The sequence below is a fragment of the Rhodococcus sp. IEGM 1409 genome, assembly GCF_030056735.1.
Lineage (GTDB): Bacteria > Actinomycetota > Actinomycetes > Mycobacteriales > Mycobacteriaceae > Rhodococcus_F.
This window is the reverse complement of record NZ_JASHKN010000001.1, coordinates 804,148-916,917: the sequence shown is the minus strand read 5'-3', so window position 1 is coordinate 916,917 and position 112,770 is coordinate 804,148. Positions and strand designations below refer to the sequence as shown.

118 protein-coding genes, 4 tRNA genes and 1 riboswitch (2 of these 123 cut by a window edge) are annotated in these 112,770 nt (G+C 62.6%); of the genes, 69 read left to right on the top strand and 53 right to left on the bottom strand.

The annotated features are described in order from the left end of the window. Positions 1-33 carry the 3' end of a GtrA family protein gene (locus QM716_RS04545; RefSeq protein WP_020908979.1) on the top strand. It extends 405 nt beyond the left edge of the window, so only the last 33 of its 438 coding nucleotides appear in the window; its start codon lies off the left edge, out of view; its stop codon occupies positions 31-33. Positions 34-82: 49 nt separating this feature from the next. Next, entirely contained in the window at positions 83-883 is an 801-nt protein-coding gene (locus QM716_RS04540) for an ABC transporter permease (RefSeq protein ID WP_283302632.1), read from the top strand. Between the two features lie 50 nt (positions 884-933). Here QM716_RS04540 and QM716_RS04535 read toward each other — a convergent pair whose 3' ends face one another. From QM716_RS04535 to QM716_RS04525, 3 genes are all read right to left on the bottom strand, one after another. Then, positions 934-1,212 carry a hypothetical protein gene (locus QM716_RS04535; RefSeq protein ID WP_283302631.1) on the bottom strand — a complete coding sequence of 93 codons (279 nt, stop codon included), beginning with the start codon at positions 1,210-1,212 and terminating at the stop codon, positions 934-936. A gap of 319 nt (positions 1,213-1,531) precedes the next feature. Then, the gene (locus QM716_RS04530) at positions 1,532-3,013 is read right to left on the bottom strand and encodes a flavin-containing monooxygenase (RefSeq protein WP_283302630.1); all 1,482 of its coding nucleotides are present in this window, start codon (positions 3,011-3,013) and stop codon (positions 1,532-1,534) included. Between the two features lie 73 nt (positions 3,014-3,086). Next, entirely contained in the window at positions 3,087-3,545 is a 459-nt protein-coding gene (locus tag QM716_RS04525; RefSeq protein WP_283302629.1) for a DUF5990 family protein, read from the bottom strand. Positions 3,546-3,583: 38 nt separating this feature from the next. Here QM716_RS04525 and QM716_RS04520 point away from each other — a divergent pair, with 38 nt between their 5' ends. Next, the gene (locus tag QM716_RS04520; protein WP_283302628.1) at positions 3,584-4,738 is read left to right on the top strand and encodes an alpha/beta hydrolase; all 1,155 of its coding nucleotides are present in this window, start codon (positions 3,584-3,586) and stop codon (positions 4,736-4,738) included. Between the two features lie 33 nt (positions 4,739-4,771). Here the strand turns inward: QM716_RS04520 and QM716_RS04515 are convergent, their stop codons facing one another. The 4 genes from QM716_RS04515 to QM716_RS04500 are packed head-to-tail and all read right to left on the bottom strand — an operon-like array spanning position 4,772 to position 7,383. Further along, positions 4,772-5,104 (bottom strand): CD225/dispanin family protein, encoded by a 333-nt coding sequence (locus QM716_RS04515; protein ID WP_007731480.1) that lies wholly within the window; start codon positions 5,102-5,104, stop codon positions 4,772-4,774. A 55-nt stretch (positions 5,105-5,159) separates the two neighbouring features. Then, entirely contained in the window at positions 5,160-5,801 is a 642-nt protein-coding gene (locus QM716_RS04510; RefSeq protein ID WP_283302627.1) for an NAD(P)H-dependent oxidoreductase, read from the bottom strand. An 8-nt stretch (positions 5,802-5,809) separates the two neighbouring features. Beyond that, on the bottom strand, positions 5,810-6,868 hold the full coding sequence (locus tag QM716_RS04505; protein ID WP_166809210.1) for an LLM class flavin-dependent oxidoreductase: 1,059 nt from the start codon (positions 6,866-6,868) through the stop codon (positions 5,810-5,812). An 11-nt stretch (positions 6,869-6,879) separates the two neighbouring features. Beyond that, positions 6,880-7,383 (bottom strand): MarR family winged helix-turn-helix transcriptional regulator, encoded by a 504-nt coding sequence (locus QM716_RS04500; RefSeq protein ID WP_283302625.1) that lies wholly within the window; start codon positions 7,381-7,383, stop codon positions 6,880-6,882. Positions 7,384-7,541: 158 nt separating this feature from the next. Here QM716_RS04500 and QM716_RS04495 point away from each other — a divergent pair, with 158 nt between their 5' ends. Both QM716_RS04495 and QM716_RS04490 read left to right on the top strand, forming a co-directional pair. Continuing rightward, positions 7,542-8,861, top strand: coding sequence for an HNH endonuclease signature motif containing protein (locus QM716_RS04495; protein WP_283302624.1), 1,320 nt, complete (start codon positions 7,542-7,544; stop codon positions 8,859-8,861). A 120-nt stretch (positions 8,862-8,981) separates the two neighbouring features. Then, positions 8,982-10,250, top strand: coding sequence for a vWA domain-containing protein (locus tag QM716_RS04490; protein WP_283302623.1), 1,269 nt, complete (start codon positions 8,982-8,984; stop codon positions 10,248-10,250). Between the two features lies 1 nt (position 10,251). On the opposite strand, the gene QM716_RS04485 is transcribed toward QM716_RS04490, so the two are convergent. The 4 genes from QM716_RS04485 to QM716_RS04470 form a co-directional block, all read right to left on the bottom strand. Continuing rightward, positions 10,252-11,343: an alpha/beta fold hydrolase gene (locus tag QM716_RS04485; RefSeq protein ID WP_283302622.1), complete on the bottom strand. Its 1,092-nt coding sequence runs from the start codon at positions 11,341-11,343 to the stop codon at positions 10,252-10,254. Positions 11,344-11,488: 145 nt separating this feature from the next. Further along, positions 11,489-12,115 carry a superoxide dismutase gene (locus QM716_RS04480; RefSeq protein ID WP_283302621.1) on the bottom strand — a complete coding sequence of 209 codons (627 nt, stop codon included), beginning with the start codon at positions 12,113-12,115 and terminating at the stop codon, positions 11,489-11,491. Next, positions 12,108-12,680: a flavin reductase family protein gene (locus QM716_RS04475; RefSeq protein WP_283302620.1), complete on the bottom strand. Its 573-nt coding sequence runs from the start codon at positions 12,678-12,680 to the stop codon at positions 12,108-12,110. Before QM716_RS04475 ends, QM716_RS04480 begins: the two co-directional genes overlap by 8 nt. Positions 12,681-12,785: 105 nt before the next feature. After that, positions 12,786-13,631, bottom strand: a complete 846-nt coding sequence (locus QM716_RS04470; protein ID WP_283302619.1) for an LLM class F420-dependent oxidoreductase — start codon at positions 13,629-13,631, stop codon at positions 12,786-12,788. A gap of 623 nt (positions 13,632-14,254) precedes the next feature. Here QM716_RS04470 and QM716_RS04465 point away from each other — a divergent pair. From QM716_RS04465 to QM716_RS04450, 4 genes are all read left to right on the top strand, one after another. Continuing rightward, positions 14,255-15,112 carry an ABC transporter permease gene (locus QM716_RS04465; protein WP_283302618.1) on the top strand — a complete coding sequence of 286 codons (858 nt, stop codon included), beginning with the start codon at positions 14,255-14,257 and terminating at the stop codon, positions 15,110-15,112. Then, entirely contained in the window at positions 15,109-16,209 is a 1,101-nt protein-coding gene (locus QM716_RS04460) for a taurine ABC transporter substrate-binding protein (protein ID WP_283302617.1), read from the top strand. The genes QM716_RS04465 and QM716_RS04460 overlap by 4 nt, the downstream gene beginning before the upstream one ends. Beyond that, the gene (locus QM716_RS04455) at positions 16,193-17,020 is read left to right on the top strand and encodes an ABC transporter ATP-binding protein (RefSeq protein ID WP_283302616.1); all 828 of its coding nucleotides are present in this window, start codon (positions 16,193-16,195) and stop codon (positions 17,018-17,020) included. The genes QM716_RS04460 and QM716_RS04455 overlap by 17 nt, the downstream gene beginning before the upstream one ends. Before the next feature lie 81 nt (positions 17,021-17,101). Continuing rightward, positions 17,102-17,329 (top strand): hypothetical protein, encoded by a 228-nt coding sequence (locus QM716_RS04450; RefSeq protein ID WP_283302615.1) that lies wholly within the window; start codon positions 17,102-17,104, stop codon positions 17,327-17,329. Between the two features lie 24 nt (positions 17,330-17,353). Here QM716_RS04450 and QM716_RS04445 read toward each other — a convergent pair whose 3' ends face one another. The 6 genes from QM716_RS04445 to QM716_RS04420 all read right to left on the bottom strand — a co-directional run bounded on the left by QM716_RS04445 (position 17,354) and on the right by QM716_RS04420 (position 22,006). Then, the gene (locus QM716_RS04445; protein ID WP_283302614.1) at positions 17,354-17,542 is read right to left on the bottom strand and encodes a helix-turn-helix transcriptional regulator; all 189 of its coding nucleotides are present in this window, start codon (positions 17,540-17,542) and stop codon (positions 17,354-17,356) included. Continuing rightward, entirely contained in the window at positions 17,542-17,952 is a 411-nt protein-coding gene (locus QM716_RS04440) for a hypothetical protein (protein ID WP_283302613.1), read from the bottom strand. The genes QM716_RS04445 and QM716_RS04440 overlap by 1 nt, the downstream gene beginning before the upstream one ends. A 90-nt stretch (positions 17,953-18,042) precedes the next feature. Further along, entirely contained in the window at positions 18,043-18,561 is a 519-nt protein-coding gene (locus tag QM716_RS04435) for a GNAT family N-acetyltransferase (protein ID WP_502941962.1), read from the bottom strand. 19 nt (positions 18,562-18,580) lie between these two features. Next, positions 18,581-19,459, bottom strand: a complete 879-nt coding sequence (locus QM716_RS04430) for an SDR family oxidoreductase (RefSeq protein WP_283302611.1) — start codon at positions 19,457-19,459, stop codon at positions 18,581-18,583. Beyond that, entirely contained in the window at positions 19,456-20,988 is a 1,533-nt protein-coding gene (locus QM716_RS04425) for a flavin-containing monooxygenase (protein ID WP_283302610.1), read from the bottom strand. The genes QM716_RS04430 and QM716_RS04425 overlap by 4 nt, the downstream gene beginning before the upstream one ends. Positions 20,989-21,001: 13 nt before the next feature. Continuing rightward, the gene (locus QM716_RS04420; protein ID WP_283302609.1) at positions 21,002-22,006 is read right to left on the bottom strand and encodes a patatin-like phospholipase family protein; all 1,005 of its coding nucleotides are present in this window, start codon (positions 22,004-22,006) and stop codon (positions 21,002-21,004) included. A gap of 131 nt (positions 22,007-22,137) precedes the next feature. On the opposite strand from QM716_RS04420, the gene QM716_RS04415 reads away from it, so the two are divergent. After that, positions 22,138-22,728, top strand: a complete 591-nt coding sequence (locus tag QM716_RS04415; RefSeq protein WP_283302608.1) for a TetR/AcrR family transcriptional regulator — start codon at positions 22,138-22,140, stop codon at positions 22,726-22,728. Here the strand turns inward: QM716_RS04415 and QM716_RS04410 are convergent. Next, complete coding sequence (locus QM716_RS04410; RefSeq protein WP_283302607.1) at positions 22,714-23,805, bottom strand: alpha/beta hydrolase; 1,092 nt, start codon at positions 23,803-23,805, stop codon at positions 22,714-22,716. The two genes, QM716_RS04415 and QM716_RS04410, sit on opposite strands and share 15 nt — an antisense overlap. A gap of 19 nt (positions 23,806-23,824) precedes the next feature. Here QM716_RS04410 and QM716_RS04405 point away from each other — a divergent pair, with 19 nt between their 5' ends. From QM716_RS04405 to QM716_RS04395, 3 genes are read left to right on the top strand one after another with little or no spacing between them, the layout of a single operon-like run. After that, a complete protein-coding gene (locus QM716_RS04405; protein WP_283302606.1) occupies positions 23,825-24,589 on the top strand; it encodes an MBL fold metallo-hydrolase in 765 nt (254 codons plus the stop codon). Next, on the top strand, positions 24,586-25,239 hold the full coding sequence (locus tag QM716_RS04400) for an alpha/beta hydrolase family protein (protein ID WP_283302605.1): 654 nt from the start codon (positions 24,586-24,588) through the stop codon (positions 25,237-25,239). The genes QM716_RS04405 and QM716_RS04400 overlap by 4 nt, the downstream gene beginning before the upstream one ends. A 43-nt stretch (positions 25,240-25,282) precedes the next feature. Further along, on the top strand, positions 25,283-25,834 hold the full coding sequence (locus QM716_RS04395) for an SRPBCC family protein (RefSeq protein ID WP_283302604.1): 552 nt from the start codon (positions 25,283-25,285) through the stop codon (positions 25,832-25,834). A 4-nt stretch (positions 25,835-25,838) separates the two neighbouring features. Here QM716_RS04395 and QM716_RS04390 read toward each other — a convergent pair whose 3' ends face one another. Then, positions 25,839-26,939, bottom strand: coding sequence for a LacI family DNA-binding transcriptional regulator (locus tag QM716_RS04390; RefSeq protein WP_283302603.1), 1,101 nt, complete (start codon positions 26,937-26,939; stop codon positions 25,839-25,841). Between the two features lie 149 nt (positions 26,940-27,088). Between QM716_RS04390 and QM716_RS04385 the strand changes: the two genes are divergently transcribed. Beyond that, positions 27,089-28,261 carry an acyl-CoA dehydrogenase family protein gene (locus QM716_RS04385; protein ID WP_046380332.1) on the top strand — a complete coding sequence of 391 codons (1,173 nt, stop codon included), beginning with the start codon at positions 27,089-27,091 and terminating at the stop codon, positions 28,259-28,261. Then, positions 28,258-29,406, top strand: a complete 1,149-nt coding sequence (locus QM716_RS04380) for a CaiB/BaiF CoA transferase family protein (protein WP_283302602.1) — start codon at positions 28,258-28,260, stop codon at positions 29,404-29,406. Before QM716_RS04385 ends, QM716_RS04380 begins: the two co-directional genes overlap by 4 nt. Positions 29,407-29,460: 54 nt before the next feature. Here the strand turns inward: QM716_RS04380 and QM716_RS04375 are convergent, their stop codons facing one another. Further along, positions 29,461-30,462, bottom strand: a complete 1,002-nt coding sequence (locus tag QM716_RS04375) for an NADP-dependent oxidoreductase (protein ID WP_283302601.1) — start codon at positions 30,460-30,462, stop codon at positions 29,461-29,463. A gap of 110 nt (positions 30,463-30,572) precedes the next feature. On the opposite strand from QM716_RS04375, the gene QM716_RS04370 reads away from it, so the two are divergent. Both QM716_RS04370 and QM716_RS04365 read left to right on the top strand, forming a co-directional pair. Then, a complete protein-coding gene (locus QM716_RS04370; RefSeq protein ID WP_283302600.1) occupies positions 30,573-31,499 on the top strand; it encodes an alpha/beta fold hydrolase in 927 nt (308 codons plus the stop codon). Then, positions 31,496-31,927 (top strand): nuclear transport factor 2 family protein, encoded by a 432-nt coding sequence (locus QM716_RS04365; protein ID WP_283302599.1) that lies wholly within the window; start codon positions 31,496-31,498, stop codon positions 31,925-31,927. Before QM716_RS04370 ends, QM716_RS04365 begins: the two co-directional genes overlap by 4 nt. 31 nt (positions 31,928-31,958) lie before the next feature. Here QM716_RS04365 and QM716_RS04360 read toward each other — a convergent pair whose 3' ends face one another. Continuing rightward, a complete protein-coding gene (locus QM716_RS04360) occupies positions 31,959-32,732 on the bottom strand; it encodes an SDR family oxidoreductase (RefSeq protein WP_283302598.1) in 774 nt (257 codons plus the stop codon). 235 nt (positions 32,733-32,967) lie between these two features. On the opposite strand from QM716_RS04360, the gene QM716_RS04355 reads away from it, so the two are divergent. Further along, complete coding sequence (locus tag QM716_RS04355) at positions 32,968-33,846, top strand: hypothetical protein (protein ID WP_283302597.1); 879 nt, start codon at positions 32,968-32,970, stop codon at positions 33,844-33,846. Here QM716_RS04355 and QM716_RS04350 read toward each other — a convergent pair. Continuing rightward, complete coding sequence (locus QM716_RS04350) at positions 33,834-34,445, bottom strand: phosphoribosylanthranilate isomerase (protein ID WP_283302596.1); 612 nt, start codon at positions 34,443-34,445, stop codon at positions 33,834-33,836. The two genes, QM716_RS04355 and QM716_RS04350, sit on opposite strands and share 13 nt — an antisense overlap. Before the next feature lie 69 nt (positions 34,446-34,514). On the opposite strand from QM716_RS04350, the gene QM716_RS04345 reads away from it, so the two are divergent. From QM716_RS04345 to QM716_RS04335, 3 genes are all read left to right on the top strand, one after another. After that, positions 34,515-35,816 (top strand): alpha/beta hydrolase, encoded by a 1,302-nt coding sequence (locus tag QM716_RS04345; RefSeq protein WP_283302595.1) that lies wholly within the window; start codon positions 34,515-34,517, stop codon positions 35,814-35,816. 91 nt (positions 35,817-35,907) lie between these two features. Further along, the gene (locus QM716_RS04340) at positions 35,908-37,137 is read left to right on the top strand and encodes an acyl-CoA dehydrogenase family protein (RefSeq protein WP_230814689.1); all 1,230 of its coding nucleotides are present in this window, start codon (positions 35,908-35,910) and stop codon (positions 37,135-37,137) included. 94 nt (positions 37,138-37,231) lie between these two features. After that, on the top strand, positions 37,232-37,906 hold the full coding sequence (locus QM716_RS04335; protein ID WP_502941944.1) for a CatB-related O-acetyltransferase: 675 nt from the start codon (positions 37,232-37,234) through the stop codon (positions 37,904-37,906). Between the two features lie 12 nt (positions 37,907-37,918). On the opposite strand, the gene QM716_RS04330 is transcribed toward QM716_RS04335, so the two are convergent. Further along, complete coding sequence (locus QM716_RS04330; RefSeq protein ID WP_283302594.1) at positions 37,919-38,524, bottom strand: hypothetical protein; 606 nt, start codon at positions 38,522-38,524, stop codon at positions 37,919-37,921. A gap of 67 nt (positions 38,525-38,591) precedes the next feature. Between QM716_RS04330 and QM716_RS04325 the strand changes: the two genes are divergently transcribed. Then, a complete protein-coding gene (locus QM716_RS04325; RefSeq protein ID WP_020970627.1) occupies positions 38,592-38,945 on the top strand; it encodes a VOC family protein in 354 nt (117 codons plus the stop codon). A gap of 88 nt (positions 38,946-39,033) precedes the next feature. Continuing rightward, entirely contained in the window at positions 39,034-40,353 is a 1,320-nt protein-coding gene (locus tag QM716_RS04320; protein ID WP_283302593.1) for a M18 family aminopeptidase, read from the top strand. Between the two features lie 11 nt (positions 40,354-40,364). Here QM716_RS04320 and QM716_RS04315 read toward each other — a convergent pair whose 3' ends face one another. Next, positions 40,365-41,342 carry a Dyp-type peroxidase gene (locus QM716_RS04315; RefSeq protein ID WP_283302592.1) on the bottom strand — a complete coding sequence of 326 codons (978 nt, stop codon included), beginning with the start codon at positions 41,340-41,342 and terminating at the stop codon, positions 40,365-40,367. Between the two features lie 250 nt (positions 41,343-41,592). Between QM716_RS04315 and purL the strand changes: the two genes are divergently transcribed. The 9 genes from purL to purM all read left to right on the top strand — a co-directional run bounded on the left by purL (position 41,593) and on the right by purM (position 51,978). Then, the gene (gene purL, locus QM716_RS04310; protein WP_230814683.1) at positions 41,593-43,881 is read left to right on the top strand and encodes a phosphoribosylformylglycinamidine synthase subunit PurL; all 2,289 of its coding nucleotides are present in this window, start codon (positions 41,593-41,595) and stop codon (positions 43,879-43,881) included. Between the two features lie 3 nt (positions 43,882-43,884). Further along, positions 43,885-45,669: an alpha/beta hydrolase gene (locus QM716_RS04305; protein ID WP_283302591.1), complete on the top strand. Its 1,785-nt coding sequence runs from the start codon at positions 43,885-43,887 to the stop codon at positions 45,667-45,669. Beyond that, positions 45,666-46,322 carry a CPBP family intramembrane glutamic endopeptidase gene (locus tag QM716_RS04300; RefSeq protein ID WP_283302590.1) on the top strand — a complete coding sequence of 219 codons (657 nt, stop codon included), beginning with the start codon at positions 45,666-45,668 and terminating at the stop codon, positions 46,320-46,322. The genes QM716_RS04305 and QM716_RS04300 overlap by 4 nt, the downstream gene beginning before the upstream one ends. Further along, positions 46,322-46,711, top strand: coding sequence for a sterol carrier family protein (locus QM716_RS04295; RefSeq protein ID WP_283302589.1), 390 nt, complete (start codon positions 46,322-46,324; stop codon positions 46,709-46,711). The genes QM716_RS04300 and QM716_RS04295 overlap by 1 nt, the downstream gene beginning before the upstream one ends. A gap of 123 nt (positions 46,712-46,834) precedes the next feature. Next, positions 46,835-48,412 carry an amidophosphoribosyltransferase gene (gene purF / locus QM716_RS04290; protein ID WP_283302588.1) on the top strand — a complete coding sequence of 526 codons (1,578 nt, stop codon included), beginning with the start codon at positions 46,835-46,837 and terminating at the stop codon, positions 48,410-48,412. Between the two features lie 229 nt (positions 48,413-48,641). Next, positions 48,642-49,250: an AIM24 family protein gene (locus QM716_RS04285; RefSeq protein WP_283303063.1), complete on the top strand. Its 609-nt coding sequence runs from the start codon at positions 48,642-48,644 to the stop codon at positions 49,248-49,250. A 3-nt stretch (positions 49,251-49,253) separates the two neighbouring features. Next, complete coding sequence (locus tag QM716_RS04280) at positions 49,254-49,931, top strand: AIM24 family protein (protein WP_283302587.1); 678 nt, start codon at positions 49,254-49,256, stop codon at positions 49,929-49,931. A gap of 13 nt (positions 49,932-49,944) precedes the next feature. Further along, on the top strand, positions 49,945-50,691 hold the full coding sequence (locus tag QM716_RS04275) for an AIM24 family protein (protein WP_019745100.1): 747 nt from the start codon (positions 49,945-49,947) through the stop codon (positions 50,689-50,691). A 207-nt stretch (positions 50,692-50,898) separates the two neighbouring features. Then, on the top strand, positions 50,899-51,978 hold the full coding sequence (purM, locus tag QM716_RS04270) for a phosphoribosylformylglycinamidine cyclo-ligase (protein ID WP_003940225.1): 1,080 nt from the start codon (positions 50,899-50,901) through the stop codon (positions 51,976-51,978). A 171-nt stretch (positions 51,979-52,149) separates the two neighbouring features. Here the strand turns inward: purM and QM716_RS04265 are convergent, their stop codons facing one another. The 4 genes from QM716_RS04265 to ygfZ form a co-directional block, all read right to left on the bottom strand. Then, positions 52,150-52,353, bottom strand: coding sequence for a DUF3073 domain-containing protein (locus tag QM716_RS04265; RefSeq protein WP_003940337.1), 204 nt, complete (start codon positions 52,351-52,353; stop codon positions 52,150-52,152). A gap of 202 nt (positions 52,354-52,555) precedes the next feature. Further along, complete coding sequence (locus tag QM716_RS04260) at positions 52,556-53,509, bottom strand: asparaginase (protein WP_283302586.1); 954 nt, start codon at positions 53,507-53,509, stop codon at positions 52,556-52,558. Continuing rightward, the gene (locus QM716_RS04255; protein ID WP_283302585.1) at positions 53,506-54,174 is read right to left on the bottom strand and encodes an MOSC domain-containing protein; all 669 of its coding nucleotides are present in this window, start codon (positions 54,172-54,174) and stop codon (positions 53,506-53,508) included. Before QM716_RS04255 ends, QM716_RS04260 begins: the two co-directional genes overlap by 4 nt. Next, entirely contained in the window at positions 54,171-55,292 is a 1,122-nt protein-coding gene (gene ygfZ / locus QM716_RS04250) for a CAF17-like 4Fe-4S cluster assembly/insertion protein YgfZ (RefSeq protein ID WP_283302584.1), read from the bottom strand. Before ygfZ ends, QM716_RS04255 begins: the two co-directional genes overlap by 4 nt. Before the next feature lie 79 nt (positions 55,293-55,371). On the opposite strand from ygfZ, the gene QM716_RS04245 reads away from it, so the two are divergent. From QM716_RS04245 to cydC, 5 genes are all read left to right on the top strand, one after another. Further along, positions 55,372-56,235, top strand: a complete 864-nt coding sequence (locus tag QM716_RS04245; protein ID WP_283302583.1) for an aminodeoxychorismate lyase — start codon at positions 55,372-55,374, stop codon at positions 56,233-56,235. Between the two features lie 154 nt (positions 56,236-56,389). After that, positions 56,390-57,889 (top strand): cytochrome ubiquinol oxidase subunit I, encoded by a 1,500-nt coding sequence (locus tag QM716_RS04240; protein ID WP_283302582.1) that lies wholly within the window; start codon positions 56,390-56,392, stop codon positions 57,887-57,889. Positions 57,890-57,898: 9 nt separating this feature from the next. Next, positions 57,899-58,942, top strand: a complete 1,044-nt coding sequence (cydB, locus tag QM716_RS04235) for a cytochrome d ubiquinol oxidase subunit II (RefSeq protein ID WP_283302581.1) — start codon at positions 57,899-57,901, stop codon at positions 58,940-58,942. A gap of 58 nt (positions 58,943-59,000) precedes the next feature. Beyond that, a complete protein-coding gene (gene cydD / locus QM716_RS04230; protein WP_283302580.1) occupies positions 59,001-60,689 on the top strand; it encodes a thiol reductant ABC exporter subunit CydD in 1,689 nt (562 codons plus the stop codon). Beyond that, positions 60,679-62,367 carry a thiol reductant ABC exporter subunit CydC gene (gene cydC, locus QM716_RS04225; protein ID WP_283302579.1) on the top strand — a complete coding sequence of 563 codons (1,689 nt, stop codon included), beginning with the start codon at positions 60,679-60,681 and terminating at the stop codon, positions 62,365-62,367. The genes cydD and cydC overlap by 11 nt, the downstream gene beginning before the upstream one ends. Before the next feature lie 232 nt (positions 62,368-62,599). Here cydC and QM716_RS04220 read toward each other — a convergent pair whose 3' ends face one another. From QM716_RS04220 to QM716_RS04195, 7 genes are all read right to left on the bottom strand, one after another. Beyond that, the gene (locus QM716_RS04220; protein ID WP_283303061.1) at positions 62,600-63,238 is read right to left on the bottom strand and encodes a heme-binding beta-barrel domain-containing protein; all 639 of its coding nucleotides are present in this window, start codon (positions 63,236-63,238) and stop codon (positions 62,600-62,602) included. 258 nt (positions 63,239-63,496) lie between these two features. After that, complete coding sequence (locus QM716_RS04215; protein WP_003939797.1) at positions 63,497-63,802, bottom strand: DUF1416 domain-containing protein; 306 nt, start codon at positions 63,800-63,802, stop codon at positions 63,497-63,499. A 2-nt stretch (positions 63,803-63,804) separates the two neighbouring features. Continuing rightward, the gene (locus QM716_RS04210; protein WP_283302578.1) at positions 63,805-64,638 is read right to left on the bottom strand and encodes a sulfurtransferase; all 834 of its coding nucleotides are present in this window, start codon (positions 64,636-64,638) and stop codon (positions 63,805-63,807) included. Between the two features lie 74 nt (positions 64,639-64,712). After that, entirely contained in the window at positions 64,713-65,183 is a 471-nt protein-coding gene (locus QM716_RS04205) for a DUF4395 domain-containing protein (protein WP_283302577.1), read from the bottom strand. A 131-nt stretch (positions 65,184-65,314) separates the two neighbouring features. Then, the gene (locus tag QM716_RS29315; RefSeq protein WP_350318872.1) at positions 65,315-65,401 is read right to left on the bottom strand and encodes a putative leader peptide; all 87 of its coding nucleotides are present in this window, start codon (positions 65,399-65,401) and stop codon (positions 65,315-65,317) included. A 10-nt stretch (positions 65,402-65,411) separates the two neighbouring features. Then, entirely contained in the window at positions 65,412-65,885 is a 474-nt protein-coding gene (locus tag QM716_RS04200; RefSeq protein ID WP_283302576.1) for a thioredoxin family protein, read from the bottom strand. Next, positions 65,882-66,661 carry an LmeA family phospholipid-binding protein gene (locus QM716_RS04195; RefSeq protein ID WP_283302575.1) on the bottom strand — a complete coding sequence of 260 codons (780 nt, stop codon included), beginning with the start codon at positions 66,659-66,661 and terminating at the stop codon, positions 65,882-65,884. Before QM716_RS04195 ends, QM716_RS04200 begins: the two co-directional genes overlap by 4 nt. Before the next feature lie 141 nt (positions 66,662-66,802). On the opposite strand from QM716_RS04195, the gene QM716_RS04190 reads away from it, so the two are divergent. The 13 genes from QM716_RS04190 (at position 66,803) to QM716_RS04130 (ending at position 78,472) form a co-directional block, all read left to right on the top strand. After that, positions 66,803-67,555: a winged helix-turn-helix transcriptional regulator gene (locus QM716_RS04190; protein ID WP_003939728.1), complete on the top strand. Its 753-nt coding sequence runs from the start codon at positions 66,803-66,805 to the stop codon at positions 67,553-67,555. A 1-nt stretch (position 67,556) separates the two neighbouring features. Beyond that, the gene (gene mshD, locus QM716_RS04185; protein ID WP_283302573.1) at positions 67,557-68,456 is read left to right on the top strand and encodes a mycothiol synthase; all 900 of its coding nucleotides are present in this window, start codon (positions 67,557-67,559) and stop codon (positions 68,454-68,456) included. A gap of 193 nt (positions 68,457-68,649) precedes the next feature. Continuing rightward, on the top strand, positions 68,650-69,768 hold the full coding sequence (pstS, locus tag QM716_RS04180; protein WP_283303059.1) for a phosphate ABC transporter substrate-binding protein PstS: 1,119 nt from the start codon (positions 68,650-68,652) through the stop codon (positions 69,766-69,768). 68 nt (positions 69,769-69,836) lie between these two features. Beyond that, positions 69,837-70,928: a phosphate ABC transporter permease subunit PstC gene (gene pstC / locus QM716_RS04175; protein WP_283302572.1), complete on the top strand. Its 1,092-nt coding sequence runs from the start codon at positions 69,837-69,839 to the stop codon at positions 70,926-70,928. A 3-nt stretch (positions 70,929-70,931) separates the two neighbouring features. After that, on the top strand, positions 70,932-71,840 hold the full coding sequence (gene pstA / locus QM716_RS04170) for a phosphate ABC transporter permease PstA (protein ID WP_003940100.1): 909 nt from the start codon (positions 70,932-70,934) through the stop codon (positions 71,838-71,840). Between the two features lie 58 nt (positions 71,841-71,898). Beyond that, the gene (pstB, locus tag QM716_RS04165; protein ID WP_230814665.1) at positions 71,899-72,675 is read left to right on the top strand and encodes a phosphate ABC transporter ATP-binding protein PstB; all 777 of its coding nucleotides are present in this window, start codon (positions 71,899-71,901) and stop codon (positions 72,673-72,675) included. A 293-nt stretch (positions 72,676-72,968) separates the two neighbouring features. After that, positions 72,969-73,271, top strand: a complete 303-nt coding sequence (gene ureA / locus QM716_RS04160; RefSeq protein WP_003939800.1) for an urease subunit gamma — start codon at positions 72,969-72,971, stop codon at positions 73,269-73,271. Continuing rightward, positions 73,268-73,738, top strand: a complete 471-nt coding sequence (gene ureB, locus QM716_RS29230) for an urease subunit beta (RefSeq protein ID WP_007733849.1) — start codon at positions 73,268-73,270, stop codon at positions 73,736-73,738. Before ureA ends, ureB begins: the two co-directional genes overlap by 4 nt. Next, positions 73,735-75,444 carry an urease subunit alpha gene (locus QM716_RS04150; protein ID WP_283302570.1) on the top strand — a complete coding sequence of 570 codons (1,710 nt, stop codon included), beginning with the start codon at positions 73,735-73,737 and terminating at the stop codon, positions 75,442-75,444. Before ureB ends, QM716_RS04150 begins: the two co-directional genes overlap by 4 nt. A gap of 4 nt (positions 75,445-75,448) precedes the next feature. After that, positions 75,449-76,138, top strand: a complete 690-nt coding sequence (locus QM716_RS04145) for an urease accessory protein UreF (protein WP_283302569.1) — start codon at positions 75,449-75,451, stop codon at positions 76,136-76,138. After that, on the top strand, positions 76,131-76,880 hold the full coding sequence (gene ureG, locus QM716_RS04140; protein WP_283302568.1) for an urease accessory protein UreG: 750 nt from the start codon (positions 76,131-76,133) through the stop codon (positions 76,878-76,880). Before QM716_RS04145 ends, ureG begins: the two co-directional genes overlap by 8 nt. Then, positions 76,880-77,617 carry an urease accessory protein UreD gene (locus QM716_RS04135; protein ID WP_283302567.1) on the top strand — a complete coding sequence of 246 codons (738 nt, stop codon included), beginning with the start codon at positions 76,880-76,882 and terminating at the stop codon, positions 77,615-77,617. Before ureG ends, QM716_RS04135 begins: the two co-directional genes overlap by 1 nt. Positions 77,618-77,707: 90 nt before the next feature. Further along, entirely contained in the window at positions 77,708-78,472 is a 765-nt protein-coding gene (locus QM716_RS04130) for an SDR family oxidoreductase (protein WP_283302566.1), read from the top strand. A gap of 58 nt (positions 78,473-78,530) precedes the next feature. Here the strand turns inward: QM716_RS04130 and phoU are convergent, their stop codons facing one another. From phoU to QM716_RS04105, 5 genes are all read right to left on the bottom strand, one after another. Then, a complete protein-coding gene (gene phoU / locus QM716_RS04125; RefSeq protein ID WP_003940130.1) occupies positions 78,531-79,226 on the bottom strand; it encodes a phosphate signaling complex protein PhoU in 696 nt (231 codons plus the stop codon). Positions 79,227-79,298: 72 nt separating this feature from the next. After that, positions 79,299-80,891 carry an LCP family protein gene (locus QM716_RS04120; RefSeq protein WP_283302565.1) on the bottom strand — a complete coding sequence of 531 codons (1,593 nt, stop codon included), beginning with the start codon at positions 80,889-80,891 and terminating at the stop codon, positions 79,299-79,301. A gap of 632 nt (positions 80,892-81,523) precedes the next feature. Beyond that, positions 81,524-82,666: a tRNA dihydrouridine synthase DusB gene (gene dusB, locus QM716_RS04115; RefSeq protein WP_283302564.1), complete on the bottom strand. Its 1,143-nt coding sequence runs from the start codon at positions 82,664-82,666 to the stop codon at positions 81,524-81,526. Positions 82,667-82,747: 81 nt separating this feature from the next. Continuing rightward, positions 82,748-83,707: an acyl-ACP desaturase gene (locus tag QM716_RS04110; protein WP_283302563.1), complete on the bottom strand. Its 960-nt coding sequence runs from the start codon at positions 83,705-83,707 to the stop codon at positions 82,748-82,750. Positions 83,708-83,838: 131 nt separating this feature from the next. Next, positions 83,839-84,711 (bottom strand): LysR family transcriptional regulator, encoded by an 873-nt coding sequence (locus QM716_RS04105; protein WP_502941960.1) that lies wholly within the window; start codon positions 84,709-84,711, stop codon positions 83,839-83,841. A 117-nt stretch (positions 84,712-84,828) separates the two neighbouring features. Here QM716_RS04105 and QM716_RS04100 point away from each other — a divergent pair, with 117 nt between their 5' ends. Further along, positions 84,829-86,046 carry an MFS transporter gene (locus tag QM716_RS04100; RefSeq protein ID WP_283302561.1) on the top strand — a complete coding sequence of 406 codons (1,218 nt, stop codon included), beginning with the start codon at positions 84,829-84,831 and terminating at the stop codon, positions 86,044-86,046. 58 nt (positions 86,047-86,104) lie between these two features. Here the strand turns inward: QM716_RS04100 and QM716_RS04095 are convergent, their stop codons facing one another. Continuing rightward, positions 86,105-86,689, bottom strand: coding sequence for a DUF937 domain-containing protein (locus QM716_RS04095; protein ID WP_283302560.1), 585 nt, complete (start codon positions 86,687-86,689; stop codon positions 86,105-86,107). A 99-nt stretch (positions 86,690-86,788) separates the two neighbouring features. Then, on the bottom strand, positions 86,789-87,235 hold the full coding sequence (locus QM716_RS04090; RefSeq protein ID WP_283302559.1) for a hypothetical protein: 447 nt from the start codon (positions 87,233-87,235) through the stop codon (positions 86,789-86,791). A gap of 99 nt (positions 87,236-87,334) precedes the next feature. Here QM716_RS04090 and QM716_RS04085 point away from each other — a divergent pair, with 99 nt between their 5' ends. Both QM716_RS04085 and QM716_RS04080 read left to right on the top strand, forming a co-directional pair. After that, positions 87,335-87,712, top strand: a complete 378-nt coding sequence (locus QM716_RS04085) for an MmcQ/YjbR family DNA-binding protein (protein ID WP_124567675.1) — start codon at positions 87,335-87,337, stop codon at positions 87,710-87,712. Positions 87,713-87,757: 45 nt separating this feature from the next. Further along, positions 87,758-88,342: a hypothetical protein gene (locus tag QM716_RS04080; RefSeq protein ID WP_283302558.1), complete on the top strand. Its 585-nt coding sequence runs from the start codon at positions 87,758-87,760 to the stop codon at positions 88,340-88,342. 10 nt (positions 88,343-88,352) lie between these two features. On the opposite strand, the gene QM716_RS04075 is transcribed toward QM716_RS04080, so the two are convergent. Both QM716_RS04075 and QM716_RS04070 read right to left on the bottom strand, forming a co-directional pair. Next, positions 88,353-89,441 carry an NAD(P)-dependent alcohol dehydrogenase gene (locus QM716_RS04075; protein ID WP_283303057.1) on the bottom strand — a complete coding sequence of 363 codons (1,089 nt, stop codon included), beginning with the start codon at positions 89,439-89,441 and terminating at the stop codon, positions 88,353-88,355. A 29-nt stretch (positions 89,442-89,470) separates the two neighbouring features. Then, the gene (locus tag QM716_RS04070; RefSeq protein WP_283302557.1) at positions 89,471-89,944 is read right to left on the bottom strand and encodes a DUF4334 domain-containing protein; all 474 of its coding nucleotides are present in this window, start codon (positions 89,942-89,944) and stop codon (positions 89,471-89,473) included. A gap of 121 nt (positions 89,945-90,065) precedes the next feature. Between QM716_RS04070 and QM716_RS04065 the strand changes: the two genes are divergently transcribed. Then, a complete protein-coding gene (locus tag QM716_RS04065) occupies positions 90,066-90,608 on the top strand; it encodes a TetR/AcrR family transcriptional regulator (RefSeq protein ID WP_283302556.1) in 543 nt (180 codons plus the stop codon). 93 nt (positions 90,609-90,701) lie between these two features. Here QM716_RS04065 and QM716_RS04060 read toward each other — a convergent pair whose 3' ends face one another. Both QM716_RS04060 and QM716_RS04055 read right to left on the bottom strand, forming a co-directional pair. After that, positions 90,702-91,025 (bottom strand): hypothetical protein, encoded by a 324-nt coding sequence (locus tag QM716_RS04060; RefSeq protein WP_283302555.1) that lies wholly within the window; start codon positions 91,023-91,025, stop codon positions 90,702-90,704. A 44-nt stretch (positions 91,026-91,069) separates the two neighbouring features. Beyond that, on the bottom strand, positions 91,070-91,267 hold the full coding sequence (locus QM716_RS04055; protein ID WP_283302554.1) for a hypothetical protein: 198 nt from the start codon (positions 91,265-91,267) through the stop codon (positions 91,070-91,072). A gap of 391 nt (positions 91,268-91,658) precedes the next feature. On the opposite strand from QM716_RS04055, the gene QM716_RS04050 reads away from it, so the two are divergent. Together QM716_RS04050 and QM716_RS04045 are read left to right on the top strand one after the other, a co-directional pair. Then, complete coding sequence (locus QM716_RS04050; protein WP_283302553.1) at positions 91,659-91,967, top strand: hypothetical protein; 309 nt, start codon at positions 91,659-91,661, stop codon at positions 91,965-91,967. A 62-nt stretch (positions 91,968-92,029) separates the two neighbouring features. Beyond that, a complete protein-coding gene (locus QM716_RS04045; protein ID WP_283302552.1) occupies positions 92,030-92,881 on the top strand; it encodes an alpha/beta fold hydrolase in 852 nt (283 codons plus the stop codon). 73 nt (positions 92,882-92,954) lie between these two features. Here QM716_RS04045 and QM716_RS04040 read toward each other — a convergent pair. The 3 genes from QM716_RS04040 to QM716_RS04030 form a co-directional block, all read right to left on the bottom strand. Next, positions 92,955-93,027 (bottom strand) — tRNA-Lys (locus QM716_RS04040). Positions 93,028-93,039: 12 nt separating this feature from the next. Beyond that, the gene (locus QM716_RS04035; RefSeq protein WP_283302551.1) at positions 93,040-94,431 is read right to left on the bottom strand and encodes an MFS transporter; all 1,392 of its coding nucleotides are present in this window, start codon (positions 94,429-94,431) and stop codon (positions 93,040-93,042) included. Continuing rightward, positions 94,428-94,931 (bottom strand): MarR family winged helix-turn-helix transcriptional regulator, encoded by a 504-nt coding sequence (locus QM716_RS04030; protein ID WP_283302550.1) that lies wholly within the window; start codon positions 94,929-94,931, stop codon positions 94,428-94,430. Before QM716_RS04030 ends, QM716_RS04035 begins: the two co-directional genes overlap by 4 nt. Positions 94,932-95,335: 404 nt before the next feature. Between QM716_RS04030 and QM716_RS04025 the strand changes: the two genes are divergently transcribed. The 10 genes from QM716_RS04025 to QM716_RS03980 all read left to right on the top strand — a co-directional run bounded on the left by QM716_RS04025 (position 95,336) and on the right by QM716_RS03980 (position 105,000). Then, positions 95,336-95,989, top strand: a complete 654-nt coding sequence (locus QM716_RS04025; RefSeq protein WP_283302549.1) for a TetR family transcriptional regulator — start codon at positions 95,336-95,338, stop codon at positions 95,987-95,989. A 112-nt stretch (positions 95,990-96,101) separates the two neighbouring features. Continuing rightward, a tRNA-Glu gene (locus QM716_RS04020) sits at positions 96,102-96,174 on the top strand. A gap of 135 nt (positions 96,175-96,309) precedes the next feature. Then, a tRNA-Asp gene (locus QM716_RS04015) sits at positions 96,310-96,383 on the top strand. Between the two features lie 70 nt (positions 96,384-96,453). Beyond that, a tRNA-Phe gene (locus QM716_RS04010) sits at positions 96,454-96,530 on the top strand. A 241-nt stretch (positions 96,531-96,771) separates the two neighbouring features. Further along, on the top strand, positions 96,772-98,400 hold the full coding sequence (locus tag QM716_RS04005; protein WP_283302548.1) for an ABC transporter substrate-binding protein: 1,629 nt from the start codon (positions 96,772-96,774) through the stop codon (positions 98,398-98,400). Positions 98,401-98,583: 183 nt separating this feature from the next. Further along, a riboswitch (SAM riboswitch) is annotated at positions 98,584-98,679 on the top strand. A gap of 4 nt (positions 98,680-98,683) precedes the next feature. After that, entirely contained in the window at positions 98,684-99,763 is a 1,080-nt protein-coding gene (locus QM716_RS04000) for an LLM class flavin-dependent oxidoreductase (protein ID WP_283302546.1), read from the top strand. Positions 99,764-99,793: 30 nt separating this feature from the next. Continuing rightward, positions 99,794-101,188, top strand: coding sequence for an NtaA/DmoA family FMN-dependent monooxygenase (locus QM716_RS03995; RefSeq protein WP_283302544.1), 1,395 nt, complete (start codon positions 99,794-99,796; stop codon positions 101,186-101,188). 69 nt (positions 101,189-101,257) lie between these two features. Next, entirely contained in the window at positions 101,258-102,619 is a 1,362-nt protein-coding gene (locus QM716_RS03990; protein WP_283303055.1) for an MFS transporter, read from the top strand. Positions 102,620-102,843: 224 nt separating this feature from the next. Beyond that, positions 102,844-104,220, top strand: coding sequence for a putative lipid II flippase FtsW (ftsW, locus tag QM716_RS03985; protein ID WP_283303053.1), 1,377 nt, complete (start codon positions 102,844-102,846; stop codon positions 104,218-104,220). Positions 104,221-104,367: 147 nt separating this feature from the next. Then, complete coding sequence (locus QM716_RS03980) at positions 104,368-105,000, top strand: TetR family transcriptional regulator (protein ID WP_283302542.1); 633 nt, start codon at positions 104,368-104,370, stop codon at positions 104,998-105,000. A gap of 3 nt (positions 105,001-105,003) precedes the next feature. Here the strand turns inward: QM716_RS03980 and QM716_RS03975 are convergent, their stop codons facing one another. Continuing rightward, the gene (locus tag QM716_RS03975; protein ID WP_283302540.1) at positions 105,004-105,762 is read right to left on the bottom strand and encodes an SDR family NAD(P)-dependent oxidoreductase; all 759 of its coding nucleotides are present in this window, start codon (positions 105,760-105,762) and stop codon (positions 105,004-105,006) included. Positions 105,763-105,893: 131 nt separating this feature from the next. Here QM716_RS03975 and QM716_RS03970 point away from each other — a divergent pair, with 131 nt between their 5' ends. Continuing rightward, positions 105,894-106,649: a VIT1/CCC1 transporter family protein gene (locus tag QM716_RS03970; protein WP_283302538.1), complete on the top strand. Its 756-nt coding sequence runs from the start codon at positions 105,894-105,896 to the stop codon at positions 106,647-106,649. Between the two features lie 52 nt (positions 106,650-106,701). Here the strand turns inward: QM716_RS03970 and QM716_RS03965 are convergent, their stop codons facing one another. The 3 genes from QM716_RS03965 to QM716_RS03955 form a co-directional block, all read right to left on the bottom strand. After that, on the bottom strand, positions 106,702-107,592 hold the full coding sequence (locus QM716_RS03965) for a universal stress protein (RefSeq protein ID WP_283302536.1): 891 nt from the start codon (positions 107,590-107,592) through the stop codon (positions 106,702-106,704). A gap of 49 nt (positions 107,593-107,641) precedes the next feature. Then, positions 107,642-109,177: a CYTH and CHAD domain-containing protein gene (locus tag QM716_RS03960; RefSeq protein ID WP_283302534.1), complete on the bottom strand. Its 1,536-nt coding sequence runs from the start codon at positions 109,175-109,177 to the stop codon at positions 107,642-107,644. A gap of 75 nt (positions 109,178-109,252) precedes the next feature. Next, positions 109,253-110,176: a pseudouridine synthase gene (locus tag QM716_RS03955; RefSeq protein ID WP_283302532.1), complete on the bottom strand. Its 924-nt coding sequence runs from the start codon at positions 110,174-110,176 to the stop codon at positions 109,253-109,255. 182 nt (positions 110,177-110,358) lie between these two features. On the opposite strand from QM716_RS03955, the gene QM716_RS03950 reads away from it, so the two are divergent. After that, positions 110,359-112,344: a CocE/NonD family hydrolase gene (locus QM716_RS03950; RefSeq protein ID WP_502941959.1), complete on the top strand. Its 1,986-nt coding sequence runs from the start codon at positions 110,359-110,361 to the stop codon at positions 112,342-112,344. A 62-nt stretch (positions 112,345-112,406) separates the two neighbouring features. Beyond that, on the top strand, positions 112,407-112,770 hold the 5' portion of the coding sequence (locus QM716_RS03945) for a DUF6986 family protein (RefSeq protein WP_283302529.1). The gene runs 881 nt beyond the window's last position; 364 of the gene's 1,245 nt are visible here — the first part of the coding sequence; its start codon is at positions 112,407-112,409; its stop codon lies off the right edge, out of view.

Sequence of the window (112,770 nt, the reverse complement as noted above, 5' to 3'; positions counted from 1 at the left end):
CGGTTTGTCGCACTTCGCGGTTGGGTTTTCTGAGCGGTTCTCGAGTTCGGATCGAATTGGTTCGTAGGGAACACTGTGACCCATGAGCCTTTCGATAGCCGACTCCGGCGTCCGTCTGGCTGTGCTCTGTATTGTCATGGCGCTCGTGGCCACACTCGTCTACCGATTCGCTCACCTCGGCAGCATTCGGGTAGTTCCCGGCGCGCTCGCACGCGGCGCCCTTCAATTGGCTGCTATTTCGTTGATCCTTGCCGCGGCATTGGCTCACATCTGGTCAGCCCTCCTCGTGCTCGTCGGCATGTTCGCTGCGGCGTCCTTCACCGCTGCACGACGCTCCGACGCAGGAACTTCCGGAGTGTGGCTGACCGTCGCGTTGGCATCGGGAATCGGTGTGGTGGTGCCGTTGATGCTGCTGTCCGGAGTGGTTCCGGTCGAGGGCGTCGCTCTGGTACCGATCGGCGGAATTGTCTTGGGCGGCGCTATGACAGCGACGTCGATGGCAGCCAAACGCGGACTCGACGCCGTCGACGATCGTTTCGGCGAAGTGGAAGCCGCACTGAGCCTGGGTTTCTCGCAACGCGATGCACGGTGGGAAGTCGCCCGTATCGCCGCGTCCGACGCCCTGTTGCCCGGAGTCGACCAGACCCGCACCGTCGGCCTCGTGACTTTGCCCGGCGCTTTTGTCGGGGTTCTGCTTGCGACGGGATCAGCCGTTCAAGCCGGTGCGGTGCAGGTTCTTGTCCTGGCAGGGCTGTTGTTGGCGCAAACCTGCGCTGTAGCTGTGGCTTTGGAACTCGTTGCCCGCGGTTTCGTATTTCGGGGAAGGGCTGTCAGGCCTGCGCGAGTTCGTCGATCTTGTCGCTGCGCAGGACACGGCCGATAGCAGAGCTCGTGCCACACATGGTCTTACTGGTTTCGGTGGAGTCGGCGCTTTCACCGGACACGAAGACGAACATCATCTGCGGGTTCAAGCGCGACAGCGTTGTGGCGGCGGCAAGTGTGACGCGGGTGTAGTCGGTAGTCGAGCAGGTCGCGGTGAACGATGTGGACGATCTTCGGGGTAGTTGCACCGGACGAATTGCGGCCGACGGTTACGACGGTGTCGATTCGTGGATCGTCCAGGCATTCGCGCAAGACGCTGTTGCCGACCATCCCTGTTGCCTCACCTTCATTGTGTCCCCCGGTATTGGTTCCACTTTCTGTGATGCGCACACCAGGGAACAGTCTGAGAATCGCCCGACAGGGATCGCCAACTGAACGCTTGACCTGCAATTATGAGTCTATTTTGACCCGACTCGTGACTAAAGTCCCTACAAACCGGCTGGACGGTTGGTTGAAAATAGCTTTATGGACGAAGGAGTTGATGAAATACACGTTCTCGGATCGGAGTCCGCCGGTCGGATGATCGAGGCGTCGACGATCATCGTCCTGGGTGCGCTCTGTGCCGTCGTCGCGGGTTCGGGCGTGTTTTTTGTTCTCGGATCGATTGGTGGATTTGCCCGACTGCTTTACCTGGTCGTGCGGGCGCCGATCAACTTTTGCTCGGTACCAGGTTCGAATTTCGAGCTGGTGCCTTCGAGAACGTCATGTGGTCGTTGATGCTTCCGAACGTCGAGTGAAGACGATCGAGGATGTAGTTCTGACGCATGTTCCACGGTGACTTCGATCCCTGCTTCGGGAACTGTTCAACCGCGCGCATGACGTACCCCGACGCCAGATCCAGGATCGGCCGCTGGTCCATGTCTTCGGTCGCGTGCGGCACGCACTTCGAGTAGCCGCGCTTGTCCATCTCGGTCACTAGTCGGCACACGTACATAGACGTGAGATCGGCTCGCAGAGTCCACGAGGCATTGGTGTATCCGACGCACATCGCGAAGTTCGGTACGTCGCTGATCATCGTGCCCTTGTAGACGTAACGATCACCGAGGGCGACGGGTTCGCCATCCACCTCGATCGACATTCCGCCGCACGCTTCCATCTTCAATCCTGTTGCAGTGACGATGATGTCAGCTTCGAGTTCGCGTCCTGACACGAGCCGAATCCCGGCCTCCGTGAAGGTGTCGATGTGATCGGTCTCGATCGAAGCCTTGCCGGATCGGAGGGCTTTGAACAAATCGCCGTCCGGTACGACGCACAAGCGCTGGTCCCAGGGATCGTAGGTGGGTGTGAAGTGAGGTTCGAGTGGGATCCCTTCCGGGAGTTGGCGACTGATCGCGAGGTTCAGCAGCCTCTTTGCTCGCGCCGGACTGCGTCGGCACAGCTGGTAGAAGCTCAGGTTCACTACGACGCTCTTCCATCGAGCGATGCTGTGCGCGAGTTGATTCGGCAGCACCGCGCGGATGGTATCCGATACCTTGTCGCTGGACGGCAGCGCCAGAATGTACGTCGGTGATCGCTGGAGCATCGTGACGTGGCTTGCGTCCCGCGACATCGTCGGGACCAAAGTGACTGCGGTGGCGCCGCTTCCGATCACAACGACCTTCTTGTCGGAGTAGTCGAGTTCCTCGGGCCAGAACTGCGGGTGCACCACCTCGCCGGCAAACGATTCGCGTCCGGGGAAATCGGGGGTGTATCCGCCCTCGTAGCTGTAGTAACCACTGCAGAGATACAGGAAGTTGCAGGTCAGTGTTTCGTCTTCGCCGTCGGTCGTTACGGTGACTGTCCACGTCGAGTCGGCTGACGACCAGGACGCTGCCGTCACCTTCCGGTTGTACCGAATCTTCTTGTCGATCCCGTTTTCGCGAGCGGTATCGCGCACGTACCGGAGGATCGAATCACCGTCGGCAATTGCTTTGGCATCTGTCCACGGGCGAAACGGGTAGCCGAGCGTGAACATGTCGGAATCTGAACGGATACCGGGGTATTTGAAGAGGTCCCAGGTTCCGCCACTGTTCGCACGGGCCTCGAGGATTGCGTACGACTTACCGGGTAGTTCGGTCTGGAGTCGATACGCAGCACCGATGCCGGACAAGCCGGCGCCGACGATCAGGACATCGAGGTGTTCGGTGCTCATCAGTTCGGACTCCGTATCGATCGCGTGGTCACTCGCAGGGTAAGTGTTCGTTCACCACACTACTGAACGATGCTCAGTAAGGCGAGGGTGTCCATGTGATCGTCGGCGGCCGGATCGCCGCGCACAGTGGTTTACCTGCGGCGTCGGTGAGTCCGAGATCTCCGTGGAGCACGCCGGAACCGTCGGCCTCGTCAATGACGTGCTCGGGGATCGCGTCGAGCATCAGCTTTGCGCGCCGGAACATATCGAACGTCTGGTCCTCGGATACCGTCACCCAGGACAGATAGATGAAGCGTCCGCGCGGTGGGCCCTGGATGTATGGTCCGAGAATGTCCCAGGCACTCGGCTTTCTGTCGAGGTTCGCTGTCAGTTCCCACCGCGCTGTCTCGGTGTCTCCCGGTACGAGATCGAGGATTTCGTGGGGCTTGCCCCGCCGCTGGATGCCGACGTGGATATTGCTTCGTCCTTCGAAGGTTGCGGTTTCGGAACAATTCCGTCCGGGCAGGCTGTGACCGGTGATGATGATCTGCATATCCACATCATGCTCTGCACAGGTCGGGAGGGGTTGGCGTGGTGAGTCGTTCGGGTAGAAGCGTTGTTGCGGCCGTGGTGGCGAGCATTCTGTTGTCGAGTCTTGTGGTGGTGTCAGGTGTTGCCGTGGCGACGGCGGACGAACCGGAAGTCGCGGGTGCGTTGGAATCCCACGAGCTGCTCTCGGCCGCAACCCTTCCGGTCGGCACCGGTGCAGCGGAGCGAGTTGTCTATCGGACCCTGCGAACTGCCGACAGGTGGGGTGAGTCGTCAGGGTCGGTGTTTCTGCCGGACGGTGCGCCACCGACCGGCGGCTGGCCCGTCATCTCCTACGCCCACGGAACTCTCGGCAGCGCCGATCAGTGTGCGCCTTCGTCAACCGGATTCGGTCCGGGGGAGATCGAACCGATCGAACGCTGGTTGGGCCAGGGGTACGCGGTTGTCGCTACCGACTACTCGGGTCTGGGCACCGACGGGGTACTGGCGTATCTCGACGGGCATGCCGCCGGCGCGAATGCCGTCGACATCGTGCGGGCCGCACACGAGTTGTACGGGAACGTGCTGAGCCCGCGGTGGATGGTCGCAGGTTTGTCCGAAGGTGGTCACGCGACGTACTTCGCGGGACACGAGGCCACCTCTCGTGCACCGGAATTGGATTTCCGCGGCTCGGTTGTTGTTGCAGGCCCCACACATATGGAGGGTCTGTTCCCGTTGGGGGGACCGCTGTTTCCCGACATCGGCATCACTGGATTAGTGGGCTACGCGCTGTATGTCCTTGCTGGAATCGACGATCAACGACCCGAAGAGAATGTTCGTGAGGCTCTCTCGCCACAGGGAATCGAGTGGATGGAAAAGGCGCGATCTCTGTGCGCCGGGGATCTCGGCCGACAAATTCGAGCCGAGCGAATCCAGTTGAGCTCGTTGTTCTCTCGGTCCGTGTGGACCCAGCGCATGTACGACCTGTTCCGCGAGATGATGCAGGTGCCGGTCGACGGGTACGACCGACCGCTACGTGTGGTGCAGAGTCTTTCGGACACGACGGTTCCTGTCGCGCTCACCTGGGCACAGCTGTTCGACATGCGTACGCGAGGAACGCAATTCGAGTATCAGGAGCTCAACGGGATCAGCCACGGCCAAACCACGGTCGCTTCGATGGACCAGACCATGGAGTTCATCGATCGATTGATGAGGTGATGTTGTGGTGGTGTGGTTGTGCAGTGTGGTTGTTCAGCGCATCCGCCGCGGGCCGTAGTCGTGGCCGCCGTTGGCGAACCACACGATTGCCGCAATCGCGTACAGGATGCAGACGAGGAGTAGCAGCCCGCCCGCGATCCACAGTGAGATCTGACCGAGTCGTTTTACTCGATCGGACGCGTACCGCGATCCGGCGACATCGCCGTCGGCCCACAAGGGATACACGTTGAAGGCATGAGTGAATGCAGAGAAGGAGAGCGGCCAGAAGAACAGCAGCGAGACCACTGCCCAACCGGCATTGACAGGTGGTCGAATTGGGTGCTGAGGAACGGATTGCTGGACGGTGGGTTGATCCGGGGTCGTCATGAGGGCTCCTGACATGAGGTGGCCCTTACGACGCTACTGCGATGGAGCTGAAGAATCACTGAGTGTGCATAATCAGCCGCAATGCCAGTCGCGATCCATTTTCCGGAAGTGCGGGAAGAGTGTGGCTTCCTCGAAATCGAGATGCAACTGCATATGGTCCGCCCACTTGGCGATTGCGGAGTGTGCCCGGCTGACCGTGGAGGTTTCGGTGCTCAGTGCGAGTGTCGCGCGCTTGGCTTCCGACACGATCTCCCCGACGAGCTTGTGTACCGACGGGAGCGGTGAGCGCTTGAAAGTAGGCGAACAAGGGCCGCAGGGCATGATCCAACACGAGAGCATGGCGGTCGCTGACACCTGTCGCGGCAAGTATGACTGGGGTGTTGGCGAGTGCGTACTGATCGACGAGATCGAAGAAGTGCTTGAACAGTCCCGTGTACGAGCCGCGGAAAACCGGTGACGCGGCAATGACTACATCCGCGGACTCGACTGCAGCCAGCGCTTTGGCGGTGACAGGGTCGACCTGATTGCGATCGAGAGCCGTTACGAGCCCGGGAATCAGATCCCCGATCTCGATGACCCGTGCGTCGATCTGCTCGAAGTCACTGAAGGTTTCGACGATCAGATCGACGAGTGCGCGAGTCTTGGAGGGCTTCTGGAGGTTGCCGACAATAGCGACAGCTTTGAGTGGCGTGCTCACCGAAACTCTTATTTATCAGATGATTTCAACGATTCGATTTCCTTGCGCACAACGGGGGCGACCTCGGTGCCGAGGATCTCGATCGAGCGGAGCATGTCCTTCTGCGGAACATTGCCGAAGCCCATCTGGATCATGATGCGGTCATGATGGAACAGCTCGTACTGCGCCATCGTCTTGTCGATGATTTCTTGCGGGCCACCGAGGAAGAACGCGCCTGCGGTGGTTGCCTGTGCTTCGTATGCCCTGCGCGGCATGGGAACTCCGTTTCCGCGCTGATGATGGTTCTGCATCCAGCCGGCCTGGAAGTACGGGTAGGACGTATCGAGTGCTGTTTGCTTCGAGGTGTCGACAAACCCCGGCGAAGCAATAGAGACAGCGAGCTTCTTGGGATCATGTCCGAACTCCGCTGCAGCCCTGCGGTACAGATCGACGAACGGTTCGAACTGTTGGTAGCTCCCGCCGATGATCGCAAGTGACAGGGGCAGTCCGAGTTTCGCCGCACGGACCACCGAGGCCGGGGTACCTCCGACCGCGATCCACACGGGAATCTGGCGATCCGGACGAGGTGTCACGTCACCGTCGATCAGTGGTGCGCGAAGTTGTCCCTCCCAGTTGATCGGGTTCTCGTCACGCAGTTTCAGTAGTAGGTCGAGTTTTTCGGCGAAGAGTTCGTTGTACTGAGAAAGGTCGTACCCGAAAAGCGGAAACGACTCCGTGTACGAGCCTCGGCCGGCAATGATCTCGGCGCGGCCTTCGGAAAGCAGATCGACCGTCGCGAACTGTTGAAAGACGCGGACAGGATCGTCGGAACTCAGGACGGTCACCGCACTGGACAGCTTGATGTTGTCGGTGGCCTGAGCCATTGCTGCGAGTACAACCGCAGGGGCCGAGACTGCAAAGTCGGTGCGATGATGTTCGCCGACGCCGAAGACGTCGAGCCCCACCTGATCAGCAACGGTTGCCTGTTCGACCAAATGACGAAGGTGCACACCGGGATTCATCATTGCGCCGGTAGTTGGGTCTGGAGTGAGTTCACCGAAATGGTAGACACCCAATTCGAAAGCCATGTTGTTTCTCTCTATCTGCTCGTGGGGGTGATGGAAAGTTGTTCGGCGTGCGCATCGCAGGCGCCGCTTTGACTTGTGTGGTGCGTGGCAAGTCGGGAGAAGAAGCGGTCGAGTACCGGAAGTTCCTCAGGTTCGATGAGATCGGAGAAGTAGTCGGCGATTCCTCGCGTGTGTATGGCGGAAGCAGTTCGAAGTGTCTTCTTGCCTGCAGGCGTCATCGATACCGTCACGACGCGTCGATCGTTGTCCGGTCGAACGCGCTCCACCAATCCCGCCTCGACCAATCGATCGACGACTCGCGTCACGCCGCTAGTGGTGACCAGGACAAGATCGGCCAGATCGCCCATTCGGATGGTGTTTCCGGGAGCTTCATGCAGTCGGAGTAGAACGTCGTACTGGCCCAGGGTGAGCCCGGTGGTGGTCCGAAGGTCTGCCTCCATCTTGCCGAGGATGACGCTGTGGGAGACGACGAGGTCGCGCCACACGCGACCACGTACGTGTTCATCGGTTGTCATCGGTGGCGCCCTTCATTTATTTGCGCTCGCAAGTATTGCTTACTCAAGTAATACGTTCGCGGCGGTCGAACTATTCCCTGCTTAGGTTTTTGCTGGCGGGAACGTATTGACTCGAACTGGTGTTCGAGTATGCTTTGGGGAGGGGATCGGGGGATTCTATGAGTGTTTTGTTGTCGGATGTGGTGTCGGGTTCTGCGGTGGGGTTGCGCGGGCGGTTGTGGCGGTTGTCTGCTGCTGAGTTGCGTGCGGCTGCGGTGTCGGCGAGTGCGGAGATTCTGCGTCTGGAAGCGGTGCGGGTGGCGGTGGTGGACGAACTGTCGATGCGCCCGGATGATCGGGTAGTCGCGTGCCGCGGTGTGGGTGCGTGGTTGGCAGGCAACACGATGCTGCAGGTTCGGGACGGGAAGAAGATCGCCGCCCTGGGTGCAGCACTACGGCCGTTTCCCGCAGTGGCAGCGAGATTTGATGTCGGGGATTGCTCGTTCGATCACGCCGTGCTGATCGTCTCGTTCTGCGAATCCCCGCCGAAGGGGATGCCGGAGGAGGCGCTGCCTCGCTGTATCGATTTGTTGCTTGCGGCTGCGTCGGGGGTGGAAGCGACGACGACGAAGGTGCGGCACGTGATCGCGACCTTGGAGCGAGTGTTCGAGTCCGATGAGATTCCGCCCGCCGAAGATGTCGACCGGAACGAGCTCCGGATCGCCTCGACGCTCAATGGTCGCGTGGTGGTGCGAGGCGATTTCGACGCCCTCACCGGTGAAATGCTGTTATCGGCGTTGTCGAATCTGACGATGCCGACCCCGGCGGCGGATGGCACCCCGGACTCTAGGTCGGCGGCGAAGCGGACGGCGGACGGGTTCACCGAACTGATCCGCCGCTATCTGGATTGCGCCAAGACCGGTACCGACGGCGGGCAACGTCCGCACGTGAACGTGCACATCAACGCCCGGGACCTTGCTGAGCATCGCGACTGCGCCGCAACACCGTCTGATGGTGGAGAGTCTCTGACTGATCTTGATGTGGATCTGTCGGATCTCGATGTCGGGCACATGCCGTGGTTGGGGCCGCTGTCGGTGTCGCAGACCAGGCTTCTGGGGTGTGATTGTTTTTTGTCGACCGTGTTGCTCGACGATCACGGCGCACCGCTCGATGCGAAACCCGGAAAACGATTGGTCACCGCCGAACAGAGAGTGGCGTTGATTGCCCGCGACAAGGGCTGCGCCTTCCCGGGGTGTACGTGTGTGCCGGCGTGGACGGATGCGCACCATATTCGGCACTGGGCCAACGGTGGTCCGACGGTGATGAACAACCTGGTCCTGCTGTGCCGTTCACACCACCGGTTGATGCACCGCGCATCCGGGTTCGCCGGAAAGTGGGAGATTCGGATCGGCGTCGACAACAAACCGTGGTTCATCCCGCCGCCCTCGATCGACCCCGGGCAGCACCCCAGGCCGGCGAACACCACATTCAAAACCTGAGACGACCCTCAGGCACAACAGAACACGGCCCGGCTCCGCATCGGACATCAGCACCCGATACGGAGCCCACAGGCCGTGGTGAATGGTCGGCGGTCTGAGACTTCCCATTACAGTTCACTCATGGAGCTGGCGCGTGGGGCGAACACAGTCATTGACGGAACTTCATTGAAAGTGGCGGTGAGCGGTAGCGCCCCGGGCACAGTGGATCTGATGGTGTTCCAGCTCGATGATCGCAACAAAGTGCGCGATGACGCGGATTTCATCTTCTTCAATCAGCCAGTCTCACCCGAAGGTGCGGTGCGCTTGGAGCCCGGCGGCGTCATTGAAATCGACATCGCGAGGTTGCCCGCTGACATTCACCAGTTGAGTGTTGCCGTGGCGTTGGATGTGGCGGCAAACGGAACCCTTTCTGCAGTCCGTGGCATGGGCGTCATGGTGGAACAGGCAGGTTCCGTCGCCATTGTGGCTCCGGCTTTGGGTTTGACGACCGAGAGAGCGGCGGTCCTCGTCGAGATCTATCGCCGCGGCGCGGGGTGGAAGCTGCGTAACATGTCAGCTGGCTGGGACAGCGGATTGGCAGATCTGGTAACAGCATTCGGCGTTTCTGTCGACGAGGAGCCGAAGACCCAACCTGTCGGGTCCGCCGAATCGGCAGACGGAATTCGGAGCGTGCCTGACGAGGCAAAACTCTCGATGGTGAAGCGGGAGAAGCTGGACCTCCGAAAGCGTGAGGTGGCCAAGGTCCTGCTGACCAAGGGTGGCAACGGAATTCGTGCGCGAGTGGTTCTGGTGATCGACAAAACAGGAAGTATGGCCAAGCAGTACCGCACCAGGGTGGTTCACCGCGTTGTCGAACGCATGGTCCCCGTTGCGATCCAGCTCGATGACGACGGCAAACTCGAGCCTTACTTGTATGCAGTCAGCTTCGTCAAGCTTCCCGAGATCTCCGTGCATGATGCGGAAGCGTGGTCTGACACCTACCTGCACTTACGCGGTTCGCACGGCGGTTTCAACTACGACAAGATCGGCGCCGCGAATCGTGAAGTGCCGATCATGACAGAGATACTCTCCGGCCTGACACGTGGTTCGGCGCCTACGCTTGTCCTGTTCTTCACCGACGGTGGCTTCAGCGAGCGCAAGGAAATCACGAAATTGATGCGCGAAGCGTCTGGGCTTCCGGCCTTTTGGCAGTTCGTCGGAATCGGCAAGGCCAACTACGGAGTGCTGGAGAAGCTCGACGACCTCGACGGCAGGGTGGTCGACAATGCCGGGTTCTTCGCGCTGGACGACATCGACACCGTCGATGACGCTCAGCTGTACACCCGTTTGCTGAGTGAGTTCCCCGATTGGCACAAGGCGGCTGTAGCCGCGGGCATCACGAAGCCGTGATTCAGCTGGTCGAAACCAACTGCGGTGCAATCTCTTCCAAGAACTCGTCGATGAAGGCCCAGGTGGAATCTCGCGCGGTGGGGCCGGCAACGAGACCGAGGTGACTGCCCTGCGCCGTCTCGAATCGAACTGACGGCGCTCCGGTGAGGACCGAAGTGATCGCCTCCACCGAAGGGATGGGTGCAATCACGTCAGTGGTGCCGCCGATCGCGAGAACGGGAACGTTCAGTGCGGACAGTTTGATCTCGCGTCCGGCAAGTGTGATGGCGTCGTTGTAAAGCCCGTTGCCGAGCATGAGTTGCTCGCAGATCTGCTGAAACGCTTTGCCCGGGTATCCAGGCATCGCCGCCATGAACTTGTCGATCGATTCCATGCGGGCCAGCGTCTCGGTGTTGTGGAGATTGCGCACGATGAACCACGGCTTGAGGACTTCACGCTGCAAAGCCGTCACCTTGTAACTCGCCTGAACGAGTGGAGCAGGTAGTCCGCCGACGAGATTGGTAGCGGATGTGAGCGGCGTGTCACCGGTGTATTTGCCGATCAGTCTCAACGGGCTGATGGCGGGAATCTTCGTGTAGTCGATCGGTGTGCCGATCGCAGTGATCGACGCGATCGGAAGGTCGGGGTGAGCGGAGCTCGTAAGTAGAGACATGGTTCCGCCGAGACTCCACCCGATCACGGAAACGGCAGCGCCGTCATGCAGATCCGAGATCGTGCGGATCGCTTCGGGGATGATGTCGTCGACCCAGGCCTCGAATCCCATTCCGCGGTCGGAGTACCGAATGGTTCCGTAGTCGAGAAGATAGGGAGTGTTGCCGCCGCCGAGTAGGTGGGCGGCGAGGCTCTGGCCTGGACGAAGGTCATAGCAATCGGCGGAAACTGCAAGGGGAGGCACGAGAAGAACGGGGTTGCCCTTCGGCGTCCACAATGCGCCGAAGCGATACAGATCGCGGTGTGGACCTTCGCTGATCAGTACCGACGGGGTGCGTTCGGCCTTCTCGACGCCGTCGCCGAACGAGAGTCCCCACGCGTTGCGCGCTGCGGTGTCCAGCGTCGGACGCCACGTCGCGATCAAGCCACTGATATCCGGCACTGGTTCCCCTCGGAGTCGTATCGGCTGACGGCCGAGTCAGCCGCGCTCGGTGTATGTTACCTGCCTTCACATACATCGACGTCTGGGGTGCAGAAACCCAGCTCGGCAACGGAGCCACCGTGCCGAGCTGGGTTGATCGGTGATATCAAGCCGGGACGATCAAGCCCGTCGCGGCAGTGGCCGTCGCGTAGCGCTGTGCGACGTCTTCCCAATTGATGACATTCCAGTAGGCCTTCACGTAGTCGGCCTTGACGTTCTTGTACTGCAGGTAGAAGGCGTGCTCCCACATGTCGAGCATGAGCAGCGGAACGATGCCGATGTTGATGTTGCCTTGCTGATCGGTGAGCTGCTCGATGACCAGTCGCGTCCCGATCGTGTCGTAGGCCAGTACTGCCCAGCCGGATCCCTGCAAAGTGGTTGCTACCGCGGAGAAGTGGTTGACGAATGCGTCGAAGGAGCCGAAGTGCTCATCGATCGCAGCCGCCAACTCGCCCTCCGGCCGCTCACCGCCGTTGGGGGAGAGGTTCTTCCAGAAGATGGAGTGATTGGTGTGGCCGCCGAGGTGGAAGGCGAGGTTCTTGCTGAGTAGCGGTGCCTTCGCGGTAATCGTGCCGTCTTCACGCGCAGCAGCCAACTGCTCGATTGCGCTGTTGGCGCCCGCCACGTAGGTGGCGTGGTGCTTGCCGTGGTGCAGTTCCATGATCTCGCCGGAGATATGGGGCTCGAGAGCGGCGTAGTCGTAATCCAGCTCGGGGAGAACGTATTCAGTCATGTGACGTGCCTTCCTTTGAAGAGATGTTGTGAGGAGACAGGTTTCTGTAGGTTCGATCGTGATAGACCAGCGGCGCCGAAACCTTCTGCGGATCGATGACGTCGACTACGCGTGCGGTGACAATCACTGCGGAGCCACACATTGTGGCATTCAAGGGAACTGCGCGCAGGGCATGGCCTGTCCCATGTAGGAATGGTTCACCGGTCGGCAGTAACGACCAGGGCATATCATTCCCGAAGCGCACAGCGCCGCGGGTCGCGAACGTAGCTGCCAGTCGCTCGTTTGCCGAATTTGCTAGGTGAACAACAAAACTGCGGGCGGAAGCGATGACTCTGGCAGAACCTCGCAACGACTGCAACGAGAACGCCAGAACTGCCGGATCGGCGCTGATCGAGATCACCGACGACGACGTGATGCCGGCCGGGCCGTCATCGCCCGTTGCCGTGATGATCGAGACGCCGGCGGGATGGTTCCGGAACGCCTCGACGAAGGAGCTTCGGATGGACGGCTCCGAATCAACAGGGCCGCTCGAAACAGATTGGGTGCCAACCAGTTTTGTGGTCACTCCTCACCCCTCTTCTGCCTCGGGTTTTTCTGTCGTTGCACTGTCTTGTGCAATACCGACGTTAAAACCTCGAGTGCAGTTGAGGTCAAGGTGTTGTGGTGGACCTCACCGTCCGAGCTTGGTTGCCAGACGTTCCATGTATCCGACAACTTCTTCGGGGCTCTTGTCCGGAGTGCCGAACATTGCTTCGGTGACACCGATGTCTGCCCAGTGGGCGAGCTTCTCCGGGTCGGGTTTGCCTGCCAGGACTGTTATTTCAGGCTCGCCGACCCTGCCTGCTTCGGCCCAGATCTTTCGAAGTAGTTCTACGTTTCCGTCGATCTCCTGCTCGATGGGTGTAGTGATCCAGCCGTCGGCAGACTTGGCGATCCACTTGAAAGTCTTTTCGTTGCCACCACCTCCCAGGAGGATGGGCGGACGGGGTTTCTGAACTGGCTTGGGCCAGGCCCAACTTGGCCCGTACTTCACGAATTGGCCGTCGTACGACGCTTCTTCCTTCGACCACAGTTCTCCCATGGCTTCGAGGTACTCGCGGAGTGCGGTCCGGCGTTTGTTCGGCGGTACGCCGTGGTCTGCGAGTTCCTCTGCATTCCAGCCGAATCCGACGCCGAAAACCACGCGACCGTCGGAAAGATGGTCCAGCGATGCGATGGTTTTCGCGAGAGTGATCGGATCGTGTTCGAGGGGGAGGGCAACGGACGTACCCAACCGGATGGTGCTCGTGACCGACGCCGCGGTACCCAGGGCGACCCAGGGGTCGAGTGTGCGCATGTAACGGTCGTCGGGCAATTCTGCCGACTGGGTGCCAGGGTGATCGGAATCCCTCGACACCGGGATGTGAGTGTGCTCCGGAACGTAGAAGGCGTCGAATCCATTCGTCTCGGCAGCCTTTGCCGCCTCGGCGGGGCGGATGCCGCGATCACTGGTGAACAGGCTGAGTCCGTAGCGCACTGGTTCTCCTTCGATGGTCCGTCGAAAAACTGTAACCTGTTGCAGGATCCTTCGGATAGGTTTCCGGCCGAGGTAACTCGATTGCCGACGTGACCGGGGTCGTGGTGAACTCGTGCGGACTTGTTGTGTGAGGTTGTGGGCCGAGACGTTGAGGCACCGAAAGGTTGGACACCGTGGATGCATTGGAGATGAATCGGTTGTCGTGGAATGCGGCAACCACCGCTCACAACAGCCACAAAGGAGACCAGGCACAGTTCTTTCGCAACGGCGGGTCGACCCTGTTTCCGGAAGAGGTGGCGTCCCGGCCGGACGTTCCGAGCTGCCGCTGATGTATTCGCTGTCCGTTCGCTTGGCAGGCTGACGTCTATTTCCCCCGCATTTGCGGGTAATTGCCGACATAGGTACTAATTACCCCCATGCCCACGACGCCACTGACACGACGCATCGCCGTCGACCTGTGCCGTCTTGGTGCCCACTGCTGTTGCTGTTGATTCCTTCCGACTCTCCTGAGTGAGAATGGCGCCTCCCTGTGCGCCTTCGTCCCTGCATATGCCTTCGTCCCTGCATACGTACTCGTAGCTGCATATGTGCCGGAATTTCCGTACGTCGAGGAAGAAACAGCGATGTCGACTTCTGTCGAAGCAAAAGAACCAACACCGGCCTCGGAACCGAACCGTGAGCCGCGCCGGTCGTGGACTTCGAGTGTGACCACTGTCGGACTGCCAGTGCTCTCGGTGATCGCATTCTTGGCGCTGTGGCAGGTCGCGGCAGCCAGCGGGACCTGGAGTGAAACCTTTGTGCCGTTTCCGAGTACGGTCTGGCATGCCTTCGTCAATACGATGACCACACATGACGGAGTGCGGGGCTACCAGGGGTATTTGCTCTGGGAGCACCTCTACATGACGCTGCGACGCGTGCTGGTCGGTGTGAACATCGGCGTCGGATTGGGCGTCATCCTCGGCTTGGCCATGGGATCGGTGACGTGGCTGCGGAGTCTGCTCGAACCGTGGTTGACGTTCCTGCGCGCACTGCCGCCCTTGGCGTATTTCTTCCTGCTGGTGATCTGGCTGGGAATCGACGAGGCGCCGAAGATTACATTGCTGGCGCTCGCTGCGCTCCCGCCGGCAGCAGTGGCCACCACAGCTGCTGTCGTTGCGGCGCCTGTCGGGCTGGTCGAAGCGGCCAGGGCATTGGGAGCTTCACGGGCGCAAGTGATCCGAGACGTGGTCGTCCCGTCGGCCTTGCCGGAGACTTTCACAGGCATTCGACTGTCAGTGGGTATGGCGTACTCGTCGGTGGTCGCAGCGGAACTGTTCAACGGCATCCCCGGAATCGGCGGAATGGTCAAGGATGCAAGCAATTACAACAACACACCGGTTGTGCTGGTGGGGATCTTCGCCATCGGATTCTCCGGCCTGATCATCGACGGACTGCTGCGGGCTGCAGAGCGCCGCGCCGTTCCCTGGAGGGGAAAAGTATGACTGACAATCAGAAACACGCCAGCAGTAATCTGAAGCGCAGCAGTAATCTGACGCGCAACGAGGGAAAGGCTTCCCGGACGGCGTTCACGGTGCTGATCGGTGTCCTCGCACTCGTTCTCGGCGCGTGCTCGGTGGATCATTCCGGCCAGGATTCTTCCAAGGAAACGATACGCATTGCCTACCAGTCTTTCCCGAGCGGCGATTTGATAGTCAAGAACAATCGTTGGCTCGAAGAAGCCCTGCCCGAGTACAACGTGAAGTGGACGAAGTTCGATTCGGGAGCCGATATCAACACCGCCTTCATCGCCGGTGAAATCGACTTCGGTGCAATCGGTTCGAGTCCGGTCGCACGTGGACTCTCGGCGCCGCTGAACATTCCGTACCAGGTTGCGTTTGTTCTCGATGTGGCCGGTGACAACGAAGCTCTGGTGGCCCGCAACGCAACCGGAATCAAGTCCGTGGCAGATCTACGGGGCAAGAAAGTGGCCACGGCATTCGCGTCGACCGCTCACTACAGTCTGCTGGCGGCTCTGAACCAGGCCGGACTCAGCGCAGTTGACGTTCAGTTGGTGGATCTCCAGCCGCAAGCATCACTCGCCGCCTGGCAGCGCGGTGACATCGACGCCGTCTACACCTGGCTGCCCACGCTCGACGAACTCCGTAAGGACGGAACACAGTTGATCGCCAGCCGCGAGCTGGCGACGGCGGGAAAGCCGACGCTTGACTTGGGTGTGGTGTCGACCGCGTTTGCGAAGGATCACCCCGAGATCGTCGACACCTGGCGCCAGGCTCAGGCCCGCGCGCTCACGACGATCGCCACTGACTCCAACGCAGCGGCGGAAGCTGTTGCCGCGCAATTGGGCGCCTCCAAGGAAGACGCGGCAGCGCAGCTGAAGCAGGGGGTGTTCCTCACTCCCGAGCAGATCTCCTCGCCGGAATGGCTGGGCACCGAAGGCGCTCCCGGAAATTTGGCAGTGAACCTGCAGAGTGCAGCGCAATTCCTGGCCGAGCAGAAGCAGATCGACAGTGTGCCTGATCTGACGGTGTTTCAGAATGCTCTCTATGTGAAGGGGCTTCCCGATGTCCTTGACCAGTAGCGTGACCGCACAGCAGGCTGGGGGAGGGTTCGCAGCCGACCGCCCGGGCGCGATCCGAATCGACACCGTCTCACACAAATACGGCCACGGCCGAGAGTCCGTAACGGCACTCGGACCGGTATCGATCGACGTCGCACCCGGTGAGTTCCTGGTCCTCGTCGGAGCGTCGGGTTGCGGCAAGAGCACCTTGCTGCGGTTGATTGCGGGATTCGAAAACCCATCCAGCGGAACGGTTCAGGTATCCGGATCCGACCCGATCCCCGGGTCGAGTGCGGGAGTGGTGTTTCAGCAGCCGCGGCTCTTCCCGTGGAAGTCGGTGGGCGGCAACATCGACCTGGCACTCAAATATGCCGGGGTTACCAAGAGTGAACGCGGGCAAAGGCGCAATGAACTCCTCGACCGCGTCGGACTGGGCGGCACTGCGGACCGGCGAATCTGGGAGATCTCGGGCGGGCAGCAGCAGCGGGTGGCAATTGCCCGGGCCTTGGCGGCCGAAACGTCGTTGCTCCTGTTGGACGAGCCTTTTGCCGCGCTGGACGCCCTCACCCGCGAGCGTCTGCAGGAGGACCTCCGCAACGTCAGCGCCGAATCGGGGCGAACGAGCGTCTTCGTCACTCACAGTGCCGACGAGGCAGCCTTTCTCGGCTCCAGGGTCGTGGTCCTGACAAGCAGGCCGGGCAAGGTCGCGCTCGATCTGAAAATCGATCTGCCACGAACAGGTGTCGATCCCGACGACCTCCGCGGCTCACCCGAATATGCGGCATTCCGAGCCGAAGTCGGCCACGCGGTCAAGGTTGCCGCTGCAGCGTAGGTACCCTGCGCGTCGACTACCAGGTGGCCGCGTCGATAATAGGAGGGAGAACGTGCAGGACACGACGAACAAGGAGTGGTCATGGCAACTGAGGTGGAGTCCGGTGACCTCGTACAGGCAGCCGGCCATGCGGGTCCGTGGACGGTAGTCGAAGTTCGCCAGGGCATGGCGCTGCTCGAACACAGTGACGGGCACAGGTTGTCGCGTCGAACGACGACGCTGACCGTCGTCCGCAAGGGCTCGGGCAAGAAGACAAGGGCCGTCGAGGACGGGAACGACGAAAACGGATCGCCTACCCTGTTCGACTGAAACCGAAGCTCGACTGATCTTCCGTCAGTTCGAGAAGACGTCGTCGACCCGCCTGTCGAAATACTCGGCGATTCGGAACGCCAATGACAGACGTGGGTCGAAGTGGCCCTTCTCGATCGAGATGACGGTCTGGCGCGTGATACCGAGCGCGTCGGCGCACGCCTGCTGTGACAATCCGGCTGACGTCCGGAGTTCTTGGAGATTGTTGCGCATCAGATCTCGATTGTGGGCGTGCGGTCCCTCGACACTGCCCAGTACCGGATTCCGAAGTCGGCTAGGCCGAGGGCGGTGAAGATCAGGAGCGGCAGTTCGGGTGCGCCGAAGATATTGTGCGCGATCAGCGCGATTCCCATGGCGGTGATCAAGTCGGTGAATGCGCCGAATCCGGCCTTGCGACTCCATTCTGTTTCGACAGTGTCCTCGGGGTAGGCAGGAGCCTTGTTGTCTTCCGATGGGAAAAGGGCCCATGCGGATCCGATGCACGCCGGTGACATGACAATTGCGAAGACGACGAAGGTCAGGATCTTCTGATCGTCGGACGTCAGTGCGGCGAAGAAACTCAACACCAGTGTTGCGGCCATGCCGATACCGATGACGAGGCTCCAACGTGCAGTGGTGCTCATGATGCCTCCCAGAAGTAAGAGTTCTTTGACATGGATGAGCGTAGGTTCGCGTTCGAGATATGTCAAAGAACTCTTACATCACGCTGAGGGTCAAGCGATCCCGAAAGGCGCGGCGTAGGAAAACTTCCCCGTCTGATCAGCGCGGTGCACGGTGAGGGTCCTGATCTGAAAGTGAGCGCCCCACTCGGCTTCCGGCGACTCGACCCCGACGTCGGTGCTGGTGACGAATCCGAACCGGGGGTAGTACTCGGTGCTTCCGAGAAGCGCGAGCAGTGGCACGTCCAGGGCGTCGGCCGCACCGATTACGGCGTGCATCAGGGCCGAACCGACGCCGCTGCGCTGGTTGCCCGGCGTGACTGCCAACGGCCCGAGACCAACCGCCTCGACTTGACCGACCCATCCACGTGTTCCGATCACAAAACCGACGATCTCGCCGTCCGCTACGGCGACAAGGGACAACTTCGGCAAGTAGTCGTCCGAGGCGAAGAGTTGGCGTGTCAGTTCGATCTCGTGGGGAGACTCGCCGGGCAGCGCCTGGTCGGCAAACGCCGCCCCGAGCAGTGAATAGACGGCGTCACGGTCGGAAGAAGTTTCGCGGCGGATGTACATGGCCACGAAACTACCCGCTTCATCTCCGATCATGCTCCTCGTTTTCGGCCTGACGTGCCACTCGCTTTTCGTAGTCCGCACGTCCGTTCGGATCTACCGATGTCAGTGCGCGGCGATCGTCGATCACCCGGCGTCCGATATTGATCATCCATTCGGGTACAACAGCGTCGATGAGATCCCAACCCGCAAGGTAACGGGGAACCGTAGTTTCGGCTCGCCGATGCACGACCGTGTCGACGACGGCTTTGGCCACGACCTCGGGTTCAACTGTCGGCATGCCCTTTCCGAGTGGCACACCGGAGGAGAGCCCGGTGCGCACGGCGCTGGGCAGGATGGCGCTGACGCTGACTCCGGAATCTGCGAATTCGACACGGGCAGAGGCTGAAAGACCCACCGCGCCGAACTTGCTTGCGTTGTACACGGCCATTCCGGGCACGGGGAGCTTGCCCGCCATGGATGCGATGTTGACGACGTGGCCGCGTCGTCGTTCCACCATGCCGGGCAGCACCGCGCGCATCCCGTGAATCGGCCCCCAGACATTGACGTCGAGAGTGACTCGACTGGTGGCGTCGGACTCGTCGAGGAAGCCGCCGAGCGGCATCACTCCCGCATTGTTGACCAGAATGTCGATGTGACCGAATTCGCCGATCACTGTGGAGATGAACACATCCCAGGATTCGCGCGAGGTGACGTCCAGTGCGTAGCCGCGGGCCCGTGCGCCGATGGACGCGGCGGTGTCGACGGCTGTCTCCTCGTCGAGATCGCCGACGCAGACGAGTGCGCCGCGAGTTGCGAACAACTCCGCTGTGGCGCGGCCGATTCCGCGGCCGCCGCCGGAGATGACAACGAGTGCTCCGTCGAGATCGATCGGCGGGTAGGCGGTGCCGAAGAGGCTCATGCGGTGTACTCCGGTTCGAAGGTGGTGGTGCGCTCAGAGGGCGTGTTATGCGACGCAGGGTTGTTGGAAAGCGTGTGGTTGTAGGCATATGGATCGAAGTCTCGTAGCCGTCGACGCATGGCGCCCGAAGACCATGGCCAGTTGAAACTGTTGCGGCCGTTGACGTCGAAGAAATAGCTTTCGCAACCACCGGCGTTGTAGACCGTGGTTCCGAGCGCTTCCTGAACCTGAGAGTTGAAGGCTGCCTGTACTTCCGGCCGCACGTCGATGGTTTGCCAGCCGTGCCGACGAGCGTGGTCGATCGCCTGCGCCACATAGTTCAGTTGGGCTTCCAAGATCATGAATGCAGACGTATGCCCGGTGCCGAGGCTCGGCCCCAGCAGAATGAACGCGTTGGGAAATCCGCTGACGGCGGAACCCAAGTACGCCCGCGGACTTCCCTGCCAATGATCGTCGAGTGATCGACCTTCTCCATCGAAAACCGTGGAGGCGATGGGCATGTCGAGGATGTGGAAGCCCGTTCCGAAGATGATGGCGTCCACCTCCGATTCCGCGCCGTCGGCGCCGATCACGGTATTGCCGCGGATCTCTTCGACTGCATTGGCGTGGACGCTGACATTGGGTTTGCCGAGGGCCGGATAGTACGAGTTCGACATGAGCAGTCGCTTGCAACCGAGGGTGTAGTCGGGTGTCAGCGCCTTGCGTAGCTTCGGATCGCGGACCTGCAGGCGCAACTGGGCTGAACCGAGTTTCTGCACGATTCGCAGGATCCACGGATTGCGGAATCCCAATCCCAGCGCTTCCATGATTCCGTATTCGATGCTGCGAAGGGCCTTGTGTGCTGCCGGTACGAATCTCATGACGGACCTTTCGATCCGCGGTACGTAGTGATCCGGTTTGGGGAGAACCCATTGAGCGGTTCGCTGGTAAAGGTGAAGTGTGGAGACCTCGGAGACGATGCGCGGAACGAACTGGACTGCCGAAGCGCCGGTCCCCACGACAGCGACGCGTTTCCCGGTCAAGTCGTAGTCGTGATTCCACTGCGAGGAATGAAACACCTCGCCCTCGAACGTTTCCAGTCCGGGGATTGCCGGTGTCAAGGGTTCGTTCCACGGACCCGTGGCCGCGATCACGAAACGAGCAGTGAGTTCGCCACTGGAAGTTGTGATCTTCCACAGGGATTGCGACGCATCCCACTGGGAGGAGAGCATTTCGACCCCGAAGCGGACGTGCTTGTCGACGCCGTGGCGGAGGGCAGTATCGTCGATGTATTCGCGGATCTCCGGCTGCTCCGCGAACAATCGCGTCCAATCCGGATTGGCGGCAAAGGAATACGAGTACAGGCCGGACGGAACATCGCAAGCGCAACCGGGATAGGTGTTGGCGCGCCAGGTTCCACCGAGGGAATCGGCTTTCTCGAGCAGGACGAAATTTTCGATCCCGAGGCGCTGCAGATGAATGGCTGCGCCGATTCCGGAGATCCCGCCGCCGATGATCACGACCTCGAAGTGGTCAGGTTCGTTGTTCACTGAGTCTGCGCTTTCACTGGTGGGAATGGGTGGAGTGGAACGGGTGGGCATCGAGCTCGCGCTTGACGCTCGCACGTGTTGTGCGCAGGGATGATTCGAAGGTGGCGAGCCGCCGTCGGCCGTCCATGAAGTTGGCGCCCATGACGGCGAGATCGTCGTCGGTGGCATCGATGCGCAGGACCTTGGTGCCCGCAGCGCGAACCAGCTCGATCTCGCGGTCGAGGCCCTTGGACATGGCGTTGCGCAGGGCGCCGCGTTCGATGCGGGCAGCACCGCGCGCCGGCTTCAGTGTTCGAGATGCCATGGGCGCCAGTACGACCAGCTCGTCCAGCTCGAGGGGGAGCAGGAGGTCTACCGACGCCGTGGATGCCGCGCCGCCGTCGATGTACCTGACGCCGTCGATGGTGACAGGTGGGAACCAGCCGGGAATCGCCCAAGACGCTCGAAGTGCCTCGCCGACGGTCGCTTCCGGAGCCCCCTGTGCCCCGAACGCGACCCGTCGCCCCGTTCTGTAGTCCATGGATACCATGTACGCGCTCGGATGTGGGAGCCACGAATCGCCAGGGGCAAGTGATGCGGCGAGCGTGGTGAGCCACGACGGGTCGCCGCCACCAAGCGGTGCTATGCCGCTCATCCGGCTCAGAACCGGAAGATCTCGACGCACCACCAGTCGTGGATTGCCGATCCCCAAGCTCGGTAGTGGTGGGATTTTTCCGGGTGCCGACGCGATGTGGGCGAGGAGTTCGGGGCGGGCCGCGGGATCGCCGAGTTGCATGGCGACCAGCTCGTCGACACCGACTCCGCTGCCGAGCATCGTCACGAACTCGGCTCCGGCGGACGTGCCGATGATGGCGGTGGCTTCGCGGGGATCCCAGTCGAGTGCATCCTGAACCGAGGCGAGTGCGGCAACGGTCCAGGCGAAGCCGAGAGTGCCGCCGCATCCGATTGCCAAGCCGCGTTTCGGCGCGCTGTTTCGTCCGGACCTGGTCGCGGTGGTGCCGGTCACTTCTGAAGTCATATTTCGGAGACTATCAGTATCTGAATAACGTGGGTACTCCAAATTCGGTTTTCCGGAGTGCGCTTGCGGGGCGCTCTCGGTATTCGGCTACCGTTGGAATCTCGATACTTCAGAACCACTAGGAGGTTCCGATGGCGCGATTGACCAGGCAGGAAGCGCAGGCGTTGACCCGCGAGACCCTGTTGGCGACGGCCGTCGAGCATTTTCTCGATCGTGGATACGCCGCCGCGTCACTCGATCAGATCGCCGAGGATGCCGGCTACTCGAAGGGCGCGGTGTACTCGAACTTCAAGAACAAAGACGAGTTGTGCGCTGAAGTGCTCGGCCGAATCAGGTTGACCAAGGTCGGCGAGATCACCGCACAGCTCGGAGCGAAGTCGACGCTCGACGACGCGGTGGCCGAGTTCGCGCGGTGGGCCGAGCGGACGATCGGGGACCAGAGGTGGACTCTGCTCGAGGTCGAGTTCTCGGTCCGGTCGCGGCACAGCGAGGACATTCGAGCGAAAATCGCGGCGGGCGCCGACCAAGTGCGCGGACTGATTGCCGGAATGGTGCAGCACCTCGTCGAATCCAACAATGTGACGCCGACAATGGACCCGAATGCGGCAGCACTTCGAATGCTCAGCGTCGGAATCGGTTTGGGTCTTCAGCGTGCGATCAGCCCAGAGCTTCCCGTCGATCCGTTGGTGGATACGGTGCGCGAAATATTACTGGGTCGGTGAAACTGTTGGGCGGGCAAGGAGAACGCGCAGCATCCCGCCGATCTCGGCGACGGCGGCGCGTGAACCGGCGCTCGGTCCCAGAACGTTGACGAAGCCGTGGATGAATCCGGGATAGCGGCGATCCGTCACGTGGACACCGTTGTCGCGTAATCGTGCTGCGTAGGCTTCGCCTTCGTCCCGGAGTGGATCGAATCCCGCCGTGATCACGATGGCTGGTGGCAGGCCGGCCACGTCGGGGGCGCGTAGCGGCGACACCATCGGGTCGAGTCGATCGGCATCGTTGCCGAGGAAGCTGGACTCGTAGAAGTTCATATTGGCCTCGGTCAGGAAGAAGCCTTCACCGAACGTTGTTCTCGACGGCGCCTTCTCGTGAAAGTCGGTAGCGGGGTAGATCAACAGTTGTGCTGCCGGTGGGGTCTGGCCGTCGTCGCGGGCACGCAGCGCCACCGTTGCGGACAGGTGCCCGCCCGCGCTGTCGCCGCCGACAGCGATCCAGGTCGGGTCTGCGCCGAACTCTTCGGCGCGGTCGACGATGTCGAGGTAGGCAGCATAGGCGTCGTGCACCGGTGTGGGGAAAGCGAATTCGGGTGCGAGCCGGTAGTCGACCGAGACGACCCGTGCGCCGGAAGTCTCGGCCAACAGGCGGCATGGAGCATCGTGGGATTCGATGCCGCCCTGCACCCAGCCTCCGCCGTGGAAGTAGACGAGCAGAGCGCCGGTGTCGGCGCTCGGAACGTAGAGCCGGGCGCGAAGTGGGCCGTCGGCGCCCGACACGGAAATCTCTTCGGTGTGGACCGGTGCGGGCCGGCCACCCATCATGATCGCCGTTCGGGTGAGATTGGCGCGAGCAGCGGCGAGTGACTGGGAATCGGTTGAATGCGACGGTAGTGGCCGCGTCTTCGCGAGCGTGAGCAGCAGGTGTGCGTCGGCGTCGAGCGTGTTGCCGTCGATGATGACGGGCGGTCCGGTGATTCGACGTTTCACCGCGCTGGGCAGCGCGAATGCGGCTGCCACCAAGGATGCTTCGGCGCGATCTCGAATGCTGCGGCTGCTGGCCTGCTTCACGGATTCCGACACGTGGCGCACACTACCAAGCATGACTACTGCGACACTGTCGATCACGCAGATCGAGAACACACACCTGGTTCGGTGCGGTCACGCCAATTGGGTACTGGTCGAAGAGGGGTCCGATCTGACGTTGATCGACGGCGGATACCCGGCCAACGGGGCCGACGTCGAACGCTCGATCGAGCAGATCGGTCACCAGCTCGGGGATGTTCGGGCAATCCTCGTCACTCACGCGCACGTCGATCACATCGGCGGAATCGCGGACATCGTGACCCGGCTCGAGGTTCCGGTCCTGATGGATCCGTTGGAAGTGTCCCACGCGAAGCGGGAGTATCTGCATCAGTTGTCGCCGGCGAAAGTTCCGTTGCTGTTATGGCGGCGAGGTGCTCCGAAGTGGCTTCGCGACGTGATCGGAGTGGGCGCGTTGAAAGGTGCGGAACTGCCTCACGCACAGGCCTTTGCGTCAGGTGGAGCGCTGGACGTTCCCGGTCGGATCGTACCGATTCCCACCCACGGCCATACGGACGGCCACAGCGCTTACCTTGTCCCCGACGTGGGCGTCATCGCATCGGGTGACGCTCTGGTGACCGGACATGCGACGTCGAGCGTCGCCGGACCACAATTTCTGGTGTGCCCCTTCAATCATGATCGCGAAGCGACGGACCAGGCGTTGGACAATATCGCCGCTGCGCCTGCCGGCGTGCTGTTTCCCGGACACGGTCCGGTCTACGAAGGCAGCATGGCTGCCGCAGTCGAACAGGCCCGAGCCGGCCGGACAAGGATGCGTCCATGACTACTGTCGAAACGGTCGCCGAAGGTGCAGTGCACGGTTTCCTGCATCGGCCTGATTCTGCGCCGATCGCCACGCTTGCACTGACTCACGGCGCCGGAAGTAACTGCGACACTGTGCTGTTGCGTGCTGTTGCCGACGGCTTTGCGGTGGCGGGAGTGCAAGTTCTCCGATTCGATCTCGCGTTTCGGTTGCGTCGAGCTTCGGGGCCGCCACATCCGTCGCGTGCTGCGGAGGATCGCGCGGGCATTGCCGAGGTGATTGCCGCTGTTCACGCGGACTACTCGGTGCCCGGACCTGTTCTGCTCGGCGGACATTCGTACGGCGGGCGGCAAGCGTCGATGCTGGCGGCGGAGAACCCAGGACTCGTCGACGGTCTCGTTCTGCTGTCTTACCCACTGCATCCACCGAAGAAGCCCGACAAGCTCAGAACGGAACACCTGCCCGAGTTGAACACACCGACCGTTGTCGTCCACGGATCGAAGGACGAGTTCGCGACCACGGAGGAGATTCGGGCTGCACTCGCGCTGATTCCCGCACCGACGCGATTGGTGGAGTTCGAGGGAGCTCGACACGACTTGTCCGTGGTGAAGTATCCGGTGGTCGAACAGGCAGTCGCCGCAGCAACAGAACTGTTCACGCTCGGACGTTGACGCGCCGGTTGCCCGTGTCGGTGGTTCCTGGTGAGATCGAAGCATGAGTGCCCAGCAGTATCAGCCCAGTGCCCTGTCCGACGTCACGGTGAGCGTCGACGGCGACGACACAGTCGTCAGCTTTCCCCGGGTGCTGCCGTATCCCGTCGAGAAGGTGTGGGAGGCGATCACCGACCCGGAGATGTTGGCGCAGTGGACGCCGTACACCGCCGATCGGAATCTGAGCCGTACGGGCGACGCCGTGATCACCATGCTCACCGAGGATGGCGCCCCCGAAATGTCGTTGCCGGTCAGTGTTCACGTCGTGGAGACCACCCGGCGTCTCGAACACGAGTGGGGCCCGGACGAATTGGTGTGGGACCTGGCCCCGGTCGAAGGCGGTACCCGCGTTGTGCTGACGCAGAGGTCGCGGGCTGAGGGGATGGCGTCGGCGCTCGCTGCTGGGTGGCATTTGTGCTTCGACGTACTCGACGCCCTTCTGGCAGGAGAGCCCTTCGGTCCGATCGTGGGCGAACGGGCACGCGAGTACGGCTGGGACGCGCTCAACTCCAGCTACGCGCGACGGTTGGGTATCGACGAATCTCAAGTCTGGTAGCTGCTCAGAGTTCTCGAGCGGCGAGCTTTCTGGTGGAGGCTCGCACGATCAGTTCGACGGGAAGTTTCACGGATTCGACGTTCCTGCCGGCGATCAATGCGAGCAGGTGTTCGAGCCCGGTCGCGCCGATCTTGCGGGCGGGGGACCTCACCGTCGTCAGTGGCACCGGGAGTTGGGAGACAACCGGGATGTCGTTGTAGCCGACCAGCGCAAGATCGTCCGGAATGCTCAACCCGAGATCGCGGGCCACGCCGAGAACACCGATAGCAATGGTGTCGCTCACCGTGAAGACGGCGTCGGGGCGTGAATCCCCGCCGAGCAGTGTTGCCGCGGCTTCGACTCCGCCTTGGACTTCGAACTCGGACGCCACGATTCGGTGCGGCGGCAGTTCCAAGCCCGCTTCGGCCAGGGCGTCGCGGAAACCTGCGACGCGTTCACGTGACGTGCTGGCGTGATCCGGTCCGGCGATCACACCGAGATCGCGATAGCCGCAATCCAGTAAATGCCTTCCCGCGAGGAAGCCGCCGAGGCGGTCGTCGCCGCTGACAAATGGAAGGCTGACAAATGGCAGGCCGACAAATGGAAGGCCGCGGTTCGCGGACGACGTCGCCGGGTCGATGTGCCGGTTCAGCAGCAAGATCGGAAGCGAGCGCAGGGGGAGTGAGTCGACGAAATCGGTACCCGGCAGGTGGATGCTGCTCAGCATGAGCCCGTCGACCTGGCGGCTGACCAGGAACTCGACTGCTTTACGCTGCGCGTCCAGATCGTCAGGTGGGCTGGAGAGCAGGACCGAGTAACCCGCCGCGGTGGCGGCTTCCTCGATGCCTTGGAACATAGTGGCCACAACGACGTCCGTCAGCCTCGGCATCACGACGCCGATGGTGGTGGTCTTGCGGGTACGCAGGCTGGCCGCCCACAGGTTCGGTTGGTAACCGAGCTTCTCGGCAACCTGACGAACTCGGAGCGCGGAGTCGGACCAACCGTCGGCGGGCTCGGGCTGACGGAGGACCCGTGACGCCGTCGAGATGTGGACCCCGGCCTGGTCGGCGATTTCGCGCAGCGTTGGCGGGCGGCCGTTGCTGCGGGTCGACGGATCGGGCGTCATCTGCGTCGGGGCTCCTGCTGTGGGTCCGGGTGTGGGTCGGAGTAAGGGTCGGGGATTGACGGGTGTGCAACCGGGCTCTACTCTAGGCGATGCAAACGATTGCGCAATCGTTCTCGCAAAGGATTGCGCCCAAGAACACTGGAGGCCCCGTGACCACGCCGCAGTCCCTGTCCGAGCTCTTTGCCATCGACACCCTGCTGGACGCCGAGGAGATCGCGATCCGCGACACGGTCCGCAAGATGGTCGACGATCGAATCCGCCCGCACATCGGCGAATGGTTCGAGGCGGCCGCATTGCCGGCTCGTGAGCTGGCCAAGGAACTGGGCGCGCTCGGCGTACTGGGCATGCACCTCGAGGGCTACGGCTGTGCCGGTATGAGCGCGACGGCGTACGGGTTGGCCTGCCAGGAACTCGAAGCTGTCGATTCGGGCATTCGCAGCCTCGTCTCGGTCCAGGGTTCACTCGCGATGTTCGCGATCCACCACAACGGAAGTGAAGAGCAGAAGGAAGAGTGGCTCCCGCGGATGGCGGCCGGTGAAGCCATCGGTTGCTTCGGTCTCACGGAACCCGATTTCGGATCCAACCCCGGCGGCATGCGAACCAACGCCAAGCGCGATGGTGACGACTGGATCCTCAACGGCACCAAGATGTGGATCACCAACGGCTCCATCGCGGACGTCGCCGTGGTCTGGGCGCGCACCGACGACGGAGTGCGCGGATTTGTCGTTCCCACCGACACTCCGGGATTCTCCGCCCCCGAGATCAAGAACAAGATGTCGCTGCGGGCGTCGGTCACCTCGGAACTGGTGCTCGAGGACGTGCGTCTGCCTGCCTCGGCGATGCTGCCCAAGGCTCGCGGACTGTCCGGCCCGCTCGGCTGCCTCAACGAGGCACGCTTCGGTATCATCTTCGGCGCGATGGGTGCAGCACGTGACTGCCTCGAGACCGCGATCTCGTACGCGCGTGATCGCAAGGTCTTCGACAAGTCGCTCGCCGCGTACCAGATCACCCAGGCCAAGATCGCCGACATGGCAGTCGAATTGGGCAAGGGTCAGTTGCTCGCAATCCACCTCGGACGTCTCAAGGATGCCGGGACGGTTCGTCCCGAGCAGGTCAGCACCGGCAAGCTCAACAACGTCCGCGAAGCCATCAAGATCGCCCGTGAGTGCCGAACCATCCTGGGCGCCAACGGCATCACGCTCGAATACCCCGTGATTCGGCACGCCAACAACCTCGAATCGGTTCTCACCTACGAGGGCACCTCCGAGGTTCACCAGCTGGTGATCGGTCGCGCTCTCACCGGTGAAGAAGCGTTCCGGTGACGGCAGACGCTGTTGGAGCGCTCGACGGGTTGGTGATCGCGGATTTCGGCCGCGTCCTCGCGGGCCCGTACGCCACGATGATTCTTGCCGATCTCGGCGCGGAAGTCGTCAAGATCGAGCGGCCGGGTGTCGGTGACGACACTCGCAGCTGGGGTCCGCCGTGGGTCGGGGACGAGTCGAGTTACTTCCTGTCGGTGAACCGCAACAAGAAGTCGGTCACCCTGGACCTGCGCGAGAACGAGGATCTCGAGAGTGCACGCGAGCTGGTTCGCAGCGCAGACGTCGTGGTGCAGAACTTCCTGCCGGGAACGATGGACCGTCTGGGGCTGGGCTACGACGCTGTCCGAGAGATGAATCCACGTGCGGTCTACTGTTCGATCAGCGGCTTCGGTGGCAACAATTCTCTGCCGGGGTACGACCTGTTGATTCAGGCGGTTGGCGGATTGATGAGTATCACGGGCCCCGATTCCAAGACTCCCACCAAGGTCGGTGTCGCGGTGGTCGACGTCATCACCGGCTTGCATGCCAGCGTGGGAATCCTTGCAGCGCTGCGCCACCGCGACCGAACGGGCGAAGGGCAGCATGTCGAGGTCAATCTGTTGTCCTCGGTGCTGTCCGCACTGGCCAACCAGTCGTCCGGCTACGTGGCAGCGGGCGTCGTGCCCGCGGCCATGGGCAATCGGCATCCGAGTATCGCGCCCTACGAGGTGTTCGACACCGCCGACCGCCCGCTGGTCCTCGCTGTCGGCAACGATCGCCAATTCGGTTCGTTGGTAGAGGTTCTCGGAATTCCCGAACTTGCCACAGATGCGCGTTTTGCGTCCAACAGCGACAGAGTTGCGCATCGAGAAGAACTGTTCGAGGCCGTCGCTGCTGCGCTGGCCGATCGTTCGGCGGACTCGTGGTTCGAGGCGCTGACCGAGCGCAGAGTTCCGTGCGGGCCCCTCAACGACATCGCCGACGCGATAGCACTGGCGGAGCGGCTGAATCTCGATCCGGTGGTAACCATCGACGATCCGCGTCGAGAGGCGCCAACTCGGCAGGTGGCCAACCCGATTCGGTTGAGCGGCACTCCGGCAACCTATCGGTCGGCCCCGCCGCGGTTGGGTGAGGACAGCGTTCCCACCCCGTCGGGAGTTGGTTGACGCACGCGAATCGGCCCCCGGAACACCGGTGGCCGATCTGCGTTTGTGACTGACTCAGCTGACCTCGAGGACCAGCTTTCCGGTGTTCGCACCGGCGAACAGAAGATTGAGGCTGTCGCCGAATGCGTCGATGCCCCCGTCGACGACATGCTCGCGGGCCGTCAATTCACCACTCTTGATCCACTTTCCGATCTGCTCCTGCGCTTCTGCGTAGCGATCGAGGTAGTCGAAGACCACGAAGCCGGCCATCGTGGCCCGGTTGACGAGAAGTGACAGATAGTGCGCGGGGCCGGGCTGAGGCTCGGTGGCGTTGTAACCCGCAATTGCGCCGCAGATGACGACCCGAGCGCCGAGGCGCAAACGCGAAAGAGCTGCGTCGAGAATCTCACCGCCGACGTTGTCGAAGTACACGTCGATACCGTCGGGTGCGTTGGACTTGAGCGCCTTGTAGACGGATTCGTTCTTGTAGTCGACGGCAACATCGAAGCCGAGGTCTTCGGTGAGCCACGCGCACTTCTCCGGACCACCGGTGATGCCGATGACCTTGCAGCCGTGGATCTTTGCGATCTGGCCGACGAGGCTGCCAACGGCGCCTGCAGCGCCGGATACTACGACGGTGTCACCGTCCTTCAACTTTCCGACGTCGAGCAGTCCGAAATATGCGGTGACGCCGGGGAATCCGAGAGCACCGAGCCAAGTCGGTAGGGGAGCGATCGATTCGTCGACCCGCGTGACATCGGTGCCATCGGAAACACCGTATTCGGAAGCGCCGAACGATCCGGCGACGATGTCACCGACCTGGTAATCGGGGTGTTGCGACTCGGTGATGCGTCCGACGCCGTGGGCGCGCATGACGGAGCCGAGCTTGACCGGAGGAACGTACGACTTGACGTCGTTGAGCCAACCGCGCATCGCGGGGTCGAGGGAGAGGTACTCGACCTTGACGACAAACTCACCCGGTCCGGCAGACGGGATTTCGGCATCGACATATTCCCAGGTGGAAGCGTCGGGAAGGCCTGTCGGGCGGGCGGCGAGGCGTACTTGGCGGTTGGTCATCTCTCCCCTTCGGTGAACAAATTGAACTTGAGGCCGGATTCAATATAGGTGATGGATCACGAACTGGGAAGAGTTGGATGAACCGATTGGCGACTATGTATGTTCGATCGATGAGCAATGTGCGGGTCGAAGACGTGCCTGGTTGGTTCACTCGGGCGCTGGAGGCGCCGGTCGAGACCGGTTCGGTGGAGGTCGAAGGCGCTGCGGTGCACTTTCGGGCTTGGGGGTCGGCGGGGCCGGGAATCGTGCTGATCCACGGCGGTGCGGCCCACAGCAGATGGTGGGATCACATCGCCCCGCAGTTGGCCGATGGGCGTCGTGTCGTTGCCCTCGATCTGACGGGCCACGGCGACAGTGACACCCGCGATGCCTACGCGATGTCCCAGTGGGCTCGCGAGGTGCTGGCGGCGGCTGAGGCCGGGGGAATCGACGGCAAGCCGATTCTGGTGGGGCACAGTATGGGTGGGATTGTTTCCTTCGTGGCTTCACATCTGCACGGCGAGCTGTTGGACGGCGTTGTCATCATCGATTCTCCCCTCAAGGCGCGTACGCCCGAAGAGGAGGCGGCTCGACGCCAGAATGCGTTCGGCCCCAAGAAGGTTTATCCCTCCAGGGAAGATGCGATGGGTCGATTCCGCTTCGTCCCGCCGCAGGACTCGGGGCTACCTGCGGTGCGTGATCATGTGGCGGCCACGTCGATGGAGGAAGTCGACGGTGGTTGGTCGTGGAAATTCGATCCGAACTTCTTTCTCCGTGTCGGCGCCGAAGATGTTCTCGACAGTGAACCGCGTTGCCGCGTAGCGTATTTCCGGGCCGAGAACGGAATTGTGTCCGACCGACTCATGGAACACATGCGCGGGTTGTTCGGACCGGAGGCCATCGTGGCGGAGATTCCCGAAGCCGGACATCACGTCATGATCGATCAACCGTTGCAACTTGTGACCGGGGTGCGAACTGTGTTGAGTGCGTGGGCCGTCACAAATCAAGTGCCGGTAAATCAAGTGGTAGGCAACATCGAGGAAAGGGTAGAAGCATGAGCACGGAATTGGCACTCGAACCGAAAGTTGAAGCCGCCCTGCAGTTGTGGCACACCATGATCGAAACCGGTGACCTGTCGGCGCTGCCGACCATTGTCGCGCCCGACGCGCAGTTCCGGTCGCCCACGGGATTCAAGCCGTACCAGTCCGCGGATGCCGTTGTGCTCATTCTCAATACGGTGATCCAGGTGTTCGAGAACTTCGAGTACCACCGGCAGTTCGCCGGAGCCAACGGTCGGCAGGTCGTGCTCGAATTCAGTGCGAACATCGGCGACAAGAGTCTCAAGGGAATCGACATGGTCGAATTCGACGACGACGGCAAGATCGTCGATTTCGAGGTCATGGTGCGTCCGGCCAGCGGGCTCGCCGCATTGGCTGCCGAGATGGGAAAGAGGCTCGGACAGACGCTACCGACCTACAAGGCCTGACCTGAGTCCGGCCAGGGCCGAGTCCGCCGGCTCAACTCGTGCTGAATCCGCCGTTGGAGTGAAGGAGTTGTCCCGTAATCCAGCCCCCGGCGTCGGACATCAGAAATCGAACGAGGTCTGCAGTGTCGCCGGGAGTACCCAGCCGGCCGGCAGGGGTCTGGAGGGTGGCGGCCTGTCTGATCTCCGGTGTCATCCACCCTGTATCGATTGGTCCTGGGTTGATGACGTTGGCTCTTACGCCGCGTGATCCAAGTTCGACTGCGGCGGCGATGACGATGCGGTCGAGAGCGCCTTTACTGGCCCCGTACGGAAGATTGTGGGCCGTGTGGTCGCTGGTAAGTGCGATGATCCGCCCGGTTACCTGACGGGCATCGTGCTGTTCGGGAAGTCGTTCGGCGAACGCTTTGATCAGCAACCAAGAGGCGCGGGCGTTGACGGCAAAATGTCGGTCCCAGCTCTCGATGGTGGTGTCGAGGATGGAGCTGTCGACGCTTTCGCAATGCGACAGCACCAGCCCATGAAGGTCGTTCCGCGATGCGGCAGCGTCAACGAGCTGATCGGCAGCGTCCGGCGAGGCCAGATCTCCGGGAACCAGGTCGACACGGCTCCCGAGTGCGCGACACTTCTCTGCAATATCCTGTGGATCGTGCGCTCCGCGGACGAACCCGGCGCGTTCGTCATAAGGCTCCCAGTAGCCGATCGTCAGATCCCAACCATCCTCTGCGAGACCCAATGCGAGGCTTGCTCCGATCGACTTGCTCCGGCCGACACCGGTGATCAACACGGTTCCGCGCTTCTCAGACACTGCTCGCCTCCAGAGGCCTCCTGTAACTGACGCGCACAACTCGAGCGCTCAACCGCGGGTGAGGCCACTTCAGTTGGAAGGACCACTGTAGCGGGCGAGCTGGTGACTGTAGCGAGCGAGCTGTCGCCGTAGGTGCCTCGAGCTGACCAGTGTCTTGACACGACGCTGGGCGCAGCGTTTGACTGAGATACAAGCTCGAGTTGATTCACCCGACTGTGTCCCGGGAGGTTGACCAATGCGCGGCAAGGGGATTGCAGGCAAAGGGACTCAGCGGGGGACCATCTCGGTACTGGCTGTGGTTGGGGTGTGCGTACTTTCATTTGCCACCACTCAGACGGCCGTCGCTCAACCTGTTGCAGAGACTGTCGATACCGGGTTCGTGATTCCCTTTGCCGGGGCGCCGGGATACGAGAGCGTCGCGCCCACGCAGATGACCAGTCCGGATCAGCTCAATCGGCCGCTGGGGCAACCGGTGGCGGACGCGATTGCCGCGCAGATCGGACTCGACAGTTCCGATGCTTTGTCCGAGGAGCAGTATCGCGATCTCATCACCGGCAGTGGGGTCGGCGGAAATCGTGAGGACGCCGAGGTGATCGACGAATGCGCCCGGATACTGACCAATACGGACGGGCGCCCTCTCTACTCCGGTACTACGCCGTCGGTTCTGGCCAGCTACGGGCTGTACGTGAATCCCGACGGTTTGCTCGAGAGTCCGGCCAACGCGGATGCGCCGACGCGACAGGTGAATACGCTGATCGCCCCTGGCGGTTTCGTGGGTACCTGGTTACGCAACAACGATGCGACCCATACCTTGATTGCGCTCTACCAGTCGGCATACACGGTCCAGGCAGTCTACGGATTTGCAGCGCAACAGATTTCGGGTGAAGCGCAGTTGGTGACCAACACCAAAGGCGATGTGAGTTCGGAGGTCGGCATGTCGATGGCGCCGCCGCTCTGGATAGTGAACTTCGCACTGCTCTACATCTTGAAGCCGTCACTCGCGGCGGCGATGCCTGCACACTGGGCTCCCATTCCGCCTGCCGTTGCCGACGCCGTGAAGGCGAGTCCCACCGGCCAAGTCGCTTTCAGTGACTACGCGTCCTACTTCGAGTGATCGGTCTGCCGGACAGCGCTCACGAACTTCTCGATCAAAGCGTGGTCCTTGACGCCCCGCGACGATTCGACGCCGCTGGAGACGTCGACGCCCCAGGCTCCGGTGGCATCCAATGCGTCACGGACGTTGTCCGGGGACAGTCCGCCTGCCAGGATCCACTGGCCTTGTGGGCGCGATTGCTGCTGGGCCCAGTTCCAGGGCACCCCGGATCCGGCATCTGCGCCGTCGATCAGGAGCTCGTCCTCACCGAGGTCGAGGTTGTAACCGTCGTGGACGTTGCCGGAGACGACTGCGCGGATGACGGTGAGGCCGGCGTCGTGCAGCCGCTGCACTTGCTCGGCGTCGACAAGGTCGTGAATCTGCACGGTGCGAAGCCCGGTGATCTCGGCGATCTCGAGGATCTGATCGATCGGGTTGCCGAGAAAGACTCCGATTGCACGGATGTGATCGGGTACTCGCGCGAGTAGTTCGACTGCGAGAGCGGGGTCGACTTTGCGGACGCTCTCGGCGAAGACGAAACCGATGGCGTCGACGCCCAGGCCCACCGTGAGGTCGACCGTGTCAACGTCGCGTAGGCCACAGACCTTGATGAATGTCACCTGATACAGAGTACTAGCGTCGTCGTCTAGCCTCGTGCGTGCGACATTTCTACGCGCGAGAGGCTTGACGTGGACTGGCTCTACCGAATCAGTTTGATCTCGGGACCGCTGCCGGTGATCCTGACTGTCCTTGGGGTCCTGGGAGGTGTGTGGCTGCTCGGTTCGAACGTGAGCTGGTACTACCGCAGAGCCGTACCGATCGCTGGGCTGATCGCACTGGTGATCATGATCGCCGTCTGGATCACCGTCGAAAAGGTGATCGTGCCGTTCCCCGATCCCATCGAGATGTCGATCTACGTGTGGATCGGTCTCGGTATCTATGCGCTGCTACTTCTCGGGCCGCGCATCAAGGCGGGCGGAACCGTCGCGAAGGCGGTGCTGTCCGTGGTTGCATCCGTGCTGGTCATCGTCACCGCCGCGACGCAGATCAATTTGGTTTTCGCCGCCTATCCGACTGTGGGAATTGCGTTCGGCCACGACGATTTCGACCGCATTTCACTCAGTGAAGTTCCCGGTCCGACGGATCCCGTCGTCACCGGCGACCCCACCGACACGGTGTGGAAAGCGCCGGAAGGCATGCCGATTCGCGGACGCGTCACGACTTTGCCGGTCCCTGGCACGATTTCGGGATTCTCGGCGCGTGACGCTCAGGTGTATCTACCGCCGTCGTACTTCACGAATCCGCGTCCACTTCTTCCCGTACTGGTGCTGATGGCCGGTCAGCCTGGTAAGCCCGAGGACTGGCTCCAGGGCGGAAAGCTCACCGCGACAATGGATTCATTTGCGCGCGATCATGCCGGGCTGGCGCCGGTCGTCGTGATCGCCGACGGAACGGGTTCGCAGATGGCCAATCCGCTGTGCACCGACTCTTCGCAGGGCAAGGTCGGCACGTATCTAGCAAAGGACTTGCCCGCGGCAGTGGCGAATGCGTTCCAGATCGATACGAATCCGAGAGCGTGGGCCATCGGTGGGCTCTCCTACGGTGGTACCTGTTCACTGCAGATGGCGACCAACTACCCCGATGTGTATCCGACATTCCTCGATCTGTCCGGTCAGTTGGAGCCTTCGCTCGGTGACCGACAGCGGACCGTCGACGAGATATTCGGCGGCGACGAGGCAGCGTTCGTGAAGGTGAATCCGATGGATCTCCTGGCGACCCGGAAGTTCCCGAACTCGGGTGGAGTGTTTGTGGTCGGAACAGATGACAACGAGTTCAAGCCCGGCCAGCAAAAGGTGTACGAAGCGGCCAAAGCGGCCGGGATGGACGCCAGGTATCTCGAGCTTCCCGGTGGTCACAGCTTTTCGGTGTGGTCGGCGGGTGTCGAACAGGAATTGGGGTGGATCTCGCAGCGAATGGGACTGATCAGCTGATTCCTGTTCCGGTTTTGGAACGTGTTCTATATTCGGTGTGTGGCTGCCGTTCGGCAGTCTCTCGATCGTTCACCGACTGGAGTTCAGGCACATGTACGAGTGGTCCGACACCGACCTGATGTTCCGCGACGCCTTGCGGGGCTTTATCGACAAGGAGGTGCGACCTCACGTCGACGAACTCGAAAGTGGTGCGCTGCCGCCGTTCGACATCATCCGCAAGCTGTACTCGACGTTCGGTCTGGCCGACATGGCACGCGAGGGTCTCGAGAAGTCGCTGGCACGCGAGCGTGGCGATGCACCCTCCAGTGACGGTGAGAAGTCGAGCGCTTTCAGCGGCGCAGGCAGTATGGGCGTTGTGCTCAACAGTGAATTGGCCGGAGTCAGCCTCGGTCTCGTCGCGTCGTTGGGCGTCAGCCTCGGATTGGCCGCCGGAACCATCCGTAGCCGCGGCACACTCGCACAGAAGGAACGGTGGCTCCCCGGCCTGGTGACATTCGAAACCGTCGGCGCCTGGGCGATCACCGAACCGGATTCGGGCTCGGATGCCTTCGGTGGCATGAAGTCCTACGTGCGCCGCGATGGCGACGACTACATCCTCAACGGCAACAAGACCTTCATTACCAACGGTCCGTACGCCGACGTGATGATCGTCTACGCAAAGCTCGATGAGGGGGATGCGTCGGTTGACCGTCGTGACCGCAAGGTGCTCGCCTTCATCCTCGACAAGGGCATGGAAGGACTCACGCAGAGCCCGCCGTTCAAGAAGATGGGAATGAACTCCTCACCCACCGGTGAGTTGTTCTTCGACAACGTCCGCATCACCAAGGATCGTCTGCTCGGCGAGACCGAGGACAGCGGAAAATCGGACGGAAAGTCCAGTGCCAAGGAGAGCTTCGCCGCCGAACGCATCGGCATCGCTTCCCTCTCGCTCGGCATCATCAACGAATGCCACCGTCTGAGTATCGAATACGCGAAGTCCCGCAAACTGTGGGGACGTGAGATCGGGCAGTTCCAGCTCATCCAGCTCAAGCTGGCCGAGATGGAGGTCGCTCGAATCAACGTGCAGAACATGGTCTTCAACGCGATCGAACGCACCGCGGCCGGAGACAAGGTGAGCCTGGCGGAGGCGTCGGCGATGAAGCTGTACTCCTCGCGCGCAGCGACCGAGGTCGCGATGGAAGCCGTGCAACTGTTCGGTGGAAACGGCTACATGGCCGAGTACCGGGTGGAGCAGTTGGCGCGTGATGCCAAGTCGCTCATGATCTATGCAGGCAGTAACGAAATTCAGGTCACCCATATTGCCAAGGGGCTTCTGGGCTGACGACCGGCACGTCGTTGCGTGTCGGTCGATCGCAGCAGGAACCAGATAGTCTTGCTGCGGTCGGCGACACCGCGCCGACGGATCGGAGTTGGTAATGGATGCGTCAGATCCCACTGCATCAGATTTCACTGCGCCGGATCACACCGCGCCGGATTCCACCCTTGTTCATCCGATGGCCGGGCAACCGCGAGTGGTGTTGCTGAGGCCGTTGATCGACAACCCGTTGATCGAGGTAGGGGAGTACACCTATTACGACGATCCGGAGTTCGCCGAAGAATTTGAGACTCGAAACGTGTTGCACCACTACGGTCCCGACAAACTGGTGATCGGAAAGTTCTGCGCGCTGGCAACCGGCGTCACCTTCATCATGAACGGCGCAAACCATCGAATGAACGGTGTCTCCACCTACCCGTTCCCGATCATGGGCGGTGATTGGGCCAGGCACATGGATTTGGTGCAGGATCTGCCGTCGCGCGGTGACACCGTTGTCGGGAACGACGTGTGGTTCGGCGGGAACGTGACAGTCATGCCCGGCGTCCGGATCGGCCACGGGGCGATTGTGTCCACCGGGTCCGTCGTAACGCGTGACGTCCCGGACTACGCCATCGTCGGCGGCAACCCGGCAACGGAGATCAAGCGCCGCTTCAGTGCTGAAGACATCGAGAAGTTGGTGCGAATTGCATGGTGGGACTGGCCGATCGAGAAGATCACCCGCCACGTCCGCGTGATCTCGGACGGGAGCGTCGCGGAACTCGAAGCAGTTGAGTGATCTACCGATCTGCTAGTTCGATCGAGTGAGCGAGTAGGTCCGGACATGAAGCAGTGCGGACGCGAGAAGGCCGACGGCAAGACCTGTTGCGGTGAAGGTGATCAGGTTCGGCTCGAGGTCGAAGTGGATAACGGCCGATGCCGGGAAGGGGTTCTGCGGGTCGCGCGGTTCGGGAAGGACCACCGAATAGAAGGTGGGCGGCCAGATTCGTCCGACACCGGCGACGGTGAGCCCGTAGGCCGCTCCGAAGATCGAAAGTGCAAGCGGAAGAACAAATCTTCTCCCACCTGTGTCGCGGGACAGGTGCCATCCCGTCGCGTTCAGTGTCGCCGACACGGCAATGGCGACGGCCGTTCCGACTGTCAGGAACCACGCAGTTGCGGGGAACCAATGTGGGGCGTCGACGTAGCTGTAGCCGTCGACAACCCACATGTATCCGGTCTTGCCGTCCTCCATCGGCGGCGGTGGCGGAGGTTGGATGCCGATATGTTCTGTTCGCATAGATGTCGTGGCAAATCGCCAGGCGAGCACTCCGAGGCCGCTCAACAGCAATCCGGTCGCGATGAAAACGGCGAAGAGTGGTTCTGCAACGCGGTCGCGAAGCCTCGTGAGTCGCATTCGAGGATCGTCTCATCTCGGCCCGAGATCGAGAGTCTTTGTCGGTGGCTTCCATTAGCTTGTGCGCATGACTCTCACACTCGGAATGATCACCTTCGACAGTCTCGATCCAGGTCCGCTTGCAACGTGGTGGGCAGCGCAGTTGGGCGGAAACATCGTCGAGGAGAACGACGGTTGGTTCTACATCGTCGCGGTCCCGGACAGTGCCACCAACTTCGCTTTCCAGAAGGTCCCGGATCCCACGGCAGGGAAGAATCGCATCCATCTCGATCTGGGGAGTCCGGATCTCGACGCCGAGGTGGCGCGACTCGTCGAGGCCGGGGCAACCGAACACCACCGCGAGAACATGGACGGTTTCCGCTGGGTGACGCTCCTCGATCCTGATGGGAACCAGTTCTGCGTGTCCGGTCCCCACGCCTGAGCCGACCGGTCCTGCGTCCACTTGATTCGCGCCCACTGATTTCGCGCCCGCTGATATCCCGGACACCGATTCGGGCATGATGAGGGGCATGACTTCTCAGACTTCTCGGACGTCTCAGACCGGGGCGGCTTCTCTGACCGGGGCCGACGCAGACGGCCTGTGCAGCTTCGTCGATTCGTCACCGTCGCCGTTCCATGTGTGCGCGACGGTGGCGACCGAGCTGACGGCCGGCGGGTTCGTCGAAGTCCACGAAACGCAGTCGTGGCCCGCCGAGCCCGGACGGTACTTCCTCGTTCGAGGCGGTTCGCTGATCGCCTGGAGCACCGAGGGCGTGGGAAGTACCGCTCCGTTCCGGATCGTCGGAGGTCATACCGACAGCCCGAACCTGCGGGTCAAACAGCATCCCGACCTCACTTCGGCCGGGTGGCAGATGGTGGGCCTCGAACCGTATGGCGGTGCGTGGCTGAACTCCTGGCTCGACCGCGATCTCGGTATCTCCGGACGATTGAGTGTCCGGGTGGGAAACACTGTGGAGCAGAAGCTGGTTCGCATCGACGACCCGATTCTTCGTGTTCCGCAGTTGGCTATCCACCTGTCCGAAGATCGCAAGGGCGTGACGCTGGATCCGCAGCGGCACGTCAACGGAATCTGGGGAGTGGGTTCGAAGCCCAAGTCGTTCATCGGTTTTGTCGCCGAGCGTGCGGGTGTGGCCGCGTCGTCGGTACTCGGCTGGGAGTTGATGACACACGACCTTGCGCCCAGCGCGGTGGTAGGTGTGGGCAAGGAATTGGTCAGCGCCCCCCGACTCGACAATCAGGGCACGTGTTATGCAGGGACACAAGCACTTCTGGCCGCAGTCGAGTCGCCAGGGCAGCAGGTCCCGGTGCTCGCACTCTTCGATCATGAAGAGGTTGGCAGCATGTCTGATCGCGGAGCTTTCTCGGACCTGCTGAACACAGTGCTCGAGCGAATCGTGTTGGGACGCAGGGGTGGCCGCGAAGAATTCCTGCAGGCGATGGCGGGCTCGGTATGCGCGTCGGGCGACATGGCTCACGCGACGCACCCCAACTACCCGGACCGCCACGAGCCCGCTCATCGGATCGAGATCAACGGTGGGCCGGTACTCAAGGTGAACCAGAACCTGCGGTACGCCACCGACGCTGCCGGTGCAGGCGAATTCGCGCTCGCCTGTGATCAGGCAGGAGTGCCCATGCAGCGCTACGTCCACCGCGCCGATCTGCCGTGCGGCTCCACCATCGGACCGATCACGGCATCACGCACCGGACTGTCCACCGTCGACGTCGGCGCGCCTCAGCTCGCGATGCACTCGGCGCGCGAGCTGATGGGGGCGGCAGATGTCCGCATGTATGCCGACGCGCTTGGTGCCTTCCTCACGCCGCGTAGTTAGAGGGGGCGTAGTTAAAGTGCTGGGAGCCCAGTGGGCGCGGCCGGTAGATCCTCGAAGAAGTCGGCGCTCGGTGTGAAGAACATCGAGCCCGTCATGGCCGTCGAGAAATCGAGCAGACGGTCGTAATTGCCGCGAGGGGAGCCGAGGAACATGTTCTCCAGCATCCGTTCGGTGATCGCCGGCGTGCGGCAGTAGCCGATGAAGAAGGTGCCGATCTCGTCGGCACCGAGGCGTCCGTACGGCATGTTGGCACGCAGGATCTCGAGAGCCTTGCCGTTTTCGTCCTCGATCGCGTTGAGGGCGACGTGCGAGTTGGCCGGCTTCACGTCGGACGTCATCTCGATGTCCTCGAGCTTGCTACGTCCGATCACACGCTCCTGCTCGTCGACGGTGATTGCTTCCCAGTCCCGCATCTTGTGGATGTAGCGCTGGATGTGGACGTAGCTGCCGCCTGCGAACTCGGGATCCTCGTTGCCGACCGTCACCGCGGCGACGGCGTCGCGGCCCACCGGATTCTCGGTGCCGTCGACGAAGCCGATGAGGTCGCGGTTCTCGAAGTACTGGAAGCCGTGAACTTCGTCGACGACGCTGGCCGCGCCGTGCAGTCGCTTCGTGATCTGCCGAGCCACCTCGAAACACGCGTCCATACTCATCGCGCGGATGTGGAAGAGCAGATCGCCGGGAGTCGACGGCGCCGAATGAACGTCACCCTGTAGAGCGGCGAATGGGTGCAGTAGCGCAGGGCGCGGACCGGCGAACAGTCGATCCCAGGCCATCGAACCGATGCTTGTCACCACATCCAAACCTGATCCGGGGACGCGCAGCCCCACGGCTCGCTGCAGACCCGCGACATCGGCGAGAAGTTCTCGTGTGGTGCTCTCGCCACCCGGATTTACGGTCGCGACCAGGAAAATTGCAGCCGGAGTGAGGGGAGTGGTCACCGACTGGGACTGTGCCGTGAGGTCGGACTGACGAACATCCTGGGGCATGCGAGGCCTTTCGAGGGAGAGAGTGGACCGGCCTGACCTTAAGAAAACCGACCGGATTACCCAAACCGGGACGGGTGTGACCGGCGATACTTCGCAGGCCCGGAGGTGTTGCGGGTGCTGCCGTCTGCGGAAGTCGTCGGCCCACACCGATAGACTGTCCCCCGGCACGTTCTTTCGTTGGGCACATTCGTGGTGCCCCGCTCCGCGCCGGCTTGCCTCTTGACTCCCGTAGGGAAGGGACCACTCTCCAGTGTCTGCTCACCAGGTCGATACCGTCACGCACGCATCGGCTGATCCCGATGCCGCTCAGCCGTTCAAGGAGCTCGGTCTCAAGGACGACGAATACGCACGCATCAAGGAGATCCTGGGCCGCCGTCCCACGGACGCCGAACTGGCGATGTACTCGGTGATGTGGAGCGAGCACTGCTCGTACAAGTCCTCCAAGGTCCACCTCGGATACTTCGGCAAGACCACCACCGACGAGATGCGCGCCAACATGCTGGCCGGTATCGGTGAGAACGCCGGCGTCGTCGACATCGGCGACGGCTGGGCAGTCACGTTCAAGGTCGAGAGCCACAACCACCCGTCGTACGTCGAGCCCTACCAGGGCGCGGCCACCGGAGTCGGCGGCATCGTCCGCGACATCATGGCCATGGGTGCGCGCCCGATCGCCGTCATGGACCAGTTGAGGTTCGGCGCTGCTGACGCCCCCGACACCCGTCGCGTCGTCGACGGTGTCGTGCGCGGTGTCGGTGGATACGGAAACTCCCTCGGCCTGCCGAACATCGGTGGCGAGACGGTCTTCGACGAGTCCTACGCAGGCAACCCGCTGGTCAACGCACTGGCAGCCGGCGTCATGCGCGTCGAGGATCTGCATCTGGCCTTCGCTTCGGGCGCAGGCAACAAGATCATCCTGTTCGGCGCACGCACCGGTCTCGACGGAATCGGCGGCGTTTCGGTCCTCGCGTCGGCGACGTTCGACGACGAGGGTGGAGACACCGGCGGACGTAAGAAGCTGCCCGCAGTTCAGGTTGGTGACCCCTTCACCGAGAAGGTGCTCATCGAGTGCTGTCTCGACCTTTACAAGGCCGGCCTCGTTGTCGGTATCCAGGACCTCGGCGGCGCCGGGCTGTCCTGCGCAACCTCCGAGCTCGCAGCAGCCGGCGACGGCGGCATGCACATCAACCTCGAGAAGGTTCCGATGCGCGCCACCGGCATGACCCCGGCCGAGGTGCTCTCGAGCGAATCACAGGAGCGCATGTGCGCCGTGGTCACGCCCGAGAACGTCGATGCGTTCATGGAGGTCTGCAAGAAGTGGGACGTCCTGGCCACCGACATCGGCGAGGTCACCGACGGTGAGCACCTCACCATCTCGTGGCACGGCGAGACCGTCGTCGACGTTCCCCCGCGCACAGTCGCTCACGAGGGCCCGGTCTACAACCGTCCCGTCGAGCGCCCGGCAAGCCAGGACGCGTTGATCGCGAACACGACCGCAGGCCTCGAGCGTCCCGAGACGGACGAAGAACTCGAAGCCACTTTGCTGAAGATGATCGCTTCGCCTGCCCTGTGCAGCCGCAAGTGGATCACCGAGCAGTACGACCGCTACGTCCGCGGCAACACCGTCCTGGCCGAGAACGCCGACGGCGGCGTCATCCGCATCGACGAGAAGACCGGACGCGGAATCGCGCTGTCCACCGACGCCTCGGGCCGCTACACCGCGCTCGATCCGTACACCGGTGCCCAGCTCGCGTTGGCCGAGGCTTTCCGCAACGTGGCAGTCACGGGCGCAACGCCCAAGGCCGTCTCCAACTGCCTCAACTTCGGTTCGCCCGAGGACCCGGGTGTCATGTGGCAGTTCCAGCAGGCTGTTCGCGGCCTCGCCGACGGCTGCGCCACCCTCGGTATCCCCGTCACCGGCGGCAACGTCAGCTTCTACAACCAGACCGGATCCACGGCGATCCTGCCGACGCCGGTGGTTGCCGTCCTCGGTGTGATCGACGACGTTCATCGCCGTATCCCGACGGGCCTCGGACTCGAGCCCGGCGAGACGCTGATCCTGCTCGGCGACACCCACGACGAGTTCGACGGTTCCATCTGGTCGCAGGTCGAGCACGGTCATCTCGGTGGCGTGCCGCCGAAGGTCGACCTGGCCCGCGAGCAACTGCTTGCGGACATCCTGCTCGCCTCCTCGCGTGACGGACTGGTCACCGCAGCCCACGACCTCTCCGAGGGTGGACTGGCCCAGGCCGTCGTCGAAGCCGCGCTGGCCGGCGAAACCGGTTGCCGCATCCTGATTCCCGAGGGCGCCGATCCGTTCGTCACCCTGTTCTCGGAATCGTCGGGACGCGTCCTCGTTGCAGTTCCGCGCACCGAAGAGACCCGCTTCACGGGTATGTGCACCGCCCGCGGCTTGCCGTGGACGCGTATCGGAGTCGTCGACGAGGGCAGTGATTCCGTCGAGGTCCAGGGACACTTCTCCGTCACGATGGCCAAGCTCCGTGAGGCCTTCGAGGGAACGCTGCCCGCACTGTTCGGGTGATAGATGGTCGATTCCGGAGAACTGACTTCTTCTGACAGCCAGCCGCAGGAACACCACCTGCGGCTGGCTGTTCCCGCATCCCTCGAGAAGCTCGACAACCGCTTCACCGAGTGGGCGTGGGGTCTCCTCAAGCTCGACTTCACCGGCATCGCGTTTGCCGCGTTCTTCTTCTGCTGGTCCTTGACTCCTTCGCTGCTGCCGCGAGATTGGCTTTTCCAAGGTCTGATCGGCGGCATCAACTCGGCCATCGGCTACGGCGTCGGTACCGCGATCGGCTGGGCCGTCGAGCGATACCTGCTCAGCGGTCGACGGTGGTGGCCACTGCCCGAACCGGTGCCCTCCGCGATCAAGGTCTTCGTTCCGGTCGCGTCCATCGTCGCGGCGATCATCATGCTGGTCTACGCGGCCGGGTGGCAACGCGAAATCGCTGCGCTGACCGATGCCGAAGGCACAACCACCTCGGGCTACATCCGAACACTCGGACTGAGCCTTCTCGTCGGCGGTCTGCTCATCTCGATCTGGCGGGTCCTCCACGATCTGGTGAAACTGATTGCCCGACAGTTGATGCGACGGTTCCACTGGTCACGGTCGGTGGCCAATGGTGTCGGCGTCCTGGTTGTCACTGTTCTGTTCTTCATGCTGGTCGACGGCGTCCTGGTCCGCGGAATCTACGCCGCGACCAACTCGATCTTCAGTCTGCAGAACTCGACCACTCGCGACGGCGTCGTGGAACCGCAGGATCCGATGAAATCGGGTAGCCCCGAATCTGCGGCTCCCTGGGACACATTGGGGTTCGAGGGACGAAACTTCGTCTCGCGCGGACTCGATGCGCAGGAACTCGACGCGGCAACCGGTAAGCCTGCAATGGATCCGATTCGCGTGTACGCCGGCCTCGAAAGCGCCGAAGATCCCGAAGAGCGCATGGATCTGATCATCAAAGAACTGGAGAGGACCGGCGCCTTCCAGCGCAAGGTTCTCGTGGTCATTCCGACGACGGGTACGGGGTGGGTCAATCCCACTGCAGCGCAGGCGATCGAGCTTGTACATGGCGGCGACACTGCCCTTGTCGCCAGCCAGTACTCCTATCTACCGAGTTGGATCTCGTTCCTCGCAGACCAGGAGAAGGCGCAAGCTGCCGGACGCCTGTTGATCGAGCGGGTGCACGAAAGATGGCTCCAGGAACCGGAAGCCACCAGGCCGAAGTTCATGGTCTACGGCGAGAGCCTCGGCGTCATGGCCGGCGCCGGAGCCTTCGACACACTGCAAGCGGCGCGAGATACCGCCGACGGAATTCTGTGGGTGGGCCCACCGAACGCGACGCAGTTGTGGCGTTCGATCGAGAAGAGGCGCGATCCCGGCACCCCCGAAGTAGCGCCCGTCTACGCGGACGGCCTGGCCGGCGTGCGGTTCGCGGATCGCTCCGAAGACATTCCGACCGACGGGATGACGTGGCCGGAGCCGCGAGTTCTGTTTGTCCAGCACCCTTCCGATCCGGTGGTGTGGTGGTCACCCGACCTCATGTTCAATCGCCCTGAGTGGCTCGAGGAAGTACCCGGATTCGACCGTTCCCCGTCGATGAAATGGTTCCCGGTCGTGACGTTCTGGCAGGTGTCCGCAGACCTTGGCAACGCCGCGGGAGTTCCGGACGGTCATGGTCACAATTACGGAACCTCCGTTCTGGATGCCTGGATCAGCGTTGCCCAGCCCGAGGGATGGACGACTGCGGATACCGAGCGTGCGCGGGCAGCGCTGGTGGTCGCCGTGAAATCCGAGGGCCCGGAGAAGTGAGGGGAGCAGCCTCGATCGCGCTCTCCGCCGCCGCGATCACGTGGAGCAACGTCGTGCTTCCGGCATTCGGTCTTTCGCCTCGTACCCGCGCCGTGGTCAACACCGCGGCCGGTCTGTCGGCCATCGGAATCCTACTCGCACGTGGTTACACCCGCGAGGAACTCGGTTTGGCGCACACCGGAATTCGTGGTGGTGCTCAGTTCGGCGGAGCCGCGGCGGGGGCGGTCCTCACCGGCTACAGCGTCGCTTTGGCTGTTCCCTCGTTGCGCGCGACTCTCGCTGCCGACGAGCGAGCAGACGGCCGCGAAGACTTCCTCGAATGGATTATCCTGCACATCCCGTTCGGCACGGTGCTCTCCGAGGAACTGTTGTTCCGCAGCGCGATGTCCGCGGTCTGGAACCGTGAACTGAACAGGCCGACCGCTCAGGCTGTTCACGCACTGACCTTCGGGTTGTGGCATGTCGCCCCCGCCCGCGGTGCCGGCGACAACGTTCCCGCAGCGGTGGCATTCACCGGCGCTTCGGCATTGCTGTTCGAGTGGCTGCACCGCCGGGGCGGCAGCGTGCTTGCCCCCGCCCTGCTGCACCTGGCCACGAATGCCGGTGGCGCACTCGCCGTTCGTATCGCTACTCGCAGACAGGGAGTGAACTGATGCCGCCCCGCCGCGCCGTCGACCCCGCCGAATTTCGTGCCGCCGTGCTGGCCGTCGGCCCGTGGCTTCGAGATCCGGATCTTCCGAAGCCTTCTCGCAGTGAACTCGGTGCGGCAGTGAAGATGAGTGCGCGCACTCTCGAACAGATCGCCCCCGGATCGAGCGTCGAGGTGCGGGTCCCGCCGTTTGTTGCGGTGCAGTGCATCGAAGGTCCGCGTCACACCCGCGGAACCCCGCCCAACGTCGTCGAGACGGACGCTCGTACCTGGTTGCAGATGGTCACCGGACTCCTCGAGTTTTCCGAGGCCGCAGGTGACGGACGAGTCGACGCATCAGGTAGCCGCGCCCCCGAAATAGCGCACTGGCTCCCACTGCTGCGGTTGGTGTAGTAGAGACCGCCCGGTTCGCTTCGGCGTGATCTGAGGCCCAAGGCTGCCCTCAGGGTAAGTAGGTCCCAAAATGGCCGTAGACTGTGGATGCCCCCCAACCCCTGCCCACAAAGGGAGCGCCCGGTGACTCGTGCCGATCTGTCGGTCAACAGTCCAAATCTCCTCGCTTCGAACCCGTCCGACGAGGACGAGAACGAGCCCCGCGAAGAATGCGGTGTATTCGGCGTTTGGGCGCCGGGAGAGGATGTGGCGAAGCTCACTTATTACGGCCTGTACGCACTTCAGCACCGTGGTCAAGAAGCTGCCGGCATTGCGGTAGCCGACGGCTCCCAGGTGTTGGTGTTCAAGGATCTCGGCCTGGTCAGCCAGGTATTCGACGAGCAGACCCTCGCAGCGATGCCAGGTCATGTCGCCATCGGACATTGCCGTTATTCGACGACAGGTTCCACGACGTGGGAGAACGCGCAGCCCATCTTCCGTACGACCACTGCCGGTACGGGTATCGCGCTCGGCCACAACGGCAACCTGGTGAACACCGCTGAACTGGCGAGCCGCACTCGTGCAGCCGGCCTGGTCAACGACAAGCGCCCGAATGCCGCGAGTTCCGACTCCGACCTCATCGGTGGTCTGCTGGCTCACGCCGCCGCGGACAGCACCATCGAACAAGCCGCCATGGAGCTTCTCCCCACGCTCGAGGGCGCGTTCTGCCTCACTTTCATGGACGAGCACACGCTCTACGCAGCGCGTGATCCACACGGCATCCGTCCCCTGTGCCTCGGTCGCCTCGACCGCGGTTGGGTGGTAGCCAGCGAGACCGCAGCCCTCGACATCGTCGGCGCGTCGTTCGTCCGCGACATCGAGCCGGGCGAGCTGCTCGCGATCGACGCAGACGGCGTCCGCTCCTCGCGTTTCGCGAACCCGACGCCCAAGGGCTGCGTCTTCGAGTACGTCTACCTTGCCCGTCCCGACAGCGTCATCGGTGGCCGTTCGGTCCACTCCACTCGCGTCGAGATCGGTCGCCTGCTCGCCAGCGAGCATCCCGCCGAAGGTGACTTGGTCATCCCCGTTCCCGAGTCCGGCACCCCCGCTGCCGTCGGGTACGCACAGGGCTCAGGCATCCCCTACGGCCAGGGTCTGATGAAGAACGCCTACGTCGGCCGTACCTTCATCCAGCCGTCGCAGACGATCCGTCAGCTCGGCATCAGGCTCAAGCTCAACCCGCTCAAGGAAGTTATTCGCGGCAAGCGCCTTGTGGTGGTGGACGATTCGATCGTTCGCGGCAACACTCAGCGTGCGCTCATCCGGATGCTCCGTGAAGCCGGCGCTCTCGAAATTCACGTCCGCATCGCTTCGCCGCCGGTCAAGTGGCCCTGCTTCTACGGCATCGACTTCGCCTCACCGGCCGAGTTGATCGCCAACGGAGCGGGCGGACAGGACGCGACGTTCGAGGAAATGCTCGACGGTGTGCGTCGCTCCATCGGAGCAGACACCCTCGGATACATCTCCACCGAAGGCATGATCGCCGCCACCGAGCAGCCGGCCAGCCGTCTGTGCGCCGCGTGCTTCGACGGGACCTACCCGATCGCGCTTCCCAAGGAAACGTCGATCGGCAAGAACGTCCTCGAGGGGATGCTCGAGAGCACCGCAGGTTCGACGGCCACTCGCGGCAACGACAACGCGAGCGCGCTCAGCCGCCCCTGAACACCGCAAGCGCTGAACACCGCAAGCGCTGAACTGTAAGCATTGAATACCGGAAGCATTGAATACCGGAAGCACTGAAAATCGATAGCCGAGAATCTGCCGTCCACAGCATGCGGGCGGCAGATTTTCTGTTCCATCGCCTTTTGATCTGTTCAGCGACGCGATCTATTCCACGACACGGCATACGTCGTGAGCATCTGGCATAGTGCCCTCCGTGGCGCAACTGAGAATGGATGGGCACCGGGTACTGGTCGCAGACCTGGTGGGGGACACCATCAAAGCGATCAACGGCTCGATGGTGGCGTACGAGGGTGCGGTCACCTTCAAGAACGCCGGTATGGGCGGTGGCGGCGGGTTACGTGCCGCGCTGAAACAGAAGGCGGCAGGCGAATCACTGTCCCTGATGGAAGTCAGTGGTCAAGGCACCGTCTACTTCGCGGTCGACGCCCAGGACATCACGATAATCGAGCTCGACAACGACGCTCTGCACGTCGAAGCCTCACAATTGCTCGCACTGGTCGGGCAGCTGCGAACCGATGTGAAATTTGCCGGCCTCCGCGGCGCAGGTTCCGGACAGGGCTTGTTCACGACGGTCGTCAGCGGCAGCGGTCTGGTGGCCGTGCTGTCGAAGGGCGGACCGATCATCGCGCTCGAAGTCAGCCCGCAGTATCCGCTGGTTGCGGATCCCGACGCCTTCGTCGCTCACCGCGGCCAGCTGAACCAGAGCTTCGTCACCGACGTCACCTGGCGCTCCGCGATCGGCGGTGGCAGCGGTGAAGCCTTCTCGCTGCGATTCGACGGATCCGGAGTCGTCTACATCCAGCCCGAGGAGCGCTGACCCATGCCGTTGGAATTGGTGAACAGCAAGGTCGTCAAGTCGACCCTCGCACCGGGACAGAACGTGCTCGCCCGCACCGGGTCGATGCTCTACTACACCGGCGACGTCCGCTTCATCCCGCACAGCATGGGCGGTGGGCCTGGCGCCATGCCGAACATGGGCGGTATCGCCGGGATGGCCGGCCGCATGATGTCCGGCGAACACGCACGAATGATGGCGGCCGAGGGAAACGGTGAGGTCTTCTACGGGCACGCCGGTCTTTACGTCGAGGTCATCCATCTCGACGGTTCGTCGATGCTCACGGTCGAAGCCGACCGGCTCCTCGCACACGACGGTTACCTGCAGAGTTCGATAGTCGCTCTCACGTCGCAGGGTGGTGTGCGCGGCGCGGTCCGCGGCGCCATGACCGGTCAAGGACTGTTCACGACGCAGTTGCACGGACAGGGGAGCGTCGCGGTCCTCTCTCATGGGGGCGCGATTCCGTTGCAGGTCGGTCCGAACAATCCTCAGGTCGTCGTCGACCCGCAGGCGTACGTGTGCCACATCGGTCAGATCAACGTCGACATCTCCGCGAACGTCGGGTGGCGCGAGGCCGTCGGCAAGGGCTCGGGGGAGTCCATCCAGCTGAAGATGACCGGCGTCGGCACCGTCTGGGTCCAGGCGTCCGAGCAGAAGTTCTGAGAGGGCACAGAGCATGGGTATCGAAATTCACAATCCGGCAACTCTGCCCGCCAACGACAACGTCCCGGGCAACGATTACGCCTTCTGCGTCGAGATGGCCGGGCAGCCGTGGTTCACGTCCAAAGGCGCGATGATCGCGTACTACGGAAACATCAACTTCGAGCCGCTCGGGCGAACGAGCATGACGGCGATAGTCGCGGCCAGGTTCTCTTCGCCGCTCTATGCGGACGACTGGGTGCTCGCCCAGGGACAGGGCAAGTTGATCCTCGGTGACCGCGGATTCAACATCAATTCCTACGACCTCGACGACGGCAACCTCACGATTCGTGCGGCGAATCTCCTCGCCTTCGAGACGAGCCTGGACCTCAAACAGTCCATCGTCCCAGGCTTTTTGACGCTACTGGGGACGGGCAAGTTTCTGGCGTCGTCCAACGGACCGGTCATGTTCGCGGAGCCGCCGCTACGTATCGACCCGCAGGCATTGGTGGGTTGGGCTGACTGCCCGTCACCGTCCCATCACTTCGACGCAGACTGGATGCAGAGCTTCCTGGGCGCGGTTCGTGGAAGCATGTTCGGCGCGAACACCGGCGAGGAACGCCAGTTCGATTTCACCGGAGCCGGGACGGTGCTGATTCAGTCGAGCGAGAAGGTCGTCCATGACGGGCACCTCCTCAAACACATAGAATCCGAGACCGTTGCACTCGGGCAGAACAGTCTGCGGGCACTGCACTCTTCAATCGGCGCGCGGCTGCAGAACTGACGTCTCGAGGTACGCGAGGTCTCACCGAGGGTGCCGGTCCGGTAGCGTATGGGCGTAATCGTCGGTATTTGTGTGCGCGTTCTGGGTCTCGAGTCGAACGATCCACCTTGCGTCACGAGGATTGCAAACACTTCACATTGCAAGACCACTTACCTGTGCACGAGCAACACGTGCTCGCGAGAAATACAAGGCTGGAGTAGTAACCCGATGACCGAGGACAGTCACCGCACCGCAGGCGCCTCCTACGCGGCAGCAGGAGTCGATATCGCCGCAGGCGACCGGGCGGTGGAACTCTTCGCCCCTCTGGCCAAGAAGGCCAGCCGCCCCGAGGTCATGGGTGGCCTCGGTGGTTTCGCCGGCTTGTTCTCCCTCAAGGGTGACTACAAGGAGCCGCTGCTCGCCGCATCGACCGACGGCGTCGGAACCAAGCTCGCTGTCGCCCAGGCGATGGACAAGCACGACACAGTCGGACTCGACCTCGTCGCCATGGTCGTCGACGACCTCGTCGTCTGTGGCGCAGAGCCGCTGTTCCTCCAGGACTACATCGCTGTCGGCCGGGTCATCCCCGAACGCGTCGCGGAATTGGTCAGCGGAATCGCCGAGGGCTGCATCCAGGCCGGCTGCGCTCTCCTCGGTGGCGAGACCGCGGAGCACCCCGGCATCATGGCCGACGGTGACTACGACCTCTCCGCCACCGGCGTCGGCGTCGTGGAGGCCGAGAAGCTGCTCGGACCGGACCGCGTTCGCCCCGGCGACGTCGTCATCGCCATGGGTTCGTCGGGACTGCACTCCAACGGTTACTCGCTGGCCCGCAAGGTCCTGCTCGAGATCGACCGGATGAACCTGAGCGCACACGTCGACGAGTTCGGCCGCACGCTCGGTGAGGAACTGCTCGAGCCCACCAAGATCTACGCCAAGGACTGCCTGGCACTCGCTGCCGAGACCGACGTGCGCACCTTCTGCCACGTCACCGGTGGCGGCCTCGCCAACAACCTCGCGCGCGTCATGCCCAAGGGCCTGGTCGCCGAACTCGATCGCGGAACCTGGAGCCCCGCTCCGGTCTTCGCGATGATCGCGCAGCGCGGACGCGTCGAGCGCGCCGAGATGGAGCAGACCTTCAACATGGGCGTCGGCATGGTCGCCGTAGTCGCGCCCGAGGACGTCGACCGTGCGCTGGCCGTCCTCACCGCACGCCATATCGACTGCTGGACCCTCGGTAGCGTCAAGAAGGCATCGGACGCCGCTGCAGAGCGTGCGTTCCTGGCCGGAGACCACCCGCGCTTCTAGCAACACCAGTGCTTGAGAACACCTGCCACGTCAACTGCCCCATCGGAGAGATCCGGTGGGGCAGTTTTGTTTCCATCGAAGCGCAGGCTTGAGCGAAAAAATGGAACGCAAAAATGAGGAAGAGCGATCAGCTCTTCCTCATTTCACAGTCTGCGCGGTGGCAGTGCGCGGTCAACGCCGCCAGTCGTCGTAGTCGTCCTCTCGCGCATGCCCTTCCCTATCGGAAGTCTGGTCCGATCGGACACTGCTCCGATGCGAGTTGGTCGATCCACCTGCGAGCTCTCTTTGCAGGCTGTCGAAATCCGTGGTCGGTACGCTGTATTTCAATTCGCGTGCAACCTTGGTCTGCTTTGCCTTAGCCCGGCCGCGGCCCATGGCTGACCCCCTCGCGCTTTCGCGGGGCGGCCTGGGGAATTTGGCGGCCCCGTTTGAGTGTGTAAGTTTCCTGACACACACTCTAGCGTGGAAAAGTCGCTTCCGCTTCCACGAAGGCCTCACTGCCGTGTCTGATTGCTCTCACTATGGCCGCGAGCTGCCAGGATGCTGAAAGAACTCGTCAGAACTTTGTGAGAACTGCTCAGAAGTTTCCCGGAATTGCGCGAATCGTCCCCACTCGGGCGTCGCCGCCGAAGACCGGAGCGGAAGCAAGAGCCGCCAACTCCTCGGTCCACTCCGTGTTCATCCGCTTGAGCAGAGCTGCCGCCAACGGCAGGAGCGCCCGCTCGTGACCGTCGTCGATCTTGACGGCGAAAGCGGAACCGTCGGGAAGCGCTCCGGCGTAGATGCCGTCGTATCCGGTCTTGGAGAACAGGCCCGGCACCGCGGACATCAGGCGCTGATCGTTGCGACCCGTGCCCGAGACGAGGAAGGGGTTCTCGCGGACCGCGTCGGCTACCGCTCGTTCAGGGGAGTCGGGCTCAGCCGAGGGCAGGCGTCCGAATGCCCGAGCCAGATTCGTGAGCGAGAGCGGCACGATCGGGAGACCACAACCGTCGATGCCGAGTTCCTGCTCTTCCTCGCCACTGAGATCGAAGATCGTCGCCTGGATCGCGAGCTGCAGGGGATGAGTCGGCTCCATGTACGTCTCGAGCGGCCAGTCGTTCACGACGCACGTCGCGAGCATCGCGGAGTGCTTGCCCGAGCAGGTCATGTAGATCGGGCTGGGAAGCTCGCCCGCGGCGATCAGTTCGGCTCGGGCAAGTTCGTTGCCCGGGAGGTCCGACGGGCACTGCAGCTGGTCGACGCCGAGCTGGTACCGAGCGAGAAGAGCCGCGACCAACTCGATGTGATCAGCCTCGCCCGCGTGTGAGGACGACGCGACGGCCAACTCTTCCGGGCCGGTGGGTGCAAAGCCGTTACGAAGCGCAGCGACGGCTTGCAACGGCTTGTTCGCCGAGCGCGGGTAGATGGGCGTGTGGATTTCCCCGAGTCCGACAACGACCTCTCCGTCGGCGCCGAGAATGACGGCCGATCCGCGATGCACGCATTCGCGGAATCCGGAGCGGACCACTTCCACCAATTCGATACTCACGAGTGCACCTGCGCTTCTGCTTGTTCGATGAACCTCTGGACGCGCGCGGCGACGTTCGGTGCAAGATCGGTGTGTTCCGCGAGCAGCCGTCGAAGCCGCTCAGGGTCCGTTCCGGCGAAGATCTCTCGAACAGTCACTCCGTGATCCGGTACGTGGACTCGGGTGACCGAGTCGCCCGCGGCGATCGTGCCGGTCCGGTTGACGCGAAGGTAGGCGCCGACGTCGGTCCGCTCGGTGAATCTCTTGACCCAGCCCTTTTCCGCCGCCCAAATGCCGAACGTGCCACACGGGACGCGGGGAGCAGTCACCTCGAGTTCGAGAACATCCGACGCCTCGGCTCCGGTGATGTGCCAACGCTCGCCGATCACAGCGTCCGTGACAAGCATCCCGCTGATGTGGAGATTCTCGCCGAACCATCCGGGGCCGAGAGGTCGGCCCAATTCGTCCGACCAACGCTGCGCTTCGTCGCGCTGATAGGCGTAGACAGCTTGGAAGGCGCCGCCGTGGAACTCGGTGTCGCAGACGTAGTCGCCGCCGAGTCCGAGTCGTCCTACCGCGACACGGCCGTCGACGGGACGCTTGTCGATCGCGGTTCGTGGGACTCGTCTGACGCCACTGTCACGTTCGGTGTGGACGACGCAGACCGCGTCGACGATGCCCGTCACTTTCCGCGCAATCGGTTGACAGCCTCACGTCCGGCCTGGGGTGCGTCGTCCGCGACGATCGAATCCGGATCGATGGACGCGGCACTGGGTCCGGCCATGAGTTCGGTGTCGACCGGAATGTTGCGCTTGATCAGAGCGAGCGCAATGGGGCCGAGTTCGTGATGATTGACGACGGTTCCGACGCGTCCGACGGCTCGTCCGCCCGCCGTGATCGGGTCACCCGGTTCCGGGACGGCTTCGGCGCTGCCGTCGAGGTGCAACATGACGAGATGGCGCGGCGGCTTGCCGAGATTGTGAACCCGGGCGACGGTTTCCTGACCGCGGTAGCAGCCCTTGTCGAGGTGGACGGCGCCGTGCTCAGCCGGACCGCCGATCCAGTGGACCTCGTGCGGGATCGTCCGCTCGTCGGTGTCCAGTCCGAGGCGAGGCCTCGTCGCTTCGACGCGCAGTGCCTCGAATGCCCAACTTCCGGCGGGCTTCGCGCCGGCATCGGTCAGCTTGGTCCACCACACTGCCAATTGCTCGCGAGGGACGAGCAGATCGAAAGAGTTCTCGGTGGGCCACGGCATGCGGCGGACAAATCCGCCGTCGGCCAACGCGAGAGCGTCGTAGGCCTCGGTTGGTGTCTGAACCCCGAGTGCGGCGAGGACGGAAGACGCCTCGGGTCCGATCAGGCTCAGGACCGCGAGTTCGTTGCCGTCTCGAGGTTCGGCCTTGGACCAGAACACCATCTTCTTCAAGAAGGAGAGGAGGTCCGGTCCGCGGTCGGCCTCGGTGTCGATCCAGGTGACACCTGCCAGGTCTGTCTGCACGAAATGGTGCTCGACGCGTCCGTTGACGTCCAGGCTCAGATTCTCGGCGCTCTTGCCGTCGGGGAGCGCGGCGATGTGCTGACTCGAGATCGTGTGCAACCAGGTGAGGCGTTCGTCGCCGGGAATGGCGATCACGAATCTGTGACTGCGGTCGACCACCACCGCTGCGCGCTGCGCGGTTCGCTGTTCACCGAGAGGATCGCCGTAGTGCCATGCGACACCGATGTCGGCCGAACCGTCCGGTGCGGTGACCGCGCCGGGGGAAGTCAGAAGTGGGCTGTTGGGCACAAGAGCGTTGTCGACCACAAGACCAGTCTAGGAGTGTGGGCGGGATCGCGGTTACAGGGCGGCCCCGGCGGCTTCGCGGATCGTTAGGGTTGATGGCATGCCTGATCGCGTATTGGTGACTCTCGACCATGAGGTGCTCGATGCTGACGCACCGTTTCTGCACGCCGACGACCTGGCGGTGGTGCGCGGCGACGGAGTCTTCGAGACGCTGTTGGTGCGCGATGGTCGGGCGCGGGTGGTCGAGGGGCACCTGAGTCGACTGGTTCTGAGTGCGCGGGCACTGGGTCTGCCCGCCCCCGTTCTCGATGACTGGCGTCTGGCGATCGAGATGGCTGCCGAGGAGTGGGGGACAGAGGAGGAAGGCGCTCTTCGTCTCGTTCTGACCCGCGGCCGTGAGAGCGGTGACAAGCCGACGGCCTTCGTGATGGTGGGTCCGGTGGCCGATCGGGTCAGGCAGGTCCGCGAATCGGGGCTGTCGGTGATGACTCTCGAGCGAGGTTTTTCTGTCGATCTCTCTGCCCGGGCGCCCTGGCAGCTACTGGGCGCGAAGACGTTGTCCTACGCAACCAACATGGCAGCGCTCCGATATGCGGCGAATTTGGGGGCCGACGATGTGATCTTCGTCAGTTCCGAGGGCAATGTGTTGGAGGGGCCACGCTCGACAGTGGTGATCGTTCGGGACAGGACTTTGATCACACCGCCTCCCGCGCAGGGCATTTTGATGGGTACCACGCAGCGTGCCCTGTTCGACGTTGCCGGCAGTGCTCGCTTCGATTGCCGGTACGAAACCCTCCGACCTGCGGATTTGATTGCGGCCGACGGAGTGTGGATGGTTTCGAGCGTCACGCTGGCCGCGCGTGTCCATACACTCGACGGGCTCGCATTGCCAGAGCCGAAGGTCTCCGAGGAATTCGTGGAATTGGTTGAACGTGCAATTGATTCGGATTCAGCAGGGCGATAGGCGAATAGGAATCGCGACAGGTCTCTACTACATTTGGTAGTAGCAAAGTCCTGCGGTCCAAACCGGACAGCAGTACCGTGTCCGCAGGGGCCGAGCGACTGCCCGCGTCTCGAACCCCGAAGCCTTTCCCAGGGCCCTACTCTCGGAGTAGCCAATGGATACTTTGGACGTCTCCAGGTGGCAGTTCGGTATCACTACCGTCTACCACTTCATCCTTGTTCCGCTGACCATCGGACTCGCACCGATGATCGCGATCATGCAGACGATGTGGGTGGTCACCAAAAAGGACCACTGGTATCGGCTCACCAAGTTTTTCGGCAAGCTTTTCCTCATCAACTTCGCACTCGGTGTAGCCACCGGCATCGTGCAGGAGTTCCAGTTCGGCATGAACTGGAGCGAGTACTCGCGATTCGTCGGCGACGTGTTCGGAGCTCCACTCGCATTGGAAGGCCTTGTCGCCTTCTTCATGGAGTCCGTCTTCATCGGACTGTGGATCTTCGGTTGGGGCAGGCTTCCCAAACTTGTACACCTGGCGTGCATTTGGCTCGTGGCGATCGGCGTCAACGCGTCGGCGTTCTTCATCATCGCGGCCAACTCGTTCATGCAGCATCCGGTCGGTGCGACGTACAACCCTGAAACCGGTCGCGCCGAGCTCACCAGCATCTGGGAGTTGTTGACCAACAACACCGCTCTCGCTGCCTTCCCGCACGCGGTTGCCGGCGCCTTCCTGACGGCGGCGACGTTTGTTGCCGGCATCAGTGGTTGGTGGATGGTGCGGAACATGCGCCGCGCCAAGCAGGCTGAGGCCGCCGAAGCCGAGCGCCTCGAATCCGATGCGCGGACGATGTACCGTCCGGCAACACGATTCGCCTTGCTCGTCATGATCGTGGCCGGAATCGGCATCATCTACACCGGTGACGTCCAAGGCAAGCTCATGTTCCAGCAGCAGCCCATGAAGATGGCGTCGGCGGAATCGCTGTGTGAGACCGAGATGGATCCGGATTTCTCACTCCTGACCATCGGAACTCACAACAACTGCGACAGCGTGACGCACGTAATCAAGGTGCCCTACGTTCTTTCGTGGTTGGCCGAGGGCAAGTTCACCGGCGTCGAATTGCAAGGCGTCAACCAGTTGCAGGAGCAGGCGGAGCAGGACTTCGGACCGGGCAACTACCGACCGAATCTCTTTGTCACGTACTGGTCTTTCCGCGCCATGATCGGCCTCGCCGCAGGTTCGGCAGCACTGGCTCTCGCGGGACTGTGGGTCACACGTAAGGGGCGAGTTCCGGACCAGAAGTGGTTCGGAATCCTCAGCCTCGTCGCGATTCCCACTCCGTTCATGGCGAACAGCGCCGGCTGGATCTTCACCGAGATGGGCCGTCAGCCCTGGGTGGTGCATCCCAACCCGACCGGCGTCGACATGATCAGACTCACTGTCGACCAAGGTGTTTCGGACCACGCAACGGCGACGGTCTGGGCTTCGTTGATCACGTTCACCCTCCTGTACGGAGCGCTGGGTGTCGTCTGGTTCAAGCTGATCGTGCGGTACGCGAAGGAAGGCCCGTTGGAGCACGACATGCATCCGCCGGGCGATACAGATCATGACGAGCCGGAAGATCCGGACAAGCCCAAACAACTGTCGTTCGCGTACTAGGAGGCGATCATGGGACTTCAAGAAGTATGGTTCGTGCTCGTCGCAGTACTGTTCATCGGTTACTTCGTCCTCGAAGGGTTCGACTTCGGTGTGGGAATGCTCATGCCGATCGTCGGCAGAGGCAGTGACCTCCCGGCCGATACGCGTCGACGGGTGGCGCTCAACACGATTGGCCCGGTGTGGGACGGCAACGAGGTGTGGCTGATCACGGCCGGCGGCGCGATGTTCGCGGCATTCCCGGAGTGGTACGCGACGTTGTTCTCCGGGTTCTATCTACCGCTGCTGATCATCCTGGTGGCCTTGATCGTTCGGATCTGCGCCATCGAATGGCGGAGCAAGATCGACGACGACAAGTGGCGTCAGCGTTGCGACTGGGGCATCATCTTCGGCTCCTGGGTCCCGGCAGTTCTCTGGGGTGTGGCTTTCGCGAACATCGTTCGGGGCGTGGAGATCAACGCCGACAAGCAGGTCGAGTCGGGATTCTTCGATCTGCTCAATCCGTACGCACTGCTCGGCGGTCTGACCACCGCGCTGGTGTTCGCTCTCCACGGTGCCGTGTTCCTGGCGCTCAAGAGTGCCGACGAAGTTCGTGAAGATGCCGTGAAAATTGCTGCACGACTGGCAATTCCAGCTATTCCGGTCGCCGGCGGATTCGTCCTGTGGACGCAACTCGCCTACGGCAAGGGATGGACGTGGATTCTGGTAGCCGCCGCTGCTGCCGCACTGATCGGCGTCGTCTTCCTGACGCGGGCCGAGCGCGAAGGCTGGGCCTTCGTTCTCACCTGTGTGGCCGTCATCGCCACCGTCGTGCTGCTGTTCGCCTCGCTGTTCCCGAATGTCATGCCGTCGACGCTCGATCCGGCGTACAGCCTGACCATCGAGAACGCGTCGTCGAGTCCGTACACGCTCAAGGTGATGACGTGGGCCGCGGCATTCATGACGCCGGTGGTGATCATCTACCAGGGTTGGACGTACTGGGTGTTCCGACAGCGCATCTCCTCCAAGCAGATTCCGGCGTCGATCGGTCTGCGATTCAAGGAGAAGACGTGGTAGTGGCAAACCCGCAATCACAAAAGATTCGAATCACGAAAGAACTGACGGTCGAATTCACGTGACTATCGAAGTAGGCGACGCTCCCACCACTCGGGAGCGTCGCCGGGGGCCGATCGACCCGCGGCTGTGGCGACATTCCGCTTCTGCGCGCGGCTATCTGATCCTGACGGTCGCTCTGTCGATGGTGAACGTCGTGATGGTCATCGTCGCGGCGCTCATGATCGGCCGTGTATTGGCCGGAGTGATCACCACTCGAACTGTGGATGTTTCTTCGTGGACCTCAGAATTGATTGTTCTGGCCGCAGCTGTGGCGGTCAGGGTTCTGGGGACCTGGCTGCAGACCAGGTATGCGCACCGGGCGTCGACTCGCGTCGTTGCCGAGATCAAGAACGGCGTGCTGACGTCGGCGACGGCGATGAGTCCGCGCGATCTGGATCCTCGGCGTGACGAGATCGCGACCGTGGTCACCCGCGGTGTCGACGGCCTCGGTCCGTACCTGACGGGATACCTGCCGGCTCTGGTCTTGTCGGTGACGCTGACACCCATCACCCTGATAGTCATTGCAGTGCAGGACATGACGTCTGCGGTCATCATTTTCGTGACGCTGCCGCTGATACCGATCTTCATGATTCTGATCGGCTTGCTGACAAAGGGTAAGTCGGAGAAGACGCTGGCAGCGATGACCACGTTGTCTTCGCAACTCCTCGATCTTCTTGCCGGTTTGCCGACGCTGCGAGCGCTCGGTCGTCAGCAAGGCCCTGCCGAGCGTGTCCGTGAACTCGGTGACGCCCATCGGCGAACGACCATGTCTGCCCTCCGCGTCGCGTTCCTGTCCTCGATGGTGCTTGAACTGCTCGCAACACTCTGCGTCGCATTGGTGGCCGTGAGCATCGGCTTGCGACTGGTGTACGGGGACATGTCACTCGAGCCGGGGATAGTCGCGTTGATCCTCGCGCCCGAGGTGTACCTGCCACTCCGAATGGTGGGAACCCAGTTCCACGCCGCCGAGGACGGAATGGCAGCAGCCGACAAGGCGTTCGAGGTGATCGAAGCGGATTCTGCCGCGCCGGAGGGTGGTTGGACGACGGTGGTCGCTCGCGGCGCCGACATCGTCTTCGACGGACTCGGCGTGACCTCTCGTGGGGGAGTCGCACCGTCTCGACTTTCCGCCGTTGCGTCGCCAGGGAAGATCACCGTGCTCACCGGTCCCAACGGCTGCGGCAAGTCGACGGCAGTGCACGCGCTACTCGGGTTGATCGAACCGAGCAGCGGGCGCGTGACGGTCGCCGGCGTCGACGTCCGAGACCTGGACGAGCACGCGTGGTGGAGTCAGTTGGCCTGGCTACCGCAGCATCCGGTCCTCCTACCGGGCACCATTCGCGAGAACCTCGATCTCACCGGGGCCGTCGATGCGCAGGCGTTGACTCGAGCTGCTGCTGCGACGGGATTCGACGCGGTACTTGCCGAGCTGCCTGCTGGCGTCGAGACCGTGATCGGCGTCGGCGGCACAGGTCTGTCATTGGGGCAGCGGCAGCGTCTGGCCCTGACGCGTGTTCTCGCCTCCGACCGCGCGGTTCTTGTCCTGGACGAACCCACCGCTCACCTCGACTCCGATTCGGAAGGGACAGTGTTGGCCTCTCTGAGAGCACGGGCGGAGCGCGGCGACACCGTGGTCGTGATCGGCCACCGTCCGAGTGTGCTTGCCGCAGCAGACCAGATCGTCGAGGTACGTGCTCATGAGAAGTGACACTCACGACCCGCTCCTGCGTGCCCTGCGGCTACTGGAACTTCGGCCACGACGCGTGCTGACGGCGGTAGCGGCGGGCGTGGCAACACTCGGCAGTGCCCTCGCCTTGGCCGCCCTGTCCGCATGGCTGATCACTCGCGCTTGGGAGATGCCTCCCGTTCTCGACCTCAGCGTTGCGGTCGTTGCCGTACGAGCATTGGGAATCTCACGTGGTGTCTTCCGCTATCTCGAGCGATTGACGACGCACGACGTCGCGTTGCGCGGCACCACCGCGGCGCGGTCGAGGATCTACCAGCAGTTGGCAGCGGGGGATCCCGCGGCCGCTGCCGGACTGCGACGCGGTGACCTACTCTCACGTACCGGTGCCGACGTGGACGCGCTGGGCGACGTCGTCGTCAAAGCACTCATCCCGATTGCGGTTTCGGTTGTCCTCGCGTTCGCTGCGGTGGGAATCTTGCTGTTCATCTCGGTTCCGGCCGCACTCATTCTCGCTGTTGCGTTGGCAGTGTCCGGGATCGCGGCACCCTGGCTCTCGGCTCGAGCCGCTCGGCTGGCCGAGGCCGACAGTTCAGCTGCCGCAGCGCGATTCAGTGAGTCTGCAGTGACGGCCCTCGACCATTCCGCCGAGCTTCGGGTATCGGGCCGCTTGGATCAGGCGGTGAGCGAGGCGGTGTCCGCCGAGAACGAGGTGGTCGACGCAACCGACCGTGCGGCGGTACCGAGTGCCTTTGCCGCCGCCGCGACACCTCTTGCAATCGGCGTGAGCGTCCTCGGGGCCCTACTGATCGGAATCGCGCTGTACGGAACCACCGATATGTCCCCGATGTCCATGGGAATCCTTGTGCTGCTTCCCCTGTCGGCTTTCGAGGGAACCGCGATCCTGCCCAGTGCGGCGGTGGCGTTGACCAAGGCGCGACTGGCGTCGGCACGCATCATGGCGGTTCTCGATCGCGCCGCTGAGGAACACGTCGAAGGTGACCGTTCGTGGCCGTCGGACGGGGTCCTGAGCGTGCGCGCGTTGCAGGCGGGTTGGCCCGGGGGGAAGGTGACCGAACCGCTGTCGATGGATCTTCCTCGCGGTGCTCGTGTTGCCGTCGTTGGCGAGAGTGGATCGGGGAAGACTACAGCGCTGATGACGATGGCGGGACTACTGCCGCCGGTCGCGGGAACAGTTCGCGTTGACACGGTGGACGTTTCGGATATCGATCCGGCCGAACTGCGTCGGCATGTGGGGTACTTCGCCGAAGACGCACACCTCTTCGAGACGTCGGTACTCGAGAATCTTCGTGTTGCGCGGGGTGACCTCACCGCCGAGGACGCGGAGAAAGCACTTGCCGCAGTCGGTCTCGGCGAGTGGCTGGCGGAACTGCCGGACGGGCTCGACACCTACCTGGTCGGCGGTATGCGAGCGGTTTCGGGCGGCGAGCGTCGTCGGTTGCTGTTGGCACGCGCGATCGTCTCGCCCGCTGAGGTGCTGCTGCTCGACGAGCCGACCGAGCACATGGACGCGGAGGCAGGCGCTCAGTTGCTTCGCGACTTGCTCGATCGCGACGGAACGCTGGTCGATTCTTCGCGAACGGTTGTTGTCGTCACTCACCAACTTCCGGCCGGTACGGGAGCTGACCAGGTGATATGCGTCGGAAAAGTTTCTGTGGAAAATACGTTGCCGTCATCGTGAAGTGGGCGTACTTTCTCCTGTACACAAGGAAGGAGGTGGTCTGAAATTGAAGTACAGACGGACGCGTGAGGTGGCTGCCAGCTAGCCGCAATCGCTGACGGAATTCACTTACCGCGTGAGCGGCCGGCGAATCCCAGGCAGCCACCCGACCCCCGAGCCCCCGATCAGTCCGACCGGGACCCCGCGAAAGCGGGAGTATGGCTCGGGGGTCGCTTCGTGCTGCACAGCAGAATTAGCCGATGTAGCGGGTCAACCGCGCCGAGAGGCGCGGTTCCAGGCCACCGTCAGCCACGATTCGTTCTTCGACGTAGGCGAGGTCGCCGCCCTCGACGATGCCGTACAGGCGCTTCGCGCCGCCGTACAGTGCACCGGACTGGCTGCGGATCACCACGTCAGTGGCAAGTTCCCACGACGACTGGGTCAGTGCGCGGCCGTAATACATTTCCACGACGCCTGAGCTGTGGGCGAGCAAAAGTTCGACGACTTCTTGATCGACGCTGCCGGGGATGCCGTCGCCGCCCATGCGCCAGTAGCCGCTTTCGCGCAGATCGGGGCTCACGTACTCGCCCTCGGCGTCGAGGCGCCAGGACCGGGATTCCCAATTGAGGTAGGGGCCACCGTCGTGCGAGATGACGATCTGCTGTCCGAAGGCGTAGTCGCCGGTCTCGTCGTGCCCTTCGCCTTCGCCGCGCCAGACGCCGACGAGGGGGAGAAGTGCGAGAAGTTCGGGATTGATGTCCGGGCCGAGGCGCAGGTTTGCGGTGTCCTCGGGCAACGGAAGGTCCGGAAGGGTCGGAATGTTAAGCGACGCCGTCGACTTGGAGCGCTCGACGGCGATGGCGACAGCTTCGTCCCCGCTACCGCGCCTCACGGCACCTGCAGCGGCGGAATCGTCAGCGGTCGCGTCGGACCCTGAATCCGGAGCCTGGCTCACGACTCGTCGGTGACCAAGCGGTACACGACGTACACGGAGAACCAAGCGATCATGACGGATGCGAGTGCGAGGAGTACCTCGAAGAAAATGACCACAGGAACATCTTAGACCGCGGCGACCGACCGGAAAAATCGGGCGCCGGAATGCAGAAGGCCCCGCACCGAAGGGGTGCGGGGCCGCCTGCCGAAGCAGGAATTACTTGCTGACGGTCACGTCCACGTTGTGCACGCCCGAACCCTCGGGAGCGACGGTGGAGGTGCCGTTGCCCGAGCTGGACAGTGCGCGCACGGTCCATTCGCCCGGAGCGGCGAAGAAGCGGAAATCGCCGGTTCCGGATGCCACGACCTCGGCCGTGAACTCTCCGGAGCCGTCGAGCAGACGCACGAATGCGCCGCCGATGGGCTGTCCGTCAGCCGCGAGGACACGGCCGGTGATGACCGTTTCCTTCTCGACGTCGACGCCGGCAGGCAGGGTCTGGCCCTGGGTAGGTGCTCCACACATGATCAGGCTCCCAATTCGATAGGTGCGCCGACGAGTGAGCCGTATTCGACCCAGCTGCCGTCGTAGTTCTTGACGTTGTTCTTGCCGAGGATCTCCTGCAGGACGAACCAGGTGTGGCTCGAGCGCTCGCCGATGCGGCAGTAGGCGATCGTTTCCTTGGTGTCGTCGAAGCCCTTCGCCGCGTACAGCTTGGCGAGGTCGTCGTCCGACTTGAAGGTGCCGTCCTCGTTGGCGGTGGTGCTCCACGGGATGTTGATGGCTCCGGGGACGTGGCCACGCTGCTGTGCCTGCTCCTGCGGAAGGTGCGCGGGGGCGAGGATCTTGCCGGAGAACTCGTCAGGGCTGCGAACGTCGACGAGGTTCTTGCTGCCGATGGCGTCGATGACCTCGTCGCGGAACGCGCGGATCGAGAAGTCCGGGGTCTCGGCCTTGTACTGCGTGGCTTCGCGGTTGACGGCTTCCTTGGAGAGCGGGCGTCCGTCGAGTTCCCACTTCTTGCGGCCGCCGTCGATCAGCTTGATGTCCTGGTGGCCGTACAGCTTGAAGTACCAGTACGCGTATGCGGCGAACCAGTTGTTGTTTCCACCGTAGAGAACGACGGTGTCGTCGTTCGCAATGCCCTTGGCGGAGAGCAGATCCGAGAACTGCTCCTGGTTCAGGAAGTCGCGTCGGACGCCGTCCTGGAGATCCTTGCGCCAGTCGAGCTTGACTGCACCCTCGATGTGGCCGCCGTCGTATGCGCTGGTGTCCTCGTCCACCTCGACAAAAACGGTCTTGGGGGTGTTGAGGTTCTGCTCAGCCCAGTCAGCGGAGACTAGGACGTCGGAGCGAGCCATGGTGTTCCTTTCGATGTGGTCTTGCATCGGTCGATATCTAGCAGGGGTTCAGTAGGGTTGTGTGGCAAGCGCTTTCACGCGGTGGTAGCGCGGCCGGTATTTCGCAGCCTTGCGACGAGTGGGTAGATCTGGCAGCCGAGGCAGATGCCGAACGCGGCGTTGAGCAGGGCCGCGAACAAGGCGAAGCCGGTGGCAACGGTGCCGACGATCGTCGAGCCGGCCAGGAAACCGACTGTGCCGGCGAGTGCGAAGACGAAGCCGACGAACTGCGCGAAGCGAAGTGGCGCTACGGGTTCGCGTTCGCTTGCCGGCGAGATTCGCGGCGCGACAAGCTTGCCGAAGATCTGGCCGTACGGGCTGTGCTTGGGGCCGAGTACCGCTCCGACCGCGAAGACGATCGCCTGCAGGGCGAGAACCACGGTGGCGACGGGCAGTGAGAAAGTCGAGAGAATGAGCGTGAGTACGAGAACGCCGGTGGTGACCCATGCTGCGAATCGAGGTCCGCGGACGTCGACTTGCTCGAGTTGGGGTGTGGTTGTGGACATCGGGAGTGCTCCTGCGCTGGATTGCATGGTGCTTGCCTGGACCGAGAAAATGGGGACGCAAAAGTCCCATTCGGTGAATTGATCACGTGAGCGAAAGCTCGAGAGTCAGAGAGAACTGACGGATGTGGTGATCAGCAACAGGTACAGCAACAGCCCCCGAGGCGGCACAGGTCTACTGCGCGGCGTCGGGTGAGCATCAGCTCGTGGCGGGTTTGCACGTCGGCGAGTTTACCCCGAATTCTCGGATTTTGGCTCGTGGGGTCCGGATAGTGGTACGAGCGCAGCTTTCAGGTCGGCTGCGGACGGCACTCCGGACACTCGGAACTGTTCGTCGAGACCACCGTCGAGGATGAACGTGGTGGGTAGGGACAGGACGCTCATTTCGCGCGCCAGGGCCGGTTCTTTGTCTATGTCGAGTTCGATCTCCACAGGCGGACGGGGAGCGTCGGCCATCGAAGCCACGACCTGGCCGACGACGCGCCGTACTGCTGCACACGGTCCGCACCAGTCGGCGGAGAAATGCAGTACGACGGGTCCGCCGTTCGGCGCCGCGACTCCGGCGGCGCTCAGCAGTTCGAGGCGGCTGTCAGTGGTGCCGGTTGCCGCGGTGGTGGCTCGGACCGCTCCGTTGCGCGACTTGACAAAGAGCCCGACCGCGACGACGGCTACGAGTGCGACCAGCAGAATTGTGATCCCGGTCATCGGTTCTGCAGCTCTGCGAGATCGATCGTCGTGTTTTCGGCGCTGCCTTCGATCACGATTCTTCCGCCTTCCGCGTAGACCATGCTCGGCTGGATTCCGTAGGGGAGTGCCTGCGGATCGATCGTGTAGCTGAACAATCCGAGGACTACGGGCTCGAGTGCTGCGGGGATCGAGAAATCGGCTTTGCCCTCCGGACCGAAGTACAGGTTGCTGGCGACGATCTTGACCTGCCCACCTTCCAGAACGAGGTTGGCCTGCACGCTCACGGCAGTCTCGACCGGGCCGACGGCAACCGTTCCGGTCAGCACGACGGCGCCCGCGGTGCTCGCGCCCGTTCCGCCGCTGCCCCCGGTGCCGTCCGACTTGTTGGCCGGGGGTGAAGATACCTGCAGGTCAGGGATGTTGAGCAGCTTTCCGAGGTCGGTGGCGTTGATTCCCATCCGGCCGTCGAGTTTGTCGACGGGGAGCTGGGTGACGTTGCCGTTCACGATGTCGGAGAAGGGCACGGTGACCCCGCGCAGGTTGGCCTCGACGGTCACTTCGCCGACCACGTCGCTCTGGACGCCGGTCGCTCTGACGTAGACGTCCTTGTACTTCCCGCCGAGTGCTTGGGTGAGGAAGGGGAATCCGTTGAAGGTGACCTCGGGGTCCGCCTCGAGTGACGCGCCTGTTCGGAGCTCGCGCGAAACCCGGTACTCGGCGTACGCGGCAGCGCCGAAATCGGCCACCAGTCCGAGGCCGAGGAGGAAGACGATGCCGATGATCAGTTTGCGCACCGCACCATTGTGACGGACTCCGGTCGGGGTTCGGTGCGACGGCCCCGGTACCAGGCACGCTAATGTAGTGACCGACCAAAAGCGTCGAACTACTCGAGCGTTGCCCTCGCGGGTTGCGCGGGCTACTAGATAGGAGGCCGTGTGGAACTGCTCCTCCTCACCTCCGACCCCAACCCGGAAGCTGTACTACCGGCGTTGGCGTTGCTGGCGCACTCGGTTCGGCCTGCCCCCACAGAGGTTTCCTCGCTTCTCGAGGCGAGTTCCGCGGACGTGGCGTTGGTGGATGCGCGCACCGATCTTGCTGCAGCGCGCGGTTTGTGTCGACTGCTCGGAAGCACGGGATCAGCAGTACCTGTGGTCGCCGTACTCACCGAAGGCGGACTGGTCGCAGTCAACGCCGACTGGGGGTTGGACGACATCCTGCTTCCCGGTACCGGTCCGGCGGAGGTGGACGCCCGATTGCGGTTGTTGGTCGCCCGCAGCGGCGGTGTGGCCAGTCCGGAAGCGTCGGGAAAGATCACGCTGGGCGAACTGGTTATCGACGAGGGGACGTACACGGCACGACTGCGTGGGCGGCCCCTTGATTTGACTTACAAGGAATTCGAGCTGCTCAAGTACCTCGCACAGCACGCTGGGCGGGTATTCACCCGTGCGCAGTTGTTGCAGGAAGTGTGGGGTTACGACTTCTTCGGCGGCACCAGGACGGTCGACGTCCACGTGCGTCGTCTGCGGGCGAAACTCGGCACCGAATACGAGTCCTTGATCGGTACAGTCCGAAATGTCGGATACAAGGCAGTGCGTCCGACCAGGGCCAAGGGCGGCGCAGCTGCTCCCGTTCAGTTCGAGGACGACGAAGACGTCGACTACGACGCGGCCGACGGTTCGGTGGTCTGACATGGGTTGGACCGATTCGCTGCCGGCCGGATCCGCCGAGCAGGTTTCCGCGCTGCTCGATCGCGCGACCGAGTTCGACGGCAAGGCGCCGGTGTCGGAGCAGGGGCGCCATGCCGTTGCCGGACGCGGTGCAGCGCGGCACTTCCTCGAGGTCGACGGCGATGCCGTCGTGGGTTACGCACAGCTGCAAGCCGGTTCGGGCGAGCATCCCGACATGGCCGAGTTGGTGGTCGCCCCGCAGGCGCGGCGCCGCGGCATCGGAACCAGGCTTGCCGCAGCGGTATTCGACGAGGGTCGTTCAGGCACGCGCGTCTGGGCACACGGAAACATCGACGCTGCAGCGGAATTCGCCAAGAGTCTCGATCTGGTCAGCGTTCGTGAGCTCCTCCAGCTGCGTCGACCCCTCGATGCTCCGCAGCTTCCGGAAATTGTTGTGCCCGAAGGTATGACGATGCGGACGTATCGCGGTCCCGAAGACGATTCCGAGATCCTTCGCGTCAACAATGCGGCGTTCTCCTGGCATCCCGAGCAGGGCGGCTGGACCCAGTCGGAGATCGACGAGAGAACGGCAGAAGGGTGGTTCGACCCCGCCGGTCTGTTCATGGCCTTCGCGGACACCGATCCCGATACTCTTCTCGGCTTTCACTGGACCAAGGTGCACGCGCCTGAAGGTGACGATCCCGAGCTGGGTGAGGTGTACGTCGTGGGTATCGATCCTGCGGCACAGGGACGCGGTCTCGGCCGGGTGCTGACTCTCGCGGGCATGCATTACCTGCGTGATCGCGGCCTCGGAACCGTCCTTCTCTACGTCGAGGGCGACAACACTGCCGCCCTGCACACGTACGAGCGTCTCGGCTTCGATCGGTTCCACGTGGACATGGCTTACGCCCGCGTACGCTGACGTCACAGTCGAACACGCAGAAATGTCTGGTCTGTTCATTCTCCGTTAACCATGTGTGGTCCAACCGGACACCGCGCCCGCCTACTTTTCTCTGTGGGCAGCGCCGTGTTGCCTGATGCAGATTTCAATCATTCTGCATCTCATGTCGCCGCCCGATCGTGGGCGTGGCGGTAGCGATTTCCGGAGGATCTTGGTGAATCTCAAGCGCAGTGGTGCCCTGCTCGGTGTAGTGGCCGTGGGCGCCATGACCTTGGCCGCATGTGGCAGCGACAACAACTCGTCGTCGACGGGTGTGGACGCGTCCGCATCGAACGCAACGTGCGAAGGCAAGAGCAACCTCTCTGCCGCTGGTTCCTCGGCACAGAAGAACGCCATGGACCAGTTCGTCTCCACCTACATCTCCGTGTGCCAGGAAAAGGGCAAGACAGTCAACGTCGCCTACAACCCCAGCGGTTCGGGTGACGGACGTACGCAGTTCATCGCCAAGCAGATCGACTTCGCCGGCTCCGACTCGGCCATCAAGGACGAGCAGGCGGACAAGGCCAAGGAGCGTTGCGTCGGCGGCGAAGCCTGGAACCTTCCCCTCGTCTTCGGCCCCATCGCAGTTGCATACAACCTCGACGGCGTCGACAAGCTCGTTCTCAACGCAGAGGTTCTCGCGAAGATCTTCAACGGTGGCATCACCAACTGGAACGATCCGGCAATCGCCGCGCTCAATTCCGGCGCAACGCTTCCTGACGAGAAGATCACCGCCGTGATCCGCTCCGATTCCTCGGGCACCACGGACAACTTCCAGAAGTACCTCGACGCGGCATCGAACGGTGCTTGGACCTCAGGTGCAGGCTCCGACTTCACCGGTGGCGTCGGTGAGGGCGCCAAGGGTTCGGCCGGAGTAGCACAGGCAGTATCCACCGCACCGGGTTCGATCACCTACGTCGAGAAGTCGTTCGCGGATCAGAACAAGCTCTCGGTTGCCGAGATCAACACCGGCTCCGAGGCAGTCGCACTGACCAACGATTCGGCTGCCAAGTCGATCGCCGGTGCCAAGTTCAAGTCCGACGCCACCGGCGACCTGACGCTCGACCTCGCGTCGATCTTCAAGACCAACGAAGCCGGCGCGTACCCGCTCGTTCTCGCCACCTACTCGATCGTCTGCTCCAAGGGCTACGACGCCGACACCTCCGCAGCTGTGAAGTCGTTCCTGACCAGCGCAGCAAACGAAGGACAGGCCAACCTGGCCGAGCAGGGCTACGTTCCGCTGCCCTCGAACGTCCAGGATCGACTCAACGCATCCATCTCGGCAATCAGCTGAGCTGACCTGCGGACTCGTGCGGACAAGCCCATGGATCTACATTCAGACGTGAAGGAACGTGAGCGCACATGAGTGACGCGCCCATCACCTCGACATCTCGTTCTCCCGGCCCCGCAACCAGCGGGGCCGGGGTGGGCGGTCCGAACGGCACCACGGAGGACACGATTACTTCCACCAAGGCCCAGGCCACCGAGCAGTCACCGAAGGGTGACGGCCCGGGTACCGGCACAGCAAAGACCGTGACCCGTCCGGGCGACCGCATCTTCAGCTCGCTCGCTTCCGGTTCGGCCATCTTCATCACCGTCGTCATCGCGGCGATCGGTGCGTTCCTGATCTGGCGGGCGATCCCCGCACTGAGCCGGAACCAGGTCAACTTCCTGACCAGCTCCCAGTGGGTGACGCAGAACATCAACGAGATGGCATTCGGTGTCCTCGACCTCTTCCAGGTCACGGTCCTCGTCTCGCTCTTCGCGCTGGTGCTCGCGATGCCGATCGCACTGGGTATCGCGATCTTCCTGACCTCGTACTCACCCAAGTGGCTCACCCGGCCGCTGTCGTACACGATCGATCTCCTCGCGGCAGTGCCGTCCATCGTCTACGGCCTGTGGGGACTTCTCGTGTTCGCCCCGGCGATCACCCCGGCCGCAGTGTGGCTCAACAAGACGTTCGGCTGGTTCCCGCTCTTCGCCGACGGCAGCGGATCGATCACCGGCGGCGGCACCATCTTCACCGCAGGCATCGTCCTGGCCGTGATGATCCTTCCGGTCATCACCGCAGTGACCCGCGAGGTGTTCATCCAAACTCCGCGATCACAGATCGAAGCTGCACTCGCCCTCGGCGCCACGCGCTGGGAAGTTGTGCGCACCACGGTCATCCCATTCGGTAAGTCCGGCTACATCAGCGGATCGATGCTCGGTCTCGGACGCGCACTCGGTGAAACGATGGCGCTGTACCTGATCCTGCGCACCACCTCTCAGGCCTTCGGCTGGTCGCTGTTCGACGGCGGCTCGACCATCGCCTCCAAGATCGCCCTCGGCTACGCGGAGTTCAACAACGACATCCAGGCAGGCGCGTACATCGCGGCCGGACTGGTGCTGTTCGTGCTGACCTTCGTCGTCAACGCGGCTGCCCGCGCAGTGATCGCCGGAAAGAAGGACTGACCCATGACCTCCACTCTGGACCGGCCGGTCAAGGCCCCCACTTTCCAAGGCGTCGGCGCCCGTCGTCGCGCCAAGGACGTCATCGCGACCATCCTGGTCAGCCTGGCAGTTGTCATCGCGCTCATCCCGTTGGTCTGGGTGCTCTTCACGGTTATCGCCAAGGGCCTGCCCGCTCTGACGTCGCCGACGTGGTTCACCAACTCGCTCAGCGGATTGACGGCGTCGGCCGACGGCGGCGGTATCTATCACGCATTGATCGGCACCCTTCTGCAAGGCATCGTGTGCGCGGTCTTCTCCATCCCGCTCGGTATCTTCGTCGCGATCTACCTGGTGGAGTACGCCGACCGGAAGTCGAAGCTCGGCAAGCTCACCACGTTCATGGTCGACATCCTCAGCGGTGTCCCGTCGATCGTGGCCGCGCTGTTCATCTACGCCCTGTGGATCGCGACCTTCGGCTTCCCCAAGTCCGCGTTCGCCGTGTCGCTGGCTCTGGTCCTTCTGATGGTCCCGGTCGTCATCCGCTCCACCGAGGAGATGCTGCGCATCGTCCCGATGGATCTGCGAGAGGCGTCGTACGCGCTCGGTGTGCCGAAGTGGAAGACCATCTCGAAAATCGTGCTGCCGACGGCACTTCCCGGCATCATCACCGGCGTCATGCTGGCCCTGGCCCGCGTCCTCGGTGAGACCGCACCGCTGCTGATCCTCGTCGGCTACGCACCGTTCATCAACTTCGATCTGTTCAACGGCGAAATGGGTACTCTGCCTTCCGTCATGGTCGCCGAGATGAACAACCCCACCGACGCCGGCACCAACCGCATCTGGGGCGCAGCACTGACCCTGATCCTGCTGATCGCGATCCTCAACATCGTCGCGAAGCTGATCGGTCACTTCTCGCAGGTCAGAAGCAAGTGATGCGGCCTCGGAACATGTTCGTACTCAACAGCGTCAACAACTCAGTAGGGAGCCGGTAATGGCCAAGCGTCTGGATCTCAAGGACGTCAACATCTACTACGGCAAGTTCCACGCCGTCGCCGATGTGGGCCTGTCCGTCCCGCCCCGGAGTGTCACCGCCTTCATCGGCCCGTCCGGCTGCGGCAAGTCCACCGTTCTTCGTTCACTCAACCGCATGCACGAGGTGATTCCCGGTGCACGCGTCGAGGGTTCGGTCTTGCTCGACGGTGAAGACATCTACGGTTCGAACGTCGATCCCGTCGGTGTTCGCAAGACCATCGGCATGGTCTTCCAGCGGCCCAACCCGTTCCCGACCATGTCCATCCGGGACAACGTCGTCGCGGGCTTGAAGTTGCAGGGTGAGCGCAGCAAGAAGAAGCTCGACGAGGTGGCCGAGCGTTCGCTGCGAGGCGCCAACCTGTGGAACGAGGTCAAGGATCGCCTCGACAAGCCCGGTGGCGGCCTCTCAGGCGGTCAGCAGCAGCGTCTGTGCATCGCGCGTGCCATTGCCGTCTCACCCGACGTGCTGCTCATGGACGAACCGTGCTCCGCGCTCGACCCGATCTCGACTCTGGCGATCGAAGACTTGATCACCGAGCTGAAGAAGGACTTCACCATCGTCATCGTCACGCACAACATGCAGCAGGCTGCGCGTGTGAGTGACCAGACGGCTTTCTTCAACCTCGAGGCAACCGGTAAGCCCGGTCAGCTCGTAGAGATCGACGACACCGAGAAGATCTTCTCGAACCCGACGCAGAAGGCCACCGAGGACTACATCTCCGGCCGCTTCGGATAGGTCCTGGGATCGGCCCCGGGATTGCGTCCTGCACGACCATGTTTCACCCCCGTTTCCAACAGGAGACGGGGGTGAAACTTTTTGGTTGTGGTGATAGTTCCCACTCCGGTGCACAGGGCTGAGCGTCGTTGGGCGCCCGAATAATTCGATGAGCAGTGCAAGTGCCCCGAGTGGGCGCTGAAGTAGCCGACGATGTGAATCTCGTGGATACTGACGACGCTTCGGGCAATGCTAATCTCGGCCCGACAGCACGCTGTCGATCGATGTCGTTTCACAACCGGAAGGGCTTGTCAGTGCACCTCACCCCTTCAGATACCGAAAAGCTGCTCCTGAGCGTTGCGGGCATGGTCGCCCGCGACCGCCGCGAGCGCGGGGTACTGCTGAACTACCCCGAAGCGATGGCCCTGATCTCGTGTTGGATTCTCGAGCGCGCGCGGGACGGAATGACGGTTGCGGAACTGATGAACGCCGGTCGGCAAGTGCTCACCCGCGACGACGTGATGGAAGGGGTACCCGAGATGATTGCAAACGTCCAGGTGGAGGCCACTTTCCCGGACGGTCGCAAGCTGGTCACCGTGACGGAGCCCATTCGATGATTCCCGGTGAGGTTCGTGTGTCCACCGAACCGCTCGAGTTCGGCACAGACGCGGAAAAGATCACGATGGTCGTCGTCAACGACGGCGATCGTCCCATCCAGATCGGTTCGCATCTCCATCTGCCGGCCGCCAACCCGGCGCTGACCTTCGATCGCGAAGCGGCAGACGGTTTCCGGCTCGACATCCCCTCGGGAACGTCGGTTCGGTTCGAACCCGGGGTCAGCAGAACGGTGACACTGATCGCGCTCGGCGGACTCAAAAGGGTTCCGGGCCTGCAGATCGTGCCGGACGAAGACCTGCCGACGCATGCGCGTGAGCCCAAGACCGTCATGCCGTTCGGCACACCCGGTGTCGAGGTCGAAGAGCCTTTGCGAGCGTCCTCGGTGAATGTTCGCGTGAGTGATGTTCCAGTCGAGGCGGATTCACCGGATGACGCCGCGACGACAGTTGAGAGGACAGCCGAATGAGCAGGATCGATCGACGCGGTTACGCCTCCCTGTACGGCCCGACCGCAGGCGACCAGATCCGTTTGGCCGACACGGATCTGTGGATCGAGATCGAGCACGACTACACCGCGACCGGCGACGAGATGGTCTTCGGCGGCGGTAAGAGCATCCGCGAGTCGATGGGCCAGGGCCTGACCACTCGCGACCAGGGCGCTCTCGACGTCGTCATCACCAACACGGTCATTCTCGATCACTGGGGAATTGTCCGGGCAGACGTCGGAATTCGCGACGGACGCATCGTTGCGATCGGCAAGTCCGGTAACCCAGACATCATGAACGGTGTGCACCCCAAGTTGCTCATCGGGCCGAGCACCGACGTGATCGCCGGCGAGGGAAAGATCCTCACTGCGGGTGCGATCGACACTCACGTGCACTTCCTCAGTGAAGTCGAGATGATGGAAGCACTCGCCACCGGTACGACGACGGTGGCGGGCGGCGGGACGGGCCCCACCGAGGGAAGCAAGGCAACCACTGTCACGCCCGGCGCCTGGTCGCTGACGATGATGCATCGGGCCCTCGACCACATCCCGCTCAACGTTCTTCTTCTCGGGAAGGGCAGCACAGTCAGCCATGAGGCCATGCGCCAGGAAGCTCTCGCGGGCGCAGGCGGATTCAAGGTTCACGAGGACTGGGGTTCCACTCCGGCCGCGATCGACGCCGCTCTGCGAGCAGCCGACGAGTTCGGCCTCCAGGTAGCGCTGCACGCCGACAGCCTCAATGAAACCGGTTACGTACAGCACACTTTGGACGCGATCGCCGGACGCGGAATCCACGTATTCCATGCGGAAGGTGCCGGCGGCGGGCACGCACCGGACATCATCGTGACAGCCGGTGAGCCGAACGTTCTTCCGGCATCGACCAATCCGACGCTGCCGCATACCGTCAACACGGTTGCCGAGCACCTCGACATGCTCATCGTGTGCCATGCGCTCAATCCCCGGGTTCCGGAGGATCTCGCCTTTGCCGAGTCTCGAATCCGCCCGACAACGATTGCGGCGGAAGACTTTCTGCACGACATCGGAGCTATCTCCATCACCTCGTCCGACGCCCAGGCTATGGGCCGTATCGGCGAGGTGACCCTGCGGACGTGGCAGGTGGCCCACGTCATGAAGGCCCAGTACGGAAAGCTGGGCACCAGCATGCCGGCCGACAACGAGCGTGCGCGGCGCTACGTCGCCAAGTACACGATCTGCCCTGCAGTTGCGCACGGTATCGATCACGAAATCGGATCGGTCGAGGCCGGGAAGATGGCGGACCTGGTTCTGTGGGATCCCGCGTTCTTCGGTGTCCGTCCTTCTGCCGTGATCAAGGGTGGGGCGATAGTTGCTGCGCCGCTTGGTGATCCGAACGCTGCGATCCCGACCCCACAGCCGGTGTTCGTTCGCCCGGCCATCGCGGCAACTCCGGGATCGGCGCCGCACCTGTCCACGACGTTCGTCTCGCCGATGGCCATCGAGGACGGTTTGGCCGATCGTCTCGGTCTCACCCGCACCCTCACCGGCGTCCGGCCGACTCGGCACCTCACCAAAGCGGATATGCCGAACAACACGGCACTGCCGTCCATCGACGTCGATCCGGAGACGTTTGCCATCAAGGTCAACGGCGACCTCATCGTGCCCAACCCCGTTGACGTAGTGCCGATGGCTCAGCGCTACATGCTGTTCTGAAACCATGTCAATCGAGATGGCGTCTGCCGAGATAGCGTCGATGCTCTTGGCAGACGGGCGTCTGCCTACGGGCGGTCACGCGCACTCGTCGGGGTTGGAACCGGCACTGGTGGGCGGACTCCTGCAGAGTCAGGTCCCGGATTTCATCCGGGGTCGACTCGAAACAGTGGGACTGGTCGAGGCCGCTGCAACGGTGGTCACGCGGCGTTGGGCCGTAAGCGCGGGTAGTGCAGGCGAACTCGAGGACATCTCGAGGGAACTGCTCGCTCGTACCCCCAGCGCGCCGCTTCGTGAGGCGTCGATTCAGCTTGGACGTGGGCTGGCAAGGCTGGCGTCGCGGTTGTGGCCGCAACACCCCGCGGTGCAGATACTCATGGCCCTGCCCGGGCATCCGATGCGTCCGCTCGCGTTGGGAGTCTTCACGGCGATCTCCGGGATGGACGACCTACAGGCAGCTAGATCCTGTCTGTACGACGACGCTCAAACGGTGGCGTCGGCAGCATTGAAGCTACTGCCGGTGGATCCGGCAGAACCGGTCGAATGGCTGCTCCGAGCCGCCTCGACCATCGAAACCGTCGCCGCGGCTGCAGTAGCAGTCGACAGCGTCACAGATATACCCGCAACAACAGGACCGTTGGTCGAACAATGGTCACTCGAACACCACGCTCGATCCAGGAGGATTTTCCGTGCTTGACAACCTGAACAACACCGCCACTGCTGCAAGAGGTTTGAGGCTCGGCGTCGCCGGACCGGTCGGTACCGGCAAAAGTACCCTCATCGCCACCATCTGTCGCGAGCTCGCGTCGGAGTTCGAGATTGCGGTTGTCACCAACGACATCTACACCGACGAGGACGCGCGACTGTTGCGCGCCGCCAACGTTCTGCCGATCGAGCGCATCGTCGCAGTCGAGACGGGCGCGTGCCCGCACACGGCTATTCGTGACGACGTCACACCGAATCTCATTGCGGTCGAAGACCTCGAGCGTCAGTTCCATCCCCTCGACATGGTGATCGTGGAAAGCGGTGGCGACAACCTGACCGCAACGTTCAGCCCGGCACTGGTCGACGCCCAGATCTTCTGCATCGACGTCGCCGGCGGCGGAGACGTCGCACGCAAGGGTGGTCCCGGAATCGAGCGGGCAGATCTGTTGGTGGTCAACAAGATCGACCTTGCCCCGTACGTCGACGTCGACGCGGTCCAGATGGTTGCCGATGCCACGGCCGCCCGTGACGGACTTCCCGTTCTCGCGCTCAGCCAGAAGGATCACGCCACGATCGACCAGCTCAGTGCGTGGCTTCGCCAGGTCATCTCAGCTCATCGCGCGGGTAGTCACACCCCGCAGGATCCGGGACCGATGGCACCGCACTTCCACGCCGATGAAGAAGAACACGACCACGGACACGGTCACGGGCACAGTCACTCTCACGCTCACTGATGAGCACCGGAGCTACGCGGGTTGTCGTCGAGCGAGTGGGGGACACCGCCGTTGCACGAGAGCTGATCTCGGGCGACTTCCTGGCCCCACGGTTCGTCGACGCTCGCGGGCTCACCGTGCGAATTGCTCTGGTAGGGCACAGTGCAACGCTGCTGGCCGGTGACGACCTGCGCATCGAATTCGTGGTCGCGCCGGGTACGTGTCTCGAGGTGATCGAGCCTTCAGGGACCGTCGCGTACAACGCGCGCGGCGGCCGGGCGTCATGGTCGGCTTCGGCCAGAGTCGGAGCCGGTGCGGCGCTGATCTGGCGTGCGGCACCGTTTGTCGTCGCCGGCGGCGCGGATGTGACCAGGCGCGTGGAAATTTCGCTGGAATCCGACGCGGTGGCGCTGCTCGACGAGATGATCGTGTTCGGCCGGACCGGCGAAACCGGCGGTGCGCTTCGCTCCGATCAGCGAATCACCGTCGACGGCGGTGCGCTTCTCGTGGAAACACTCGACCTGCGTAGCGTGCCGGGCCGTTCGCTGCCGGGAATTCTTGGTGGTCATCGCGTGCTCGGTACAACCATGCTGTTGGGGATGAAGACTTCCGACGACGTCGAGGGGCACGTGACGCCGCTGGCGGGACCGGGGATGCTGGCCCGGGCTGTGGCCGATCACGCCCACGAGGCGAGCGCGGCTCTGGACGAGATCTGGTCGCAGTGGCGGGCACGGGTCTCGGAGAAATACAGCGACTGATCTGCCCGACCGTCACACTCCGGGCGGCTGCATCGTCCACTATGTGACCAGGCCGAAGAGAGTCGGGCGCACAGGTTTGACGGAGGCATCATGCGAATTGTTGTTCTGGGCGGAACCGGCCAGATGGGAAAGCTGGTTGTAGAGCAGGCCAAGGCAGTAGAGCTGGCGAAGGCCGGGGGCCATGATGTTGTCGCTGCCGCTCGATCGACGGGAGTCGACGTCTCCACAGGCGCGGGGTTGGACGAAGCATTTGCTGGTGCCGACGTGGTCGTCGACGTGAGTGATCACGTCACCAACAGTGCCAAGAAGGCGATCGAGTTCTTCGAGACCGCAGCGAGGAATATCGCCGCGGCCGAAACCCGAGCCGGCGTGAAGCATCACGTGTTGCTCTCGATCGTGAACTGCGACGATCCGCAGTTGAAGTCGTTCGGGTACTACCAGGGAAAAGCTGCGCAGGAACGCGCGGTGGAAGCGTCGGGCATTCCGTTCACGATTCTGCGATCCACCCAGTGGTTCGAGTTCGGCGAGAAGACCATCGCCCTCTTCGGACTGGGGCCGGTCGCGATGGTTCCCCGGATGCGGTCACAACCGGTGGCAGCGAAGACCGTTGCCGAGGCGCTCGTGACCTGCGCTCAGAACGGTCCGACCGGGAGGGCCCCAGACCTGGCCGGGCCCGAGGTCCTCGAGATCCCGGCCATGACACGCGAGATTTTGAGATACCGCAGGCGACGCAAATGGCTCATCCCGATCTCGATGCCGGGAGCGGGTAAGGCGATGAAGGGTGGGGCGCTGCTACCCGGGCCTGGGTCGACAACTGCAGGACCCACATTGGAAACCTGGTTGCACGAGAACTGAATAGGAAAGGCGGCCGCGCAAGTGCGCGGCCGCCTTTTACTCACGTGGACGGTTGGGTTCAGAGATCCGGGTACGAGGTGAGGTTGTCGACCTTCTCGGTGGTTTCCGGCTCTTCGGGCAGCTTGCCGGTCACCAGGAAGATGACGCGTCGGCCTACCTCGACAGCGTGGTCGGCGAACCGCTCGTAGAAGCGGCCGAGCAGAGTGACGTCGACTGCGGCGGCAACGCCGTGCTTCCACTCGCGATCCATGAGGACGGTGAAGAGGTGGCGGTGGAGGTCGTCCATCGCTTCGTCTTCTTCGCGCAGGCGGGCAGCGCGCTCGGGGTCGCGGGTCTCGAGCACGACCTTGGCGGCCGCGCCGATGGAGACGGCGATGCGTCCCATCTCTGCGAAGTAGCCGTTGACCTCTTCGGGAAGCACATGGTTGGGATGTCGGCGGCGCGCGATCTTGGCGACGTGCAGGGCGAGTGCACCCATGCGGTCGATGTCGGCGACGATCTGGATTCCGCTGACCACCGAGCGCAGATCTCCGGCAACGGGAGCCTGCAAGGCGAGCAACGCAAACGCGCGCTCCTCGCAAATGGTGCTGAGTTCGGTGATCTTGTCGTGTTCGCCGATTACTTGTTCTGCCAGGGACAGGTCTGCCTGGAGCAGGGACTGGGTGGCGCGCTCCATAGCGGCACCTGCCAGTCCTGCCATCTCGCCGAGCGTGTCTGCAAGCTCGGTCATCTGTTCGTTGTAAGCCACGCGCATGAGGTCAGAGCCTACGTGCCGTGAAAGACCAAGTCACAAGCACCAGGTGAACGCAAGGTGAATGAACAAGTCTCAGTCGCAGGTGGTGTCGCCGGCGTTGACGCTGGCGATGTCGGCGGGCAGAGCCGTCGAGGTGCTGGTGTCGACCGACGTCGGATTTGCCGCCAGCATGGTCCCCGGGTCGGCGGGGGCGACGACGGTGCCGGAGAAATTGCTTCCGACGACGACCTCGATCATGTCGCCCACGCTCGGCGCGAGAACGAGAACCGCGCCGGGAATCGACGACGCGACAGTCACCGCTTCAGCCTCGTAGCCTGCGGCGTAGCGCACGACGGTGGTCGACGCCTGAGCATTCGCCAGGCCGGTAGCCGCGCTGAAGTTACCGACCGTGGAGATCTGGAAGCCGTAAGCAGCGAGGCTGTCGGCGATGGTCGCGGCCTGCCCGGCGATTCCGGACGCGTTGGAAACGTCGACCGAGACGTTGTAGGCGCTCATCGCCTCGACGGAAGTGGCCGCCGGCGGCGTGCTGGACGTGGGAGCGGTCGTCGTGGAACTGGTCGACGACGGTGTGGTGTCCTCGCGCTCTTCACCCGGAAGTGGATCGTCGTCGATGATTGCCTGGAAGAGGGACTTGATCTCGTCGGTGCGAGGAATCTCGTTGCCCCAGTCGTTGGTGCCGTCCGTGGGGACCGTCAAGAACGTGACCGCGCCTGCATCGACGTTCTGTAGCGAACGGCCGAGGGTGACCAGTGATTTCGTGTCGATGTTCTCGACGAATGTGTCGCTGGTGAAGGCGTTGATGAATCCGTTGAGCTTGCTCGGATTCAGGAGAACCTGGTTGGACAGGGCCGAGCGGAGCAGCGCCGACAGGAACTTCTGCTGACGGGTGATGCGTCCGTAGTCGCCGTTGCCCTCGGCTTCGACGTGGCGGGCGCGCACATAGTTGAGTGCGGTACGGCCGTCGAGCATCTGCGTGCCGCCCGAAGCGAGAACGGTTCCGAGGATGCCGTCTTCGATCGGTCCGGGGGAGCAGACATTCACGCCGCCGACGGTGTCGACCATGCGCTCGAAACCGGCGAAGTCCATTCCGACGAAGTGTCCGATCTTCAGGCCGGACATCTTCTGGATGACCTTGACCAGACACTTGGGGCCACCGAGTGCGTACGTCGCATTGAGCTTGTCGCCACTGGCTGCGGGGAAGGTTTCGCTGGTGTACTTGCCGGCGTCGTTGTCCCAGCCCTGGCAGATCGGCCGTTCGACGTCGAGGTCACGAGGGAAGGAGACTGCGACGACGCGGCTTCTGTCGGCGGGAATGTTCACCAGCATGACCGTGTCGGCTCGGGCACCTTCGGCGTCTTCGACGGTTCCGGCGCCGATTTCACCGCTCGCACCGGCGCGGGTATCGGTGCCGATGATCAGGTATGTCTCGTCGCCGAGCTGGCCGCCGGCGTCGATGATGTCGTCGGACTCGGTGTCGAGTGCTGCAATCTGATCGAAGCCGCCTTCGACTGACCGCAGATAACCCCAGACGACGCCGGTCAATGCGAGAGACATGACGGCCAGGAACGCTACTGCTGATCGGCCGATCACTTTTGCGCGATGGCGGCGGCGAATCTTGCTTTGCGCCAGGCGGGTGGCGCCGGTGTCACCGACTACTCGCGGCACTGCGGAGGTGACGGGATGTTCTTCGGTTATCCAGTCCGCAGCGGCTGGCGGGACTGTCGAACGCGCGGGAATCGGCCGGGCCGGGGGCGGTGCCGATGCCGCCGGGGGCGGTGCCGATGCCGCTCGAGATGGAGTCTTGGGTGGTGCGGACTTGGGTGGTGTAGCCGGGGCAGGTGGCGGCTTTTTTTCGCCTACCCGACGGACCAACTCGGCGACCGACACGGAGTCGTCGGTCGGAGGCGAATCCCGCCGGCCGGTACGTCCACTGCTGCGACGCTCCGTGGGACTGGGCGGTTGCGGTGCTGGTCGTTGGGGTGTGACAGGGCGCTGGGGTGTGGCAGGGCGCTGGGGTGTGGCAGGGCGCTGGGGCGTTGTCGGTTGGTCCGGTCGGGCGCTGCGGAAGCGCTTGTCTGCGAGCGGACGTTCCCAGGGGGCGCGGCTCTCGGGCGGAGGTGGGCCCGAATCGTGATCATCACCCACCGATGCAACCTGTCCCGTCGTCGACTGTCAGTAACTCGTCATTCAGATGCCGGCGTCAACCGAGTTTGTCGACGAAGCTGGAGCCATATTACTGGTGAATCCTGAGTGCTCCACTCAGAAAGTGATGTGAGTAATCCGACGGCGTGTTTTCGCTAGCCGCCCGAGTGCATCATGTCAGCTCCCACCGGCACAAGGTCGTCCTCGGGATCGTCGAGCCAACCTTCCGGAAGTGCTACCTGACCGGGTGAGCCTTGGCGTCCGCGCGGGCCTTCGGCGTCCTTGGGGAACGGGACGTCGTGATCGAGCTGTCCGAGCAGGTCGTCCAGTTCGGACAACGTGCTGACCAAAGCCATCGAGACCCGCAGATCCGATCCGACCGGGAACCCACGCATGTACCAGGAGACGTGCTTGCGAAGTTCGCGCAAGCCCTTCATCTCACCGTGATGGGCGGCGAGCAGTTGGGCGTGACGGGCGATGATCTTGGTGACTTCGCCGAGCGTCGGCGGGGTGGCGATCTGTTGTCCGTTGAGAGCTGCACTGAGCTCCGCGAACAGCCATGGCCGTCCGAGGCAGCCGCGTCCGACTACGACGCCGTCGCAGCCGGTCTCGTTCATCATGCGGGCAGCATCCGAGGCATCGAAGATGTCGCCGTTGCCGAGGATCGGAACGTCGGTGACGTGCTCCTTGAGGCGCGTGATCTCGTTCCAGTCAGCGGTGCCGGAGTAGCGCTGCGACGCGGTTCGTGCGTGAAGCGCGACGGCAGCGGCGCCTTCAGCTGCGGCGATCCGGCCGGCGTCGAGGTGTGTGTGATGTTCTGGGTCGATACCGACGCGCATCTTGACGGTGACCGGAATGTCGGTGCCTTCGGTGGCGCGCACGGCTGCCGCGACGATTTGTCCGAACAGTCGACGCTTGTACGGCAGCGCTGATCCGCCGCCCTTGCGGGTCACCTTCGGTACCGGGCAGCCGAAGTTCATGTCGATGTGATCGGCCATGTTCTCGTCGACGATCATCTTGGCCGCGGCGTAAGTCGTATCCGGGTCGACGGTGTACAGCTGCAGCGACCTGGGCGTTTCGGTCGGGCCGAACGTGGTCATGTGCATCGTGCCCGGCTGGCGTTCGACGAGCGCGCGTGCGGTGACCATTTCGCAGACGTAGAGCCCGGACGTGCTGCCTGCACGTTCGAGTTCGAGTTCACGACACAGCGTGCGGAAGGCGACGTTGGTGACACCCGCCATGGGTGCGAGGACCACGGGGCTGTGGAGCTCGAGTGAACCGATACGAAGGGATGACATGACTACCTCTGAACAAATACTTGTGACAATTGGAAGTGCCCGGTACCGAATCCGGTACCGGGCACAGAATAGCTGGTGAAACTAAGAAGCCTGCTGTTCGCGCTTTGCGGCTTCGCGTGCGAGCATGCGATCGCGCTGTTCCTCGAACTTCGTCGCGTTGGCGGCGAGGGTTTCGAGGAAGGCTGCCAACTTCTCGCGCGTGTTCTCGCCTTCGGCACTGAAATCGTTGCGCTCGAAGATGTTCCACTTGCGCAGGACCGGCCAGACGACCTCGTCGAGGTGCTGGCGAAGGTCGTAGATGCCGTGCTTGGCCATGAGAGCGCCGTTGCGGCGGAAGTTCGGCATGCCGGCGCCGGGCATCTGGAAGTTCTGGACGATGTTTGCCACAGCCTTGAGAGCCTGATCGGGAGCAAGATCGAGCGCGGCGGCGCAGACGTTGCGGTAGAAGATCATGTGCAGATTCTCGTCCGCCGCGATGCGCTGAAGCATCTTGTCGGCAACCGGCTCGTCGCAGGCCTTACCGGTGTTGCGGTGGCTGACGCGTGTCGCGAGTTCCTGGAAGGTCACGTACGCGACCGAGTGCAGCAGGCCGGCGTCGCCCTCGTCGATGGGTGCGCTGTAACCGTTTGTCATGTGTTCCATGCGGAACCGTTCGAGCTCGACGGGGTCGACTGCGCGCGTGACAACGAGGTAGTCGCGCATCACGATGCCGTGACGGTTCTCCTCGGCGGTCCACCGGCCGACCCACGTGCCCCAGGCGCCGTCCTGCGAAAAGTTTTCGGCGATCTCACGGTGGTACGACGGCAGGTTGTCCTCGGTGAGCAGGTTGGTGATCATCGCGGCGCGGGCCACCTCGCCGAGTTGTGACTGCTCGAGACTCCAGTCTTCGCCGCCCATGGCTGCGAAGTTACGACCCTCGTCCCACGGGACGTAATCGTGTGGATGCCATTCCTTGGCCATGGAGATGTGGCGGTTGACGTTCTCCTCGGCAACCGGCTGCAGCTCTTGTAGCAGCTCGAGCTGCGTCAGAATCCTCGTCATTTCTTGCCTCCATGTTGAGTGAATGCGCGACTTCGCCCCAGCCTACGGCACCGTAGGTTTGAAAAGAATGGCATGAAAATTGCCCCCCTCGAGCGATGTTACCGAACCGTAGTTATCCGGGGGCACTTTCACTACCAAGTCGTTCTTTCGACGTAGTCGCGGAACGTGCGGGCGGGATCGGACAGTTCGCGGCTCTTCGACCAGATCAGTCCTATTTTTCGCTGCGCGCCTTCGATCGGTACGTAGACGACTCCTTCGGACCAGATCGGTGGATCCTGAACCGGCATGACCGAGACACCGAGAGAAGCGGAGACCAGTCCGCCGACCGTTGCCAGCTCGCTGCTCTCGAAGACGAAATTCGGGGTAAATCCCGCGGCCGCGCACAGTTCATCGAGAATTCTTCGCATCCCGAAGTTCGGGTGCATTCCGATGAACGGCTCGTCAGCCGCTTCCGTCAGCTCGACCGAAGGCAACTGTGCGAAGCGGTGATCGGCCGGAACCGCCAATGCCAGTGATTGCCGAGCGATCTGCATCCACGCCACCTGCGGATCGCGCGGCTGCGGCGAGACGACGGCCAGGTCGGACGTGCCGGCGGCAATTCTGTCGACCAGGAACTGCGCACTGTCCTGATGCAGTTCGAATCGCACGCCTGGACGCTCGACGCGATATCCCCGCAGCATGTGCGGGACCAGCCAGGTTCCGAACGAGTGGAGGAAGTCGAGTCGGACGGTGCCGCTCTCGGGGCTCGCCAGCGACTGGATTTCGGTCTGCGCTGCGTCGAGTGCGCGGAGCGCGGCCCGAGCGTGTTCGTAGAGGATCTCGCCGTACCGGTTCAGTTCGAGTCGGCGTCCTTGACGGTCGAAGAGTGTCACGCCGATCTGGCGTTCGAGGCGTGCGAGTTTGCGCGAGAGGGTCGGCTGCGACAGGTGGGTCAGGTCCGCAGTCGCGGTGACCTGTTGGGTTTCGGCGAGTACGACAAACCACTCGAGGTCTTCGGTCAGCATCACGAACCAAATCTATATGCGCTTCACGCATATAGAACTTCAAGTTTATGCATTTTCTTTTGTCGAAGCTCGGCGGGAGGATTCTTACCGGAGGTAAGTGATGCCTGGAGGTACGTGGTGACTGTTGAGAATGTGATCGAATCCGAGGTGGCGCCGCTTCGACGGGGATCCGCCGGGTATCGCACGGTGACCGTTGCATTGTTCGCGGCCGGGCTGTCGACGTTCATCTCGATGTACGCGGCACAGGCATTGCTGCCCGCGTTCGCGGAAGGCTTCGACGTCTCGCCGGCGGTGTCTGCGCTTTCCGTCTCGGCGACGACGGGCATGCTGGCGTTGGCGATCATTCCCGCCAGCGCGCTCTCCGAGCGGTTCGGTCGCACACGGGTGATGATCGCGTCGGCGTCGGCGTCCTGTGTGATCGGTTTGCTCCTGCCGCTCAGTCCGACGATCGAGATTCTGCTGATCGGGCGCGCGGCGCAAGGTTTGGCTCTGGCAGGGGTCCCGGCGGTGGCGATGGCCTTCCTGGCCGAGGAGGTCGATCGGAAGGACCTCGGTGCGGCGATGGGCAGGTACGTCGCCGGTACGACGATCGGTGGGTTGATCGGACGGCTTGTTCCCTCTGCCGTGGTCGATTTCAGTACGTGGCGTTGGGCACTGCTGACTGCGGCTCTGCTGTCAGCATTGTTCGCGCTCAACATGATCCGGAAGTTGCCCGCGTCGAAGTTCTTTCGCCCGCAACCTGTATCGGTGCGAACTACAGCGTCGAATCTGCGACGCCACCTTGCGAACCCGTCGCTGCGCACGCTGTTCGCCTTGGGTTTCATCCTGATGGGAGGCTTCGTCTCGATCTACAACTTCCTCGGATTTCGGCTCACGGCAGCACCTTTCGGCCTTCCGGAAGCATCTGTCGGCCTGGTGTTTCTTTTCTACCTCGCCGGTACTTTCACCTCAGCGGTAGCCGGCGGCGCCTCGGACCGGTTTGGTAGGCGCAGTGTTCTGCTCGGCTCGGTTGTTGTCATCGGTATCGGGCTGGCACTGACCGTTCCCGACAACCTGGCATTGACACTCGCGGGGATGCTCCTCTTCACCGGAGGATTCTTCGCGGCACATTCGGTGGCCAGCGGGTGGGTGGGCCTGATCGCGACCGACCACCGGGCCGAGGCGTCGGCGTTGTATCTGTTTGCCTACTACGCGGGTTCGTCCGTGGCGGGCGCCCTCGGGGGTCTCGCGTACGCGGGCGGCGGTTGGGGTGGGGTCAGCGCCTTTGTCGGCGCTCTGCTGCTGGTTGCGTTCACATTGTCGCTGAAGATGTTTCGATCTTCGGCGGTTGACTGACCAGCGCACTGCGGCGCCCCGAACAGGGTCGCCGCAGTGCGTGGAGTTGTCGAGAGTCTTACTTCTTGCCGCCGCCGAGGAGGCCGCCGAGGAGGTCACCGAGGCCGCCGCCACCGGATCCACCCAGGATGCCGCCGAGTGCACCACCGATGCCGCCGCCGGAATTGCCACCGCCGCCGAGAATTCCGCCGAGGAGATCCCCGAGCCCGCCGCCGGAGGCCTGGGTCTGCGCACCTGCGCCGCCGCCGGTGAACTGCTTGGCGAGGTAGGCCAGGACGATGGGAGCGAGGATCGGCAGCAACTGCTTCACCAGATCGTTTCCGCCGCCGCCGACTCCGCCGAGCGCACTGGCGACCTGATCGGTGTTGCCGCCGAAGATGTTCGAGACGATCTTCTGGCCGTCAGCGGTGTCGACTTTGCTGATGTCGACGCCGTCGTCGAGAAGGCTGGTGTCGGCGTGCGACTGCAACGCACTTTCCAGCGAGGCTGCGCCGGCGGGATCTTGCACATTGGCGCCGAGGCCACCGACGAGGGTCGGAAGTGCCGTCTTGACCGCCGCCTCGGCAGTTGCCTGGTCTACGCCGAGTTGCTGCGCGATCTGGTCGATGGGGATCTGGGATAGAAGGTCGTCAAGCGATGCCATTGATGCCCTACCTCTTCTGGGGTACTACTCGTCAGTACCCGGCTGTTGCAGACACTAATGAATGTCGGCGTCGACGGTAACCCTGCGGTTGCCGAGCGGTCAGGCTCGGGTCTTCTCGCGGGGGACCAGACACGCTAGGAGCGCGAGAATCAGTCCACCGGCCGTCAAGATGAATCCTGTCTGATTTGTCAGGATCGTGGAGTAGTTTTCCCTGATGACGTTGTCGAATTGGTCGTTCACTCGGTAGTAGAACGTGCCCAGAGTTCCCAATCCCACGATGATTCCGATCCACGCTGCAATGCGAGAACCGAACAATGCGGCGATCAGAATCAAAACGGCGGCGGCGAGCAGAAGTATCGCCATCGAACGGTAGAAGGTCACCGACTGATCGCCGATCTGCTCGATCGCCCAACCCGCCGGAAAACCGTCCCGCAGGTCCTCGAGACGGACGTTGCCCGGTTTGACGCCGGCCAGAACGTACATGAACGAGCCGACGGCCACGGCGATCCCGCAGATCAACAGAACCAGATGAACAAACGTGCGCATGCCACTCTCCCCATGATTGGAGTTCGGTAACGCGGTCGTCGCCGAGCCTAGCTGTGTCGCGGGTGTGAAGCTCGGTATCGAGCGTGCAGAATCGTCTCCATGCCCGACAACATGCGTCGACTCGAAGAGATCTCGTTGTCCCTGCCGGAGGCGGAGCGCGTCGACATCGAAGCGTGGGACGGCCACCCGACTTTTCGGGTCCGCGGCAAGAACTTCGTGTTCTGCAACCTCGAAGCCACCTCCTTGACCGTCAAGTTGAGCAAGGAGGAAGCCGAGGCAGTGGTGGCCACCGAACCAGGCGCAAGCGCTGCCGGCTACGGGCTCGGTCGCCACGGGTGGGTTGCACTCGACATCGGTCCCGACGTTTCCGAGGAGAAATGGTCACAGCTCGAGGAATGGATCTACACCTCGTTCACCCTCGTTGCGCCGAAGCGGCTTGCCCGGATCGTTCTCGATGCGGATGAGGAACGCCCGTAACGGATAGATTCGTCAGTACAGACGCCGACTAGACGAGGAATTGTCATGACGACACCGGAAACTTCACCGGCCACCGCAAAACCGGGTATGCCGCCGTGGGCGAAGAAGGCCATCGGGATCGCAGTGATGGCGGTGGTCCTGGTCATCGCCTACTTCATCCTTGCCGCCTTCCTTCCACGTTGGTGGGCGCAGCGCATTGCGTCGCTGGCGAACGGCAGCTTCAGCGCCGGTATCGCGTGGGGACTGCTGTTCGGTCTCGTCTGCACACTGGTCCCGCTGATCTTCTTCCGGGCTGTTTGGCAGGTGCGCAAGCGCAAGCATGCTCGAATCATGCAGATCGCGGCTCTCGCGTTGGGTGTGATCTTCGCGCTGCCGAATCTGCTCTCTCTGACAGTCGTTCTCGGCAACAACAACGCAGCGCATGCGGGCGAGCGGATCCTCGACGTCGACGGTCCCGGATTCCGTGGAGCCTCCGTTGTCGGTGCAGTCCTCGGCGTCGCGTTGTTCCTGGGTCTCGTTGCGCTCGGTTACCTGTACAAGAAGCGTGGCAAGGACCTCGACAAGATGCGCGGTGAACTCAAGCAGCACGAGCCGCAGAGCAAGGGCGAGGCGCCGGCTCCCGAAATCTGAGTTGGCGCGGTCACCACACGAGAACGGGCTTGATGACGCGCCCCGACGACTGATCTTCGACGGCTTTGTTGATGTCGGAGAACTCGTAGTGCGTCACCAACCGGTCGATTGGAAATCGGCCCTCGGTGAAGAGTTCGACGAGTTCGGGGATGAACGTCGAGACTTCCGATTCACCTTCGATGCATCCTCGAACTGTCTTTCCGTTCAACATGATGTCGGCCATGTTCACCTCGAGTGTTGACGCTCCGAGTCCGACCACTGCCAGTGTTCCTCGCGCACGCAGTGATGTGACGGCCTGATTGATCACGGCGCCGATCCCGGTGGTGTCGAGGGAATGCGTCGAACCTCCGTCGGTGGCGGCGCGAACCGCTTCGATCACGTCTTCGGTGGTCGGGTCGACGGTGACGGCGCCGAATTCCTCGGCGAGGCTTCGTCGCTGCGCAACGGGGTCGACGGCGACCAGGGTGGAGACCCCGGCAGCTCGTGCTGCCAGCAGCGCCGCGAATCCGACGCTTCCGGCTCCGAAAACGACAAACGCCGAGTCGGGCTCGGGGCGAAGCAGATTCAGCACCGCACCGGCGCCAGTTTGGAACCCGCAGCCGAGCGGAGCCGCGACGGTCAGGTCCACCGCAGGATCGACGACGACGGTGTTGTCGGCAGAGGCGATGACGTATTGCGCGAAGCTGGACTGACCGAAGAATGCGGACCGTATCGGAGTTCCGTTTCGCCGGATCGGCGTCGAGCCGTCGGTACGTGCGCCAGAGCTGTTGAGTCTGTGCGAGCTTTCGCAGTATGCCCGATGGCCGCTGAGGCACTGCCTGCACACACCGCAACTGCGGTAGCTCAGCAACACGTGATCACCGGGCACTATGTTGTCGATCGACGAGCCGACTGCCTCGACAACCCCTGCCCCTTCGTGCCCGAACACGCAGGGGCCGAGTCTTTCCGGGAGCACTGACTTCGTGAACAAATCTGTGTGGCACAGGCCTGTTGCGACAATGCGAACAAGGATCTCGTCTGCATGGGGTTCGTCGATCTCGACGGTGTCGAGTGTGAAGGGGGAGTGCGGTCCGTGCGAGAGAGCCGCTGTCATCTGCATGGGGGACGTCGAATTCTGTTCGGCGTGAATCACGCTCGCTCGAGCAGGAAGTAGTAGTGCTGCCCACCGTCGAGAACCAACGCCGACTTTCCGTTCATGATGCCCATGAGTGTCGAGTCGTCGACCTTCTTGAAGTGGTCGAAGATCGGCGCGCCGTCGTAGACCATCGTTGCCGTGACTTCGCCGCGAAACTCGATGTTCCACAGGCTTGCTTCGCCATTGCCGCCCTTGACGTCGGAATAGAGGTTTCCGTACTCGTCGCGACAGATCAACGGCTTTGCGTCCTCGACCGAGTTGAATGTCTTGCCGTACCAGCGGCTCGTGAACAGCTTTTCGTGCAGCCGGTGACCGGTGGCGAAGTCGTCACCCTTCCATTCTCCGAGGATCTCTGAAGCAGCGACGGTATCCAGCGCCGCCCACACTTCGTCGAGTTCCTCTGGTGATACACCACTTTCCGCTGCACGGAGCCGGGCGAAAGCGGTTCGGGCTTCGTCGAGATTCATGTCTCTCCTCGAGTCGACGGGTAAGTGGCAAGTCAGTTCGCGAACCAAATTGTTCGTCAACTCTGCACGCTACGCCGAACCGGATGGTTCGGCAACGGTCGATTCGTTCTAGGCTGTGAAGATGCGCTCAGCAGGGGAAGCCACGAGGGACCGCATTCTGGCGGCCGCAAAGGACGAATTTGCCACGTACGGTCTGGCCGGCGCGCGCATCAATCGGATCGCCGCGCAAGCGCGTGCCAGCAAGGATCGTCTCTATGCGTACTTCGCGAGCAAGGAAGAGTTGTTCGCTGCCGTCACTGAACAGTGGACGTCCGAAACCACAGCGGAGACAGCGCTTCGAGGCGATGACCTGCCGGGCTATGCAGGTCGGCTCTTCGACAACTATGTTGCCCATCCCGAGAACGCTCGATTGCAGCAGTGGGCGGATCTCGAAGCGCCGGATGTCATGAGCGAGGACGACATACGAAGCAAGACCTTCCGGCCGAAAATTGCGGAGATTCGCAAGGGGCAGCTCGAGGGGCACATCGATCCGGAGTGGAATCCCACGGAGTTGATTCTGTTGATCACCGATATTGCCCGGATGCTCGCGCTCAAGTCGTCTCGCGCGGTCCCTCAACGTCGGGAGGCTGCGGTCGAGGCCGTTCGTCGATTGATCACGGTGTGACGAACGGTATGTGCGACGTGGTCGATGGACAACGCCGCGTTCCTTGTGCTCTCGCACGAGGGGACGCAGCGTTGGATTTCAGTTCAGAGGCGGTCAGAGTTCGATCGAGGGTCGACCGCTCCTGATTCGGCTTACCTCGGTTCGGGCGAATTCGACTCGACCGCTTTCTGTTCCGCGGGCCGCGGCCAGCGCATCGGCGAGATTCGAGGCGGCCTCGAGCGTGTATCCGTTGTGCTTGCGGTCGGCGTGGTTTCCTGCCGACTTCCGGAAAGCCTTGCGTACCTTACGGTCGCCGCACAGCGCCGTCAGTTCGTCACCGGTGACAACGCCGCGCTCGACCTCCAGCGCGAGAGCATCCCGGAGGAACTGACGTTCACGCGTCACCGTCGTGCGGAACACGCGGACGATCGTCGGCATTTCGGCGCCGACCGGATTTGCTCCGAACTGCGAGACGGCCGAGTTCAGTCGTAGGAGACTGCGTCGTTGATCTGGGGGATGACGATGCTCATCACGATTGCGACAGCCAGCACGATGGCGACCGGAAGGATGGTTGTGCGGTCGAGACCGAACCACCGCCGGTCAACCGGGACCCAGCGGCCGTCGGGTTCGTATCGCGCTGGTGGCGGACCTTCCCGCTCTGTGACGGTCGTGTGCGTCATCAAGGCCTCGGCTTCTGTGGGTATCTGGGTTGAAGAGTTCGCGCACAACAGTTTTCGATGCCTGTTCACCGGAGAGTGCCGGCAGGCTCCGTGAATCCGAGGAGTGAGCTTGTCTGTGAAGAAATTATCAAACCGGATGTTTCGGGCTTGGACGAAACGCACTGTTTCCATCGAGACTTGCCTGGGGTGCAGCTCGACCGTCGTGTGAGGCGGTTGCCTGGATTTACGGATTTCTCAGTAACGGTGCGTACGTTGGGCGTCGGCTCGTTGACGCCCTCGGGATGTTGACGTGCCGCCAAAATTTGTTGTCGACTGTTCAGATGCTGGTGAGCAAAAGGATCGCGGCCGGCCACCCTGACTGAATATCGTCGACACCCAGCGTGTTCCTTCGGTGCGCGCACCTGTTCAGCATCTGGAGTGGGCCCGTGGCGAAGTGGCAGTACGCATGAAGATCTCGAAGAAGATTGCGCTGGTCGTTGTGGCTGCATTCGCCCTGACGTTGGGGTCGGCGCAAGTCGGAACCGCCCGCGCGGACACGCCGGTCAGGGTGAGCGTGGCCGGTTATGTAGTGAGCGCTGGGCATTTCGAGCAGGTGCGGCGCCCGAGCCGGTGCGTGAAGGCCGCGCCGGGGAAGTCGAAACCGAGCGAGCAGAAGTCCACGAATCGCAGTGGGCGTCGAGGTGGCGGGGGATGCTTCTGACCTCTTCGGCTGCATTCGAAGGTTCCGTCCTGAAGATTTGAAACACGTTCTAGTATCGGGTCATGGACGTGACTTATGAGGGGACCAAACGGGAAGTCGCTACCGACAAGGGCATCTTGCGCTATCACGAGGCAGGTGACGGTCCGCCGTTGATCCTGTTGCACGGCTCGGGGATCGGCGTGAGTGGTTGGCGGAACTATCGGGGGAACCTCGAGGTGTTCGCCAAGCATTTCCACTGCTTCATCCTGGAGTTCCCGGGGTTCGGCGTGAGCGATTCCGTCGACGGTCATCCGGTTCTCACGGCAGCTTCGTCGGTGATCCGATTCATGGACGCGCTGGGAATCGAATCGGCTGCGATGATCGGCAATTCGATGGGTGGGGTAGTCGGCGTCAATGTCGCAATGAGGTTTTCCGATCGCGTCCGCAAGTTGGTCACCATCGGTGGCATCGGTCCGAATATCTTCAGTCAGAACCCGAGTGAAGGCACGCGACTCCTGCAGGACTTCGCCGACGGTCCGAGTCGCGAGAAATTGATTCGCTGGCTCGAGTGCATGGTTTACGACAAAGCCGTGATCACCGAGGAGCGGATCGAGGAGCGGTGGGAAACGGCCAACGACCCGGCATCGCACCAGGCATTGTCGGCGATGTACGGGTCCAAAGCCTTTGCCGCTCAGCAGCAGATGATGGCGAATTCGGACGCACCGCCCTACTGGTCGATGACGCACAAGGTGAAGTGCCCGACCTTGTTGACGTGGGGGCTCGATGATCGGCAGTGCCCACCGGATATGCCGATGATTCCGATGCGACTGATTCCGAACGCCGAACTGCACGTCTTCCCGAACTGCGGGCACTGGGTGATGATCGAAGCAAAGCAGGCATTCGAGCGGGTGACCCTCGAGTTTCTGCTTCGATGACCTGTTTATGCATTGATGTGGCACGAATGCACAAGACCCGGCGCCTCCGAATGAGGTGCCGGGTCTGCGTTTGTGCCCCCAGTAGGACTCGAACCTACGACCTGCGGATTAAAAGTCCGTAGCTCTACCAACTGAGCTATAGGGGCGCGGCGCAGAGTCTAACGGGACCGCAGAGTACGTGAAAACACCACCCCCACCAGAAGTGCAATTCCGATGATGGCGATGGTCCCGCCGGTGCGATGCAGACCCGCGTCGTCGATGGTTCCGCGCATGGTCAGCTCGATGACGACGGCAGCAAGGTTGGCGCCGATGTACTGGATTGTTCGGTACAGGCCGATCGCCGTTCCGACGTCGGCGGAGGTGGTCACCGAGTTGATCAGGTTCTGGTTTCCCATGTTGTTGAAGCCGTTGGGAATGCCCAGGATCGCCGCAATCAGCAGGAGCGCCACCAGCGGCGTCGAGCTCGATTCGACGAAGGCGATCAGAACCCCGCCAACCGCCAAGGCGGCGGTGCCGATCAGCAGGGTGACCCGTGCGCCGAATTTCCCGTACACCCTCGATGCGGACATGGTCGCGAAGATCCCGACCGCAGCGACGGGGAGCATGAAGAGCCCCGCGCTGATCGGTGACATTCCGCGGGCCACCTGCAACCACTGGGGGAGCCCGAAGAAAATGCAGTAGAACGCCGTGTAGGTCAGCAGGGTCCGGCCGAGAGTCATGCTCAACGCGCGGTTTCGCGCAACAGATCGGACGTCGATGAACGCCGAGGCGGTTCGACGTTCCCACCACACGAACAGGAACGCGAAGAGAACCGTCGACGGGACGAGGTACCACTTCGTGTGCTCGGCGAGAGATAGGAGAAAGAGCATCGTCGACGTCGTCAGTGCCAGAAACAGTGCGATACCGAGTGGGTCGAGAGACTTGAACAACGCAGCGGCACCGGCCCGGTCGGGCAGGGCGGAGTCGCTCGGAGCGGCGAAGAGGACCCATATCGCAGTAACGACGACCAGTGGGAGGTTCACCCACATGATCGACTGCCAACCGAGTGTGCCGACCAGCAACCCACCGAGAGTAGGCCCCAGCGCGACAACCGATTGTGCGCAAATGGTGAGTGTTGCGATCGCTGAACGGGTTTGAGCCCGGTGGCGATCGGCGTATTCACGGATGACGGTCATTGCATTCGGATACTGTGTCGCCGTGCCGATTCCGAGCAGAATTCGTGCGGCGATCAGCCAACCCAGTGACGGAGCGAGCGAGCCGAGGATCGATCCGGCAGCGATCAGGCCCAACCCAGCGAGGTAGACGCGTTTTGCGCCGAGAATCGATCCGAGTCGCCCGGCAGCCGGGGCGGTGACTGCAGTCGCGATGTAGAGGGCCGAGATCACCCAGGCCGTGCCGGAACTCGAACCGAAGTAGGCGGCGATCGGGACGATTGCCACCGCAATCATCGACGAGTTCAGTGCCTGAAGAACGGTTCCCGAACCGAGAGCAAGACTCAGCTTCAGTGGAACGGAGGTTTGAGGTGTCGAAGTGTCGACGACGGCGGTCACGGGTTCATCAGTGACTCCTCCGACGCGGATACGGATACTGATGCTGATGCTGGGGATGCGTCCTGGCCGAGCTTGCGCAGGATGCGGCCGGCGATCAGCAGCAAATCACGCTCGGCTTCGGTGCACTCGGCGTCGATGACCTCGGCCAGCCACGCTGTGCGTTTCGTTCGGTCTTCGTGGAGGGTCGATGTCCCGAGTTCGGTCATCGTGACCAGGACCGCGCGACCGTCCGATGGATCCGAACTGCGTGTCACCATCCCCTGCTCTTCGAGCGCGGTCACCGTCTTTGCGACGGATTGCGGCGTGACTCGCTCGAATTTTGCCAACGCTTTTGCGGTCAACGGGCCCTGTCGATCGAGGTGGCCGAGGGCCTGGATTTGGCTCGGCGTGAGTTTGTGGTCGTTGCGCTTGGTGCGGAGCCGCCGGACGAAGACGCCCAGATCATCCCAAAGTACGTCGATGTCGTCTCGGGCGGCACTGCGATTCTTGCCAACGTTCATTTAGGCAGTCTAACTGTGTTGTTCCAATGCTTCCAGTGCTGTTTCGTCGAAAAAGGGGAATAAACAAGCGCATTAGTTGTTTAAAACAGTGGGACTGCAACGCCTTGGCCGGCCAAGTGGTTTCGCCCGAATGGTCGGATTGTCGACGTCGCGGGCAGTAAAAAGCTCGGATGCGCACCCCCTGTGCCGCACCCGAGCGGCCAAAACCATACCACTTGGTGTCCTTTGGGCTTAAAGTCGGTTGTTGTCCCCCGAAGAGTCGATTGCGTCTAGTACTTTTGGCGGGTATCGCCCTAGTCCTTACGTAGGGTGCGCTGGAGGGGATATTGTGAAGTTTCGGGGGATGACAGGCGCCGATCACGGCGATTCTGCGTACCTACTCTGCGAGAGGCACAACACCGTAAATGGCACGTCAACAAGAGCGTGCGCGGCGTACCCGCGCCGCCCTGGTCGAAGCGGCTGCAGTCGAATTCGCCAAGCGCGGCTATGCAGCTGCGTCGGTGAACACGATCCTCGAGGGCTCCCGCGCCACCAAAGGCGCCATGTATTTCCATTTCCAGTCCAAGGAGGAGTTGGCGCGAGCAGTTCTGACCTCGGCCATCGAAACCTTCACTGGAATTACTGATCGTTGGTCCAAGAGAACAGACCTCGATCCATTCGTCGCATTGCACGGACTCGTGCTCGACATTGCAGAAGTCTTTCGTGTCGAGGTAATCGTGCAGGCGGAATTCCGGCTGATCATCGAGCCCGAGTTCTACAAGGATGTGCAATCGGGTGGCGGGCAGGTCTGGGGTAAGACCGCCTACGAGTTGGCGGTGCGGGCCAAGGATGACGGATTGCTGCGAGACGATGCCGACCCGGTCAAATTCACGCGCGTACTGGCGGCCAGCCTTGCGGGTCAGCGGTACATGGCAGACCTGATTGCCTCCAGTGGGGATCTGGGCGAGTGGTTCGAGGAGTCTCTCGAAGTAGTGCTCGAAGCCATGGCTACGCCGCAGTGGCTGGAGACGTTCCATCGTGACGGGTGGCCCCAAGTGGAGTTCCCTGACACTGAATAGTGCACTTTCCTGCCCGTGAACAGGCGATTTGTGATTTCCGAATGCCGTGCCATAAGCTATCCAAGCTCCCAACGGAACGCCGTTGGGGTACTAGTTCGGAGAGATCCGGCGGGCCCCCTTCGTCTAGCGGCCTAGGACGCCGCCCTTTCAAGGCGGTAGCGCGGGTTCGAATCCCGTAGGGGGTACGTTTTGCGAAAGCGAAACGATGCAGTATGGTTTGACCCGCACGACACGCTTTGAGATGCACAAATGCCAGGCCAGGACAGTGGTTTGGGAGCGGCTCGAAGATGTAGTACGGTTTCACAGCAAGGAAAAAGCAAGGCCCTGTGGCGCAGTTGGTTAGCGCGCCGCCCTGTCACGGCGGAGGTCGCGGGTTCGAGTCCCGTCAGGGTCGCAAAGCGTTGTTCTCAGTTGCTTGATTGAGAACAACGCAATGCGATAGGCATTCGGTTCGGGTGCCGTCCGGCCAGGTAGCTCAGTTGGTACGAGCGTCCGCCTGAAAAGCGGAAGGTCGCCGGTTCGATCCCGGCCCTGGCCACCATAATTCTTTCGACAAGCTCCAACTTCGATGTTCTTTGAACATGAGGTTGGAGCTTTTTCGTGTTCGGATGTCAGCCGCCGTAAACCACTCGTCCAGATCATCTGAGTTGTACGCATCCTTAGTCCCGGTGAATGTTTCCGGTCACCGGGAACGTGCTGCGCGTCACTCCGTCAAGAACCTCACTATTAGCCGGTTGCGGCCCATTCCTGGCCGCGTCTACTGGAAGTGAGGTGGAATCTCCGTGTCGCACTCGAGATCTTGGCGTATCGGGAAAGTCAGCCGTGCCGCCGTTGCGGTGCTCGGTGCCGGTGTTCTGTTGGTGGGTTGCGCGAGTAGCAATGACGACAGCGGTACCGACACGACGACCGCGTCGGGAGACATCGTGACCGGCATGGTCAACGAGCATCCCGATCCGGGGAGTGCCGTCGCCGGCGGGACGATGACGTACGGCGTGCAGGTGCTCGTTCCCTCTCTCGACCCGACCAAGACTGCCGCTCGCGGCGGTTCCGGCGGTGAGGCATTCGCGGCTGTTTACGACGTTCTGATGAACTACGACACTGTTAGTGGCGTATTCAAGCCCAAGCTTGCCGAATCGCTCGAGACCTCTGACGACGGAGCCACCTGGACGCTGAAACTTCGCGACGGTGTGAAGTTCAGTGACGGCACCGCGCTCGATGCCAACGCGGTGATCGCAAGTATTGATCGGTACAACGCAGGCAAGGGCAATGGCACCGAGCTGTGGCTGGCTTCGGTGGAATCGACGCAGGCAAGCGGTCCGACGAGGGTGGACTTCAAGCTGAAGACGCCGTGGATGCGTTTTCCGTCGATGCTCGCTCTCGGGCACGGGATGATCGTCGCCCCGAGTTCGCAGCAGGGCGATAAGTTCACAGCCGTCGGAGCCGGACCCTTCACCGAAGATCTCTTCACGCCGAGCGTCGAGCGAATCTTCAAGGCCAACCCGTCCTACTACGGCGGCGCTCCCAAGCTGGACACGTTGCGGATGGTTGCACTCAACGGACCGCAGGCCAATCTCGAATCATTGAACAGTGGTCAGCTCGACGTCGCTTACATTCGTGGCCTCACTTCGGCAATCAATTCTGCCGAGTCCGCTGGTTACCCCGGCTACATAGACGTGCTCAATGCCGGAAGTGCCGAGATCATCAACAACCGTGAAGGCCGACCGGGCTCGGATGTTCGCGTCCGTCAGGCTATCGGCCACGCGCTCGACACCACGTTGATCGATCAGCGAGTGGAGAACGGTGAAGGACTGCCGGGCTCGGCGTTGTTCGGTCCGACGTCGCAATGGCACGTAGACACCCCGGGTATCGCCTATGACCCGGAAAAAGCGAAGGAACTTCTGAACCAGGCAAAGGCAGACGGATACGACGGCACTCTCGACTACATGGTCCTCAGTGAGCCCAAGGACCACGCGATCGGCCTCGCCGTGCAGTCACTGTTGCAGGCCGTCGGGTTCGAGGTGAACTTGATCTTGGCCAACAACGCCGGCGACATCGTGCAGAACGTCTACGTCAAACACGATTTCGACCTCGCGCACGCAGGCATCGGAATGTACGAGTCGATTCTCGATCTCGGTTTGTTCTCCACGACCAACAGCACCTCAATGGCGAATACTGCTGGATACGCGAACCCGGCGATGGACCAGCTGATCGCAGATCTTCAACAGGCCAAGGACAATTCGTCGACTCTGGCGGTGATCGCCAAGATTCAGACGCTGTGGAACGAGACGGTTCCGTCGGCGCCGATCGGCGGGCTGACGTCGTTCTGGGCTTGGCAGAAGAACGTTCACGGTGTCGTTCCCACAGCCACGGGAATCATGCTGTTCGACCAGGCCTGGCTGGGCGCGAAGTAGATCAACTGTTGCCCTCCAAGCGAGCCCCGTCCGACGTCAGTCGGGCGGGGCTCTTTCGTTTCGATGTCGAGCAGCGTTGATGCAACCCTTTCGATCAGTGTGATTGAATTGAAATATGTTGTAGGTCAATATGATTCATAAAGAGCGATTTGACTTGTCCGGCGTGGCCCGCATAGATTGCATCCACCATCCAGAGTGGCTGAGAGACCTGGCTCGATGATGCCGCAGCAACCCGCTACCTAACCGCAGTGTGGGTGCTACCGCCAGGACCGATGGAGGACGCATGACTGTATTTGCCGTGGGTATCGAACTGGACGGCGAGGGTACTCACCCCGCTGCCTGGCGCCGAAGCTCGCACCGCCCGGATCAACTGCTCACGGGTAAGACCGTGCGCGATCGCGGCGCGGCAGCCGAGAATGCGGGCTTCACATTCGCGACGTTCGACGATTCCATCCTTCCTCCGAGTGGTGACGTTGTCGGCCGTATCGACGCAGTCTCGAGGGCGTCGTACGTGGCGGCGACGACCAGTACGATCGGGCTGGTCCCCGTCGTCGGGACCACATACGCCGAACCATTCCATACCTCTTCGCAATTGGCGACGCTCGACTACTCCTCCCGCGGGCGCGGCGGCTGGCTTGCCGTTCCGGTGGAGGACGACGCTGCGGCGCGGGCGTGGGGGAGAGCTCCGGTGACAACGGAGTCGGCGCGTCAGCAGGAGCAGCAGGATTCGGTCACCGTCGTGACTGATCTCTGGGACTCGTGGGAGGACGACGCCGTCGTCCGTGACCATCTCAGTGGACGGTTCCTCGAGCGTGATCGTCTGCATTACGTCAATTTCGAGGGCGACACGTTCTCGGTGAAGGGGCCGGCAATCGTTCCGCGGCCGCCGCAAGGCCAGCTGGTGGTCTTCGGCCGCTACGGCGCTATCGAACCACGCCAGGCGGATGTTGTTCTCGTGTCCGGTGATTCGGTGGAGACCATCGCACAATCGGCTGCCAAGGCGCGCGATGAGGGCGCGTCATTGGTGGTAGCCGAGGTCGATGTGGCTTTCGATACGCCGAATCTGTCTGCGGCGCAGCGGCTGACCGAGCTGAACTCGCACGGGAAAGCCGTCGACAGTGGTCGACTGCTCCTGGCTGCAGATCCGGGGGAGGCGGCCACAGTTCTGAAAGAGTTGGCCGGGCACCTCGACGGTGTTCATTTCCACGCTCTCGTGATCGACGAGGACCTTCCGGTGCTGGCCAAGCTCGTGCTTCCGGCGTTGTCCAAGGCCGGGTTGACGCGGCGCCCCGTTCCGGGCTCGACGCTGAGGGGCAACCTCGGCCTGCAGCGGCCCGCAAATCGATTCGTCCACTCTTCCTGACTTGACTTCGCGCTAAGGATATTTCGGCCAATGAATGCATCACGCTCCGCCGTGCCTCGACCCGACGCTCACGTTCATTTCGGCGTCTTCTTCCAAGGGGTCAATCACACCACCATCTGGTCCGATTCCGCCAGCGGATCCCAGATCGATTTCGAGACTTTTCGGCGATTGGTACTCACCGCCGAGCGCGGCCTGTTCGACGCATTCTTCCTCGGTGAGGGCCTGCGTCTTCGTGAACAGAACGGCAAGATTCTCGATCTGGATATCGCCGGCCGCCCGGATGCAATAGCGCAGTTGGCCGCCCTCGCCGGTATCACCGACAAGATCGGGCTGGTCGCGACGCAGAACACCACGTACAACGAACCGGCCGACCTCGCACGTCGACTCTCGGGCCTCGACCTACTTTCCGACGGACGGGCCGGCTGGAACGCGGTGACCACCGACAACGCGTGGACGGGAGAGAACTTCCGCCGAGGCGGCTTCCTCGACCACGCCCTACGCTACGAGCGTGCCGGGCAGTTCATCGAAACTGCTCGGGCACTGTGGGATTCGTGGGCAGACGACGCGATCTCGGACTCTCGTACGTCCGAGAACTGGTCGACTCCGGGAGCCGTCGGCGACGTGCGCAAGCAGACTTCGCAGTTCGACATCTCCGTGACGCCGACGCTTCCCCGAAGCCGCCAGGGGCATCCGGTCATCTTCCAAGCGGGTGATTCGCCGAGTGGACGCGATTTCGCGGCGACGCATGCCGACGTCATCTTCTCACGACACGGAACACATTTCGACGGCGCGCTCGACTTCGCCGAAGACATTCGGGCTCGGCTGCGTAGAGTCGGGCGACCGGCGGACGACGTCAAGATCTTGCCGAGCACGCAGATCGTGTTGGCGGAGAACGAGTCCGAGGTCGAGGAGAAGGTGCGGTGGGTCCTCGAAGGTCAGTTCACCGGCCAAACCGCACTGTCTCTCGTCGGACTGGTGTGGGGCAAGGATCTTTCCGATCGAGACCCGGACGGTCCACTACCGGAGGAAGATCCGGTTGCCCGCCCGGTTTCGGAGACGCGCGGTTCAGCGCGGGACGGCAACGACCCCATTGCGATTGCGCGTGAATGGCGCGCTCTCGCCGAGGCAAAGAATCTGTCTTTGCGTCAGGTCGCCATCGAGACCTCGCAGCGTTCGGGTTTTGCGGGCACTCCGGGGCAGGTCGCCGATCAGTTGGTGCATTGGGTGCGCAACGGAGCTTCGGACGGATTCAACATCTCGCCGTACCTGGTGCCGACCGGACTCGACGAGGTCGTCAACTGGTTGATCCCGGAACTGCAGGAGCGTGGGGCGTACCGCACCGAGTACTCCACGTCGACGCTGCGGGAGCACCTGGGTCTGCGACCGCCGCTCACGCGTCGGACTCCGTCCGAAACTGCGGGGTAACGGGTCCTGTCCCACACAGTCACAGCGGCGGCCGAAGCCACCAAGCTCGATTCGTCCGTCCGCTGGGAGATCATCGTTTGCGTCGCCGCGGGTTTCACTACTCTTCTCGATTCGGCGGTGCTCGGAATCGGGGTCCCGTCCATCCGGGCGTCGCTGGGCGCGTCGACCTCCGAAGTGCAGTGGATCCTCGCGAGCTATTCGCTGACTTTCGGCTTGGCCCTGGTGCCGGCGGGCCGACTCGGTGACGTCGTCGGGCGTCGACGCTTGTTCTTGGTGGGGCTCAGCATCTTCGCGGTGATGGGAATCCTCGGAGCGTGTGCGTCGGACCCGTCGATGATCGTTTGGGCCCGGCTGGGGCAGGGGATCGGCGCAGGCACCATCAGTTCGCAAGTGCTCGGCATCATCACCGACCGGGTGTCCGGCAAGGCACGGGCGAAGGCGTTGGGCGCGTACAGCACCGCGGGTGGTCTGGCCGGCGTTTCCGGACCGATCCTCGGTGGTGTTCTGCTGAAGTATTCCGATCCTGACTTCGGCTGGCGGCTGCTCCTGATCCTCAACGTGCCGTTTGCCGTGATCACACTGATTCTGGCGTTTCGCTTTCTGCGCCGTGATCGAACCACCCGATCCGGCGCGTCGACAGATCCGGTCGGGCTGTGTCTGCTGGCGGCGACGACCGGGCTCCTGTTGTGGCCCATCGTGACCCGAACGAGTGTCACGGTGGCCGCGGCTTTCCTGATCGGTGCGTTCGGCGCTGCCGTCGCATTCTGGTTCTGGGAACGTCGGTACGCCGCCCGCGGCGGGACGCCGGTACTGCTCCCGTCATTGATCGCCTCGCGGGGATTTCGACTCGGCACGACGGTTGCACTCTTCTGGTTCGGATCCATCCTCGCCGTCAACGCGGTGCTCAGCCTCTATCTGATCGAAGGTTTGGGCTTCGCGCCGCTGAGTGCGGCGTTGATCATGGCCGGCAGTTCGCTCGCGATGGCACTGACGTCGGCCTTCGGATGGCGGCTGGTTGCCAGGTTCGGCCGAAGCGCGGTCGTTTTTGCGATAGTCGGCGAGATCCTTGTCATCCTCGGCTACATCGCGGCGGTCAATCTGATTCCTCGGGAACACCTCATCCCGGTGCTGGTAATCCTGGCGGTGTTGTCCGGTGTAGCCAGTGGCTGCGTCGACGCGCCCAATCGGGTGCTGACTCTCGAATACGCACCAGCGGGCGCGAACGGAGTTGCAGCTGGCTTCCTTCAACTGTCGCAGCGCTTGTCAGCGACCATCTCGCTGGCCGCGGTATCGGGGTTGTACCTCGGTGTGCTCGGGTCGTCGAGCGACGGATATGGACGTGCGTTCGGGGCCGCGCTGGCTGTCTGCGTCGTCATGTTGACGCTCTCGTTGGTGGGAGCGGTGACAGACAGCCGTCGGCGAAGGACGTGAACTGGCCTTTCTTGGTCCTTCAAGGTCCTTCGGAAGCAGCGACCGTGTGACTCGTGGGACTTGTGTTACCCATGGGTTAGGAGTCATGGGACGATACTTGTGTGGTGACCGGTCGCAGTGAAGACAAGCCCAACGGTCGCGGGAGTGGAGAGCCAGTTAACTCACCCCGCGGATCGTCGGACAAACGTGACCGCACATCGACGCCTTTTCGCGCTCGAACGGCGATATGGACAAATCGGCCACTGTTCGATTTCCACATGATCGTCGGTCTGGTCGTGCTGATCGTCGCGTTCGGACTACTGATGGTGCTCTCGTCTTCGGGCGTCGAGTCCTACGTTCTGTCCGGGACGTCGTACGCCCGATTCTGGCCGCAGTGCATGTTCGCAGCGATCGGTCTGGTGATGTTCGTGGCGGTCGTGCGCTTACCGACCGAAACGATGCGCAGAGCTTCGCCGTGGCTGCTGATCCTGTGTCTTGTTCTGCTTGTCCTGGTGCTGATTCCAGGTATCGGTTCGGAACAGATGGGCGCTCGCAGCTGGTTCGTGATCGCGGGCATTTCCTTCCAGCCGTCGGAGCTGGCCAAACTTGCTTTGGCGATCTGGTCGGCAGCGACGGTTGCGTCGTTTTTGAACGCGCGGATGGATGTCAACCGCGCGTTGCCGGTGATCGGCGGGACGACGCTGCTCGTTCTGGTCCTGGTGGTGTTGGAGAAGGACCTCGGAACCACCATCACGATCGGCATCATCTTCATGTCGGTGCTGTGGTTCGGACTGTTCCGGATGAAGACGTTCATCAGCCTCACACTCGGTTCCGCAGTCGCGTTTCTCGTGCTCGGGCTTACTGCTGGTTACCGATCGGATCGCATCAAAGCCTTCCTGAATCCAGACCTCGACCCGCAGGGGTTGAACTTTCAGAGCACTCAGGCCAAGTACGCATTGGCCAACGGCGGCATTTTCGGTCGCGGTCTTGGCCAGTCCGACGCCAAATGGAGCTACCTCCCGCAGGCACACAACGACTTCATTTTTGCCGTGATCGGTGAAGAGTTGGGTCTGGTCGGCGCACTGATCGTCGTAGCTCTCTTTGCCGCAGTTCTGATCGTCGGGTTGCGGATCGCCAGGCGGTCCACCGATCCGTTCCTCAAAGTCATGACGGCGACGGCAACGACGTTGATCGTCGTCCAGGCGTTCATCAACATCGCTTACGTGGTGGGCCTGATTCCGGTGACCGGTCTGCAATTGCCGCTCATCTCGGCGGGCGGAACCTCGATGATCACGACCTTGCTGATGTTCGGGCTCATCGCTCATGCAGCCTTCCGTGAGCCCGAGGCGGTCGCCTCGGCCGAGAGCAGCGGTCGCGGTTGGATCCCGCTGGTCTTCGGCAAGCCTCGGTTCGGAGTTGCGAAGAAACCACAGCCTGATCGACGTAGGCCTCCTGCTCGGCGCGCCCAGCCTGTCCCTAGTGGTCAGCGCCGACCGGAGCGACGGGCACCGCAACCCGACAAGCGCCGGACTCAAGCTCCGGGCCGACGCGCACCGTCGCGTGACTGGTCGGAAGATCCACGCAGACGCGGCCGACCCGATCGGCCCCGGCGCGCTTCCTGATCGCAGCCGAATCACTGGCGCATGGCCGGACGTATCTCACCAGTCCTACTGCCCGGCAACTCGGAAGCGGGCAGTCATCCACCCGACAATTGCGGTGGGCGACTACATTGGGGATCGGCAAAACGACGTCGAATAAGGGTTGTGGACATGGCAGGTGGCGACAAGGCAGACCAGTCGGTGGTCGAACGTAGCTCGGTGACCGGACGTCGTACGACGCCGTCGCAGCGAGCGCGTTTTCGCCGGATTGTCGACGCCGCAATGGAATCCGCCTCCGAAGGCGGCTACGACGCGGTGCAGATGCGATCGGTCGCCGATCGCGCCGGCGTTGCGATCGGCACTGTTTACCGGTATTTCCCGTCCAAGAACCACATGCTCGTTGTCGCATTGTTGTGGATGTTCGAGGGTTTGCGTGACAGATTCAAGGACTTTGTAATCCCGGGAGAGACTCCGTCGGACCGGATTCTGTTTGTGCTGCGCAAGAATACGGAGGTCCTCGAGACCGATCACCTCCGTTACGAAGCGTTAGTTCGGGCGTACATGTTCGCGGACGCGTCGGCGACTCCGGAACTCAATGCGCTCGGTGGGGTCGTGACCGAGATGTTCGCGAAGGCGATCGGCGTCGAGGAAGTCTCGCAACAGCAGATGGACGCGGTGAAGGTCATCGACGACGTCTGGATGTCGAGTCTCGTCTCGTGGGTTGCCGGCCGGATGACGACGGACGAAGTGATGGCGCATCTCGAACTCGCCGTGCGCCTGGTCTTTCGCAAGTTGGGCGGATAGTCCTCACACGGTGTAGCCGCCGTCGACGTTGAGCTTCTGGCCGCTGATGAATCCGGCGGCATCGCTTGCGAGGAAACATACGGCTTCAGCGATGTCGGCTGCCGATCCGAAGCGCTTCAACGGGATTCGGCTCATGGTCACGTCGAGTGCGCTCTGATCCAGTTCGGCCGAGTTGATCAGCCGCTCGGCCATTCCGTCGGTCAACATACCGGGGCCCACGGAGTTGAACCGGACGCCGTAGCGTCCTTCCTCTGCGGCGAATCCACGAACAAGTTGTTCGACAGCCCCTTTGGTACCTGCGGAGAGTCCGTCACGCACAGGAAAACGATCCGTTGCCGCGGTCGTCACTGCCACCACCGAACCCGAAGATGCACGCAGCGAAGGCAGGGCGGTGTGGACGAGTGTGAAGAACGCCGCGGCTTCCTGGTTCAGTTGTTCGGTGAAGAACGCTGGCGTAACGCGTGAGAGGTGCGTCATCGGGACGTGCGGTCCGGCAGCGTGGACCAGCGTCGTCAACCCGCCCAGATAACTGACCGCATCGCTCACGGCAGCGCTGATCGACAACTCGTCGGTGAGGTCGAGAGGGTACGCGTGGGCGCGCACTCCATGCGTTCGAATCTGCTCGCTCAGTTGCTCGGCGGCGTCCTTGTTGTTTCGGTAGGTGAAGGCGACGTCGTGTCCGCGTTCGGCGAGAGTCAAGGCGATCGCCGACCCGATTCCGCCGGTTCCACCGCTGACAAAAGCGGTGCGTGCTGCGCTCATAGTGCCTCCAGGGGTATGCCGATACCTGACCTAGCAAATGCTTGGTTGGGATGTCGGTCGGAATATATCACTGCGCGAAGGACAGGCTCAGATTGCTATCGCAACCGGACTGATCGCCCTAATCTGTTGCCATGTCCGGAGACAGTGTGCAGTTGACCGATGGAGCGCCCGGTGGGGAACCAGAACCCCATGCCTCGGAACCTCACGCGCCGAGCTTGAACAATCGCCTGAACTGGCTGCGTGCAGGTGTTCTGGGCGCAAACGACGGAATCGTCTCGACCGCAGGCCTCGTGGTCGGTGTTGCGGCAGCGACAACCGAGCGCTCCGCGATCTTCACGGCCGGGTTTGCAGGTCTGCTCGCCGGCGCCGTGTCAATGGCGTTGGGCGAATATGTCTCGGTCAGCGCCCAGCGGGATACCGAACGCGCACTCCTGCAGAAGGAGAAGAAGGAACTCCTCGAGACCCCGGAGGCGGAACTCCAGGAACTGACCGAGATCTACGAGAACAAGGGATTGAGTCCGGAGACGGCTCGCCGCGTAGCCGAAGAATTGACCGAGCACGATGCCTTCGCGGCGCACGTCGAAGTCGAATTGGGTATCGATCCAGACGATCTCACCAATCCGTGGCATGCAGCGATTTCGTCGGCAATCTCGTTCACGATCGGCGCGGCGATCCCGTTGGTCGCGATTCTGTTGCCGCCGACGGGTATCCGCGTCCCCATCGCATTTTTCGCGGTGTTGATCGCACTTGCACTGACCGGGACGATCAGCGCGACGCTCGGTGGAGCCCGCAAGACCAGAGCGGTGCTGCGCGTGGTGATCGGCGGCGCGCTCGCGATGGCTGTGACGTACGGAGTAGGCCAGTTGGTGGGCACGGGCCTCCGCTGACCCCGTGCGCGGTTGAGGACCCCCTGGACTCCTCAACCGCGCACGGTGGGGATCAGGCACGACAAATCATGACCGGCCCCGGCGCATGGTGCAGTAGATTCTGGCTGGTCGAGCCCATCACGGCGCCGGCCATCGCGCTGCGGCCATGGCTTCCGACAACTATCAACTGCGCGTCGTCGGCATATTTGAGCATGACCGGGGCAGCGGCACCGGGTTCACTGATGCGGGTGACGGGTACGTCCGGGTATTGATCGGCCATGCCCGCGAGATTCTCTGCCAGCAGCGCCGATTCCTCCTGCTCGACGGCCTCCCAGTCGATCATGATTCCCGCTCCGCCTTCGCGGAAGGTGGACGAACCCTGCCAGGTGTGGACCGCGATGAGCGGCGCGTCGAACTGATCGGCATAACGAAACGCGTACTCGACGGCCTTCTTGCTCAATGCACTTCCGTCGACTCCGACGATGACGGGACGTTGATCCGGACCGGGATTCTGCGCTGAACCACGCCACACGGTGACCGGACAGGTTGCATGATTGGCCACCTTCAGTGCGGTCGATCCGAGCAGCCGCGAGCGCAGTGCGCCCGATCCGGTCGACCCCAACACGATCAGGCGTGCGGTATTTGAGGATTCGAGGATGTGCGTCGACGCCGGCCCTGGCGCGATCTCGGATTCGATGGTCAGTTCCGGGAATTCGGCCGAAATCACTGCGGCGGCGGCCTCGACGATCGCTTCGCCGTCTTCGCGGATCTGGCTGAGGAACTGCGACTGCAACATCACTGCAGCGGGACTGTAGATCGGGCCCTCTTGCGGCAGGGCGTGCGCCAGAATCAGTCGTGAGTTCACCGCGTTCGCGATCGAGGCGGCCCACCGGGCAGCGGCCGTGGAGGCCTCGGATCCGTCGATGCCGGCGACGACATCCTGGTGTCCTGCAAGTGTTTTCATGTCTACTCCCTCTGAAATGATCGAGATCGGTCGACTGGTTACAGCGAAGTCACCAGAGTGACGACGCTGACTTCACGGCTTCCTTCCATGTCTTGCGCAGCTGGGTTGATTGCCCGTCGGCGATTTCCAGTTCTCGCCGATAGGCCATGCCCAATCCGAAGCTGGTCAATGAAGTGTGTTCCTGCTCCGCAGCAATTTCGAGCAGATGATGTTGGGCGACAACGGAATCCTGATGCTCGCCGAGAACGTCCTGGAAGTGGCTGAAATGCTTCAAGGCGCGCTTGGCTCGACTCTTCGACACGGGTTCCATGACCTCGATCGCGTACTTCATCCGCTTGGCTCCCTTGCGGGCGCGGTGCATTCGCTCGTCACGATCGTTGCGGGTATCGGCGTCGAAGACGTGATCGACTCGCTTACCCACCTTGTGCGCCAGGTGGCGCAGGGTATGAGCCAACTCTCGTGCCGACGCCTTCTTTCCCACGCGGTGCGCGACTGTGTCGAACTCGAGGTCGCCGATGTACTCGTCGAGGCGATCGAGCAGTGTGGTGTAGCGCTCGGAATCGAGCGCTTCGAGGGCTGTTTCCTGTGCGGTTTCACCGCGCGCCGAGAAGAACTCGTCGATTCGAGCTCGCACAGCTTCTCGTTCGGGCATCTCGTCGATTTCGCCGAGGCGTTCCACAAGACGCTCCCATTGGACCTCGACGTCGCGGGCGTCGCCGAACTTTCCACCGATCCACCGCAGATCCGTGACGAGATCGTCGATCTTGGGGGAGTGGCCGGCGTAGGACTGAAGAGCGCTTCGGATGCGACGTGCTGCGACCCGGAAGTCGTGAACGGCTTCGTCGTCGGTCCGACGCGTCCCGAGATCCGCTGCAACCAGTGCGCGTAGTTGTCCGATGAGGTAATTACGCAACAGAATCCGCGGATTCGACGCTTTGCCCGTGGTGACCTCGTGGCCGACGTACGGCGTGACCGAAGTGCCCAGTGCGCGTTTGAGTTTGGACGGACTCGCAGAACGCTCGAGTCCGGCGTCCAGTAGAACCGACTCGATTGCGTCGGCCAGGTCTTGTCCGCCGGCGCCTTGTTCGACCTCGACTTCCTGCCACGTCGACTCGCCGGAACCGTCTGCCTTGCATGCGATGACGGTGTCGGAGACCACTTCGGCAAGCAGAACACCGTTTTCGCCGTTGAGCCTGGTGCGCTCCCGATCGGTGATGATCAGGGCGACCGGCACCAGATCGTGTCCGCGGATGATCGCCCGGATCAGACTCGACAGCGGTGAGGGAACATCGGTGCTCTCGTCCGGTGGAAGCTGGATTTCGGTCCGAGTGTCCTGGCCTGCGGGAAGTTTCATGTGCCATCCCGCGTCATCGCCGCCCTCACGCTTGCGCAGCGTGATCTTTTCGGCGAGCAACCGGTAGTCGGCGGTGTCGAAGTAGGTGGCAGAGAGCTGTATCGAGTCGTGGACCGGCTCACCGACAACACCGGGAAGCCCACCCAGTGCGGGAACTTCCTGCTCGGCCGGCGCCTCGTACTTACGCTCGATCTCCCGTACGGCTTCGGGTACGTCAGCGGTCTTGCTCATCTGGTCTCCTCTTGCGGTGCGGTCTGCGCTTCCATCCTCCCGGTATCGGACGCGCAGTGGAAGGGTCCGGGGTTCCTACGGCGAGTCGCCACGGGCTGATTCGTGTGGCCAGGACAGGGTCCGCCTACTTTCGAACCGTTGTAGCCGGCCGGTCAACGGATCCTCGAACTCGAGAACCTTCGACAGCAGGCGCAGCGGATTCGAATAATCTTCTGCGGCAACGTCGTAGAAGTGGGGATAGAAGTTGTCGCCGTGGATCGGGAGCCCGACAGCGCTCATGTGCAGGCGAAGTTGATGGGTCTTGCCGGTATGGGGGATCAACCGGTACCGCGCGAATCCGTCCCGCGTCTCGATCAGTTCGATCCGCGACTCGCTGTTGGGCTCGCCCTCGATCTCCTCGGCCTTGAGCACCCCGCGTTCTTTCACGATGCGACTGCGCACGACTACGGGAGTGCTCACCTGAGCGTCGTAACGCGCGATGGCCTCGTACTCCTTGGCGACGCGGCGCTCGGCGAACATCGTCTGGTAGCCGCGCCGGGCCGCCTGATGCACGGTGAACAGCAGCAGTCCTGCCGTGACGCGATCGAGGCGATGAGCTGGACTGAGCTCCGGCAGATCGAGGTCCCGACGCAAGCGGACCAATGCCGATTCGGCGATGTATCGCCCGCGCGGGGTGCTCGCGAGGAAGTGCGGCTTGTCCACGACAAGGATGTTCTCGTCCCGGTGCAGGATGTCGATCTCGAACGGCACCCGCGTTTCGACGGGAGGGTCGCGGTACAGGTAGACGAACCGCCGGGGAGCGAAAGCGCTCGTCTCGGTGATTCCGACGCCCTTCTCGTCGACGACCTCCCCGGCTGCGACTTTCTCTCGCAACCGGACGGCGTCCTGGGGAAATCGTTCGAGCAGGTAGTCGAGCGTCGTCGCCCACATGCCGTCGTCGGGCTGACGGATGCGACTGGGGTTCAGGCCGTCGCGGACGGGAAGGGGTGATCGTGACACATCTTCAAAGCTAGCCGTCCGGTCGGCATTCAGACCTATTGACGACATATGGGACGGAAGTTACTATCCGGTAAGTTAGTGACACCGGTCACTGTCGTGGGGGCAGGGCTGGGTCATCACAACAGAAAACTGGGGTTTTCGTGAGGACACGACTTCTACGTCGAAGGTCGACAACGATTGCGGTGGGGCTGTGCGTCGTGGGATTGACGGTGCCGAGTGCCATCGCTTCTGCGGATCCGACGGGAGGGCCGGACGGGCAGGCTTGGCTCGCGGCAACGGAGGCGACGCCGCAGTATCCGGGGGTCTCCATCGAGTGGGACGTGCCCATCACGATGAGTGACGGCACAGTTCTGCAAGCGAATGTGTACCGACCGGCGGATGAATCCGGGCGGGCCGTGGAATCGAAGACGCCTTCGGTCCTCAACATCACGCCGTACACGAAACTGCTGGACACACTGGTGGATTCAGCTCTGTCGATCCCGCAGGTGGGTGAGACGTTGATGGACGTGGCGAACTCGCTCGACCTTGCGGCGCCGTTCGACGGAGTGTCGGAGTTGACGGGCGTCATCGCCGGCGGAGGTGCCAGGGTCCTCGGCGTCAACCGTGATCTGGTCCAGAACGGATATACACAGGTTGTGGTCGACGCGCGTGGAACCGGCTTCTCCCAAGGTAATTGGGACGTGCTCGGCAAGCGTGAGCAACAGGATTCGGTCGAGGTCATCGACTGGATGAGCAAGCAAGGGTGGTCCGACGGGAAAGTAGGGATGGCGGGCATCTCGTACTCCGCGATCAACTCGGTGCAGGCGGCGAGCAACAATCCACCTGCACTGAAGGCGATCTTCCCGGTCGAACCGGGCAACGATCTGCTGCGTGACATCGTCGGAACCGGTGGCGGCCTCGGAGTCGGGTTCATGCCGTTGTGGTTGACCGCGGTCAACGGGCTCAAACTCGTCCCGAACGTTCAGGACATCCTGCAAGGAAATTTCGATCCCCTGTGGTTGGCGAGCCGCCTCCAGGATCCGGGAACGCTGATTCCCGAACTGGTGCAAGCGATGACGGCCCAGAGAATCGAGGACGTGTCACCGTCGACTCTGCAAGTCGCGCAAGACGGTCAGTTCTATCAGGACCGATCCGCAGACGTCGGCAACATCACTGTTCCGACGATGGTCTACGGCGGTTGGCACGACATCTTCGCCAACAGCGAGCCGCGGATCTACAACGGAATAGATCTGCCGGCTGGACAGAAGCAGTTGATCATGGGGAACGGTTATCACGTCACTCCCGGTGGTGGGTTCGGCAAGGACGGTGCGCCGCCGCGCCTCGACGTGCTCGAACGTGCGTGGTTCGACAAGTGGCTCAAGGGCATCGACAACGGAATCGATCGATACGGTCCGGTGACGATGTTCCAGCAAGGTGGCGGATGGATCACGGACGATCAGTTCCCGCGAGCGGGTGCGGGCTACGAACGTATGTATCTGAACTCTGCGCCCAGCGGTACTGCCGCCCATGGGGCGTACGACGGTTCCTTGACCGTTGACCCGCCCAGCGCCGCAGCGCGATTGACAGTCGCGCCCGGACTGCGAGGTTTCTGCTCCGGTGACGGAACCCAGGGAACAGCCGGTATCTCCGTGGTGCTCGGTGCATCGTGTTCCAAGGATTCTCGATTCCAGGAAGCGGAGGGTCTGACGTTCACCGGTGAGGCAGTGACCGAGCCGACCACACTCTCGGGCCCGATCAACGTCCATCTCGAGACAGTGCTGGACGCGACGGACGGATTCTGGGCAGCGACGGTCAACGACGTAGCGCCGGACGGAACCTCGACGCCGATCACGAACGGCGCTCTGACTGCGTCGCTCCGGGCGGTCGACGATTCCAAGAGCACCCGCTCGGCCAACGGCGACTACAGTGAACCGCACCACTATCTGACGATCGACACGCGTCAGCCGGTTGTTCCCGGTGAGGTCACCACCGTCGACATCAACATGCTCCCGACGGATGCAGTGCTGCAGCCGGGTCACCGACTCCGCGTCGACGTCTACGCTTCCAGCGTGCCGCGTTACCTGGCCCTCGGGCCGATGCTCGCCGACAGCCAACTCAAGCCGCAGCACATCGAGTTGGCTGCAGACCGGCCGAGCTTCGTCAACGTTCCCTTCGTCGGGGGTCGCTGACCCGGACTTCGACGGCGGCGTGAGAACCTGCGGGTTCGCGGACGTTCTGAGAAGATCGTCCGATGACAGAATCCCGACTCTCCGCCGCCGTCCACGATCGCCTGGACGGACTTCTGGACCCGGTGGACGAGCGGCTCGCGGCGCAGTACCCGGGAAACCGTGACGAGATCCAGCCAGTGCACACGATTTACGTCAGTGCCGCAGATGCAACCGTCGACACCCCTCGTCTCTGGGGTGAGCAGGCGATAGCGCTTCTCGATTCTCACGCGCATGTGTTCGCCGATCTCGACACCGAGAATGCACTCGCCGATGTGCGAGTTCAACTCGGCCGCAAGCCGGTCCAAGACTTTCGAATAGATTTCGAGGACGGATACGGCCGCCGCAGCGACGAGGAAGAAGACGCAGCAGCGACGTCGGCCGGGCGGA

Bases quoted from the DNA above. Each gene is read 5' to 3' on its own strand.
- purM (WP_003940225.1), top strand. From the start codon at position 50,899: ATGACCGAGGACAGTCACCGCACCGCAGGCGCCTCCTACGCGGCAGCA.
- QM716_RS04135 (WP_283302567.1), top strand. From the start codon at position 76,880: ATGAGCACCGGAGCTACGCGGGTTGTCGTCGAGCGAGTGGGGGACACC.
- QM716_RS04455 (WP_283302616.1), top strand. From the start codon at position 16,193: ATGTCCTTGACCAGTAGCGTGACCGCACAGCAGGCTGGGGGAGGGTTC.
- QM716_RS04395 (WP_283302604.1), top strand. From the start codon at position 25,283: ATGAGTGCCCAGCAGTATCAGCCCAGTGCCCTGTCCGACGTCACGGTG.
- QM716_RS04375 (WP_283302601.1), bottom strand. From the start codon at position 30,462: ATGACCAACCGCCAAGTACGCCTCGCCGCCCGCCCGACAGGCCTTCCC.
- QM716_RS03980 (WP_283302542.1), top strand. From the start codon at position 104,368: ATGGCAGGTGGCGACAAGGCAGACCAGTCGGTGGTCGAACGTAGCTCG.
- QM716_RS04430 (WP_283302611.1), bottom strand. From the start codon at position 19,459: ATGAGCCTCTTCGGCACCGCCTACCCGCCGATCGATCTCGACGGAGCA.
- QM716_RS04215 (WP_003939797.1), bottom strand. From the start codon at position 63,802: ATGTGTGGAGCACCTACCCAGGGCCAGACCCTGCCTGCCGGCGTCGAC.
- QM716_RS04110 (WP_283302563.1), bottom strand. From the start codon at position 83,707: ATGACGAGGATTCTGACGCAGCTCGAGCTGCTACAAGAGCTGCAGCCG.
- QM716_RS04285 (WP_283303063.1), top strand. From the start codon at position 48,642: ATGGATGGGCACCGGGTACTGGTCGCAGACCTGGTGGGGGACACCATC.
- QM716_RS04325 (WP_020970627.1), top strand. From the start codon at position 38,592: ATGACTCTCACACTCGGAATGATCACCTTCGACAGTCTCGATCCAGGT.
- QM716_RS04070 (WP_283302557.1), bottom strand. From the start codon at position 89,944: ATGAATCTCGACGAAGCCCGAACCGCTTTCGCCCGGCTCCGTGCAGCG.
- QM716_RS04205 (WP_283302577.1), bottom strand. From the start codon at position 65,183: ATGTCCACAACCACACCCCAACTCGAGCAAGTCGACGTCCGCGGACCT.
- QM716_RS04085 (WP_124567675.1), top strand. From the start codon at position 87,335: ATGCCCGACAACATGCGTCGACTCGAAGAGATCTCGTTGTCCCTGCCG.
- QM716_RS04465 (WP_283302618.1), top strand. From the start codon at position 14,255: ATGTCGACTTCTGTCGAAGCAAAAGAACCAACACCGGCCTCGGAACCG.
- QM716_RS04200 (WP_283302576.1), bottom strand. From the start codon at position 65,885: ATGACCGGGATCACAATTCTGCTGGTCGCACTCGTAGCCGTCGTCGCG.
- QM716_RS04025 (WP_283302549.1), top strand. From the start codon at position 95,336: ATGGCACGTCAACAAGAGCGTGCGCGGCGTACCCGCGCCGCCCTGGTC.
- QM716_RS04460 (WP_283302617.1), top strand. From the start codon at position 15,109: ATGACTGACAATCAGAAACACGCCAGCAGTAATCTGAAGCGCAGCAGT.
- QM716_RS03960 (WP_283302534.1), bottom strand. From the start codon at position 109,177: ATGAGCAAGACCGCTGACGTACCCGAAGCCGTACGGGAGATCGAGCGT.
- pstB (WP_230814665.1), top strand. From the start codon at position 71,899: ATGGCCAAGCGTCTGGATCTCAAGGACGTCAACATCTACTACGGCAAG.
- cydC (WP_283302579.1), top strand. From the start codon at position 60,679: ATGAGAAGTGACACTCACGACCCGCTCCTGCGTGCCCTGCGGCTACTG.
- QM716_RS04515 (WP_007731480.1), bottom strand. From the start codon at position 5,104: ATGACGACCCCGGATCAACCCACCGTCCAGCAATCCGTTCCTCAGCAC.
- QM716_RS04145 (WP_283302569.1), top strand. From the start codon at position 75,449: ATGTCAATCGAGATGGCGTCTGCCGAGATAGCGTCGATGCTCTTGGCA.
- QM716_RS04405 (WP_283302606.1), top strand. From the start codon at position 23,825: ATGACTACTGCGACACTGTCGATCACGCAGATCGAGAACACACACCTG.
- cydB (WP_283302581.1), top strand. From the start codon at position 57,899: ATGGGACTTCAAGAAGTATGGTTCGTGCTCGTCGCAGTACTGTTCATC.
- QM716_RS04415 (WP_283302608.1), top strand. From the start codon at position 22,138: ATGGCGCGATTGACCAGGCAGGAAGCGCAGGCGTTGACCCGCGAGACC.
- mshD (WP_283302573.1), top strand. From the start codon at position 67,557: ATGGGTTGGACCGATTCGCTGCCGGCCGGATCCGCCGAGCAGGTTTCC.
- QM716_RS04420 (WP_283302609.1), bottom strand. From the start codon at position 22,006: ATGACTTCAGAAGTGACCGGCACCACCGCGACCAGGTCCGGACGAAAC.
- QM716_RS04130 (WP_283302566.1), top strand. From the start codon at position 77,708: ATGCGAATTGTTGTTCTGGGCGGAACCGGCCAGATGGGAAAGCTGGTT.
- phoU (WP_003940130.1), bottom strand. From the start codon at position 79,226: ATGCGCGTGGCTTACAACGAACAGATGACCGAGCTTGCAGACACGCTC.
- QM716_RS04245 (WP_283302583.1), top strand. From the start codon at position 55,372: ATGCCTGATCGCGTATTGGTGACTCTCGACCATGAGGTGCTCGATGCT.
- QM716_RS04030 (WP_283302550.1), bottom strand. From the start codon at position 94,931: ATGAACGTTGGCAAGAATCGCAGTGCCGCCCGAGACGACATCGACGTA.
- QM716_RS04080 (WP_283302558.1), top strand. From the start codon at position 87,758: ATGACGACACCGGAAACTTCACCGGCCACCGCAAAACCGGGTATGCCG.
- QM716_RS03970 (WP_283302538.1), top strand. From the start codon at position 105,894: ATGTCCGGAGACAGTGTGCAGTTGACCGATGGAGCGCCCGGTGGGGAA.
- QM716_RS04500 (WP_283302625.1), bottom strand. From the start codon at position 7,383: ATGACAACCGATGAACACGTACGTGGTCGCGTGTGGCGCGACCTCGTC.
- pstC (WP_283302572.1), top strand. From the start codon at position 69,837: ATGAGTGACGCGCCCATCACCTCGACATCTCGTTCTCCCGGCCCCGCA.
- QM716_RS04075 (WP_283303057.1), bottom strand. From the start codon at position 89,441: ATGCAGATGACAGCGGCTCTCTCGCACGGACCGCACTCCCCCTTCACA.
- QM716_RS04105 (WP_502941960.1), bottom strand. From the start codon at position 84,711: ATGCTGACCGAAGACCTCGAGTGGTTTGTCGTACTCGCCGAAACCCAA.
- QM716_RS04390 (WP_283302603.1), bottom strand. From the start codon at position 26,939: ATGACGCCCGATCCGTCGACCCGCAGCAACGGCCGCCCGCCAACGCTG.
- pstA (WP_003940100.1), top strand. From the start codon at position 70,932: ATGACCTCCACTCTGGACCGGCCGGTCAAGGCCCCCACTTTCCAAGGC.
- QM716_RS04355 (WP_283302597.1), top strand. From the start codon at position 32,968: ATGCGCGGCAAGGGGATTGCAGGCAAAGGGACTCAGCGGGGGACCATC.
- QM716_RS04265 (WP_003940337.1), bottom strand. From the start codon at position 52,353: ATGGGCCGCGGCCGGGCTAAGGCAAAGCAGACCAAGGTTGCACGCGAA.
- QM716_RS04275 (WP_019745100.1), top strand. From the start codon at position 49,945: ATGGGTATCGAAATTCACAATCCGGCAACTCTGCCCGCCAACGACAAC.
- QM716_RS04435 (WP_502941962.1), bottom strand. From the start codon at position 18,561: ATGTACATCCGCCGCGAAACTTCTTCCGACCGTGACGCCGTCTATTCA.
- QM716_RS04060 (WP_283302555.1), bottom strand. From the start codon at position 91,025: ATGCCGACGATCGTCCGCGTGTTCCGCACGACGGTGACGCGTGAACGT.
- QM716_RS04525 (WP_283302629.1), bottom strand. From the start codon at position 3,545: ATGCAGATCATCATCACCGGTCACAGCCTGCCCGGACGGAATTGTTCC.
- QM716_RS04490 (WP_283302623.1), top strand. From the start codon at position 8,982: ATGGAGCTGGCGCGTGGGGCGAACACAGTCATTGACGGAACTTCATTG.
- QM716_RS04330 (WP_283302594.1), bottom strand. From the start codon at position 38,524: ATGCGACTCACGAGGCTTCGCGACCGCGTTGCAGAACCACTCTTCGCC.
- QM716_RS03965 (WP_283302536.1), bottom strand. From the start codon at position 107,592: ATGAAAACACTTGCAGGACACCAGGATGTCGTCGCCGGCATCGACGGA.
- QM716_RS04150 (WP_283302570.1), top strand. From the start codon at position 73,735: ATGAGCAGGATCGATCGACGCGGTTACGCCTCCCTGTACGGCCCGACC.
- QM716_RS04365 (WP_283302599.1), top strand. From the start codon at position 31,496: ATGAGCACGGAATTGGCACTCGAACCGAAAGTTGAAGCCGCCCTGCAG.
- QM716_RS03995 (WP_283302544.1), top strand. From the start codon at position 99,794: ATGAATGCATCACGCTCCGCCGTGCCTCGACCCGACGCTCACGTTCAT.
- QM716_RS04450 (WP_283302615.1), top strand. From the start codon at position 17,102: ATGGCAACTGAGGTGGAGTCCGGTGACCTCGTACAGGCAGCCGGCCAT.
- QM716_RS04540 (WP_283302632.1), top strand. From the start codon at position 83: ATGAGCCTTTCGATAGCCGACTCCGGCGTCCGTCTGGCTGTGCTCTGT.
- QM716_RS04055 (WP_283302554.1), bottom strand. From the start codon at position 91,267: ATGACGCACACGACCGTCACAGAGCGGGAAGGTCCGCCACCAGCGCGA.
- QM716_RS04090 (WP_283302559.1), bottom strand. From the start codon at position 87,235: ATGCGCACGTTTGTTCATCTGGTTCTGTTGATCTGCGGGATCGCCGTG.
- QM716_RS04505 (WP_166809210.1), bottom strand. From the start codon at position 6,868: ATGGCTTTCGAATTGGGTGTCTACCATTTCGGTGAACTCACTCCAGAC.
- QM716_RS04280 (WP_283302587.1), top strand. From the start codon at position 49,254: ATGCCGTTGGAATTGGTGAACAGCAAGGTCGTCAAGTCGACCCTCGCA.
- QM716_RS03975 (WP_283302540.1), bottom strand. From the start codon at position 105,762: ATGAGCGCAGCACGCACCGCTTTTGTCAGCGGTGGAACCGGCGGAATC.
- QM716_RS04305 (WP_283302591.1), top strand. From the start codon at position 43,885: ATGGTCGATTCCGGAGAACTGACTTCTTCTGACAGCCAGCCGCAGGAA.
- QM716_RS04335 (WP_502941944.1), top strand. From the start codon at position 37,232: ATGGATGCGTCAGATCCCACTGCATCAGATTTCACTGCGCCGGATCAC.
- QM716_RS04095 (WP_283302560.1), bottom strand. From the start codon at position 86,689: ATGGCATCGCTTGACGACCTTCTATCCCAGATCCCCATCGACCAGATC.
- QM716_RS04340 (WP_230814689.1), top strand. From the start codon at position 35,908: ATGTACGAGTGGTCCGACACCGACCTGATGTTCCGCGACGCCTTGCGG.
- QM716_RS04445 (WP_283302614.1), bottom strand. From the start codon at position 17,542: ATGCGCAACAATCTCCAAGAACTCCGGACGTCAGCCGGATTGTCACAG.
- QM716_RS04400 (WP_283302605.1), top strand. From the start codon at position 24,586: ATGACTACTGTCGAAACGGTCGCCGAAGGTGCAGTGCACGGTTTCCTG.
- QM716_RS04440 (WP_283302613.1), bottom strand. From the start codon at position 17,952: ATGAGCACCACTGCACGTTGGAGCCTCGTCATCGGTATCGGCATGGCC.
- QM716_RS04000 (WP_283302546.1), top strand. From the start codon at position 98,684: ATGACTGTATTTGCCGTGGGTATCGAACTGGACGGCGAGGGTACTCAC.
- QM716_RS04210 (WP_283302578.1), bottom strand. From the start codon at position 64,638: ATGGCTCGCTCCGACGTCCTAGTCTCCGCTGACTGGGCTGAGCAGAAC.
- QM716_RS04065 (WP_283302556.1), top strand. From the start codon at position 90,066: ATGCGCTCAGCAGGGGAAGCCACGAGGGACCGCATTCTGGCGGCCGCA.
- QM716_RS04045 (WP_283302552.1), top strand. From the start codon at position 92,030: ATGGACGTGACTTATGAGGGGACCAAACGGGAAGTCGCTACCGACAAG.
- QM716_RS04240 (WP_283302582.1), top strand. From the start codon at position 56,390: ATGGATACTTTGGACGTCTCCAGGTGGCAGTTCGGTATCACTACCGTC.
- QM716_RS04495 (WP_283302624.1), top strand. From the start codon at position 7,542: ATGAGTGTTTTGTTGTCGGATGTGGTGTCGGGTTCTGCGGTGGGGTTG.
- QM716_RS04295 (WP_283302589.1), top strand. From the start codon at position 46,322: ATGCCGCCCCGCCGCGCCGTCGACCCCGCCGAATTTCGTGCCGCCGTG.
- QM716_RS04315 (WP_283302592.1), bottom strand. From the start codon at position 41,342: ATGCCCCAGGATGTTCGTCAGTCCGACCTCACGGCACAGTCCCAGTCG.
- QM716_RS04320 (WP_283302593.1), top strand. From the start codon at position 39,034: ATGACTTCTCAGACTTCTCGGACGTCTCAGACCGGGGCGGCTTCTCTG.
- ureB (WP_007733849.1), top strand. From the start codon at position 73,268: ATGATTCCCGGTGAGGTTCGTGTGTCCACCGAACCGCTCGAGTTCGGC.
- QM716_RS04480 (WP_283302621.1), bottom strand. From the start codon at position 12,115: ATGACTGAATACGTTCTCCCCGAGCTGGATTACGACTACGCCGCTCTC.
- QM716_RS04530 (WP_283302630.1), bottom strand. From the start codon at position 3,013: ATGAGCACCGAACACCTCGATGTCCTGATCGTCGGCGCCGGCTTGTCC.
- QM716_RS04370 (WP_283302600.1), top strand. From the start codon at position 30,573: ATGAGCAATGTGCGGGTCGAAGACGTGCCTGGTTGGTTCACTCGGGCG.
- dusB (WP_283302564.1), bottom strand. From the start codon at position 82,666: ATGTCATCCCTTCGTATCGGTTCACTCGAGCTCCACAGCCCCGTGGTC.